Consider the following 112,276-nt stretch of genomic DNA (forward strand, 5'->3'; position numbering starts at 1 on the left):
CCGCCAGCCCGCGGTCGAGCGTCTCCGTCTGAGGCGCTGCCGGCAGGGGTCGCGGAACGCGGCAGTTCCCGTTGGCGTATAACATGTCACAATGCGAATCGGGGTTTACGTCGACGGCTTCAACCTCTACTACGGGGCGAGAAAGACCTGCGGCCGATCTGCTCCAGGGTGGCGATGGCTGGATCTCCGTTCGATGACGATGGAGTTGATCGCCCAGTATTCGAACTGGGCTCAACCCACAGAACTGAGGGTCGTCTACTGCTCCGCCCGGATCCGCGGTTCCGCGGATCAGAGCGGACAACACGATCAAGACACCTACCTCCGAGCGCTGACGCAGTCGAAAGCGGCCAATGTCGTCGAGATGGGGAGCTACGTCGTCCGAACGGCGACGGCCCCACTCGCCACTGCCGGTCCTCGGGGCAAGCCGGTTCTAACGCACCCGGCATGGCCTCTGATGGTCCAGGGAAGCGACGGTGAACCGCAGGCTTCGGCGGTGTTCATGGCCTCCGTTGCCCGGCGCGAGGAGAAGGGATCCGACGTCAACGTCGCCTCGCATCTCCTGATCGATGTCCTCGATGGTCGAGTCGATCGAGCGATCGTCGTCAGTAACGACAGCGACCTTTCGTTGCCCCTGCGTGAGGCCCGGAAGCGCGTACCTGTCGGCACGGTCAATCCGACCGCGGGCTACACGGCAGGGCTTCTGAAAGGGGCTCGCGACGACGGCGTCGGGAACCACTGGTGGCACCAGATTCAGAGAGGCACCTTCGAAGCCAACCAGCTGCCGATCTCGGTGGGGCACCTTCGGCGGCCCCAGGGCTGGTGACTCCGTGATCTGTTAGTCTGTTGAAATACCACTCGGTCCCTCTGGGGCCGAGTTTTTCTTGTATCCCGGGCCGAAACCTCCTCCTCGCGAGTGATTCCTGACGCCGGATCGGCGGGTGGGTGTCGGAACGGGGCCCGGACGTGGTCTGATATCAGAATGACGAACGCCCTCTCGCAGCCTTCCGTCCGCCTGAAGGTCAAGCGGATCAGCCTGTGGGCGACGTTCAAGGTCGCCTTCATCGCAAGCGTCGTCATCGGTATCGCCGTGTTCCTCCTGGTGATCCTGCTCTGGTCGTTCCTGACGCACCTCGGGGTCTTCGCCGGCATCGAGAAGACCATCACCGACTCGACCTCGGGCAGCTCGTCTCTAGCGCCGTTCTTCGGCTCCGGCCCCGCGCTCGCCGTGGCAGCCGTGTTCGGGTTCGTTCAGGTGCCCGTCGTCACGATCGGCGCGATCATCGGCGTGCTCTTCTTCAACGCCGTCTCGCACTTCACCGGCGGCATCCTAGTCGGTTTCGCCCGGCGCTGACGCGGCACCCCGTCCGGCGCTGACGCGGCACCCCGCCCGGCGCTGACGCTGCACCCCGCCGCCGCCGACGGGAACAGTCCCCGACTCAGCGCAACGGCGCCGCCTCGGTCGGCAGCTCGCGCGGAGCCCCGAAGCGCCAGGTCATCGCCGCCAGCGAGATGGCTCCCGCGCAGAGGATCGCGGCCAGCACGATGATCTGGAACTGGGCGGCCATGAGGGGTGACGAGCCGCCGAAGACCGCGCCGACGAAGGCGCCGGGCAGCGTCACGATGCCGGTGGTCCGCGTCTGGTCGGTCGACGGGATGATGGCCGACGAGGCGCTCGCGCGGGTGACGTCCCGGGCGGCCTCGCGAGGAGTCGCGCCGAGCGCCAGCCAGCCCTCGATCTCGTTGCGGGACGACAGCAGGCCGTTTCCGAGCAGGCGTCCCATGAGCGTCGTCACCGTCATGACGTTGCCCACGATCAGCCCGCCGAGGGCGAGGACGTAGCGGGGACTGAACTCCACGGCGCCCGTCGCGAAGACGACGGCCACCGGCACGGCGGCGGCGAGCGCGACCGTCGCGAGGAGGAACGGCAGGGTGCGCCGCGCCAGCCCGAGTCGGGTGTAGACCGTCCAGCTCGCGGCGCAGACCATCGCGACCAGGAACAGGGCGACCCACCACCCGCTCGTGATCACTCCCAGGAGGATGACGCTGAGGATCCCGAGCTGCACGCCCGCGCGGAGAAGGGCCCAGGGCTGGAGCCAGGGATGCTCGAGCCGCAGCCCGAGGACGATGGCCGTCGCCACCGCCAGCAGTGCCAGGGCGCCGAACCCGGTCGAGACGAGCGACACGCTACCTCGCCGTGGGGAGTTCGAGGGCCATCGTCGTGCCGGCCGCACCGGTCGACGCGACGAGGACCCGACCGCCCTGACGGTTCGCGATCTCCCGGACGAGCGCCAGGCCGATTCCGAAGCCGGGGCGCGCTCGCGGGCCCTGCTCGCCGGCACCTGCCTGCGGCGTGGTCCCCGAGACCGGTGCGGCGTGGGCGAAACGATCGAAGACCCGCTCGGGTGTGATCCCGAGGATCCCGGCACCCTCGTCGGTGACCTCGAGGCGCAGGACGTCGCCGCGGCGGCGGGCCGTGACGGAGACGGTCGTCCCCGGCCGAGTGTGGCTGAGGGCGTTGTCGACCAGAGCGATCACGCAGCGCCGAAGGGCGGTCGCGGGGATGCGCACGGACACGGTGTCGTCGACGTCGACGACGAGGCGGACCTCCCGCTCGGTGGCGAGGATCCGGAGGGAGTCGACGGCGCCGACGATCACCGGGCCGGCGGGGAAGGCCGCGGTCCGTGCGGAGTCTCCGCCGCCGGCCGCGAGCAGGAGGTCGTTCACGATGTCGACGAGGGCTCGGGAGTCGCTGCGCAGTTCGGAGACGGTGCGGGCCGCTTCGAGGGCGTCGGGCGGCGTGGGGCCGGTCAGGCGACGCTGGAAGACCTGGATCCGTGCATCCAACACCGCCAGCGGGGTTCGGAGCTCGTGGCTGGCATCGGCGACGAACTCGCGTTGCCGCCGGAGCGCCTGTCCGAGCGGGCGGACGGCGCGGCGGGCGATGATCCAGCTGACCAGACCGGCGAAGAGGACGGCGCCGATGCCGATGAGGACGAGCGCCTTGTAGACGTCCCCGGTGTCGACGTAGACGTGGGGCAGGGTGGACTCGTCGCGGTCGAGCTGCTCGCGGGGGAGGCCCTGGTGCAGGATGAAGACCACGGCGACGACGACGATGCCGAGCACCAGGACGGCCGAGGCGAGCATGATCTGCCAACCGATCGAGAGCGACGCGCGAAGAGTGGCCCGGGCGTCGGGATCGTGCCGGGTCACAGGGTGCCCAGACGGTAGCCCTGGTTGCGCACGGTCAGCACGACGTCCTTCTCGGTCTTCTTGCGGAGGTAGTGCACGTAGGTGTCGACCGTGCCGAGTTGGTCTCCGTCGGGGAACACGACTCTCAGCAGGTGCTCGCGACTGAACGTGCGGTTCGGCTCGGCCGCGAGGACTCCGAGGAGCGCTGCCTCGCGTTCGGTGAGAACGACGCGGCCGTCGTAGGGCGACGACAGCACCCGGTCGTCGGGCGAGAAGCTCCAGGTGCCGACGTCGAGGAGCGCGCCCGCGCCGGTGAAGGACCGGGTCAGAGCCCGCAGCCGGGCGAGCAGCTCGTCGAACTCAAACGGTTTGACGAGGTAGTCGTCGGCTCCGCTGTCGAGTCCTTCGACCCGGTCGACCACGGTGCCGAGGGCTGTCAGCATCAGGACGGGCGCCGTCACCCGCCCCCGTCGGAGCGCCTCGACGACGCCGATGCCGTCGAGCGACGGGAGCCGACGATCGAGCACGATCACGTCGAAGTCGCCGTCCAGTCCGGCGATCAGGCCGTCCCGGCCGTCGATCTTCCGGACCACGTCGTAGACCTCCGCCAGGACCTCCTCGATCAAGGGCCCGAGAGCCGGGTCGTCTTCGACGAGGAGGAGGCGCAGGCGTGGTCCGGTCACGGTGTCAGTGCGATTCCAGGGGCTGCGGTTCGGCGGCGGCCTCGGGCGCGACTGCGGCCCGGCGGGATTTGCGCCACCGGACGAGGCCGCTGATCACGATCGGCAGCAGGGAGACGATCACGACGAGGATGGCCAGGACGTCGATGTGGGTGCGGACGAACCCGATCTGACCCAGGACGACGCCGAGGATGCTCACGACGACCGTCCAGGCCGCGGCGCCGGTCATGTTCCACAGGAGGAACTTGCGGTAGTGGTACTTGCTCGCCCCGGCGGCGAGGGGCACGTAGGTGCGGACGACCGGCACGAAACGGCCGAGGATGAGGGCCGCTCCGCCGTACTTCGCGAAGAAGCCTTCGGCCTCTTCGAGGTAGCGGGTCTTGAGGATGCGCGCCTCCGGCTTGAAGAGACGTCGCCCGAATCGGTGGCCGAGCCAGTAGCCCGCCTGGTCGCCGAGGACCGCCGCGACGAAGGCCACGACGACGACGGACCACACGGGCACCCCGATCACGGCGCTGGAAGCGAGGAGCCCGGCGGTGAAGAGGAGGGAGTCGCCCGGCAGGAACGGGAACAGCAGGCCGGACTCGATGAACACCATCACGCCGAGCCCGACGAGGACCCAGGGCCCCAACGAGGTGAGGAAGGACTGGGGATCGAAGATCATGCGAGGGGCTCCACGGGTTCGGGTCGGGTGTCGGGCGGTGCGGCAGGGACGACTCAGGCCCTGGGGAGAACGTAACCGCTGCAGCCCGGGAGAACCAGTCCGACGGCTCTGAGGCGAGCATCCCCGCGTCTCTCCAAGAAAGCTCTGAGACACCCCTCGTTGTCCCCCGATTCCGTACCCCCGCCTGTACCCCGCAAGTCGGCACTTCTGCCCATCCCCGCACGAGTGGCACCCGGTTTGGAGTCTGTCGGGGGACGAAAAGCGCTGATGGGATAGCGGTTGTTCCACCAAGCCCAGTGGACCGCTTCATGATCCGACCGTGCGACCATCCCCCGCACCGACACTGTTCAGGACGTCTCATGCCACGCCTCTCCCGCGCTGTACTCCTGGGAATCGTGACGGTCTCCGTCGCGACGACGCTAGCCGCCGTCCTTCCCGCCACGGCCGACGCCACGCCGGTGACGTCGGCGACGGTCCACACGGCTTCGAGTTCCGACGTCTTCGGCGCCGGACCGTACCTGGTGCCGAACAGCTCGGCCGCACAGGCCGCCGCATCGCTCAAGGCGTCCGATGCCGCGGGTTCTGCCGCTGCGTCGACCATTGCCCAGTACCCAGTCGCCACCTGGCTCGGCGAGTGGTACACGAACGCCCAGCTCGTCAGTCTCCTGAACGCGCAGACGTCCGCGGCCGCGGCGGCGGGCACGACTCCGGTCTTCGTCACCTACGCGATCCCGAACCGGGACTGCGGCGGGTACTCGGGCGGCGGGCTGACGGCCACGACCTATTCGCAGTGGACCGACCTCATCGCCTCGACGCTCGCGGGGAAGCGAGCCGTCGTCATCGTCGAACCGGACGCTCTGGCCATGCTGAGCACCTGCACCTCCGAGGCCGCCACCCGGTACGGGTTGATCAAGCACGAGGTGCAGACGTTCGCCGCGAACGGGATCGCCTCGTACATCGACGCCGGCAACTCGCACTGGGTCGACGCCGCCACCATGGCCACTCGCCTGCAGGCGTCCGGCATCGCCGACGCCCGGGGCTTCGCCAGCAACGTCTCGAACTACTACCCCACCTCCGACGAGCAGACCTACGACAACCAGGTCTCCGCGCTCACCGGCGGCGCGCACTACGTCATCGACACGTCGCGCAACGGCCAGGGCTACAAGAACACCTGGTGCAACGGACCGGGTGCAGGCCTGGGGGCCGCGCCGCGAACGGTCTCGGACGGCACCGCGCTCGACGCTCTGCTCTGGGTCAAGACGCCCGGCGCCAGCGACGGCACGTGCAACGGTGCGCCTGCGGCGGGGAGCTGGTACTCCACCTATGCCCAGGCGCTGGTCGCCAACGCCGTGTTGAGCGTCCCGGTGGGCGGCGGCTCGACCGTCACGCCGCCGATCACGACGCCGCCGACCACGACGCCGCCGACCACGACCCCGCCGACGACGACTCCGGTCACCACGCCGACGACAGGCTCGCAGACGGCGACGGCTCTCACCGGCCCGCTCACGGTCCTGGCGAACACCGCTATCTCCTCCGCCGGGGGCGCCGCGCAGTTCGTCCTCCAGGGCGACGGGAACCTGGTCCTCTACTCGAGCGGGCGGGCCGTCTGGTCGTCGGGGACTTCAGGAAACGTCGGCGCGACCGTGGTCCTCCAGAGCGACGGCAACATGGTCCTCTACTCCGCGACCGGCAGGGCCTTGTGGAACAGCGGCACGAGCGGTCGCGGAACCGGTGAGAAGCTCACCGTCTCGGACCAGGGCCAGGCAACCCTCTCGATCGGTGGCACGGTCGTCTGGCAGAGCCCCGCGCCGGTGGCGAGCTCCGTCACACCGACCGCGACCGTCGCCCCCGGCCAGAAGATCGCCGACCCGGCCCAGGCGCACCAGCTCGTCATGCAGGGCGACGGAAACCTGGTCCTCTACTCGGGCGGCCGGGCCACCTGGAACTCGCAGACCAGCGGAAACCCGGGGGCCCGTCTAGTGGTCCAGGGCGACGGCAACATCGTCGTCTACTCCGCATCCAACCGGGCACTGTGGAACTCGAGCACCGCCGGAGCCGGTTCGGGCATCCAGCTGGTCATGCAGTCCGACGGCAACCTCGTCACCTACCGCGGCAGCCGGGCGCTCTGGAACTCCGGAACCAGCGGCCAGTAGTCCCCTTCGGGACGGGCGGGTCGGCGTCTCAGGGCGCCGACCCGCTTCGGCGTGGTCGACCGGTGCGTCTCGGAGCGACACGCAGTAACCTCGGCTCATGACTTTCTTCGCCGTCTACATCGCGATCGCAGCAGGGTTGCTGTTCGTCGCCCTGATCGTCCTGATCGTGACCATGATCGTGCTGGCCGTGAAGGGGCGCTCCACCCGTCTCGACCGTCAGCTCTACCGCTCCGGCTCGGAGTCGCGCTCGACGCCCTCCGCGTCGCGTCGGTGACCGCGCCGATCCGGTGACCGCGCCGCTCCGCTAGCCGTCTCGCGTCGGTGACCGCGCCGATCCGGTGACCGCGCCGATCCGCTAGCCGTCTCGCGGCTCGAACGCGCGGCGGGACGCGTCGAGGCAGGCCTGGATCGCTGGGTCGTGACGGATCGTGTTCCGGGTCGCGGCCAAGACCCGCCGGTGCATCCGCGGCACCAGTTCGAGGGCGACCACTCCCGGTTCCGCGTCGGCGATCGTGAGCGGCAGTAGGGCCACCCCGGAGGCCGCAGCGACGAGCGAGGCGAGCACCTGGAGCCCCTCAAACTCCCATCGCTGAACCGGCGCGGCTCCGATCGAGCGCAGCCGTTCGTCGGTCGCCGTCCTCGAGAGCTGCCCGAGCGGCGCGCACAGGAGCGTGTCCGTCTCGAGGAGCCGGCGCAGGACGGCCACGGTGACCGGGCTCCGGCGCGAGGCCAGCTCGTGTCCGGCGGGGACCGCGAGCACGACCGGCTCCCTCCGCAGCAGGTGCACGTCCAGGCCCGACGCCACCTCCGTCGTCTCCTGGTTCCAGTCGTCGACGATGGCCAGATCGCTGCGACCGTCGAGCACCGCCGCCGCGGCCTGCGTCGAGTCGATCTCGTGCGCGACGACGGTGAGCGCGGGATGCACGCGCTGCACTTCGGCGAGAAAGGGGGCGACGGTCACGGCCAACCCCGGGATCGTACTGAGGTCCACCCGCCCGGCGACGGTGCCGGCTCGCGCCAGCATCTCGCTCTGCGCCGCCTCGACCGCGTCCAGGATCGGACCGGCGTGCCCGACGAGCACGCGACCCGCGTCCGTCAGGTTCGCGCGCTGGGCGGTCCGCTCGAGGAGGGCGATGCCGACCTCCTTCTCGAGCGTCGCGAGGGACTGCGAGATGGCCGAGGGGGAGTAGCCCATGTCGGCGGCCACGGCACTGATGCTGCCGAGCGAGGCGAAGCGGTGGAGGATCTCGAGGCGGCGAAGATCGAGCATAAGCTCTGCTTACACCAAGCCCCGGTCATGCGCGCTGTTGCTGGTGCTCCGGATGTTTCAGACTTGTTACAGGCCGAGTGGATCCCCCTCGCCGAACCGTTCCGTCTCATCCTCAGGAGTCCGCCGTGAAAGACAATGTCATCCCCATGAAGCGCCCCGGCGCCAAAGTCGTCGAGAAGCCCGTCGAGGTCGCGACGACCGGTCGTCTCGCTCGTGTCTGGGCCGACATCCGCACCGCCAACGCCGTCATGATGCAGCGCAACGTCGGTCCCGTCTCGAAGTCCACGCGCGTCCGCTGATCCGCCCGTTCTCGTGAGAAGGGCCCGCCGCACCTCGGGTGCGCGGGCCCTTCTCTGTTCGCCCCGCGCCGTTCAGGCGTGGCGGTGGCGCCAGAGGTAGGGCAGGAAGAAGGCGAGGTTCGCGCTGCCGCCCATGCTGGCGCGCGTGATCACTTCCATCTCCTCGTCGACGGTCAGGGGCTTCTCGAACCCCGTGTACCCCTGCGCCAGCAGCTTGCACTCCCGCTTCGCCTGCCGGATGAACTTCTTCGTGTCGTGATCCAAGGTTCTCGTCGCCTCTCTGCGCCGTATACCGTGTGTGCGGCCCCTGCAGGCCGGACGATCGACGTCAGTGTCGACCACCCCTCCAGCGTACCTCCGCGCACGCGGATAGCCCCCGAGATCGGCGGACACCCCGCGAGGTTCGCGTCGGACGGGCGATCCCGCTCGCGCAATGGATGCGTAATGCCGCCGCAACAGCCGGTGCCACCGGGCCAGCCAGACTTCGGGGAGACCCCGCACGCTGGCAGGAAGGCGCACACATGTTCCATCTCGGATGGTTCCTCGGCAACGGATACGGCATCCAGCCCTGGAACGGCACCTACGCCGGCACGAGCATGACCGACTGGACGAAGCCGGCGATCTACCGCGACCTCACCACGTCGCTCGAGCGAGGCGGCTACGACTTCCTGTTCATCGAGGACACGTCCATGATCGAGGACACCTACGGCGGGTCGGCCGAGTCGACCCTCGCCTACGGCCGCATGGCCCCGAAGAACGACCCGATGCCCCTCGTGCCGCTGCTCACCGCCGCGACGAAGCACATCGGCGTCATCTCGACGGTGTCGACGACGCAGTACCCGCCCTTCCTCGCCGCCCGCCAGGCCGTGACCCTCGACCACCTGACCGAGGGCCGCTTCGGCGCCAACGTCGTGACGAGCGTCACCCACCGCGTCGGTCAGAACTTCGGCTACGACAAGCTGCCGCCGCACGACGAGCGGTACGAGCGGGCCGAGGAGTGGCTCGACGTCGTCTCGAAGCTCTGGGAGAGCTGGGACGAGGATGCACTGGTCCACGACCAGATCACGCCGCGGTACGCGGACCACACGAAGGTCCACACCATCGACCACCATGGCAAGTACTTCGACGTGCGCGGCCCGTTGAACACGATCCCCGGACCGCAGCGCCGCCCCGTCGTCGCGCAGGCCGGCAACTCGATCCCAGGCCGGGAGCTCGCCGCCAAGCACGCCGACACCATGCTCGCGATGGGCCAGAACCCCGACCAGATGAAGGCCTTCCGGGACGACATGCGCCAGCGCATGATCGCCCACGGCCGGAACCCCGACGACCTCAAGGTCATGTTCCTCGTCACCCCGATGCTCGGCGAGACCGATGCCCACGCCCAGCAGCGCGAGGCCGAGCGGGTCGCGTACGCCGCGACCGACGAGGCCCTCCGCGACAAGCTCTGGAGCCTCTCGTACGTCTCCGGCGGCGAGGTCGACTACGCGCAGTTCGACCTGGACGGCCCCATGCCGACGAACATCGTCGGCAACGGCGAGCAGTCGTCGATGAAGCAGTACACGCAGGGCAACGAGGGCAAGACGCTCCGCGAGGTCCTCCTCGAGCGCCGCCAGATCAACGACCTCGGCCTGATCGGTTCGCCGGACACCGTGGCGGCGAAGATGGGCGAGATCATGGACCACGTCGGCGGCGACGGCTTCCTGCTCTACCCCGAGATGACCCGGCGCACGATCGCGGAGTTCACCGACGGCCTCAGCTCGGCGCTCCGCAAGCGCGGGTTGATCCGCGACGGCTACGACCACCCGACGCTGCGCGAGAACCTCCGCAGCTTCTAGGGCTGCGTCCGGCGACGGTCAGGGGCGCGACAGCAGCTGCGCCATCCGCAGTTCGATGTACTCCTGCAGCACGATCGAGGTCGAGGTGCGCTGGATCCCCGGGATCTTCATCATGTGCTGCGTCACCTCGAACAGGTGCGCGTTGTCCCGGGCGATGACCTGGCAGATGATGTCGTCGGAGCCCGAGACGGCCACGCACTCGATGATCTCGGGCAGGGCATCCAAGTCGCTCATGCTGTGGTCGAGGGTGGTCTGGTCGACCGACACCATCACGAAGGCCCGGGTCGAGTAGCCCAGCGATTCGGGCCGGATGCGGGTGGAGTGCAGCCGCAGGCGTCCGGCCTCGCGGATCCGGGCGAGACGTGCCTGCACGGTGCCCCGGGCGAGCCCCAGCCGATCGGCCAGCAGTGCGGCCGGCCGTCGGGGCGCGTCGTCGAGGTCTTTGAGGATGCGCTGATCGGTGGCATCGTAATCGGTCATGGTGTCGCCTCCCGGACCAGCATTGCACGGTCCGGTCGATCAATCTGCTCGGTGAAGTCCGTGCCGGTTGTGCAGTCGGCGCCGACCTGCTGAAGTCGTGCCATGACCTCGCCGCACCTCCGCCAGCCCGCCACCGTCACCGTCGGCCAGTACCTCGCCACCCGCCTTGCCCAGCTCGGCGCCACCCGCGTCTTCGGGCTGCCGGGCGACTACAACCTGAGCCTCCTCGACCAGATGCTCACGGTGCCCGAGTTCGAGTGGGTCGGCTCGACGAACGAGCTCAACGCCGCCTACGCCGCCGACGGCTACGCGCGCATCTCGCGTGGGCTGGGAGCACTCGTCACGACCTACGGCGTCGGAGAACTGTCGGCCATCAACGGGGTCGCCGGCTCGTTCGCGGAGGACGTCCCCGTGATCCAGATCACCGGCGCCCCCGCCACGACGGTCGCGGCCGCGGGCAAGAAGGTGCATCACACGCTCATCGACGGCGACTACGGCCACTTCTCGCGCGCCTACGACGAGGTGACCGTAGCGAGCGCGACCCTCCGGGTGGAGAACGCCGGGCCGGAGATCGACCGGGTGCTCGTCACGGCCCTCGAGGCGTCGAAGCCGGGCTACCTCTCCATCCCCGCCGACGTCGCCGTGGCACACATCGGAGCCGGGACCCTCTCGACGCCCCTCCGAGCCCGCCGAAGCGACCCCGACAACCTGGCCGACTTCGAGGCCGCGCTCCGCGAAGCCCTCGCGGGCAGCACCGACCTCACGGTCCTGGCCGGCCCGCGGGTGCACCGGAAGGGCCTCGAGCACGCGATCCGCTCGCTCGCCGACGTCCCGGGCGTCCGCGTGGCCTCGCAGCCGGGCTCGCGGGCCGTCATCGACGAGTCGCACCCGCACAGCCTCGGCATGTATCTCGGGGCGATGACGAAGACCCCCGGCACCCGCGAGATCGTCGACACCGCGTCGCCCCTCGTCCTCGCGGGCGTCGTCCTGAGCGATTTTCTCACCGGCTTCTTCTCGCACGGCTTCGACCCCGACCGCTCGATCGACCTCGGCTTCCGCCAGGCCCGCGTCAACGGCACGAGCTTCTACGAGGTCACGCTGGCCGACTCGCTGGCCGCCGTCGAGCGCATCGCCCGCGACCTCGCGTTCGCTCCGACTCCCGCGTCCGACGTGGTGGCCGGGGCCGGCAGGGTCGCGGGGGATGCACGGGCTCCCCTCTCGCAGGACGCCTTCTGGGCCGAGATCCAGACCTGGCTGCCCCGCGACACGATCGCCATCGCCGAGGCGGGCACCCCGTTCTACGGTGCCCTCGAGCTGGCGATGCCGGACGGCAGCGACCTGATGGGCCAGCCCGTGTGGTCGTCCATCGGCTTCACCCTGCCGGCGATGCTCGGCGCCCAGATCGCCGCGCCCGACAAGCGGTCCGTCCTGTTCATCGGCGACGGCTCGGCCCAGCTCACGATCCAGGAGCTCGGCACCGTGCTCAAGCGTCGACTGGCGCCCATCGTCTTCCTGATCAACAACGACGGGTACACCGTCGAGCGGGCGATCCAAAGCCCCGACGCCCCCTACCAGGACATCAACGTCTGGAACTGGACCGCGGTGCCGTCGACGCTGGCGCCGAACGTCCCCTCCGAGACGGTGACGGTGCGGACCGTCGCCGAGCTGCGCGGGGCGCTCGCGCTCGCCTCGAGCGTCACCGACCGGCTCGTCTTCGTGGAGGTCGTGGTGCCCAAGGACGACGAGCCGAGCCTCCTCGTCGAGCTGGCGGCCGGCGTCGCGGCTGCGAACCGGACGGCGTGACGGGGCCATGATGGAGGGGGCGCTGCTTTCGGCGCCCCTTCCCCTGATTGGATTCCCGATGTCTCAGACCGTCCTTCTCGAACTCTCCCTCAAGCCCGACGCGATCGACTCCGCCAAGGAGGTCATCCGCGAGACCCTCAAGGCGACCGCCGCCGCCGAGGGCAACGAGAGCCTCGAGGTGATCGTCGACGACGCCGACCCGACGAAGGTCGTGATCGTCGAGAAGTGGCGTGCTGCCGCCGATCACGACGCCTACCTCGCCTGGCGCGCCACCCCCGAGGGCGCCTCGTCGCTCGGCTCCATCGTCACCGGCGCCCCTGTCACCCGGACGTTCGAGCCCTTCGTCGCCCTCTGAGTCCGTCCCTGCGGGGTCGGGCGTCGCTGCGTCCGACCTCGAGGCGGCCGTAAGCCGCCCAATTCGACTGCGAGGGCCGAAAAACCGCGAAAAACGGGGGATGCACGGCCCGACCCACCCGCGTTGAAGTCGCGTAGCACGTTCGAAACGTTCGAGGACGCCGCCGGAAACAGCCGACTGCGACCCTGGTGACATGACTGCGACCGACATTTCCGCAACACCCGTCATCCGGGTGGAGAACCTCAGCGTCTTCTACCGCGTCGGCGACGAGGAGCACGCGGCCGTCACGAACGCGTCCTTCGCCCTCGCCCCGGGCGATCGCCTCGCGATCGTGGGGGAGTCCGGCTCCGGGAAGACCACGCTCAGCTCGACGGTGGCCGGGTTCCAGTCGGCCCCGAACGCACGCGTGACCCACGACGCCTTCGAGTTCGACGGCAAGCCCCTCGACCGCACGGTCGTGCACCGTCTGCCGCACCGCACCGACGGCCTGTCGATGGTCTTCCAGGACGCCATGACCTCGCTCGAGCCGGTCTGGACCGTCGGCAGCCAGCTCATCAGCGTCCTGCGCACCGAGTCCAAGCGCTCGGGGCGGAAGATCTCCCGCAAGGACGCCGTCCGCGAAGCCCACGAGTGGTTGAACCGCGTCGGCATCGTCGACGCGCCCCGCGTGATGGGCGCTCGGCCCTACGAGCTCTCCGGCGGTATGCGCCAGCGGGTCATGCTCGCCATCGCCCTCTCCGGCCGCCCGCGGCTCCTGATCGCCGACGAGCCGACCAGCGCCCTCGACGCGTCGCTGAGCCGCGAGGTCATGGAGCTCATGGTCACTCTCACCGAGGAGACCGGGGCCGCGTTGATCATCGTCACCCACGACCTCAACCTCTGCCTCGAGTACGCGCACCGGGTGCTCGTCATGAAGGACGGCGACGTGGTGGACGACGAGCCGGCCAAGACGATCCGGACCGGGGCCAAGGATCCGTACACGCAGGGACTGCTGGCGTGCATCCCCACTCTCGCCAGCGTCTCGGTCGACCGCCTGCCGACGCTCGAGAGCATCGCCCGAGACGCATCGCTCGCCCCCGAGAGGCTCGCATCATGACCACATCCCGTGCCCGCGTCACCATCACGGCCCAGGGCGTCCAGCGCCACTACGGCAGCCGCGCCAAGCGCTTCGCGGCCGTCGACGACGTCTCGCTGGCCATCGACTCGACCCGCGCCCTCGGCATCGTGGGCGAGTCGGGTTCGGGCAAGTCGACCCTGGCCAAGATGCTCGTCGGCCTCGAGAAGCCGACCGCGGGCACCATCCTCCTCGATGGGCAGGACATGACCGACATGGCGTCCCGCACCGAAGGGATGCGCGAGCTCCGCCGCACCGTGCAGATGGTCGCGCAGGACACCTCGTCGTCGTTCGACCCGCGCAAGACCCTCCGTGAGGCCGTCCGTCGACCCGCTCAGCTGCTCCGCGGTCTCTCTCAGACGGACGCGGACGCCGAAGTGGATGAGCTCCTCGCCCTGCTGGACCTCGACCCGAAGCTCACCGACCGGAAGCCCGGGCAGGTCTCGGGTGGTCAGCGCCAGCGGTTCTCGCTGGCGCGCGCCCTCGTGGTGCGGCCGCGGATTTTGGTCTGCGACGAGGTCGTCTCCGCCCTCGACGTGTCGGTGCAGGGCACGATCCTCAACTTCGTCAAGGACTACTGCCTCGAGCACGACTGCGGCCTCGTCTTCGTCTCGCACGGTCTGCCGGCCACGGCCTTCATCTCGGACGACATGATCGTGATGTACAAGGGCAAGATCGTCGAGAACGGCCTCGCCGAGGACGTCGTGACCGCCCCTCGCCACCCGTACACGAAGAGCCTCATCGAGGCCTACAGCACGTCGGAGCAGAGCGCTTGACGTGATCGGATCCGCCTTCGACGGCGCCGGGCCCCGTGCCCGGCGCCGTCGTCCGTTTAAGCCCTCGTCGAGAGGGCTCGATCGACTGCGGTCCGACAGGTCGCGGTATTGCCGCTCGAGTGGCGGAGTACTCGCGGAATGGGCATCCGGTTCACTGAAATAGCTGATCAGAGGCCAGGAGAGAGATATGCCGAGAGGCGAAACAGAAGCGGAACCCTGCGCATTGTCTGCCGAAACATGCTTCCGAGAGACTCTGACCAGACCCCCTCGACCCGACCGGAAGGAATCCCGATGAACCCCTGGTTCGACAGGAACAGCTGGTGGGTGCGGCGCATCGCCGCCCTGCCCGTCCACCTCTTCCTCTTCGCGATCGTCGTCTTCTTCATCGTGCGACTCGTGCCGGGCGACCCTGCAGTGCTGCTCACGCAGGGCAAGGCGACGGCGGCCCAGCTCGTCAAGGTCCGCGAGGCCCTCGGCCTCGGCGGCTCCCTGCCGCACCAGCTCGGCACGTTCCTCCTCCACCTCGTGCAGCTCAACTTCGGCAGCTCGCTGGTCAGCGGCCGTCCGGTCGCCCTCGACGTGTTCCAGCGTCTTCCGCAGACCCTCGAGCTGACCGGCATGGGCCTCGTCGGCGCCGCGATCATCGCCCTCGTGCTGGGCTCCGTCGCCGTCTTCCGCCCGAAGAACCCGATCGCCTACGTCGCCCGCGGCTACGCCCGCGCCGCCGGGGCCGTGCCGGACTTCTGCCTCGGCATCGTTGCGATCCTGATCTTCTACGTGGTCCTTCACCTCTCGCCGGCGCCGATCGGACGCATCGACCCGCGCATGACCGCGGCGCCGACCGTGACCGGCCTGCCCTTCCTCGACACCCTGCTCAGCGGCGACTCGTCGCTGATCCAGTCCGCCGTCGCGCACCTCGTGCTCCCGGTGGCGGCCATGAGCATCGCCTACGCCCCGTACCTGCTGAAGCAGCTCATCCCTGGTCTCGAAGACCAGATCGACGCCCCCGCGACCCGCTTCCGGATCGCCTCCGGCGGCTCGACGTTCATCATGATCGTGAGCGTCTACCGCCGGGCCCTCCCCGCCGTCCTCGTCGTCCTCGGCGGTCTCCTCGGAGCCCTCCTGGGCGGAGCGGTCGTCATGGAGTCGATGTTCGGCCTCGGCGGCGTCGGCCAGTACGCCGTCAACGCGGTGCAGACCACCGACTACCCGGCCATGCAGGGCGTCCTCGTGATCCTGGTCGCCTTCGTCCTCCTCGTCTTCCTCGTGGTCGACGTCCTCAACATGCTGCTCGACCCACGGCGCCGTTCCGGCGCGATCGGAGGTGCCTGATGACCACGGCCCGACTCGAGATCGACGCGCTTCCCGCCGTCGTCCGTCCCCGCGGCAAGGTCCGCACCGCGGGCCTCCGCTGGGGGTACTTCGTCCCCGCCGCGATCGTCCTGCTGGTCGCGATCATCGGCCCGCTCGTCACTCCGTTCAGTGCCACCGCGGTCGTGGGCGGCACGTCGCTCGCCCCGGGCGGCAAGTTCCTGCTCGGCACGGACCAGAACGGCATGGACGTCTTCTCCCGCGTCATCGCCGCCACCCGCAACGACGTCGTCATCGCGCTGCTGGCCACGATCGGCGGCACGATCGCCGGGATCGTCGTCGGCGTCGTCGGCGGCATGAACGAGGCGAGCCGGGGGATCCGGGGTTTCCTCGCCGGCGGTCTCGCGCGGGTGATGGACATCCTCCAGGCGGTCCCCGCCGTGCTGATCGGACTCGTCCTGGTCGCCCTGTTCCAGTCGTCGATCCCGACCCTGATCGTGGCGCTCGTCCTCGCCACCCTCCCGGGCCAGGCCAAGCTCGTCCGCACGGAAGTGCTGAAGGTCCGCTCCGACGCCTACGTCGACGCCTCCCGCATGGCGGGGGAGCGAGAGGTGTTCGTCCTCCTCCGCACCGTGCTGCCGAACTCTATCCGACCGGCCATCGAGAACTCGTCGGCCGTGTTCGGGCTGGCGATCATCGTGACCGCGGTCCTCGGCTTCCTCGGAGTCGGGATCGCCCCGCCCACGCCCGAGTGGGGAACGATGATCTCCCTCGGCGCCTCGGAGGCCCTGAGCCTCCGCTGGTGGGGAGCCGCCTTCCCCACCGTGGCCCTCGTCTTCACCGTCTCCAGTTTCGCCATCGCGAACACGGAGCTCCTCCGCCGGCGCTGACCCGGCTGCCGTCCCCTCTCCCTCCCTGCACCCCTCGCCCCCACCTCACAGGAGTACCCCCATGCCGAAAATCGCCCTCCCCGCCGCGATGAGGAAGGCGCCGTCCGTCCGGACGGTCCGCCGAAGCCTCCTCGCCGCAGCCGCCCTCGGGCTGGCAGTGACCCTGGCCGCGTGCTCGTCGTCGTCCGGCAGCACGAGCGCCTCGGCCGACAAGACGCTCATCATCGCCTCGGCCGCCGCGCCCACGAGCTTCTTCGGCGACGCCGGTTCGAACGTCTACCCGACGTACGAGATCGACACGCAGGTGTCGAGCACCCTCGTCAAGAACCCCTACGCGAAGAGCACGCAGGACTCCAAGGCCCTCCAGCAGGACTACTACAAGTACTCCCCGTCGCTCGCGACGTCGTACGACATCTCCTCCGACCAGAAGACGCTGACGTTCCACCTCCGCAAGGGTGTCGTCAGCCAGGAGGGCAACCCCTTCACCGCCGACGACGTCGTGTGGTCGTTCCAGCAGAAGTTCGGGAACACGCTCGCGCTGTTCCCGTACATCTCCTCGCCTGGCATCACCGCCGCCGACCAGATCACGAAGGTGGACAAGTACACCGTCGCCTTCCACCTGCAGACCGCGGGCTCGGCCAACACCGTCCTGTCGATCCTCTCCAACATCACCGGCTGGATCTGGGACTCGACGCTTCTGAAGAAGCACGCCACCTCCGCCGACCCGTGGGGCGTCGCGTGGGCCAAGGCCCACCCGACCGTCGGCGACAGCTACGGCCCGTACAAGGTCAAGTCGTACGACCCGTCGACGGCAACGACCCTCGTCGCGAACCCGACCTACTTCGGCACCAAGCCGTCGATCAAGACCGTGACCTATAAGGTCGTCGCCGACTCCGCCACCCGGGCGAACGCCGTCGCGAGCGGCGCGGCCGACGTCGCCGAGGCCCTCACTCCGCAGCAGCAGGCCGACGCGAAGAAGGCCGGCAAGGTGCAGGTGTTCACGCTCGACACGAACACCTACTCGTTCGCCATCCCGAACGCCACCAAGGCGCCGTTCACCAGTGAGGCCGCTCGTCAGGCGTTCGCCTACGCGATCCCCTACGACCAGATCCTCAAGAGCGTCTACCAGGGCCGTGCCACCAAGCCCACCGGCTACCTCGACAAGTCCGCGGCCGGCTACGACGGCGACGGTCTGCCCCAGTTCAGCTACGACCCCGCGAAGTCCAAGGAGCTGCTCGCGCAGGCCGGCTACCCCGACGGCGTCGATATCACGCTGACGGTCAACGCCGACGTGCCCGACCTGGTCGCCGCGGCGATCCAGATGCAGGCCGCTGCCAAGGGCACCGGCTTCACCATCAAGATCGACCAGCAGCCGTCCGCCGCCTTCGCGGCCGGGCAGTCGTCGGGCGGATTCCAGATCTTCCTGCTCCGCGACTACGCGATCACGCTGTCCCCGCCCTACGAGCTCGGCCTCTACACGGGCAAGGGATCACCGATCAACTACTCCAAGTGGGAGGACCCGACGTTCTACTCGCTCCTCAAGACGGCGACCGACCTCGGCGACCCGCTGACTCCGGAAGCCGGCAAGGCGTACAACGCCGCCGAGAAGTACATGCTCGAGAACGCCGCCACGATGATCAACTACGCGAACGTGCAGCCGTCGTTCCTCGTCGGTTCGAACGTCAAGGGCTGGGCCCAGCGCAGCGACAACTGGCTCGACGTGTCGCAGCTGTCCTTCAGCAGCTAGCACCACCGCACCGAACGGCCGGATGCGGGTGCCAGCCACCCGCATCCGGCCCCCTCTCCCTTTCGAAAGGCAGTCGAGATGACCCGCTACGGCCTGTTCCTGCCGACCTCCAGCAACGGTCACGTCGCCTCCACCGCACTCGACCCGGGCGACCCGACCTTCGAGCAGAACCTCCGCCTGACGGCGCAGGCCGAGTCGTTCGGAATGGACTTCGTGCTCGGCATGGTCAAGTTCCGGGGCCCCGGCGAAGGCAGCCGGTACTGGGACGCCTCGCTCGAGGCGTTCACCCTCGCCGGCGGCCTGCTGGCCGCGACCCGGCGGATCCAGGTCATCGCCTCGGTGGGGATCCTCAGTATCCACCCCGCGGTCGTCGCCCGGATGGCGGCCACCCTCGACTCCATCGGCCCCGGCCGCGTCGGCATCAACGTCGTGAGCGGCTGGAACGCGCAGGAGTATTCCCAGATGGGTCTCTGGCCGGGTGACGCCTACTACGGCTACCGCTACGAGTACGCCCGCGAGTACATCGAGATCCTGCACGAGCTGTGGTCGACCGGAACCTCCAGCTACACGGGTCGGTACTTCGACCTCGAGGACTGCAACGGGCGCCCCCGGCCGAGCTCTCGGATCCCCCTGCTCTGTGCCGGTTCGTCGGAGAAGGGGCGTGAGATGACCGCCCGCTTCGCCGACGAGAACCTCACCCAGCTCAGCCCGGGCCTCGCCGAAGCCACGGCCGACATCGCTGCCAGGGCTCGCGCTCACGGCCGCGACGTCACCGCGAACGTGCTCACCACCGTCGTGCTCGCCGACACCGACGACCTCGCCTGGGAGCGGGTCCGATACCTGAACGCGCACACCGACCACGCCGCGCTCTCCGGTCGCCGCGAGCAGTCGGCGCGCGACTCCGGCAACGTCGGAGGCACCGCCGCCCAGGCCGCGACCATGGTCCAGGCCGTGAACGAGGACCTCGTCGTGGCCGGGAGCACAGACTCCGTCGCCCGGCAGCTCTCCCGGATCGCGGCGAGCGAGGGCGTCTCCGCGATCACGCTCCAGTTCGACGACTTCGACGACGGTCTGACGCGCTTCGGGCGCGACGTGCTGCCTCTGCTCCGAGCATCCTGACCCCCTCTTCTCCTCTTTTCTCTCCCCCGCAAGGACCCCTCATGACTGCAGATCCCTTCCGCCTCGGCTGGTTCGCCAACCTGGCCGCCCCCGAGTGGAAGTCCGTCTACTCGGGCCGTGACGCCACGACGAACTACCTCAACGGACGCTTCCACGAGGACATGGTGCGGAACCTGGAGCGCGCCGGCTTCGACTTCATCATGCTCGAGGACTCGCTGATGGTCTCCGACATCTACCAGGGCACCTCCGAGATCGAACTGAAGCACGCGCGCTACGCCCCGAAGATGGACCCGGTAGTCACCGCCGCCCGTCTCGCCGCCGCCACCACCCGCCTCGGCATCATCGCCACGGCGTCGACGACCTTCTACCACCCGTACCAACTCGCCCGACAGTTCGCGACGCTGAACAACATCACCGAAGGCCGCATCGGCTGGAACATCGTCACCTCGTCGGAAGACCTCTCGGCGCAGAACTACGGCCTCGACAAGCTGCCCGAGCACGACCGGCGCTACGACATGGCCGAGGAGTTCGTCGACGCGGTCACGAAGCTCTGGGGCTCGTTCCAGCAGGACGCGATCCTCGCCGATGCCGAGAGCGGCTACTACGCCGACCACACCAAAGTGAACCCGATCCACCACGAGGGCGAGTTCTACAAGACGCGCGGCCCGCTCAACCTGCCCGCCGGACCCGGCGGACGACCCGTCATCTGCCAGGCCGGCTCGAGCCCGCGCGGCCGCGACTTCGCCGCGCGCACCGCCGACGTCGTGCTGGTGATCCCCAACGGCGTCGAGGGCGCGAAGGAGTACCGCGCCGACATGCGCGCCCGGGCCGCTGCGTACGGCCGCGACCCCGACGAGATCAAGATCTTCCCCGTCGTCTACCCGATCATCGGCGAGACCGAGCGCGAGGCCCAGGAGAAGAACGAGGCCTGGTACGCCCGCAAGCAGCACAACTTCGAGGTGCAGATGGCGCACATGGGCGCCCTGACCGAGATCGACATGTCGGTGCTCGACCCCGATCAGCCGATTCCCGAGGACCTCACGACGAACGGCCACGCCGGTCAGTTCGAGATCTGGCGCAAGCAGCTCGCCGGCAAGACCGTGCGCGAGGGCTTCAGCGGGATGCGCGTGCAGACCACCGAGATGGTCGGCACCCCCGACGGCATCGCGTCGCAGATGGACGAGTTCATGCAGGAGGTGGGCGGCGACGGGTTCTTGATCTACGGCCAGCCGATCAGCCGCCAGTCGATCGCCGAGGTCACCGACGGCCTCTCGCCGGCCCTCCAGCGCCGCGGTCTGCTGCGCGAGGACTACGCCCACGCGACCCTCCGCGAGAACCTCCGGTCGTTCGTCTGATGCGGCGTCTCTACGTCGACCTGCCGGACGGGCAGGTGCACGTCCGCACGGCCGGTCACGGCCCGATCCCGATCGTCCTGCTGCACCAGACGGCCGCGTCGTCGGTCATGTACGAGGCGTTCTCGGACGAGTTCTTTCGCGACCGGTCGGCGGACGACTTCACGCTCTTCGCGATCGACACCCCCGGCTTCGGCATGTCGTACCAGCCGGTCGAGGCCTACTCGCTCGAATCGTGGGCCGACGTCGTCGCGCTCGTGGCGACCGAGCTCGGGCTCGACGGGTTCCACGTGCTCGGCCATCACACCGGCGCGGCCGTCGCGATCCTCGTCGCCTCCCGCCACCCCGAGCGGGTCCTCGGTCTCACGATGATCGGCGCCCTCGTGCTCCCTCCCGCCGAGGCCGCCGAGCGCCACGCCGCCGTCCGGGGCCTCGTCCCCGTGGCCGACGGCAGCCATCTGCTCGACGTCTGGGAGGCTGTCAACACCATCGACGGCGACCCCCTCGCCTACCCGCCGTCGCTCGAACTCCGCGAACGCGAGGCCGTCGACAAGCTCCTCGCCGGAACGCGCTGGCACGAGGCGTACCTGGCGGTCTTCTCCGCCGATCTGGCTGCGCCGCTGGCGAGCGTGGGATGCCCGATCCTCCTGATCTGCGGGAGAGCCGACGTCCTGCGTCCGTACGTTCCCACCACGCTCGCCGCCAACCCCCGGGCGAAGTGCGTGGAGCTCGCCTCCGGCGCCTACGTGCTCGACCAGGATCCGGCGCTGGTCGTCGGCCCCTTCGCGGCGTTCCTCGACGCCGTGCCGGCCGCCGAGCGGGTGGCGTCGTGACCCCGCGCGGGCCGGTCGTCGGCTGGGCGGTGGCGGCGGAGACGTCCGCCCTGCTCGTCTCCGAGGTCCGAGCCCTCGACGCGGCCCGCGTCGACCTCGCCATCGTGCCGGTGACCGGGCTCGGCGCTGCCGACCCGGCCGTGGTCCTCGCCGCAGTCGCCCCTCTCACCTCGCACATCGGACTCGTCGCCGGCCAGTCGCCCTGGCAGCAGCCGCCCTTCCTGGCTGCCCGCGGGCTCGCCACCCTCGACGCCGTCTCGCGCGGCCGGGCCGGCTGGTTCGTGCAGCCCGAAGTGACCGTGTCGACCGTGACCGACGACTCCGGTCGCTGGTTCCCGTCGCCCGACGACTCACCGGAGGTGCGGGCGGCCGCGCTCGCCGACCTCTACGCGGCGACCCTGGCGCTCTGGGACTCGTGGGAGCCCGACGCGATAGTCGCCGACGTGCCCGCCGGCCAGTACGTCGACGACGAGAAGGTGCACGTCGTCGACCACGTCGGCCCGTACTACTCGACCCGCGGCCCGTTGAACCTCCCGCGCACTCCGCAGGGCCGGCCGCTCGTGGTCTCCGCCGTACCGACCGGCGGTACGCCGCCTGTCGCCGGCGACGTCGTCGTGCTCTCCACGTCGGTCGCCGAGGCGCCCGCCGAGGTCGCTCGCATCCGCGCCGCGGCTGCTTCTCCGGACACTTCCGGGGCCGCGGCACCGCTCGTGCTCCTCGCCGTGCGCCCGCTGGTCGACGCGGCGGCGGACGACCGGACCAGGCCGTACCCGACCCTCGCCGGGTCGGCCGCTCAGGTGGTGGCGGATGTGCTGGCACTCCTGGAGACCTCGGGCGCCGATGGGATCGTCGTCGTCGACGTGCCGAAGGGGGCGCCCACGGGCGCCGTGCTGCACGGGGTCCTCCCCGAGCTCGGGGCAGGACACGGGGCCGACCCGCGCATCCTGCGGACCCGCCTCGGCCTGGCGCCCGTGCCGAGCGTGAACACCCCCGTCCCCGCCGACGGCACGACCCCCGTCGGAACCCCTGTCCTGGAGGTCGCCCCGTGACCGCATCGCGAATGATGCTCGGCTGGTTCGTCAACTTCATGCCGACGGCGTGGAACCGACCCTGGGCCGGGTCCGACCCGCGCGCCTGGACGACGGGCGAGTTCTACCTCGACATGGCCCGGGCGCTCGAGAGGGCGTCGCTCGACTTCATCATGCTGGAGGACTCGTCGGTCGTGCCGGAGAGCTACGGCAAGAGCATGAAGGCCGAGTTCCAGGCGACGACCAAGTCGCCGAAGCAGGATCCGATCGCGCTCGCCGCGGCGATCTCGCAGGTGACGCAGCACCTCGGCATCGTCTCGACCATGTCGACGAGCCTCTACCCGCCCGACCGCCTGGCTCACGTGCTGGCGACCCTCGACGAGTTGAGCGACGGCCGCGTCGGCTGGAACATCGTGACCTCGTTCGAAGACCTCGCCGCGCAGAACGTCGGGCTGCCGGCGCTGTGGCAGCACGACGAGCGGTACGTGCGGGCCGAGGAGTTCGTCACGCAGGCGGAGCAGCTCTGGGGCGGGGGCGGATCGCTCGTCTCCGCCGGCGGCTCGCCGATCGTCGCGAGCGGGGCCTTCGGCACGGTCTCGGCGCCCCAGGGCACCCTCGGCCTCGTGCAGGGCGACCGGCCGCTCTACTGCCAGGCCGGCGGCTCGCCGACCGGCATGGACTTCGCCGCAGCGCACGCCGACGTCATCGTCGCCGCGCCCACCGGAGTACCGGCCATGAAGGCCTACCGCGACGGGATCCGCGAGCGTCTCGAACGTGCCGGAAAGGACCCGGACTCGGTACGGGTGCTCTACATGATCACGCCCGTCGTCGGCGAGACCGAGGGGGATGCCCGGGCCAAGGCCGAGCGCCTCTACGCGCCGACCGGGGACGCCCTCCTCCGCCGTCTCGTCATGATGTCCAATCAGACGGAGATCGACTTCGCGGAGTTCGACCTCGACGCGCCGATCCCGGCGGACGCCACCACGAACGGCATCACCTCTGCCTTGGAGGCGATGAAGAAGCGCACCGCCGGCTCGAGTCTCCGGGCCGCGCTCTCGGAGGGCGGGCAGTCGGAGTCGCTCTCGCTGATCGGGACGCCCTCGTCGATCGCCGACACGATGGAGTCCGCGCTCGAGGAGGTCGGCGGCGACGGGTTCCTGCTGTTCGGCGGGGGCGGCGGGCTGCTGAGCCGGCGGTACCTCGACGAGGTGCTCGACGGCCTCGTGCCCGAGTTGCAGCGGCGCGGTCTCGCGCAGACGTCCTACGCGCCCGGAACCTTCCGGGAGCGCGTCGTCGCCGTCTGACCGCTGCTGCGATCCGCTAGCTGGTGACGTCGGCCTCCACGTCGCTGCGGTCGACCGAGATCGTCGGGATCGACGCCGTGACGACCGACCCGTCGGCCCGCAGCATGCCGCGGAGGTCGCTCGTGGTCGGCGGCGGCGTGTCGATTCGGGGGCCCTGGTTGCGCAACGGCACGGTGACGGGCTCGCCCTTGGTGACGACGACCCGGCCGTGGTTGACCTGGACCTCGGCCTCGGTGCCCTCCTCGATCGTGAACGTGATCGTGGTCTGCTCGAGGTCGACGCGGATGCGCGAGCCGCGGACGGTCATGCGGAACGTCAGGCGCTCCCAGTCGCTCGGAAGGCGCGGGTTGAAGCTGATGACGCCGTCGTGGTCGCGCATCCCGCCGAAGCCGTAGACCAGGGCACTCCAGATGCCGCCCGTCGACGCCACGTGCACGCCGTCGGAGGTGTTGTGGTGCAGATCGGCGAGGTCGACGAAGAGGGAGGAGAGGAAATAGCTGCGGGCCAGCTCGTGGTGCCCGACCTCGGCCGCGATGATCGACTGGACGACGGCCGACAGCGTCGAGTCGCCGGTCGTCAGAGCGTCGTAGTACTCGAAGTTGCGGCGCTTCTCGGCCGGGGTGAACTCGGCCCCCTGGAGGAACAGGGCGAGCACGACGTCGGCCTGCTTCAGCACCTGGAAGCGGTAGATGACCAGCGGGTGGTAGTGGAGCAGCAGCGGGCGCTTCGACGCCGGGGTGGAGTCGAGGTCCCACAGCTCTTTGTCGAGGAACTGCGCGTCTTGCGGGTGGATGCCGCGGTGCGCGTCGAAGGGGATCTCCATCGCGTCGGCGGCGGCGTTCCAGCCGCGGATCTCGTGCTCTTCCAGCCCGAGGCGCTGCACCATGCGGGCGTACGCCTGCGGGTTGCGGACCGCGAGCTCTTCGCACATGCGGACGGCCGACCAGAGGTTGGCCCGGGCCATGACGTTCGTGTAGAGGTTGTCGTCGACGACCGTCGTGTACTCGTCGGGGCCCGTGACGCCGTCGATGTGGAACTTCTCGTCGCCGTTCGAGCGCCAGAAGCCGAGGTCGGCCCAGAGCCGGGCGGTCTCGACGAGGATGTCGATGGCGCCGCGGTCGAGGAAGTCCTCGTCGCCGGTGGCCGCGACGTACTGCATCAGCGCATGGGTGATGTCGGCGTCGATGTGGTACTGCGCCGTGCCGGCCGCGTAGTACGCGCTCGACTCCAGGCCGTTGATCGTGCGCCACGGGAAGAGGGCGCCGCGCTGGTTCAACTCGGTGGCGCGCTCGCGAGCCGCGTCGAGCATCCCTTGCCGGAATCGCAAGGCGTTGCGGGCGACGTTCGGGGCCGTGTAGGTGAGGAACGGGAGCACGTAGATCTCGGTGTCCCAGAAGTAGTGGCCGCCGTAGCCGGAGCCGGTCACGCCCTTGGCCGCCACTCCCGCGCCGTCGGTGCGCGCGGTCGACTGGGCGAGCTGGAAGAGGTTCCAGCGGATGGCCTGCTGCAGGATCGGGTGGCCGGGCAGCTCGACGTCGGTGCGGGCCCAGAAGTCGTCGAGCCAGTCGCGCTGGGTCTCGAAGACTTCTTCGGGCGCCATCTCGAGCGCGCGGTCGAGGGTCCGGTCGCAGCGGTCGGCCAGCTCGCGCGGGGGCACGCCGCGCGACGTGTGGTAGGTGATCGTCTTGACGAGGCGGATGCGCTGGCCGACCTTGGCCTGGACCCGGTAGACGTGCTTCGCGAGGTCGTCGTCGATCTGCGACGACTCCTGCCACTCGTTCGCAGTCGACATGCTGTGGTCGGCGCCCACGGCGATGGTCATGCCCGAGTTGGTCGTCTGGTAGCCGAGGACGGACCGGGTGCCGTGGCTCTTCTTGACCTTCGGCTGCAGCACGCGGTCGGCGAACGACTCGGCCTTGCGCGGATCGAAGGTCGCCGCGGCCCGCATCCCGGCGTGGTACTCGTCGCCGAGGTCTTGGCGGTTGAGGATCTGGCTCGAGATCAGGATCGATGCGTCGGCGTCGAGCATGGTCACCTCGTACTCGACGACGGCCAGGTGCCGGTCGGCGAAGGAGACGAGGCGGCGGCTTCGGATGAGGACGCGCTTGCCGGACGGCGTGCGCCACTCGAGTTCGCGGGAGAGGACGCCGTCTTGGAAGTCGAGCCGGCGGGAGTAGCGGAGGATGTCGGCCTCGGCCATGACGAACGGCTCGTCGTCGACGTAGAGGCGGATGACCTTCGCGTCGGGCGCATTGACGATGGTCTGCCCGACGCGGGCGAAGCCGAAGGCCTCCTCGGCGTGACGGATCGGCCAGGTCTCGTGGAACCCGTTGATGAAGGTGCCGTACGAGTGACCGCCCCGACCCTCGTCGAGGTTGCCGCGCATGCCGAGGTAGCCGTTGGCCACGGCGAAGACGGTCTCGTTGGTGCCCTGGTCGTCGTCGGAGAACTCGGTCTCGACGAGGGCCCACTCGTCGACGGGGAAGCGGTTGCGGTCGAGCGGGTCCGACGTGATGGTCGTCATTCGGCAGTCTCCGGAGTCGAGGAGGAAGAGGCGGTGGGGGAGGAGGAGGTACGGGAGGGGAGGTCGGGGACGAGCTCGGCGAGATCGTCGACGACGTAGTCGGCACCGGACTCGAGCAGAGCGTCGTGCCCCACGCCGCGGTCGACGCCGACGACGAGACCGAAGGGAGCCGCGTGACCGGCCTGCACGCCGCTGGTGGCGTCTTCGAGGACGACGCAGGCTTCGACGGCCAGGCCCAGACGGCGGGCGCCTTCGACGTAGGTGTCGGGCGCCGGCTTTCCGGGCAGCCCGGCCTCGGCGGCGACGAGACCGTCGACGATCACGGCGAAACGGTCGAGCAGCCCGGCTGCCCGGAGGACCGGGACGGCGTTGCGCGAGCTGGACACGACGGCGACCTGGACGCCGGCGGAGATCGCCGCGTCGACGAGGACCACCGAGCCCGGGTACGGGCTGACGCCGTTCTCCTCGAGTTCGGCGGCGAAGACGGCGTTCTTGCGGTTGCCGAGCCCGCAGACGGTCTCGGCGTCGGCCGCGTCGTCGGGGGCGCCCTCGGGAAGCGTGATGCCCCGGGCAGCGAGCATCGCCCGGACCCCGTCGTAGCGGGGCCGACCGTCGACGTACTCGAAGTAGTCCGCCTCGGTGTACGCGGCGACGCCCCGGGCGGCGAACTCGTCGTTGAACAGACGGGACCAGGCGCGCATGTGGACTTCGGCCGTCGGGGTGAGGACCCCGTCGAGGTCGAACAGGAGCGCGCTCATCGACGCGAGTCGGGCGGAATCGCGCGGTGGCGAGGATGTCACGAAAGCGGGGCTCCTTCGGGGGACGGTGAGTACCAGTCTGGCACCACCCGGGGGACGTTCCTAGACGTGCCGCGAGGCAGTGCGGGCGGTCGACGCGCCGCCTGAGTAGTCTCACCAACGACGACGATTGCTCACCACCCGAGGGGGCGACGCCGGATTCGAGGAGGAACCCACGATGACGTTTTCCCAGCCCTATCCCGACAGTGGCCCCTCGTACCCGGCGAAGGCCGGGCCGGTCACACCGCCGCGCTTCGTGAACATCGCCTTCTACCTGTTCCTCCTGGTCGCCCTCGTCAAGCTGGTCGCCATCGTGGTCTCGATCGCCTCGTTCGGCACGGTCGCCGCGCAGGCCCGCGACCGCGTCTCCGCGCAGGTCGCCGGCACGAGCCTCACCCAGGCCCAGGCCGAGACGATCATCCGCGGCTCGCTGGTGACCGGCATCGTCCTGTCGATCGTCTTCCTGGTGCTCTTCGTCGTCTTCGACCTCGTCATGCGCCGCGGCGCCAACTGGGCCCGCATCGTGCTGTTGATCCTGACCGTGCTGTCGCTCTCCGCCGTCACCGGCGCCTACGGCCTGGGTGCGCTCGCCACCGTCGCCGGCATCGTCGCGACCGTCCTGATGTTCCTCACGCCGTCCAACGCCTACTTCCGCGAGGTCAAGGGGCGGAAGCTGGCCGCCCGCGGTCAGATCCCCGGGGGCCCCGGCGCCTACCCGCCGCCCGCCGCGCAGTAGCGTGGTTGGGGTGACCCACGACACCCCGCACACCCACGACACCCTCGACGACGAGAACGCCTGGCTCGAGGACATCCACGGCGAAGCGCCGCTCGCCTGGGCGGCCGAGCAGACCGCCACGACGCTGGAGTCCGTCGCCGGGCCCGAGTTCGAGGCGCTGACGGATCGGCTGCTCGAGGTCATCGACTCCGACGACCGCATCCCGTACGTCTCCAAGCGGGGCGAGTTCTACTACAACTTCTGGCGCGACCGCGAGCACCCGCGAGGCCTGTGGCGTCGCACGACGCTCGAGCAGTACCGCAGTGCCGACACGGAGTGGGACGTGCTGCTCGACGTCGACGAGCTGGGGCGCGCCGAGGGCACCGAGTGGGTCTTCGCGGGGGCCCGCCTCCTGCCGCACGACCACACGCTCGCCCTCGTTTCGCTCAGCCCCGACGGCGGCGACGCGACGACCGTCCGCGAGTTCGACGTCGTCGCCCGCCGCTTCGTCCCCGAGGCGGAGGGCGGCTTCGTCGTGCCGACCTCGAAGGGCAGCGCCTCGTGGATCGACCGCGACAGCATCTACGTCGCGACCGACTTCGGCGAGGGCTCGATGACCACCTCGAGCTACCCGCGGACGGTCCGCCGCCTCGAAAGGGGCCAGAAGACGGGGGATGCACGGCTCGTCCACGAGGTCGCCCCCACCGATCTGACCGTGGCGGCCTCGCACGACCACACCCCCGGATTCGAGCGCGACGTGGTCGCCGAGGTCTTCGACTTCTACCGGAGCCGCACGCTGGTGCTGGTCGACGGCGTCCTCGTCCCGCTCGACCTGCCGGAGGACGCCGACGTCAGCCTGCACCGCGAGTGGCTGTTCGTGCAGCCCCGCTCCGACTGGACGGTCGGCGGCGCCACCCACGCCACCGGCACCCTGCTCGCGCTGCCGTTCGACGACTTCCTTGCGGGTGACCGCGCCTTCGAGCGGGTGTTCGTGCCCGACGCCCACACGGCCCTGTCGTCGTGGGCCTGGACCCGGACGCGGCTGGTGCTGACGCTCCTCGTGGACGTCGCCACGCGCATCCTCGTGCTCGATCCCGCCGACGGCTGGGCTGCGACCGCGCTCGACGGTCTGCCCGCACTGAGCACCGCCCGCGTCGTCGCGACCGACTCCGACGAGTCGGACGAGATCTGGATCCACGCCACCGGCTTCACCACGCCCGCCCGGCTGCTGCGAGGCGTGCTCGGCGACGGCCCCGACCGTGCGCCGCTCGAGGTCGTGAAGTCCGCGCCGGCGTTCTTCGACGGGTCGGAGTACACGACCACGCAGCACTGGGCGACCTCGGACGACGGGACCCGGGTGCCGTACTTCCAGGTGGCGGCGGCGGGGCTCGAGGAGGGGATCGCGCATCCCACGCTCCTCTCCGGTTACGGCGGGTTCCAGGCGGCGCGACTGCCCGAATACAGCGGCGTGATCGGGCGGGCCTGGCTCGAGCGCGGGGGAGTGTTCGTGCTCGCGAACATCCGCGGCGGCGGCGAGTTCGGGCCGGCCTGGCACACCTCGGCGCTCAAGGAGAACCGGCACCGCGCCTACGAGGACTTCGCCGCCATCGCCCGCGACCTCGTGACCCGCGGCGTGACCGTGCCCGCACAGCTCGCGTGCGAGGGGCGGAGCAATGGAGGGCTGCTCGTCGGCAACATGCTCACGACCTACCCCGAGCTGTTCGGCGCCGTCGTCTGCGGGGTGCCGCTGCTCGACATGAAGCGGTACACGCACCTCTCCGCGGGCGCCTCGTGGATCGCGGAGTACGGCGACCCCGACGTGCCCGACCAGTGGGAGTACATCAAGACGTTCTCGCCGTACCACCTGCTCCGCGACGACGTCGAGTACCCGCCGACGCTCATCTACGCGGCGACCAGCGACGACCGCGTCGGCCCGGTGCAGGGCCGGAAGATGGCGGCGAGGATGCAGGGGCTCGGCATCGAGTCCGTGCGGTACTACGAGAACGACGACGGCGGCCACGGCGGCGCGGTCGACAACCGCGCCAGCGCGCGCCTGTTCGCGCTGATGTACGACTTCGCCTGGCGGGCGGTGGCTGACCAGCCGAAGTGGACGCCCTGACGGGTCGTCCTCGAGGGACGGCGCCGCGATTCGCGACCCGTCGACGGCAGAGGGGACTGTCGGCGATGTGGAGGCCGTCGGGCGCGTCGTCGCCGATCTCTGCCACGCTTGCCGTTCGGGCCGAATCACCGAGGGAAGCGTCCGACATGGACGGCTACGCCATCTGCATGGACCACAACACCGCCATCGAACGGATCGCCCGGCACGCCGACTCCCCGTCGCGTCTGATCCGGGCCCTCGAAGACTGTGTTCCCGACGGCTCCCGCCTCGTGGGGATCGTGATCAGTCACGGCTCCCAGAACCAGGCCCGGCCTCCGCTCTCCCTGGTCTCATGACGACCCCAGGCGTCGGCGGGCCCGGTCGTGTTCCGCGTTGAGGTGCAGGCGCGACTGACGTCGGGTGCCGTCGTGCCCTTCTCCGTGACGCACGAGAAGCGCGAGGTGGCGATCCGGCTCGCGCTCGACAGCATGCCGCTGGGCAGTGTCGCGATCCGCACGGTCGTGGTGCCGTCGCTCGGGTCGTCGCCGCTCGCCGCGGCGGAGCCGCCTGAAGTGGGTGCAAATGTCGAGTGATCCGGCGGCCGACAGCGGGAAAGAGCGGTGTGTCGGTGCCAGGGCCCGCGATTCACTCGCCAAATGCGAACGCGACGTCGGCGCTTGCAGCCTCGCCCGTTCCCCGGGCTCGAAGGGCGCCAGAATCGGGGGATGCACCTCCGCGCCTACGACCCCGCCGACGCTCTCGCGACTCTCGCCGTGTTCCGTCGGGCCGTCCGTGTGACCGCGGCCGAACATTACGACGCGGAGCAGATCGCGGCGTGGTCGAGCGACGACATCGATCCGGCGGCGTGGGCCGTTCGGCGGGCGGGAGCCGGGACGGTGGTGGCGGTCGACGACGCGGGCTCGGGCATCCTCGGATTCAGCGATGTGGACGGCCGCGGCTATATCGACATGCTCTTCGTGGACCCCTCGGCGGGCCGCCAGGGGGTGGCGACGGCGTTGCTCGGGGCCGTGACCGCCCGGGCACGGCAGGCCGGAGCTTCGGACCTCTGCACGCACGCCAGCCTGTCGGCCCGGCCGTTCTTCGAGCGGCACGGCTTCTCAGTGGTGGAGGAGGGGCGTCCGGTCGTCCGGGGAGTCGTTCTGCGTAATTTCGTGATGCGGCGCTCGCTCGCCTGACCCCGACGGGTGCGCATTTCGCGAGCGATCCGGCCGCCGGGCCCGGGAAACTGCGGCGTGTCGGTGGCCGGAGCGGCGGATCGCTCGCCAAATGCGAACAGGACCGGCGAGCGGGCGGGGCGGACAGGCGGCGGACAGGGCGGACAGACGGGGGATGCGGGGCGAGCGGCAGTGCAGGGGAGCGCCGGGTCAGGGGCGCAGCGCCGCCGCCACCCGGTCCCACCAGGCGGAGGAGGTGGCACGGGCATCCCCGATCCGGTCCTGCCACGAGGCACGCGTCGTCGCCGCCACCCGCCAGGCGCCGAGTGCCACGTCTACCGCCGAGCCGTCGATCACCGCGGCGGCCGACACCACCGAGGACTGCCCGAAGTTGCCGAGCGCGCCGGTCAGCTTGACGGTCGTGTAGTCGTCGACCGCGATGCCGACCGTGGGCACCCCGCCGGCGACGGCGAAGACGGCCGGGTGGTAGCGGCTCGTGACGACCAGGGCCGCCGAGCGGGCCAGGCGGGCGGCTGCAGGCGAGTCGGTGGGCGTGACGACGGCGACGTCGGTGGTGGTCATCGCGTCGATCACGGCGCGGTGCATGACCGAGTCGCCGCGCTCGTCTCCGGGCGTGAGCGAACCGAAGTGGGCGAGGAACGTCACACCGAGCCCGCTCTCCGAAGCGAGGGCGTCGAGGAGGCTCGCCACGGCCGGGACGAACAGGCCGCGGTCGGCGTCGCCCACGTGCGAGGCGAGGCTGACGACGAGCGAGGGGCGTGCATCCTCGTCGCCTTCGCTCTCTGAGCGGGGCTCGGACGAGCCGGCGCCGACGGAGCTCGCGCCGACGAAGCTCGCGTCGTCGATCGTCGCGGTGAGAAGACGCGGGTCGACGCCGAGCGACTCGACCAGCGTGTACGACGCCGACTCGCGGAGGCCGACCAGGGCGGCGGACGAGAGGAGTTCCGCGACGAGATCGCGGTCCTCGCCCGTCAGCTCGGGCCCGATCGTCTGACCGCTCACGACGAGGGGCTTGCCGAAGATCCGCGCGAGGCCGGCCAGGGTGGCGCGCTCGAAGATGTGGAGCGGCCAGATCGAGGCCATGTTGCCGCCGCCGGCGATGGCCACGCCCGAGGCGTCTCGCACGGCGGCGATGACCGCGTGCGCCGAGTCGTCGGGTGCGAGGGCGTCGGACGGTGCCGGGGCTCCCGCCGCCGCCGCCGACGCCGTCGCGAGCACCCGCTCCATCCGCGCCCGTTGACCGTCGCGGCCTCCGACGAGCCCCGGAGCGAACCCGACGTTCAGCACCGCGTCGACGCCGTAGCGTTCCTCGGTCTCCGCGGGGTTCGACGACAGGGCCGTGATCCGTGTGACCCCCCGAGCGCGCATCTGCTCGACGAACTCCTCGAACATCGCCTCGTCGCCGATGTGCACCATGCCGTCGAGGACGCCGACGTCGCCGATGACCACCAGGCGCGCAGCCCCCGCACCCGCGTCCCCGACCAGTCGCGCATCGGGTTCGCTCCGAACATCGCCCTGGCCCGAAGGGGCATCGTTCGTCATATTCGAGGTACCCATGCTGATTGCGGCTCCGATGTCTAGGATTCGAGGGGCGCTCCGAGCACCGCGACGACGCTACTAGAGAAAGGCCCCGCGCCATGGGCATCCAGACCTCCCTCGACGCCGTCCACGAGGCCGACCGCCTCGTCGAGATGATGCGTCGCGCCGACGACCTCGCGTTCGAGGCTGGCCGCACCCCTGGGGCGCGCACCATCCGTCTGTTGACTGCTGCTCTCGACGGCCCCGACCAGCTCACGGCCATCGCCGCGATCCACGCGCTGTCCGAGGTCTTCGACGTGCAGGCCGACGTGGTCCTGTCCTCGCTGCTCTCGAGCCGCCGCGGTTTCGTGCGCGAGCACGCCGCTCTCGCTCTGGCCTCGCGGCTGCCGCGGTTCGACACGATCGCCCGCCTGATCGGCCTCGTCGTCGACGGCGGCTTCGCGGGGATGCTCGGGCAGTCGACCCTCGAAGCCTGGACCTCCGCATCCCCCGACCCCATCGCGATCGGTCTCGAGAGCGCGCTCCTCGGCGTGCGCGAGCCGGCCGCCCGCTACCGCGTCGTCGAGACCCTCGGCCTGGTCCGCAACCACATCGCCACGCCTCCGCTGCTCCGGATCGCGCTCGACGCCTCCGAACCCGAGCACGTCCGAGTCGCAGCCGTCTCCGCCCTCGGCCAGCGTCCGGGCGACTCCGCCGTCGCGGCCGCGCTCGAGGGGCTGGCCAGCGGCGACGGACACCTCGCCGACGTCGCCCGCCTCGCGCTGGTCGACCTCGCCCCGCAGCCCGCCGATCAGCGCCCGGCCGACCTCCGCGTCGCTCAGCTCTTCCTCCACGCCGACATCGACGCCGACCTCACCCAGGCCGGCAGCGGCGACAACGGCGGGATCGCCACCCTGCTCGTCCGCCTCGGCGACGCACTCGTCGCCACCGGCGAGGTCGGCCAGGCGGTGACCATGTCCCGCGGCTCGACCCTCGGCGCCCTCGACAGCGTGTCCGACGTCGCCGCGACCGGACTCGGCCACGCCTACGGCCGCATCCCCCTGCTGAGCGAGCCGGTGCAGTCGGCCAACGCCTGGCCCCTGCGGGTGGCGGCCAGGCGCGGCATCCGCCGCATGCTCCGCGCCGCCCGGGTCGACGTGCTGCACCTGCGCATGGCCGACGTCGGCAGCCTCGCCGCCGCCGACGTGGCTCGAGAGCTCGAGATCCCCGTCGTCTTCACCGTCGCCCCCGACCCTCACGCCGTCATCCAGTCGCTCGACCTGTCGGGCAGCCTCACCCGCGAGAACTTCGGCGACACCGACGAGCGCGAGCACTTCTGGTTCCGCGCCCGCCTGGTGCAGCAGCTCGCGTCGAACGCCGCGCACACGGTGCTCTTCCCCCGGCCGAACCTGGCCGACGACATGCGCGAGCTCGTCGGCATCGACGTGACCGCGCATCCCGAGCGCCACACCGTCGTGCCCGAGGGCATCGACCTCGAGGTCGTCGACCGCGCCGTCGCCGAGGCGGCCGATCACGCCGCCGGCCGGCCCGCGACCCCTCCCCTCGCAGAGCTCCGAGCGCTTCTCGAGACCCTGCCCGAGTCGCGTCGCGACCTGCCCCTGCTCGTCAGCGTCGGCCGCTTCCACCGCGTCAAGGGCATGGCGACCATCGTCGAGGCCTGGGCGACGGGGCCGTTGCGCGACCGCGCCAACCTGCTGCTGGTCGGCGGCAACCTCGAGCACCCCTCGGCCGACGAGCGCGAGCAGCTCGACCTCGTCGACGCGCTCGTGCCGGTGGCGGAGCGGGCCGCCGCCGGCCTGCTCCTACCGGGCCACCGCCCGAACGACACCGTCGCGCGCTGGGTCGCGGCCGCCCGCTTCGGCGTGCCCGGCCTCGCCGCCCCCCGCGGCGTCTACGTCTGCGGCAGCTTGAAAGAGGAGTTCGGCATCGCCCTCCTCGAAGCCATGGGTGCCGGCCTGGTCGTCGTCGCACCCGACGGCGGCGGCCCCGCCACCTACGTCGAGCAAGGGGTCACCGGCTTCTTGACCCGCACCTACGACGTCGCCCGGCTCGCCGAATCGATGGGGGATGCCCTCGCCCACGTCGCCGCCGAGACCGACGACACCCGTGCCGCCCGCTCGCGCGCCACCGTCGAGGCGAGCTTCACCATCCAGGCCATGGCGCGCGCCCTCGCCGCCGTGTACACGCGCGTCCACCGCGACGAAGTGACGGAACGCGACTGGAGCCTCCTCGCCCGATGACCCTCCTGATCATCAGCCCCGACTACGCCTCGCACCTCCTTCCCCTCGCCACCCTCGGCACCGCCTGGCGAGACCGGGGCGAGCGCGTCGTGGTCGCCACCGGGCCGTCCACCGCTGCCATCGTCGAGTCGTTCGGCTTCGAGCGCGTCGACCTGCCGCTCGCCCGCGGCTCCAACCCCGGCATCATCCGTGCTGAAGACCAGCCCGAGGGCGAGGACGACTCCCTGCGCGGCTTCTTCGACGCCACTCGGCTCGGCATGACCGAGACCTTGGCCTACCAGGCGGGCGAGCGCCTCACCGACCTCATGTGGCAGCCGGTCGAGACCGCCCGCCGGGTGCTCGCCGTGGTCGAGTCCGTGCGACCCGACGCCGTCGTCGTCGACCACCTCGCGTTCAGCGCGCGCCTGGCGTTGGCGGCCGGGCGGGTGCCCTACGCCGACGTGGTGCTCGGGCATCCCACGGCCCTGCCCGTCGCAGGCGAGGTCTACGGGTTCCCCCCGGTGTGGCCGAGCGCCTTCGAGCCGGGCGGTGCACAGCTCACCGACCTGCGCGAGCTCTGCGATCGGGTCAGTGCGTCGTTCACGCGGGAGTGGAACGCCGCGCTCGCCGTCCTCGACCCCGCCGCATCGCCGTCGGCCAGTGCGTTCGCGGAGCACGGCGATCTCCTTCTCCTCAACTACCCGGCCGAGCTCGCCGATCCGGCGCGGGAGTTGCCCCGGCACGAGTTCCTGGGTTCCGCAGTGCGCACGGAGCCTCTCGACCCCGAAGTCGAGGAGTGGCTCGCGTCGAGCGACGAGCCCTTCGTCTACGTCAGCTTCGGCAGCTTCCTGTCGGTGCGGTCGGACGTCGTGGCGCGCGTGGTCTCCGCTCTGCAGTCGCTCGGCCTGCGTGCCGCGATCGCGCAGGGGTCGGCAGCGCTCGCCGATCTCGGGCCCCTGCCTGCATCGTGGCTGGTGCGGGAGTTCCTGCCGCAGGTGCGGCTGCTCGGCGCCGCTGCCGCCGCTGTCACGCACGGCGGCAACAACAGCGTCACCGAGGCCATGACGGCGGGTGTCCCCGTCGTCGTGCTGCCGTTCTCCACCGACCAGTTCGCCGGGGCGGCCGCGTTGCAGCGTACGGGCTTCGGCGTCGCGTTGGCGCCGAACACCGCGACCGTGCCCGAGCTGGCCGCTGCTCTGTCGCAGGCGCTGGACCTGCCGTCCGAGACGGCCGCGCGCCTGGACGCCCTGGGGGAGTCGCTGCGGAGCGTCCCCGGTCGGCTGCGCGCGCTCGCGGCCGTCGACGCCGCCCTCGCGAGCCCGAGCTAACCGCCGAAGACGAAAGCCCGCATCGACTCGGGGCTCGTGGCGGCATCGCGGTATCGCTGCATGAGCGCGGCGTTCGCGTCGTACTGGGGCCCCTCGCGCACCTCGGCCTGGTGGTGCAGCGCGAACACGGAGCCCTCGTGCCGCTGCGGCGGAGCACCTAGCAGCGTCTCGTGCGCGAGGTACCAGGCGGCGTCTTCGAAGCCCCAGCCGCGGAATCGCTCGTCCTGACCGCCGTGCGAGGCCCAGGTGCGGGGCGTGGTCACGTACACGCCCGAGCAGGCGCCGCGGACGAGTTCGTACTCGCACTCCTCGAGCGGGAGCCCGTCGCGGAACTGCGCCGTGCCCGGTCGGCCGAGCCAGTGGTACTCCGTGTAGGGCAGGTGGACGAGCCCGGACGTCCGCGCGGCGTGGAGGGCTGCGAGCAGAGGGGCGGGCTGCGGCAGGGTGTCGGCGTCCCCGACGACGACGGGCTCATCCGGCGAAGATCCGGCCGAACCGCCTGCGGCGGCGACCCCGAGATTCCGGCACTGCGCCAGGTTGAACACCTCGTCGCGCGAGTCGACGGTGCGGATCTCGGCACCCGGCAGGTGAGTCGTGTACCAGTCGACGACGGCGTCGAAAGCGGGGATGCGAGACGGCTGGGGGCGCCAGGGCAGGATGACGGTGACCATCCGCCGAGCCTAACCAACCGGAGTTGAGCCGACGTCGCTCAACTTTTTCGACGAACCGGGAATGTCCGAGACGGCCGTGCGTTTACTTGAGTCAAAGGCACTCAAGTTTCCCCAGGAGGTACCTTGCCTGACACCAACGGCTTCACCGGTCAGAACGCTTCGGACGATTTCGAAGCCATGATCGCCCGCCTTATGAACTCCGCGAACGCCGGCTCCTTCGGGCGTCCCGTCGACATCTCCCGACTCCTCAGCCGTCGGTCGCACGAGGTGCTCCAGCAGGCCGGACAGTTCGCGACATCGCACGGCCACGCCGAGGTCGACGCGCTCCACATCCTCCGCGTGCTCGTCGAGGAGCACCCCGCCGTCGACGCCATCGCACACGCCGGAGCCGACGTCGACGCCCTCGTCCGCGCCATCGAAGGCCGCCTCCCCGGCGCGTCCTCCGACACCCCCCAGCGCCCGCAGCTGACCTCGTCGGCCCAGCGTCTGCTGCTCGAAGCGGCTCAGGCCGCCCGTGCGTTCGGCTCGACCTACGTCGACCCCGAACACCTGTTCTTCGCTCTCGTCGTCAACGAGGGCGCCGTCTCCGGTCAGCTCTTGAACGCGGCCGGCGTCACGGCCCAGTCGCTGCAGGCGTTCGTCCGCGACGCCTCGGCCGCCGGTGCCGCCGTCGCCGGAGCGAACGGAACGGCCACAAGCACTACGCCGGGCCGCCCGGGCGAGGGCCAGTCCGACACCCCGACCCTCGACCAGTACAGCACCGACCTCACGGCCCGTGCCGCCGCCGGCGAACTCGACCCGGTAATCGGCCGCGCCGACGAGATCGAGCAGACGATCGAGATCCTGCTCCGCCGCACCAAGAACAACCCGGTGCTGATCGGCGAGCCCGGCGTCGGCAAGACCGCCATCGTCGAGGGCCTCGCTCAGGAGATCGCCGACGGCGACGTGCCCGAGTCGCTCCGCGGCAAGCGCGTCGTCGCCCTCGACCTCGCCGGCATGCTCTCGGGCACCCGCTACCGCGGCGACTTCGAGGAGCGCCTGACCAAGGTGGTCGACGAGATCACCGCCCACAAGGACGAGCTGATCGTCTTCGTCGACGAGCTGCACATGGTCGTCGGGGCCGGTGGCGGTGGCGACGGCTCGATGGACGCCGGCAACATCCTCAAGCCGCGCCTGGCTCGGGGCGACCTGCACCTCATCGGTGCGACGACGCTCAAGGAGTACCGCACCATCGAGAAGGACGCCGCCCTCGAGCGCCGCTTCCAGCCGGTGCAGGTGCCGGAGCCGTCGGTCGACGACGCGGTGCGCATCCTCGACGGGCTGAAGGGCGCGTACGAGCAGCACCACGGCGTCAGCTACGACGAGCTCGCGATCCGAGCCGCGGTCGAGATGTCGCACCGCTACATCAGCGACCGGTTCCTGCCCGACAAGGCGATCGACTTGATCGACCAGGCCGGTGCACGGCGTCGTCTGCGCCTCGGATCCCTGGTCGACACGGCCGCGCTGCAGGCGCAGCTCGCCGACCTCGAGGCCGCCAAGAACCAGGCCGTCGAGGCCGAGCACTACGAGGACGCCTCGCGCTTCCGCGACGAGATCGACGAGGTCGGCTCGCAGCTGGCGAAGGCGACCGCCTCGCAGGCCGAGTCGAGCCCCGAATCGCAGGATGCACGGATCACCGAGAACGACATCGCCGAGATGATCGCGCGCGCCACGGGCATCCCCGCCTCCCGTCTCACCGAGGGCGACCGCTCCCGCCTCGGCAAGCTCGAGACCGAGCTGCACGAGCGCGTGATCGGCCAGGACGACGCGGTCACCGCGATCGCCAAGTCGGTGCGGCGCAACCGCACGGGCATGGGCGACCCGAACCGTCCGACCGGATCGTTCCTGTTCCTCGGCCCCACCGGCGTCGGCAAGACCGAGCTGGCGAAGGCCCTGGCCGAGTCGCTGTTCGGCGACGAGGACTCCATGATCCGCCTCGACATGAGCGAGTACGGCGAGCGTCACACGGTCAGCCGTCTGGTCGGGAGCCCTCCCGGCTACGTCGGCTACGACGAGGCCGGGCAGCTCACCGAGCGCGTCCGCCGCAACCCGTACTCGGTGATCCTCCTCGACGAGATCGAGAAGGCCCACCCCGACGTCTTCAACCTGCTTCTGCAGGTGCTGGACGACGGACGGCTGACGGATGCCCAGGGTCGCACGGTCGACTTCCGCAACACGGTGATCGTCATGACGTCGAACCTCGGTTCGGAGTTCCTGGCCTCCCGCAGCGGGGCGCTCGGGTTCACGCCCTTCGACGCCAGCGCCTCGGACGAGGGCAACGGCTTCGGCTCGGACAAGGCGCTGCGCGACCGGGTGATGGGCAAGCTGCGCGAGGCGATGCGGCCGGAGTTCCTCAACCGCATCGACGAGATCGTGCTGTTCCGCAAGCTCACCCACGAGCAGCTCCGATCGATCGTGTCGCTCATGCTCGGCGCCACCGCGCGTCGGCTCGCGACGCAGGACATCGCGTTCGAGCTCGACGACGCCGCAGCCGACCTCCTGGTCGAGCACGGCTACGAGCCGGAGTACGGAGCCCGTCCGCTGCGTCGCGTGATCCAGCGCGAGGTCGACGACCGGGTCGCCGAGCTGCTGGTGTCCGGCGAGCTGGTGTCGGGAGGCCGGGTCCGCTTCACGGCGGACGACGGCTCTCTCGTGGCCACCGCCGTGCATCCCGCGCTCGTGGCGTAGCCCGCTCATCGGGACGCAGAACGCCCCCGGCCTCTCGAGGCCGGGGGCGTTTCTACGCGTGAGCTACTCCGCGAAGGAGAGCCCGCCCATCCGCTCGAGCACCGCGGTCAGGATCGTGCCGGCCGCGTCGGGCAGCACGTGGTGGTTCAGGTAGATGCCCTCGAGCCAGGCCAGCACCTCGTCGGCGGGCATGCCCACTGCGGTCCAGTCGACCCCGGGCAGCGCGTTCGTGACGGGCTGCTCGGTGGCCGGGTCGAGGCGGGCCTCGGCGATCGGCACGTCGGGCGCCGACGCCTCGGATGCCGACCAGAGCAGCGCGATCGGGTGGTTGTCGCCCTCGATGTGGTCGTGGTCGACGTGGCCGGAGCCGAGCCACGGCAGGGTCAGCAGTTCGCCTTCGATGTCGACGGTGATGAGGTCGAGCCGGGCCGGCTCCTCCACCTCGCAGACGTAGAGGTCGTAGCCCTCCTCGTGCCACGCGGCCGCCTCCTCGACGTCTTCGAGCAGGTCGGGCATGCGGTTGTGGAACTCGGTCAGCAGCAGCGACGCCCAGGTGAGGATCGGCTCGGTCTGCTTCGGGGTCCACGGGCTGCGGTCGGTGTCTTCGCCGGTGCCGCGGTGGAAGTGGTAGTCGATGCCGCCGTCGACCGTGTCGAGGTGGATCTGCCCGCTCGCGAACTCGACGGCCAGCGAGGACTGCTCGGTCTCGTCGTCCCAGTCGCCGAAGAGCAGCGGGTGCCCGAGGCCCGTGTCGGGCGGGGCCGTCGCCGCCGTCTTCGGCCCGAGGTCGAACACCGCCTGGAATCTCTTCGTCGGGAGGCGCAGGCTCATGTCTGTCACGGTGGTTCCAATCACTCGGCTTCGAGACTAGGGCACCGACGCCCGACCTGGAATCGAGCGGGGGATGCAGGAGTTGGCTATCCGAGGAAGCATTCGACTCACAGAGGGAGACACCCCATGACCACTCTCGGCATCATCGGCGCAGGAAACATCGGCAGCCAGCTCGCCCGGCTCGGCGTCCGCCACGGCTACGACGTCGTGCTCAGCAACTCGCGCGGGCCCGAAACGCTGGGGGACCTCGTCGCCGAGATCGACTCCGACCCGGCCTCCAACGGCCCCGCCGACTCCGGTCTCGGCACGAGTGGCGCGAAGGGCAGCATTCGTGCGGCAACCGCGACGGAAGCTGCCAAGGCCGCCGACATCGCCGTCGTCACCATTCCGCTCAAGAACTACGCGGCCGTGCCGGTCGAGCCGCTCGCGGGCAAGATCGTCATCGACACGAACAACTACTACCCCCAGCGCGACGGGCAGATCGCCGAGCTCGACGACGAGTCGACGACCACGGCGGGCCTCCTGCAGACGCATCTGGGTGCATCCCACGTGGTCAAGGCCTTCAACAACATCATGGCGTCGAAGCTGACGACCGACGCGACGCCGACCGGCACGAAAGACCGGTACGCCCTGCCGATCGCCGGCGACGACGCCGCGGCCAAGGCGACCGTCACGACGCTGATGGACGAGTTCGGCTTCGACGTGGTCGACGCCGGCGAGCTATCCGAGGGGTGGCGCTTCCAGCGGGACACCCCGGCCTACGTCACGGTCAACACCGTCGAGAGTCTGCAGAAGGAATTGGCCGCCGCGAAGCGCTACCGCGACATGTAGTCGAGTCGGGGCCGGCTCGGTCGGGAGCAGAGCTCAGACGAGGGCCCAGGCGTCCTGCAGGGTGCCCCGCAGGATCTGCTCCATCTCGTCGAACTCCCGCTGCCCCGAGATCAGCGGCGGCGCCACCTGGATGACCGGGTTCACCCGGTCGTCCGGGCGGCAGTAGAGGCCGTTGTCCATCAGGGCGTTCGGCAGGTACTGCTTGATCAGCAGCTCGCGCGCCGCCGCGTCGAAGGTCTCCTTCGTGCCCTTGTCGCGCACGAGCTCGACCGCCCAGAAGTACCCGTCGCCGCGCACGTCGCCGACGATGGGCAGGTCGAGCAGCTTGCGCAGGGTGTCGCCGAACGCCTGCTCGTTGTCGAGCACACGCTGGTTGAGCTGCTCGCGCTCGAAGAGGTCGAGGTTCACCAACGACACCGCCGCCGAGACGGGGTGGCCGCCGAAGGTGTAGCCGTGCGGGAAGAAGTTGGTGCCTTGCAGGAACGGCTCCATCACGCGCTCGTTGGCGATCATGGCGCCGATCGGGCCGTAGCCGCTCGACATGCCCTTGGCGCAGGTGATGATGTCGGGCTCGTAACCGAACTTCTCGCACGCGAACGTCGTGCCGTGTCGGCCGAAGGCGCAGATGACCTCGTCCGAGACCAGCAGCACGTCGTACTTGTCGCAGATGGCCCGCACCCGCTGGAAGTAGCCGGGCGGGGGAGTGAAGCAGCCGCCCGAGTTCTGCACCGGCTCGAGCACGACCGCCGCGACGGTGTCGGGCCCCTCTTGCAGGATCGCCTCCTCGATGCGGTTGGCCGCCCAGAGGCCGAACGCGACCTCGTCGTCGCCGTGCTCCAGCGCGCGGTAGAAGTCGGTGTTCGCGGCCCGGAAGCCGCCCGGGGTCAGCGGCTCGAAGGCCTGCTTCATCGCGGGCAGTCCGGTGATCGCCAGGGCTCCCTGCGTCGTGCCGTGGTAGGCCGCCATCCGGCTGATCACCTTGTGCTTCATCGGCTTGCCGGTCAGCTTGAAGTACTGCTTGGCGACCTTCCAGGCGCTCTCGACGGCCTCGCCGCCGCCCGACGTGAAGAACACACGATTCAACGAGCCGGGAGCGAGGGAGGCGAGACGCTCGGCCAGCTCGATCACCGGCCTGTTCGCGATGCCCCAGGCCGGGAAGTAGGCGAGCTTCTTGGCCTGCTCGGCCGCCGCCTCCGCGAGTTCGTGCCGACCGTGGCCGGCCTGCACCACGAACAGCCCCGAGAGCCCGTCGAGGATCTTCTGCCCCTTGTCGTCGTAGAGGTAGACGCCCTCCGCGTGGTCGATGACCCGCATCGGCTTCTCCTGGAACGGAGCCATGCGCGAGAAGTGCATCCAGAGGTGGTCGCGCCCGGCGGCCTCGAGGTCGCTCCATTCGTGGGCGGTGTCGGTCTGAACGTTCGCGGTCGTCGTCATCGCCCCATCGTGACGGCCTCGCAACGAGGGGCCAAGGACGAAACGGCGGGATGCACGGGCCCGCGTGACGGTTCGGCTCACCCGCTGGCGGCAGGAATCGTTTTGTGGCAAAATCAAATGGTGACCACGACCCGACCCGCACCCGCCCCCGAGACGACACCGGCCCCGAGCCTCCTCGGCGACTGGCGCCGCGAGGTCGTCCGCGTCGGCCCGCACAACTATGCGCACTGGGGGTCGATCCGGGTGGGCCTCTCGGTCGTCGCGCCCATCGCGATTCTGGCGCTGTCCGGGCATCCCACCTTGACGCTCTATGCCGTGTTCGGCGCGATGGCGGGGATCTGGGGTCGTCACAACACCTACGGCGAACGGCTGCGGGTGCAGAGCATCATGGGGGTCGGCATGACCGTCGCCGTGGTCGCCGGCACGCTCTCCGGCCTCCTGGCGCCGGGAACCTACCTGCCGGTCGCCATCATGACCGTCATCTCGATCGCCGGTCTCCTGCTGTCGCGCTCCGCCGGGCTGCTGCCCGTGCCGTCGCTGTTCTTCGTCTTCGCGGTCGGCTCGACATCGGCGGTTCCGCACACCCCGAGCGATCTCGTGCCCGCCACCCTGCTGCCCCTCGCCGCGGCCGCCTTCGCGATCCTCGTCGGGCAGATCGGACGCCTCCACCCGAACGCCGCCGCGGTCAAGAACCCGCGTCGGCCGGCCGTCCGCCTCGTCGAGGTGCTCCGCACGCCCGGGGTGAAGCTCGACATCGTCCGGTATGGCGCCGGACCGCTCCTCGCCGGCGGCATCGCGACGGCGGTCGGCATCGGGCACCCCTACTGGGCCGCCGTGTCGGCGACCGTCCCGCTGGCGGGAGTGACGCTCGGCTCCCAGCTCGGGCGGGGCACGCAGCGGTTCCTCGGCACCGTCCTCGGCCTCGCGATCGCAGCGCTGGTCTTCTCGCTGAACCCGCCGCTCATCGTCCTGCTCGTGTTCGTGGCGGCCTGCCAGATCTGGGCCGAGCTCTTCTCGATGCGCAACTACGCCATCACGGTGATCGGGGTGACGCCGTTGGCGCTGACGATGGTGCATCTCGCGTCGCCGCTGCCGATCGACCAGCTGATCGGGCAGCGCTTCCTCGAGACGCTCATCGGCGTCGTCGTCGCCGCGGTCGTCCTGATCGCCACCCGCCCCTTCGTCCGCCGCGTCTCCTCCTGACGAGCGGCTGTCGCCGCCTGTCCGAGCGGCGAGCGGGGGATGCACGCCGGGATCAGGTGCGGACGTCGACCGTCAACACGATCGTGACCGTGTCGCCGACGGACACCTGCTCGGCGTCCTGGAACACGCGCTTCACGGGCACGATGTAGCCGCCGTCCTTCGGCCAGAGCGCCGTCGTCGCCGTGGTGCCGCCGATCCGCACGGTCGCGGGGATCATCCCCCAGCCGTAGGAGACCAGCGGCGAGACGTCGGCGAGGGCGGCGCTCTCGGCTTCGGGCACGCTCACGAAGTGGAAGGGCGCCGGCCCGCGCCAGAAGAAGATCGGGCCCGTGAAACGCAGTTCCATGCGCTCACGGTAGCCCGAGCATCCCCCGATTCGACAGGTGTTCTACTTCTGGATGTTCGACAGCTCGTCGAACTCGGCGTCGCTGAGCTCGATGCCGGCTCCGAGCAGGTTGTCTTCGAGGTGCGCCACCGACTTGGTGCCGGGGATCGGCAGCATGACGGGGGAGCGCTTGAGCAGCCAGGCCAGGGCGAGCTGGGCCGGGGTCGCGTTCTTCTTCTCCGCGAGCTCGGTGAGGGGACTGTCCGCTCCGGTGAGACCGCCGGTGGCCAGCGGGAACCACGGGATGAAGGCGATGCCCTGCTCGGTGGCGTAGTCGACCAGCTCTTCGGAGGAGCGATTCGTCAGGTTGTACAGGTTCTGCACGGAGACGATCTCGGCGACCTTCTGCGCCTGCTTGAGCTGGTCGACGGAGACCTCGCTCAGGCCGATGTGGCGGATCTTGCCCTCGTCCTGCAACTTCTTGAATTCGCCGACCTGGTCTTCCAGCGGCACCTTCTCGTCGACGCGGTGGAGCTGCATCAGATCGATGCGCTCGACGCCGAGCCAGCGGAGGCTCATCTCGGTCTGCTGACGCAGGTACTCGGGGCGTCCCACCGGAGGCCACACGTTGGGGCCCGAACGGGTGAGGCCGGCCTTCGTCGCGATGACGAGGTCGTCCGGGTAGGGCTTGAGCGCCTTCGCGATGAGGGGCTCGGCGACGGCGGGGCCGTACGAGTCGGCGGTGTCGAAGAAGTTGACGCCCAGCTCGATGGCTCGCTTGAGGACGGCGATGGCGCCGTCCTGGTCGTCGGGCGGGCCCCAGACGCCGTCGCCGGTGAGCTGCATGGTGCCGTAGCCGAGGCGGTTGATCGTGAGGTCGCCGCCGAGGGCGAACGTGCCCGCGCTCTGGGCGGGGAGGAGTTCCGTGGTCATGTGTCAGTGTCCCTTCGGTCGTGCGCGTCGGGGTCTCGCCCGTGGGGCCGACCCGGCGCACCTTCCAGCAAACCCCTCGGCACCCGTGCGTGTTCCCGAGGGCCCCCTTCCTCCTCAAGTGCCTTGAAATGCGACCAGGGCGCGGGATTCCGGCCAGTCTGGTCGTGACGTCCCCCGATCCCGAGCGGGACGTCCCCCGATCACGAGGAGAGACCATGACCGACCAGCCCCAGCCCGAACGCCCCGAACGCCCCGCCTACGGCGAGTACGCCCCTCCGGGCGCCGGTTCGCAGCTTCCCCCTCAGGCGTCGACGCCCCCGGCCGAGACGACGGGGTCGGCAGCCGAGTCGCTCGGCGGCGTCGGCGCGTTCGTCGGAGGCAGCTATCCGCAGGTCGTCGCGACGTACACGAAGTACGAAGACGCCCAGCGCGCCGTCGACAAGCTGTCCGACGACGGCTTCCCGGTCGAGAACGTCTCCATCGTCGGGCACGACATCCGCACGGTCGAGAACGTCTCCGGGCGCCTCACGAACGGCAAGGCCGCGCTTCGCGGAGTCAGCGGCGGCGCCTGGTTCGGGCTCCTCATCGGCATCCTGTTCAGCTTCTTCGTGCCCGGCGTCAACGCGATCGGCATCATCATCCTGGCGATCGTGCTCGGCGGCGTCTGGGGGGCGCTGTTCGGTTTCATCGGTCACGCGGCCACTCGCGGTCAGCGCGACTTCTCGTCGGTCAAGACGATGGAGGCCGGTCGGTACGAGGTGCTCGTGCGCGGCGAATTCGCCGCCCGCGCGAGTCAGATGCTGAGCGAGGCCGTTTACAAATAGGGTTCTGCACGAGGCGTGCCGCCGATCAGGGGCGGCGCCCGGCACTCACGATCGCAGGGGAATCAATGACGAACAACGACCGCGCACCGAAGAACGCTCGGCGCGAAGCCGCCCGTGAGACGGCGCGGCTCCAGCGCGAGCAGGAGCAGAAGCGTCAGCGCCGCAACCGGTTCTTCCTCCAGGGAGGCATCGGGGCGGCTGTCGTCGTGGTGGCGCTCGTCGTGATCCTCGTCGTCGTGAACTCCAACTCCGGCAGTACCGCCAAGGTCTCGACCGAGGCGGGGCCGGCCAACCTGCCCACCGACGGCATCCTCTTCACCGGCGTGAACGGGTCGGTCACGCCCACCCTCGGCTCGGGCGTCGCGGCCGGTGCCACTCCGAAACCCGTCGCCTCGTCGAACGCCGACGGCAGCGCCAAGGTGGTCACCTACATCGACTGGGCCTGCCCCGCCTGCAAGCAGTTCGAGGCGACCTACTCCTCCGAGATCCAGTCGCTCGTCGCGAACGGCACGGCGACGCTCGAGATCCACCCGGTCTCGATCCTCGACCGGAGCTACCAGAACAGCCGCTACGCGAGCCGCGCCGCGAATGCCGCCGCCTGCGTCGCCAACTTCGACCCGGACAAGTTCCTGGCCGTGCAGAACGAGTTCTACGACAACCAGCCGACGGAGGGCTCGACAGGCCTGACGGACACGCAGATCAAGCGGCTGATCGCCCGGGGCGGGGTCGTCGACAAGAAGGTCACGACCTGCGTCGACTCCGAGACCTACAAGTCGTGGGTGACGGCCGCGACCAACCGGGCCACCTCGGATCCCGCGCTCGTGAACCCGACTTCGGGCGGCTTCAGCACGCCGACCGTCGTCGTGAACGGCAAGCGGTGGGACAACACGACCGACCTGCTGTCGCTGATCAAGAAGAGCTAGGGCCTGCGGCGCGGGGGATGCAGCAGCAGCACTCCCGACAGGAAGAGCACCGACGTTCCCACGTGCCAGGCGAGCGCCCTGCCGGACGGCGCCCATGAGCCGGCCGTCGCCTTGCCCGACCACTGCCCGGCCAGGTAGCCGGTGGCGCTCGCAGCCAGGGGGAACCAGGCCTGCGCGTCGCCCCGGCCTGTGGCGACGGCCGACCCCACGGCCGCTGTGACGGCGCCCGCGGTCGTGAACGCCTCGCGGGCCAGGTGGTAGGCGACGTGGCCCTCGCCCTGCGGCACGTCGGCCGTCTTGTAGGCGTCGTCCGTGATGTGGCCGCTGGTCTCCCGAAGCGAGTGGAGTGACGCCAGCGCGCCCCCGATCACCGAGGCGATGCCGAGGCCCTGCGCAAAAGTAGTTTTGTGTCCAGTCATAGATGGTCGACTGTAGGCCGCCGGTGCGGGCGGTGTCCGTGCGCTGCGGGGAGGTGGAAGGGCGTCAGACCTCGTCGAGGGTCCAGGTGGGAGCCTTGTAGGAGCGGGTCCAGCCGTGACGGAGGCGCGTGACGGCGCGATCGTAGGAGTCGAGCAGGTCCATGTCGCGACGCACCAGTGCTTGGAGCTGCAGCCCCTCGTACAGGGCGATGAGCTGTTCGGCGCCCCGCGCGGGCTCCATCGTCGCGGGCTCGCGGCCCAGCTCGATGTCGCGGGCCAGGTTGCGCTGCACGAGCTGGTGGAAGTCGCGCCAGTCGCTCTGCAAGGGAGCGGACATCGGGTGGCCCGGTGTCGCCGCGATGTTGATGACGGCCGTGAGCAGACGCATCAGGTCGGGATCGTCGACGTTCGCCTGCACGATGCCGCGGAGGAAGACGACGGTGCCGTACTTCGCCGCCAGCGGCATGATCGGCTGCATCCGCTTGACGTTCCAGCGGTCGATGGCAGCGAGGATGAGGCCGTTCCAGGACGGGAACTGCCCGGTGACCTCCGCGAGCGGCAGGCCGGCCTCGACGGCGACGAGCTGCGGGCTGGCCTCGTGCAAGGCGTGGCGGCGGAAGACGCGGATGGCGGCCTCGACCACGGCGATGCGGACCTCGACACCGCCGAGGGGAGAACTGGGGGACTGGGGGAGGGTGCTGCCTGCAGGATCGGTCACCCGAAAATCCAACCAGTGATCGGCCCTACCGCTCTACCTCCCCTTCGGGGCGTTGTGCGCCGGGGTCCGGGTATCGGCGAGGATGGACAAATGAACTCGATCCGCCCGTTCCAGCATTCCGATACCGAAGCCGTCGTCGCCCTGTGGGAGGCGGCAGGCCTCACTCGCCCGTGGAACGACCCGTTCGCCGACGTGCGTCGCAAGGAGACGACCCAGGCGGAGATGTTCTTCGTGGCCGAGACACAGATCGAAACCGGCGCCGAAACCGAAGTCGGAGCCCGCATCGTGGGCGCGGTCATGGCCGGGTACGACGGGCATCGGGGCTGGATCCACTACCTGGCCGTCGCGGCCGATCAACGCGGAACAGGTCTCGGCCGGGCTCTCGTCGAGACCGCCGAGGAGGCTCTGGCCGCGCTCGGTTGCCCCAAGGTCCAACTCCAGGTGCGCCCGGACAACACCGGCGTCATCGCCCTGTACGAGCACCTGGGCTACGAGCCCTACGAGGCCGTGAACATGGGCAAGCGGTTGGTCGAGGACGGGCCTGCCGCTTAGACGGCGACGTCCGCCTGGGCGTCGGCCCGCGCATCCCGCGCTCCCGCCAGGAAATCGGCGTAGGAGGGGTCGGCGGGAAGGCCCTGGAGTGCGCTGAAGTCCGGGACGACCGGGCGGATCGGCGTCGCGGCCGACAGCCGACCGGCGCTCCGGCGCTTCGGGTACGGGTGGATGCGCAGCGGCACGGCGTCGGGGTGGGAGAGGTAGAGGCTCGGCGAGGCCGGGTGGATGTCGATGACGGTCATGGTGACCTGTACTTCTCGAAGCATCGTCGTGCCTCGCTGTCGGAGGAGTCGCATGCCGTGGGAGTGAAGCCCGTTCCTTCGATCACGAAGGGTCGTCTGGGCGCCACGGTGAAGAAAGCGAATCCCTGTTGCACACGCTAAGTGAGCGGCGACGCTCGACCAAACGGTTATCCACATAACGCGCCTGCCTGCGAGTTACTCACAGATGGCGTCTTTTCAGTATGAGATATATTGAATTGGCTACGGTGGGACCTTCTCCAAGGAAAGGTTCCCGTTGAACACCAAGCGTTATATCCCCACTGCCCTGGCGGCCGTCCTGCTGGCCGCCGTCGCACTTCCGGCCACGGCCGGGGCGGCATCCGCCGCCACGCCGGACCGGACCCCTCAGACGCCGCAGATCAAAACTGTCCAGGGGGTTCGCTCGGGCACCGTCGCGAATGGCGAGGTGACCCTCGAGCAGAGCGATCTCATGTACATCGGTGACAGCCGCGGCTCCGGGTTCCAGAAGCTGAACGTGGTCGTCCGCGACGAGAACGACCGGCAGATCTGCTCGTCGGCCGACTTCTCGAACCCGCTCGGTCAATACCGCTGGTTCTGCGAGACGACGCCGGGCACCTTGGCCCTCGGCGATCACACGCTGACCGCGACGGCCTACGACTCGAACGACCAGGCTTCCGACGTCTCGCTGCCGGTCGTCGTCCACGTCGTGAAGCCCGGTGGCGGTCCGGTCGTCGCACCCCCAGCCACGGTCGACCCCGGATTCGCCGTCGGCTACGACGACCCGAACTTCACTGCGCCGATTCTGACGGCCGAAGACCGCGAGGGCGAGTCGACGCTGCACATCCAGGGCCTCGCCGGCACGACCTACAAGGTCATCGACCCGAAGGGGTACTACGTCGCCGAGGGTCGACTGGACGAAGCCGGGCTCGCTTCCGAGGTCGTGACGACCTCGGGCAAGGGCAAGTACGTCGTCCAGCTCCAGGACGACCGTGGGCACATCCAGCAGTCGAATATCACCTTCGGCCAGGAGCTCCCGCCCGAACAGGCGCTCGAAGAGCTGAAGTTGTCGGCGGAGGAGCGTGCGGGCGAGTCGGTGTTGCATATCCAGGGCACGGCGTCGTACGCCTATGACGTGCTTGACTCGCGCGGCTACTACGTGGCGCACGGCACGACCGATGAGAAGGGTGCGGCGACCGAGGTCATCAAGACCGATCGTAAGCAGGAGTACCTCGTGCTCATGAACGGTGGCCCGACGGGCCAGATCCAGGCGAGGATCGTTTTGGGCAGTGACCCGGTGGTCGCCGAGCTCGAGCCTCTCGAGTTGTCGGCGGAGGAGCGCCCGGGCGAGTCGGTGCTGCACGTCAAGGGCACGGCATCGCACGAGTACGACGTGCTTGACTCGCGCGGCTACTACGTGGCGCACGGCACGACCGATGAGAAGGGTGCGGCGACCGAGGTCATCAAGACCGATCGTAAGCAGGAGTACCTCGTGCTGATGAACGGTGGCCCGACGGGCCAGATCCAGGCGAAGATCGTCCTGGGTAGCGACCCGGTGGTCGCCGAGCTCGAGCCTCTCGAGTTGTCGGCGGAGGAGCGCCCGGGCGAGTCGGTGCTGCACGTCAAGGGCACGGCTTCGTACGCCTATGACGTCCTCGACTCGCGCGGCTACTACGTGGCGCACGGCACGACCGATGAGAAGGGTGCGGCGACCGAGGTCATCAAGACGGACCGTAAGCAGGAGTACCTCGTGCTGATGAACGGCGGCCCGACGGGCCAGATCCAGGCGAAGATCGTCCTGGGTCAGGATGCCCCGCCGCTCGAGGCGCCCACGTTGACGGCGGACGACCGCGACGGTGAGTCGACGCTCCACATCCAGGGTGCTCCGTCAGCGCACTACAAGGTCATCGATCCCGACGGGGCCTACGCCGCCGAGGGCGACCTCGACGAGAACGGCCGCGCCTCCGAGGTGTTCGCCACGACCGACACCGAGAAATGGATCGTCCAGCTGAGCAACCAGTTCGGCCACATCGTGCAGACGGACATCAGCTTCGGCAAGCCGGCAGCCGCGCTGACCGCCCCGATCGTCACGGCCGAGCAGGAGGACGGCATCGCCACCCTCTTCAACCTGCACATCCAGGGTGGCGCGTCGACGAAGTTCGAGGTCGTCGACTGGCGCAACCAGGTGGTCGCGAAGGGCAAGACCGACTCGCAGGGTCTTGGTCGCACCACGGTGCTCACGAACGGCGTGGCGCACGAATACCGCGTGAAGATGACGAACAGCCAGGGGTCGGTCGAGACGACCATCACCTTCGGCTAGTCGCCGCCCTCGGAGCGGTCGAGGATCAGGACTCGACCGCTCCGCAGAGGGCGAGGCCTCGTCGGACATCCATGCGCTTTCCGGATAACGCGCCGGCTCGGTTCGCGGGGCCCCTTAGCGTCGGGGGATGAGCGAATACCTCAGGAACCCGGACGTGGCGGCAGCGCGGATCGCGGCCTACCCCCGGCGCCGCACCCGCTCGCAAGAGGTCGGCCTGGCATCGGCCTCGCATCCCCTCCTGTTTCCGCCGCCTCTCGACGGCACGACCGGAGCTCGTCACGTCGAGCCGACCTACGAGGATTTCCTCGTCGATGCGCCGGCCGAATCGGCGACGAGCGCCTGAGGCCGCTCAGCTGCGCAGAGTCGTGCTCGGATACTCGCCGAAGCGCTCGGTGTAGGCGGCGGAGAACCGGCCGAGGTGCACGAAACCCCACTTCTGCGCGATTTCAGCGACCGTCGTGGAGTTCGGCGAAGCGAGTTGCAGGTCTTCCCGAGTCCGGTCGAGGCGTACCGATCGGACATAGGCGGTCGGCGTGGTGTCGAGCTGTCGGGCAAAGCTCTGCTGAAGCCCCCGCACGCTGAGGCCCGCCGCCTTGGCGATGCTCGTCGCTGTGAGGGGTTGTTCGGCGTTGGCGTGGATGAACTCCACGGCGACACGGAGGGATGCACCGCTCGGCAGGAGGAGGGACTCGCCGATGTCGGCCTGTCGGTGCGCGAACGCGTCGAGCAGAGCGGACGCCGCGAGGCGGGACATCTCCGCTTCGAGCAGCGGGCTCGGCGAGCCGGCCAGGAGCGTCTGCGCCACGAGCTGGAGAGTGGCGTTCCACGCTCGCAGGGCCGCTTGCGACACGGGCGCGACCGAGGGGGTGAAGCGGAGGGAGCCGAGGACGGCGCCCTCTCGCTCGCGGGCGATCCGATCGACGAGGTCCTTGTCGAGGTGGACGAGGTCCTGCTCGTAGTCGCGATACGAGAAGGAGAAGGGCCGGCCGGTGGGGAACATGACCGGGCTGCCGAGCGTCAGCCGGACGTTGTCTTTGTGCACGTCGACCGTGGCGGTGCCCCGCTTGATCCACTGGACGATGTACTCGCCCTCGGGCTCGATCTCGCCGGTGATCTCGCCGAACACCTTGGACGATCGCAGGGTGACGCCGTTCTCACCGGTGGCCGCGTGCCGGTAGGAGAACTCGAGCTCGGTGCGGTTGATGATGAAGCCGTTGCCGTTGTAGCCCGCCTCGAAGAGCTGGATGGCCTCGTCGGGGTCGGTCCCCGAGACGTCGGTCCGGCGATTGGGGGGTGTGACAGCAGACATCGAACTTGATTATGGGGGCCGGGATCCGCCAAGGTAACCCCTTGCCAGATCGCTTCCGAGTCGCTAGTCGCTAAAAGGCTTGGCGATCGGGAGCAATCCGGGGTGGTCCGACTGTAAGAGCCCGTCTCGTGGGATCTCGTCGTGCGGGGGAAGCGGCGACGCCCCGGTCGGAACCGGGGCGTCGCGATCGGGCGAGATGGCGTCAGGTGCGCGTGTTCGATGCCCACAGGGCTGTCGCGCCCCGGTAGAGAACGAGGTTTCCGTCGTTCTGGACGGCCAGGACATTGCCCGAGCCGGTGCCGTTCGTGCCGCTCCACCAGAGGGCACGCCCGTCGGCGGAGTAGACGACCGCCTGGCCGTCCGACTGAAGGCGGAAGAACGATCCGGCGTTGCCGGCACTGTACGACGTCCACCGCGGCTGTCCATTGATGTAGAGCACGAGGTTTCCATCGCCTTGCATGGAAAGGAGGGTGCGTCCGTCCTGCGAGTGCAGGTAGGTGTTGGACGTCAGCCCGTTGGCGCCGGAAAGCGAATTGGTGCCCGGGGCATTAGTCCGCCACGGCACCCCGTAGCTGGTGGACAACGCGAAGTCGCCACTCGATTGGAGATAGAGGGTGGGAAGGGCTCCGGAGTTCATGGTTCCCGTGGACCAGATGGCCTGACTGTTCGCGTTGTATATCACGACGTTTCCGTCGCCCTGAAGAAGGAGGAAGGCTCCGCCGTTTCCGCTCGTCCCGCTCCACCACAAGGCGCGACCGTTGCCGTAGACGACGAGGTTGCCGTCTCCCTGCATGAGGAGCATGTACTGGCCGTTCGGAGAGACGCGGGTGTCGCCGGAATTCAGGCGAGCGTTGGTCGCGATCGTCGAAGCCGACGTGGCTCCGTCGGAGACGAGACCGACGCTGCCACCCAGGGCGAGCGATCGCAGAGCGTAGGCGTTGCCGTTGAAGACGTCCTGGTCGCCCGGGAATGTTCCGCTGTCGGCCCACTGCCAGAAGCTCCAGGTGGGCCAACCGGCGGGGAGGGTCCCCGGCAGGGCACCGCTCGTGTACCGGGCGATGAAGAGGGGGTTGGCCGAGAAGGCGCTCGTGTTACCGGTGCAGGTCTGCCACCAGTTCGTCGTCGAGTAGATCGCGGGGTTGATACCCGTGAGCGAGCGGACCGTGTTCGTGAACGTGGCGATCCAGTTGACCATGTCCGATTGGCCGACACCCCAGCAGGTACCGCCCTGCGAGGCGCTGCCATACTCGATGTCGAGCAGCGGCGGGAGAGTGATTCCGTCGGGGGTCCAGTTGCCACCGTTCGCCACGAAGTACCGGGCCTGCGCCGCGGCGTCCTGGTTCGGGTGGGCGAAGTGGTAGGCGCCGCGGAGGAGGCCGGCATTGGCGGCACCGTTCACCTGGGTCGAGAACTGGCTGCTGCGGTAGGTCGTCCCCTCGGTCGCCTTGACGTAGACCCATTTCGCCCCGTTGTTGGCGGCGGTGACGAAGTCGCCCGCGGAGAGGACCTGATAGGCGCTCACGTCGAAGCCGGCGAGGGCGTTCGTGCCGGAGGCGGCGTTGGGGGTGGCCAGGAGCGAGTGGAGCGACGAGCTGCCGGTCGAGGTCGAGGCCGGGTCGGACGCGGGGATGGTCGAGCCCATCACGTGATTGTCGCTCTCGTCCTGCTTTGCAAGAGAGGGATCGGTCGTCGTGCTGTTGGTGGTGCTGCTCCCGCTGGCGGGCGTCGCGACCGCTGTCGGCGTCGTCGTGGTGCTCGGCGGCGTCGCGACGCTGGGGCTGTCGGTCGGTGTGGACGTCGGGCCGGCGGAGGGGGTCGCGGTCGGCGTCGCGGTCGCTGTTGCCGGGGAGACCGTCGCGGCCGGGCTCGACGTCGTCGTCGGCGTGGCGGCGGTCGCTGTCGAGGCACCGCCCGCGACGAGGCCGATGGCCACGAGGACGGCACCGGCGACGCCGATGGACGAGCGGATGGACGAAGTCATAGGTCTCCTAGGTGCGGCGCGGTCGTACCCCTAGTACGGTCGGCTCTCCCCGAGTTAACCCGAGGGGGTGGCGGATGTACACCCCCCGAAGGAGTCGCACGAGTCACTCGAGTCACACGAGTCACAGGTCTGACAGGCCTCCTGAGGGGATCTGCAGGCTGATTTCGAGGGTGCGCCGAACCAACTCGTCACGCTCGTCCGCAGCGCGGTAGTCGACCAGGGCATAGGCCGTCGTGGCGTCGATCAAGGCGAAGATCAGCAGTGCGGCGCGATCGGACGACCCTGGTGTGAAATCGCCCGACATGACCCCTCTGTCGATGACGGCGGTGGCGAGTCCATGCCAAGCGGCCATGGCGCCCCGGGACGCTTCGGCGAGCGGAGGGTTTCGTCGCCCGAGGCTCCAGGCGTCGGCCCAGAGGGCGGACAGCTCGTGTCGGGCGGGCGCGAGGAGGGTCGAGACGAGCATCCTCACCCCTCGGATCGGGTCGGCGGCGGTCGCGATCAGTGCCTTCACCTCGTCGAGTTCGGCCGTCGCCAACTCGGTGAACGTGCGGGCCACCAGAGCCTGGATCGAGGGCTCGTAGTGGGCGACGAGGGCGCTGGTCACGCCGGCTTCGGCGGCGACGCCCCGGAGAGTGACTGCACCGAGGCCGTCGGTCACGGCGACTCGGCGTGCGGCGGCGGCGATGTCGGCGGCGCGCTCGGCGGCGGGCTTGCGGGTGGGGGCCGCGGGCTTGCGGGTCGTTGCCGCGGATGCCCGCGTGGCGGCCGCGGATGTCGAGGTGGCGGTCGGCCGCTTGTTGATCATATGATCAACACTATCCGATCGAGAGGTGCTCCATGAAGACCGTCATCGCTCCGCCCGCCCCGGCACCGCTTCGCCCCGTTGTCGACTCCGGTTCGGCTCCGTCGTCGTCGGGCGCGTCCGCCTCGGGCCGCCGTGCTCCGGTCCGGGTCGCCCTCGTCCAGATGCAATGGCTCGCCGACCCCGTCGCGCACGCGGAGCAGCTCGCCGACGGCATCGCCTCCGCCGCGGCCGCCGGAGCGAGCGCCGTCTTCCTCCCCGAGCTCTCTCTGCGCCGCTACCCCGGCGACGTGCCGGCCTCCGGCGTGCCGAAGGACCACGCCGAAGACCTCCTCACCGGCCCGACCTTCACGTTCGCGGTCTCCCAGGCCCGTCGACACGGCGTCTTCGTCCATGCCTCCCTCTACGAGCGGCCCGCGGCCGACGACGAGCCGGGGGATGCCCGGGGCTACAACACGGCGATCCTCGTCGCGCCCTCGGGCGAGTTGGTCGGGCGCACACGCAAGACGCACATCCCGATCAGTGCCGGCTACTACGAGGACACGTACTTCCGACCCGGTGCGGCTCCGGCGGCGGCGCTGTCGGCCTCCGGCTCGGCTTCTTCGGGCGGCTCGCCTTCTCTGGCCGGCTCGGCCTTCCCGGCCGGCTCGCCCTTCCCCGTCTATGAACCCGCCGGGCTCGGCGCTCGGGTCGGCCTCCCGACCTGCTGGGACGAGTGGTTCCCCGAGCTGGCCCGCTCCTACGGCCTCGCGGGCGCGGAGATCCTCGCCTATCCGACGGCCATCGGTTCCGAGCCCAGCTTCCCCGACTTCGACACCCGCGACATCTGGCGGCAGGTGATCGTCGCCAACGGCATCACGAGCGGCCTCTTCATGGTCGTGCCCAACCGCTGGGGCGACGAGGGCGACATCACCTTCTACGGCTCGTCGTTCATCTCCGACCCGTACGGGCGAGTTCTGGTCTCGGCTCCGCGCGACGAGTCCGTCGTGCTCGTGGCCGACCTCGACATCGCGCAGCGGGAGGAGTGGCTGAAGCTCTTCCCCTTCTACGTCACCCGGCGACCCGACCTGTACGAGGGGCTCGTCGCCCCGGTCGACGAGGCGCGGCACTCCTACGGGGCGTTCGAGGCCATCGCCGAGTCCGTCGCGGACGTGCGACCGTGAGCGGCGGCGCGGCCGTCTCCGGCGGTGCTGCCGGGGTCGGCGCCTGGCGGATGCCCGCCGAGCCCGAGCGGCACGAGCGGCTCTGGATGGCCTTCCCGCGCGGCGGCTACACGCTGGGCGATGACGACGCATCGGCCGAGGCCGCACGGACCGCCTGGGCCTCGGTCGCGAACGCCGCGGCCGAGTTCGAGCCGGTCACGGTGGTGGTCGACCCGACAGCGACGCGGGATGCACGGCGCCACCTCTCGGGAGAGATCACGATCCTCGAAGCCCCGCTCGACGACGCGTGGATGCGCGACATCGGGCCGACGTTCGTGGTGCCGTCCGGTGGGTTCGCCGAAGGCGGGGTCGAGCAGAAGCTGGGCGCGGTGGACTGGACGTTCAACGGATGGGGCGCTCAACCCTGGGCCTCGTGGGAGGCCGACCGCGAGATCGGGTCGTTCGTCGCCCGGGCCGCCGGGGCGTGCATCCTGCCGTCTCTGCTCGTCAACGAGGGCGGTGCGATCCACGTCGACGGCCGCGGAACCGTGCTCGTGACCGAGACCGTCCAGCTCGACCCCGGCCGCAACCCGTACGCCGACCGGGCTCGGGTCGAGGCGGAGCTGGCGCGGACGCTCGGCGCGACGCACGTGATCTGGCTGCCGCGCGGGCTGAGCCGCGACTACGAGGAGTTCGGCACGCGCGGGCACGTCGACATGGTCGCCGCGATCCCGGCGCCCGGGGTGCTGCTGCTCCATTCGCAGCCCGACCCCGCGCATCCCGACCACGCCGTGATGGCGTCGCTCCGGTCGTTCCTGTCGGAGACGGTGGACGCGGAGGGGCGGCCGTGGGAGATCGTCGATCTGCCGGCGCCGTCCGAGCTGCGCGACTCCGCCGGCTTCGTCGATCACAACTACGTGAACCACCTCGTGGTCAACGGGGGCGTGCTCGCCTGCGGCTTCGACGACCCGGTGGCGGACGCGAGGGCGGCTTCGGTGCTGGCCTCGGTGTACCCGGGGCGGCGGGTCGTGACGCTCGACGCGCGCGAGATCTTCGCGCGGGGCGGCGGGATCCACTGCATCACGCAGCAGCAGCCGGCGGTGTAGCTCCGCGGCGCGCTTCGTTGCACGCGAGTCGCCCCGTTTTACGTAGGTCGCCTCGTTTCACGTAGGTCGCCCCGGCACGGCAGGGCGACATGCGTCAAACGGGGCGACTTGGCTGGGGGTGTCGGGCCGTGCTCACGTACGGCGGGTCCGCACCCCCGTTCCGCGGGGGCGAACCCCCGTTCCGCGGAGTGGCACCCCTTACGGCCGAGTCGACCCACTCGTCGACAGGGGGGCTTGCGCGGTGTCCGGGGTGCACATGCCTGCGGGCGCGCCCATGCTTCTGGGTGTCGAGCGCGGCGCGCCTTGCTGGAACGGGGCCCAGCGCCACCGGGCAGAGGCGCCACGGGGGAGCTCAGCGCCGCGCCGACGCCAGGCGCAGAGTGGCCGCGTGGGCCTCGGCCATGCCCGGGTTGGCGAGGCGCGGATCGTCGACCGAGCGGCCCGCGAGCACGGCCTCGATGTAGCGGCGGTCGGCGTCGAGCCGGGCGCGGGCGTTGGTGCCCGGTGTGCCGTGTCCGGGAACGACCAGTGCCGCCCGCTCGACGAACGGCGCGAGTGCGTCGAGCCCGGCGAGGTAGTCACCGAGGGGATCGACCGAGCCGAAGGCGCTACCGGAGCCGCCGGCACCGCCGGAGCCGCCGGCACCGCCGGAGCCACCAGTACCGCCGGAGCCACTGGAGCCACCAGCACCGCCGGAGCTACCGGAGCCACCAGCACCGCCGGCGCCGCCGGAGCTACCGGAGCCACCAGCACCGCCGGAAGCACTGATGCCACCGGCACGCTCGTCGGCAGGCAGCGGCAGCTCGACGTCGCTCAGCATGTCACCGGCGACGAGGATGCCCGCGTCGGCCAGCCACGCGGCCGTGTGCCCGATCGCGTGCGCATCGTGTTCGACGAGCTCGACGAGCTCGACCGTTTGGCCGGACCAGGGCAGCCGGGTTCCGCTCACCGCCTGGACTCGGGCGAAGACGCGCGCCAAGTCCGCCGGCCATGCCGGCCCCAGCTCGGCCAGTAGCTCAGCGAGATGCGCCGTCGCCAGGCGAGCGGTGTCGGCGGATGCCCAGCGCGGGACCTCGCCGAAGCCGGGATGCCAGAGCAGGTGATCGTGGTGGAAATGCGTCGACAGGCCGGCGACGGGGTGCAGGCCCCGCTCGCTCAGGGCGGTGGCCAGGGCTGCCAGCTCGTCGGCTTCCCACGCCGGATCGATCAGGAGGACGTCGCCGCCGCCCGGCACACCGCCGAGCGGGTGGAAATCGCCGCTCCCGACCGGGCCCGGATCCGCCCGCACCACCACGCTGTTCGTCGAGTCGAGACGGCTGGTCGCGACGAGGACGCCCGGCGCGACCTCGCGCAGCGGATCCGGAGCCATGCGTCTAGCCGGCGGAGGAACCCGAGACGGGACCCGCCGTGCCGGAGGCGCCGCCGCCGACACCGCCGCCGACGACCCCGGCGCCTGCCGCATCGAGCTCGCTGGCCAGGGCCGCGTTCTCGCGCCGCGTCTTCGTGCCTGAGACCCAGAACAGCACCCCGATCACGATGAACGCCACGACGGGCACCAGTTCGGTCAGCAGGTAGAGCCCGCCCTCGGAGGCCTTCCACCCGTCGGGTCGGAAGTCCGAACCGAACCACTGGTAGAACGCGCCGGGCGCCATGAGCTGGATGACCGTGAAGGCGAGCAGCACCATCAGGAGGATCGTCAGGGGTCGGTGCCAGGGCATTGTGAACGGACGGGCGACGTTCGGGTGGCTTCGGCGCAGCTTCCAGAGCGACGGGAAGATCAGCAGGTAGCTGATCAGCGTGGTCGAGATCGTGACGCCGAGGACGGCGCCGAAGAACTTGTAGGCGTTGCCGCCGGTGATCGTCGTGGCGAGCACGAGGACGATCGTCGAGACGATGCCGGAGAAGATGTTGACCCGCACGGGCGTGCCGAGCCTGGCGTTGATGACGCCGAGGAAGCGCGGCGCGGCTCCGTCGTAGCCGGAGACGGCCAGGGAGCGGTCGGATCCCATGATCCAGGTCACGCCCGACGTGAGCACGCAGAGCACGAACAGGATGCCCGCGGCTCCACCGACGACCGGAGCGGCCGGCCCGAAGACCGAGAAGGTCGTCTGGATGGCGTCGACGAAGCCGCCGAGGTTCGTCACCTTGTCGACCGGGATGACGAGCAGGATGCCGAGGATCGGGACGGCGTACAGGACGAAGGAGAAGATCGCCGAGCGGGCAATCGCGAACGGCACGTCCTTGGTCGAGTTCTTCATCTCTTCGCCGGCGCTGTTCGGCAGCTCGAAGCCGACGTAGTTGAACAGCAGCACGCCCACGAGCAGCACGAACCCGGAGTACTGCGGCATGAAGCTCGACGCTCCGAGACCGTGGACACCGTGTTGGATCGCGTAGACGACGACCGTGATGACGAAGACGCCGAGGAGGAGGAACCGCGCGAACGCTCCGACCGTGGTGATCCACTTGCCGACGCGGAACGACAGGATCGCGGCGAGCACGGCCACCCAGACGAAGGGGATCGTGACCGCGTAGAAGACCGGGGTGGAGAACGTCTTGCCGTGGTTGAAGAAGACCTCGAGAGCGTACGCGGCGGCCCCGGCCAGCGTGCCGCCGAGCCAGACCGGGTTGGTCACCCAGTAGAGGAAGTTGTTGACCGCCCCGGCCAGATGGCCGAACGCCATCCGGGTCCAGAGGTAGGGACCGCCCTCCTGCGGGAACGCCGTGCCGAGTTCGGCGAACAGAAGCGCCTGCGGTACGAAGAAGACGATGGCGAGGATCACCATGAAGGTGAACGCCTGCCCGCCCGCCGACGCCACCGAGGCGATGGTGTCGACTCCGACGATCGTGCAGATCAGGAAGAACAGGATGTCGAAGCGGCCGAAGTGCCGCTTCAATTTGCTGCTCTCGGCGGCTGCCGGAGCGAGGTACTTCGTATCGACGTCAAGTGCCATGGATGCCTAGCCTCGGGTTCGTAGGGACAGATGTGTCGTGGAACGGGGGCGGAACGGTGGAACGACAGCAGGTGGGACGGTGAAGCGGACGGGTCAGGCGGGGACGCCGATCTCGGCGGAGATCTCCGCCGCGATGCGATGCCCCACGCGGATCGCGCCGTCCACGTGCTGGAAGCCGAGGCCGGCGAGATCGCTCGATCCGAATCGTAGCGGCCCGACGGGTGTCGTCTGACCCGCACCGAAGCGAGTCAGGCCGCCGAGGTCGAACGAGGTCGCGTAGGCACCCTGGGTCCACTCCTCGGACGCCCAGTCGCTCTCGTAGTAGACGACGGGCGTGAGGGCCTGCGGCCCGTAATACGAGGCCAGAGAGGCGAGGATGCGCGCCTTGCGTTCGTCGGGATCGAGCGCGAGCAGACGGTCGGCCTTCTCGTCGGACACGAAGCCGACGAGAGTGCCTCGGTCTTCGCCGAAGTTGCTGTTGTCGTAGGCCTCGTGGACGAGCTGATAGGGGCTGAACGAGGTGCCGGACAGGCCTGCCTCGCGCCAGAACGGCGTCTCGTAGGTCGCGTGGACCTTGATCACCAGGCCGAGCGAGAGGTGCTGGTGCATCTGATTGCGCTCGCGCGGCAGCGGGGGCTCGTAGGCGATGCGGCCGTAGAGGTTCGGCGGGACGGCCACGAGGGCGCGGCGGGCGTGCACCTCGAGGTCGTCGGTGACGGCCGTGACGCCGTCGTCGCCCCAGTGCAGGGTGCGGACCGGCTGGTCGAGCCTGACCCGGTCGCCGAGCCCGTCCGCCAGGGCCAGCGGGACCTTCTGGAGTCCGCCGACGACGCGCTTGTCGAGGATGAAGTCGGCGTCGACGAGGTGCGAGAATGCACCCGCGCTCGCCGCCATGAGCAGGGCCTGAAGCGTGGAGAACGCGTGGGCCGGCTTCGTCAGCATGGCGTCGGCGATGAAGAGGGCGATGTTGTCGCGGGCCTCCTCGTCGTCGCTCTCGGCGGCGAGCCACTCCTTGAACGAGACGGTGTCGAGCTCGCGGGCTCGCGGGTGCTGCCAGGGCGCGTCGGGGTCGATCTCGGCCGTGAGCTCGTCGAGTACGCCGATGAGACGTTCGATCTCGCTCTCGGTCCGGGGCGAGGCGGGGAAGATGTCGCCCGTGAATCGCTTGGCGACTCCGTCACGGCCCACGTAGACGCTCTCGCCGTCGCGGAAGCGCGAGTAGGTGGCCAGCCCCAGCTCGTCGAGGGACGCGAGCAGGGCGGTTTGGTCGGGGGAGACCCACTGGCCTCCGATCTCGTAGAGCTGACCCTCGATCGTGTTGGTCCAGACGCGGCCGCCGACACGGTCGCGTGCCTCGAGGACGACGACGTCGAGGCCCTCGGCGACGAGGTCGCGGGCCGCGGTCAGGCCGGTGACGCCGGCTCCGATGACGACGACGTCGCAACGAATTTCAGACATGGGGTGGAGCCTTTCGAGCGGGACGGGCGTGGAACCGTTCATCGGGAGCGGGCGGTCAGCCGGCCGGGATGAGCGTGTAGGTCGTGTCGAGGTACTCGTGGATGCCTTCCAGGCCGCCTTCGCGGCCGAGACCCGACGACTTCACCCCGCCGAACGGCGCTCCGGCGTTCGACACGACGCCGGTGTTGAGACCGAGCATGCCGGTCTGGAGCGACGCGATCAAGCGGTGCCCTCGAGCGAGATCGGTGGTGAACGCGTAGGCGACGAGACCGAACTCCGTGGCGTTGGCCAGTCGGACCGCCTCGTCTTCGGTCTCGAAGGTGGCGATGGCTGCGACCGGCCCGAAGATCTCCTCGGAGAGGAGGCGGGATCCCGGTCGGACGCCGGTCAGCACCGTCGGGTCGAAGAAGGTGCCGGGCCCGGATCGAGCGGAACCGCCGGTGAGGACCTCGGCACCGCGGTCGACGGCGTCGGCCACGAGCTGGGCGTTCTTCTCGACGGCGGCCCGGTTGATCAGAGGGCCGATCGACACGCCCTCTTCGGTGCCTCGGCCCACCCCGAGCGCCTTCACCTTGGCGGTGAGTGCGGCGCCGAAGGCCTGGGCGACGGAGGCGTGGACGATGAACCGATTGGCGGCGGTGCAGGCCTCGCCGATGTTCCGGAACTTGGCGAGCATGGCGCCGGTGACGGCGGCGTCGAGGTCGGCGTCGTCGAAGACGAGGAAGGGGGCGTTTCCGCCCAACTCCATCGACGTGCGCAGGACGTTGTCGGCGGCCTGCTTCAGCAGGACCTTCCCGACCGGAGTCGACCCGGTGAAGCTGACCTTGCGGGTGCGGGAGTCGGCCAGCACGGCCGACGAGACTCCGGAGGCGTCGGTGGTCGGGACGACGTTGACGACCCCGGCGGGGACCCCGGCGTCGAGGAGGAGCTGGGCGAAGAAGAGACTCGTCAGCGGTGTGAGCTCGGCCGGCTTGAGAACGACGGTGCAACCGGCGGCCAGGGCCGGAGCGATCTTTCTCGTCGCCATGGCGAGCGGGAAGTTCCAGGGCGTGATCAGGAAGCAGGGGCCGACGGGCCGGTACGACACGATCGTCGTGCCGGTGCCCTCGGGGTTGGAGCCGTAGCGGCCGGAGATGCGCACGGCCTCTTCGGAGAACCAGCGGAGGAACTCGGAGCCGTAGGCGACCTCGCCTCGCGCCTCGGGGAGGGACTTGCCCATCTCGATGGTCATGAGCAGCGCCAGATCCTCTTGGCGCTCGATCGCGAGGTCGAAAGCGCGGCGGAGGATCTCGCCCCGGCGCCTCGGGGCGGTGGCCGCCCACTCGGCGCCCGCGCGACTGGCGGCGTCGAGAGCGGCGAGCCCGTCGGCCGGAGTGGCGTCGGCCACGCGTGTGAGGACGAGCCCGGTGGCGGGATCGACCACCTCGAAGGTCTCGCCCGACGAGGACGGTCGCCACTCGCCGTCGATCAGCAGGCCGGTCGGAACCGAGGCGACCAGCTCGGCCTCGCGAGTCGCGGTGGGCGCTGCAGGGGTGGTGGTGCTCATGCTGCCTCCAGGGCTTCGCGCACGACGTCGAGGCCGTCGTGCAGGAGCTCGTCGCTGATCGAGAACGGCGGCAGGAATCGGATCACGTTGCCGAACGTGCCGCACGTCAGAAGGATGACACCCCGGGCGTGCGCGCCCGCGGCTACCCGGGCGGTGAGTTCGGGATCGGGCTCACCCGTCGATGGATCGACCAGTTCGATCGCCACCATCGCGCCGCGGCCGCGGACGTCGCCGACGCGAGGATCGGACGACTGGAGGTCGACGAGGCGGTCCATCAAGAGGGTGCCGATTTCGGCGGCCCGCTCGATCAGGCCGTCGTGCTCGTACGCCGCGATCGTCGCCAGGGCGGCTGCGCACGCCACCGGGTTGCCGCCGTAGGTGCCGCCGAGGCCGCCCTTGTGCGGGGCGTCCATGATCTCGGCGCGGCCCGTGACGGCCGCCAGCGGAAGGCCGCCCGCGATGCCCTTCGCGGTCGTGATCAGGTCCGGCACGAGCCCCTCGTGCTCGGAGGCGAACATGCGACCCGTGCGGGCGAACCCGGTCTGCACCTCGTCGGCGATGAAGACGACGCCGTTCTCCTTCGCCCAGGCGGCGAGAGCGGTCAGGAAGCCGGGTGCGGGCACGATGAAGCCGCCCTCGCCCTGGATGGGCTCGATGAGCAGGGCCGCGACCTGCGAGGCGCCGATCTGCTTCTCGATGAGCTGGATCGCCCGAGCGGCGGCGGTGGTGCCGTCGAGGCCGTCGCGGTAGGGATAGGACAGCGGGGCGCGATAGATCTCGGGGGCGAAGGGGCCGAACCCCAGCTTGTACGGCATCGCCTTCGCAGTGAGCGCCATCGTCAGGTTCGTGCGGCCGTGATACGCGTGGTCGAAAGCCACGACGGCACTCCGGCCCGTGTACGACCGGGCGATCTTGACCGCGTTCTCGACGGCCTCCGAACCCGTGCTGAAGAGGGCGGTGCGCTTGTCGTGATCGCCGGGCGTGAGCCGGTTGAGGGCCTCGGCGACCTCGACGTAGCCGTCGTAGCCGGTGACCATGAAGCAGGTGTGCGTGAAGCGCTCGACCTGGGCCTGGACGGCGGCCGCGACGCCCGGGTCGGCGTTGCCCACCCCCGTGACGGCGATGCCGGTGCCGAGGTCGATCAGGGTGTTGCCGTCGACGTCGACGACGACCCCGCCGCCGGCCACGTCGGTGAAGATCGGCAGGCTGACCGAGACGCCCTGGGGGACGGCGGCCGACTTGCGGGCCAGCAACTCTCGAGAACGCGGACCCGGGATCTCGGTCACGAGGTTGCGCCGTTGGGGGAGGGAGGGGCCGCCGATCCGGCGTTCGGCATCGGGGGCGGCGCCGTGGCCTCGCCCGTCGCGCGGGCGCTCGTCGAGATTGGGGTTCGCGATGGTCATCGGGGCCTCCGGTCGTACGGCTTCGGTCTTCCGCAAACATAGGCACCCGTGCATCCCACGGACTTGCCGGAACGGCACCCTGTGGAGAATCTATGGACCAAGCGGCAGCCTGTGGATAGCCTCGTGCTGTGGACAAGACGTCGCCCCCGACCATCCGTGGCCTGCTCGCCGAGACCGCGTTGCGGCTGCGCCCCCGCCTGACGGGTGCGCACCCCGAGACGCCGATCGACTGGGTGCACAGCTCCGACCTGACCGATCCGACTCCATTCCTCAGCGGGCATACGATGCTGCTGACGACCGGCACCCAGTTCCCCGACGACGCGGTCGACCAGGACGCGCCCGGCGGGGCCGACGCGGACGACTACTACGACGCCTACGTCGACCGGATCGTCGCGGCGGGAGTCGTCGGCATCGGCTTCGGCCTCGAGGTCATCCGCGAGGGCACGCCTCCCTCCCTCGTCCGGGCCTGCCGCGAACGCGACGTCACCCTCGTCGAGGTGCCCTACGAGATCCCCTTCATCGCTCTGATCCGCTGGGTCGCGGACCGGATCTCGGCCCGCGAGCACGAGCGCGACGCCTGGACCCTGCGTGCGCAGCGGGCCGTGTCGGTCGCGGCTCTGACCACCGGCACCCTCGACGCGGTCGCCCGGGTGCTGGCCGAGCAGGTGGGCGGCACGGTCGTGATCCTCTCCGCCGCGGGCGACGTGGTCCGCCGTACCTCGGGAACGCCGAGCGACATCCCGCTCGACGCGATCACGACGGAGGCCCGCAGGATGCTCGGCCGGGGCACCCGCGCGAGCGTCGACCTGACCCTCCCCGGCTGGTCCGGTTTCGCCACGGTGCAGACGCTCGGCCCCCGCGGCTCCCTCCGCGGCGCCGTCGGCGTCGTGGGCGCGGGCCGGAACGACCTCGGCATGCAGGCCGTCGTGACCGGCGCCATCGCGATCGCCGAGGTGCTCCTCGCCAAGGACGACGAGCGCCGGCGCCTCGAGAACGACCTCGGCGGGATGCTCGTCCGACTGCTGCTCGACGGTCAGGTGGTCGCGGCCTCCGCCGTCGCGGCGGAGCTCGACCGGTCGATCCCGGATCCACTGCGGGTCGGCGTCGTCCGCCTCAGCCCGGAGAGGGCGGACGCGGACCGGCCCGGCAGCACGGCCGGCGCCGACTCCGACCTCGGCTCCGACATCGATGCCGACGCCCTCGACACCGCCGCCCGGAGCGTCGTCGACGTGCTGGCTCGGGAGGTCGGCGCCGTCGCCGACATCCACGACCGCGCCCTCGTCTTCGTCGTCCCGGCAGCGGCCGTGGGGCGTCTCGAGCGCCTGATCGACGGTGGCCGGGGAGTCGAACCGAGCGACGTCTTCCGCACCCTCTCGGTCGGGCTGTCGGCCGAGCTCTCGCCGGCCGAGGTCGCGAGCGGTCGGGCTCAGGCCCTGCGCATCCTCGCCCGCAGCGACGGCCCCGGCCTGGCGGTCTTCGGGGTCACCGCCGCCGGCCTGCTCGACGACCTCTGGTCGCCCGAGGCCGCCGACGTCGCACGACGCCGACTGTCGGCCCTGCGCGGAGAGCCCGGCGATCTCCTGCAGTGCTCGCGGCTCTGGTTGACGCACAACGGGCACTGGGAGTCCGCAGCGCGCGAGGCGGGGCTCCATCGCCACACGCTCAAGGCGCGGGTCGCCCGGGTCGGCACGCTGCTCGCGCTCGACCTCGAGACGTTCGCGGGACGAGCCGAGCTGTGGGCGCTGCTCGAGGCGTCCGACACGCGACGCTGACGCGTCCGACACGCGACGCTGACGCGAACGGGCCCTCGACAGCCCGGCCTTACCGCTGCGAGCTCTCCCGCACCACCAGTTCCGGCTGGAACACCACGTGCTGCGCGGCCCGACCCGCCCCCGACGCCTCCTCCATCAGCACGTCGACGGCGGTCTGCCCCATCAGCGCCATCGGCTGCCGGATGGACGACACCGGCACCATCGCCGACCCTGCGAATCCGATGTCGTCGTAGCCGATCAACGACATCTGCTCGGGGATCTTCACGGTGCCCTCGATCAGCATCGCCTCGAGCACCCCGAGGGCCACGAGGTCGTTGGCCGCGAAGACGGCGTCGGGCCGGGCGGCGGGGTCTCGGCGAGCGATCTGTCGCCCCACGCGGCGCCCCTCGGCGACGGTGAGGGCCGAGACCGTGACGACCTCGAGGGATGCGCGAGGCTCGGCGCTCGCCGCCTCGCTCGCCCCGTGCAACCGGTCGGAGACCTGCCGGATCGTGAGCGGCCCGCCGATGAACGCGATCCGCCTCCGACCCTGCGCGAGGAGATGGCCGACGGCGGTGGCCCCGCCGCGGATGTCGTCGACCGAGACGGAGCTGAAGCTGGTGTCCGTGCTGAGCCGGTCGACGAGGACGGCCGGGATGCCGTGGGCCCGGAGGCGCTCGAGCCGGGGTCCGGGTTCGGCCGCGGGCGAGAGCAGGACCCCGTGCACCCGCTGCTCCTCGAAGAGGTCGAGGTACGAGGCCTCACGCTCGACCTTCTCGTCGCTGTAGCCCAGGATCACGGAGAGCCCGGACTCGGCGGCACGCTCTTGAGCGCCCCGGGCGAGGCCGGTGAAGAAGGGGTTCGCCACGTCGAGGATCACGAGGCCGATCGCCCGGCTGCTCCCGGCCCGGAGCTGCCGCGCCGCGTCGTTGCGGATGAAGCCGAGCTGCTCGATGGCCGCGTGGACGCGTGCGGCGGTCGCCTCGGTCACCTTGTCGGGGCGGTTCAGCACGTTCGAGACGGTGCCGATCGACACGCCGGCCAGCGCGGCGACCTCTTTCACGCCGATGGTCGCCATGCGACCCCCTTCCCCTGCGTCGTGTCATTATGACGTTTCATCGACCTCTTCACCAAGGCGGAGGGCGAGCGGGGGATGCACGAAGCGCGCTTCGATCCCGATTCCGCAGCATTTTCCATCGGTATCTTGACTTCCGAGCAATCTCGACAATAGAGTCGCAGCCGTCGCAATAAAACGATTCAATCTTCGACGATGAAGAAGGGCAGTTTCAATGATGAGGCAGCACGCATGACGGGCATCCCCCTCGCCGAGGCCCCCGTCACCCTCGAGATGCGAGGCGTCACGAAGGCGTTCGGTCCGGTGGTCGCCCTGGCGAACGGCACGATCGCGCTGGAGGCCGGCCGCATCCACGCCCTCGTCGGCGAGAACGGTGCCGGCAAGTCGACCATGGTGAAGACCATCGCCGGCGTCTACCAGCCCGACTCCGGCACGCTCGAGCTCCGAGGCGAGCCCGTCGTGTTCGCCGGGACGGCCGAGAGCAAGGCGGCGGGCATCTCCGTCATCTACCAGGAGCCGACCCTCTTCCCCGACCTCACCGTCGCGGAGAACATCTACATCGGGCGCCAGCCCCGCAACCGGCTCGGATTCATCGACCGGCCGGCGATGCGTCGTGAGGCGGCCGAGCTTTTCGCCCGCCTCGGTGTGCCGATCGACCCCGATCGCGTCGCCGAGGGGCTCTCCATCGCCGACCAGCAGATCATCGAGATCGCCAAGGCCATCTCGCTCGAAGCCCGTGTGCTGGTCATGGACGAGCCGACGGCGGCCTTGAGCGGCGTCGAGGTCGACCGTCTCTTCGCCGTCGCCCGCAGCCTGCGCGACCAGGGCGCGGCCATCCTCTTCATCTCCCACCGCTTCGACGAGGTCTTCGCCCTCTGCGACAGCATCACCGTCATGCGCGACGGTGCGTACATCGCCACGCACGACGCCGACTCGATCACCGTCGACGAACTCGTGCACGAGATGGTCGGTCGCGACATCAGCGCCCTGTTCCCCAAGGAGGAGGCCGAGATCGGCGACGTCGTCCTCTCCGTCGAGGGGCTCAGCCGGGCCGGGGTCTTCTCCGACATCTCGTTCGAGGTCCGCGCCGGAGAGATCGTCGGGCTCGCCGGTCTCGTCGGAGCCGGTCGCACCGAGGTGGCTCGTGCCGTCTTCGGCGTCGACCGCTACGACACCGGCTCCGTCACGATGGCGGGCACACCGCTCCGGGCCCACTCGCCGAAGGCCGCGATCGAGGCCGGCATGGCCTTCGTTCCGGAGGACCGCCGCAAGCAGGGGCTCGTCATGGATCTGTCCGTGACCAAGAACACCGCTCTCACGCTGCGTCACCAGCTCGCTCGCTTCGGGCTGATCTCCGGCCGGGCCGAGCGCTCGGCGGCGGAGGACTGGTCGAAGAGGCTCCAGGTCAAGACCGGCTCGCAGAGCCTGGCCGTCTCGACCCTGTCGGGCGGCAACCAGCAGAAGGTGGTCCTGGCCAAGTGGCTGGCCACCAAGCCGAAGTTCCTGATCGTCGACGAGCCGACCCGCGGCATCGACGTCGGCACCAAGTCCGAGGTGCACCGCCTCATCTCCGAGCTCGCCGGACAGGGGATCGCCGTGCTCATGATCTCGTCCGAGCTGCCCGAGGTCATGGGCATGGCCGACCGCATCCTCGTGATGCACGAGGGCACGATCTCCGGCCGGTTCGACCGCGCGGACGCCACGGCCGAGGCCATCCTCCACGCCGCCTCGACCGATGCGGAGGTGGCCGCATGACCCGCGTCGCCGAGACGGCCACTCCGTCGCCCGTCCGACCCCGTGCATCCCGCCCGGCTCTCCGGGGTCTCAGCCGTACGTTCGTCTCGCGCGAGTTCTCGGTCTTCGCCGCGCTCGCGATCCTCCTGATCGTCACGACGATCGCGAACCCCCGGTTCCTCTCGCCGCAGGGCACGAAAGACCTGCTGCTCAACTCGGCGATCTTCGTCGTGATGGCGGTCGGCGAGGCGCTGGTCATCATCACGCGGAACGTCGACCTCTCGGTCGGCTCGATCCTCGGACTGACGGCGTTCAGCACCGGCGCGACGTACAACGCGTTCCCGCACATGCCCGTCATCGGCATCTTCGTGATCGGCGTAGTGCTCGGCGCGATCCTCGGAGCCGTCAACGGTCTGATCGTGACGGCCGCGAAGGTGCCCGCCCTGGTGATCACCCTCGGCACGCTCTACATCTACCGCGGCATCAACAACGCCTGGGCCGGCAGTACGCAGTACTTCATCGGCAACGACCCGCCGGAGTTCGGCAACCTGTCGGTGGCGTCGGTGCTGGGGCTGCCCCTGCTCGCGCTGATCGCCCTGGTCATCACCGTCGTGTTCGCGCTGTACCTCTTCGGCTCGCGCTCGGGTCGCGACCTCTACGCGATCGGCTCCGACCCGGTGGCCGCTCAGCTGTTCGGCATCAAGGTGACCCGTCGGGTGATCGGCGCGTTCGTCGCCAGCGGTGCCCTCTCGGGTCTGGCCGGCGTGCTCTACGCCTCCCGCTTCAACTCGGTCGGAGCCGACACCGGCACCGGCTACGAGCTGCAGATCGTCGCGGCGGTCGTCGTCGGCGGGGTCGCCATCTTCGGCGGCTCGGGCACCGTGGTCGGCGCGGCGATCGGCGCCGTGCTGCTCACCACGATGACCGGCGCCCTCGCGGCCCTGAACGTCAGCAAGTTCTGGCAGCAGGCCATCGTCGGCATCCTCATCATCGCCGCCATCCTCATCACGAAGCTCATATCCCTGCGCAACGCCAAGAAGTTGCGAGTCAGCGAGGCCAAAGATGTCTGACACCATCGAGAAGACCGCGGTCCGGCCGCCTGCTCCCGCCGTCCGCTTGCGCAGTCGCTTCTGGCGCGGGCGGGATGCCACGATCGTCTACGCCCTCGTCTTGATCGTGGTCCTGGCGGCGCTCTTCATCCCGTACTTCGCCTCGGTCACCACCGTCAGCTTCCTGCTGATCGACGCCATCCCCATCCTGCTGATGGCGATGCCCATGGCCTTGATCATCATCACCGGCGAGATCGACCTGTCGGTGGCATCGACCGCCGGTCTGTCGGCTGCAACCCTCGGGGTGCTCTGGCAGGCGGGGCACGGGCACACGAGCATCGTGGCCATCTTCGTGATCTGTCTCGTGATCGGCGCCGCCTGCGGAGCGTTCAACGGATTTCTCGTCGCCGTCGTCGGGCTTCCGTCCCTCGCCGTCACGATCGGAACGCTGGCGCTCTTCCGGGGTCTCGCCCTGGTCGTCATCGGCGACAACGCCGTGGCGGACTTCCCGACCGCCGTCACGACGTTCGCGACCTCGAACATCCCCGGAATCGGCGTGCCGACCGTGATGATCTTCGTCGCCATCGTCGTCGTCATCTTCGGGGTGATCCTCCACTTCACCCCGTTCGGCCGCGGGCTCTTCGCTCTCGGCTTCAGCCCCGAAGCCGCGAGCTTCGTCGGCATCCGGGTCAACGCGTCGAAGTTCTGGCTCTACGTCGCCAGCGGCGTGGTCTCGAGCGCGGCCGGCCTGTTCTGGGTGCTCCGCTACTCGAGTGCCCAAAGCGACAGCGTGCAGGGGCTCGAGTTGAGCGTCGTGGCGGCGGTCCTGCTCGGCGGGGTGTCGATCTTCGGGGGATCCGGGAGCATCGTCGGCGTCGTCGCCGGCGTCCTGATCATCCGCACCGTCAACTACTCGCTGCAGCTCGCGGGTCTGCCCGACACGGTGCTCACCATCGTGACCGGCGGCCTGCTCGTGCTCTCGGTCGTCGCCCCGAGCATCACCGCCCGCGTCCGGGTCCTGCGCGAGCAGCGAGCCAGGGCCCGAGACCTCGGTGCTCCGGCACCGGCACCGACCGGCGCTCCCGCGTCGTGACCCACTCGGCGCCCCCGGCGCCCCGAAACCACCGGCGCTCGCGCGTCGTGACACCTGCGACGCCCGGCACCTGGCGTCGTTCCACCAGAGAGGAAGAACAATGAAGTTGTCTCGCAACGCTGCGGGAGGGACCCTGTCCCGATCGCGGAAGGTCCTGGTCATCGCCGCAGCATCCACAGCAGCCCTTCTCGCCCTGACCGGCTGTGCCGGTTCGGGCAGTTCGGGCGGATCCGCCAGCAAGCACATCAGCATCGCCTTCGTCCCGAAGCAGCTGAACAACCCGTACACCGACGTCGAACTCGGCGGCGGGAAGGACGCAGCCAAGGCCACCGGCGACACCTACTCCGTCGTCGGCCCGAACACGGCCAGCGCGTCGTCGCAGGTCAGCTACATCAACACGCTGACCCAGAAGCACACCAACGTGATCGCCATCGCGGCCAACGACCCCAACGCGGTGTGCTCGGCCCTGAACCAGGCCAAGGCCGGCGGCGCGAAGATCATCACCTTCGACTCCGACACCGACAAGAACTGCCGCAGCCTCTTCATCAACCAGGTCAACGCGAAAGACGTCGCGCTGATCGAGCTGAAGCAGATGGCGGAGCAGATCAACAACGAGGGCGAGATCGCGATCCTGTCCGCGACGGCCAACGCGACCAACCAGAACTCCTGGATCCAGTACATGAAGCAGGAGCTCGCGTCGAACCCGACCTACTCCAAGATCAAGCTGGTCACCACGGTCTACGGAAACGACGACGACACGACGTCGTTCCAGGTCGCCCAGGGTCTGCTGCAGTCGTACCCGAACCTGAAGGGCATCATCTCGCCCACGACGGTCGGCATCGCGGCGACGGCACGCTACCTCTCCACCTCGTCGTACAAGGGCAAGGTCATCCTGACCGGTCTCGGCCTGCCGAACCAGATGCGCCAGTACGTGAAAGACGGAACCGTCAAGGAGTTCGCGCTCTGGGACCCGGCCAAGATCGGTCAGGCCACCGTCTACGCGGCCAAGGCCCTCGTCGCCGGCACCATCACCGGCAAGTCCGGTGACACCTTCAAGGCCGGCTCGCTCGGCACTCTGAAGGTCGGCGCCGACAACACCGTGATCGTCGGCGGCCCCACCGCCTTCGACTCGTCGAACATCGACAAGTACAACTTCTGACCCGGTTCGGGCCCGTGTCGCTCCGGCACGGGCCCGGCCCCACGAAGGAGCCCCATGCATCGGATCTGCTTCCTCCTCCACGTGCGGCCGGATCGGCTCGACGAGTACCGCACGGCACACGAGGCCGTCTGGCCCGAGATGCTCGAGGCGCTGAAGGCGACCGGCTGGAACGACTACTCGCTGTTCCTCGAGGAGGAGACCGGCCTCGTCGTCGGAGTCCTCGACACCGTGGACTTCGAGGCGGCACAGGCCGCGATGGCCGCCACCGACGTCGACGCGAAGTGGCAGGCGTCCATGGCGCCGTACTTCGCCGAGACCGACTCGCCCGTCACCGCGCTCCCGCGCGTGTTCCACCTCGAGACGCAGCTCGCCGCGCTCGCCACCCCCTGACTCCCCGCTCACGCTGACTCCCCGGGTCACCCTGACCTCCCGCTCACGCTGGCTCCCCGCTCACGAAAAGAGACTTCGAATGACCACGTTCGCCGACATCGCACCGATCCTGGAACGCCAGGCGATCGAACTGCCCAGTTGGGCCTTCGGCAACTCCGGGACCCGTTTCAAGGTGTTCGGCACGCCGGGCACGCCCCGGACCCCGGAGGAGAAGATCGCCGACGCGGCCAAAGTGAACGAGCTGACGGGGCTGGCTCCCGCCGTGGCGCTCCACATCCCGTGGGACCTGGTGGACGACTGGTCCGCCCTCCGCTCGTACGCCGAGGGTCTCGGCGTGCAGCTCGGCACGGTCAACTCGAACACCTTCCAGGAGGACGACTACAAGTTCGGCAGCCTGACGCATTCCGACCCCGCCATCCGTCAGAAGGCGGTCGACCACCACTTCCGCTGCCTCGACGTGATGGACGCCACCGGCAGCCGCGACCTCAAGATCTGGCTCGCCGACGGCACCAACTACCCCGGTCAGGACTCGCTGCGGGCCCGGCAGGACCACCTCGCCGAGTCGCTCGCGAAGATCTACGACCGCCTCGGCGACGACCAGCGGATGGTGCTCGAGTACAAGTTCTTCGAGCCGGCGTTCTACCACACCGACGTTCCCGACTGGGGGACCAGCTTCGCGCAGGTGAGCGTGCTGGGCGACAAGGCCTACACCTGCCTCGACACCGGCCACCACGCACCCGGCACGAACATCGAGTTCATCGTGATGCAGCTCCTGCGCCTCGGCAAGCTCGGGTCGTTCGACTTCAACTCGCGGTTCTACGCCGACGACGACCTGATCGTCGGGGCCGCGGACCCGTTCCAGCTCTTCCGCATCCTCTTCGAGGTCATCAACGGCGGCGGCCTCGAGGTCGACTCCCCGGTGCAGTTCATGCTCGACCAGTGCCACAACGTCGAGGACAAGATCCCCGGCCAGATCCGCTCGGTGCTGAACGTGCAGGAGATGACGGCCCGCGCGCTGCTCGTCGATCGCCCGGCCCTCGAGGCGGCGCAGGCCGCCCACGACGTGCTCGGTGCCAACGGCGTCCTGATGGACGCGTTCTACACCGACGTGCGGCCGGCGCTGGCCGAATGGCGCGAAGGGCGCGGGCTGCCGGCCGACCCGATGAAGGCGTACGCCGAGTCCGGCCACCAGGGGAAGCTGGCGGCCGAGCGCGTGGGCGGCAAGCAGCTTTCGTGGAGCGCCTGAGCGACCCCGTGCATCCCCCGTTTTCCGCTCTCGACCTGGAGATCCTGTGACCGACACCACCACCAGCACCGCGTCCGCTGCGGCGGACCTCATCGCCCGCTCGAACCGCCTCGGTTCCGACCCGCGCAACACCAACTACGCCGGTGGCAACACCTCGGCGAAGGGCACCGAGATCGACCCGGTCACGGGCGAGCCGGTCGAGCTGCTCTGGGTGAAGGGGTCCGGCGGTGACCTCGGCACGCTGAAAGAGAGCGGTCTCGCGGTGCTCCGGCTCGACCGCCTCCGTGCCCTGAGCGGCGTCTACCCGGGTGTCGACCGCGAGGACGAGATGGTGGCCGCGTTCGACTACACGCTGCACGGCAAGGGCGGTGCGGCCCCGTCGATCGACACGGCCATGCACGGTCTCGTCGACGCCGCGCACGTCGACCACCTGCACCCCGACTCGGGGATCGCCATCGCGACCGCTGCCGACGGCGAGGTCCTGACCGACACGATCTTCGGCGACAAGGTCGTGTGGGTGCCCTGGCGCCGGCCGGGCTGGCAGCTCGGCGAAGACATCGCCGCGATCAAGAAGCAGAACCCGGAGGCGATCGGCACGATTTTGGGCGGCCACGGCATCACCGCCTGGGGCGACACGTCGGACGAAGCGGAACGCAACTCGCTCTGGATCATCGAGACCGCCGCCGCCTACATCGCCTCGCACGGCCGGCCGGCCCCGTTCGGTGCCGCCCTCGCGGGCTACGAGGCCTTGAGCGAGGATGCACGGCGCGAGAAGGCCGCGGCCCTCGCCCCGGTCCTGCGCGGGCTGGTCTCCACCGACGAGGTCAAGGTGGGGCACTTCACCGACAGCCCCGAGGTGCTGGACTTCCTGGCGTCGGCCGAGCATCCCCGTCTCGCCGCCCTCGGCACCTCGTGCCCCGACCACTTCCTGCGCACGAAGGTCAAGCCGCTCGTGCTCGACCTGCCCGGCACGGCCACCGTCGAGGAGTCCATCGCCCGTCTGCGCGAGCTGCACGACGAGTACCGAGCCGAGTACCAGGCGTACTACGACCGCAACGCCACCCCCTCGTCGCCCGCCATCCGCGGGGCCGACCCGGCGATCGTCCTGATCCCCGGCGTCGGGATGTTCTCCTACGGGGCCGACAAGCAGACCGCCCGGGTGGCGGGCGAGTTCTACGTCAACGCGATCAACGTGATGCGCGGCGCCGAGTCGCTCTCGACCTACGCGCCGATCGACGAGCACGAGAAGTTCCGCATCGAGTACTGGGCGCTCGAAGAGGCAAAGCTCGCCCGCCGCCCCGCGCCGAAGCCGCTCGCCGGCCGGATCGCACTCGTCACCGGCGCCGCCTCGGGCATCGGCAAGGCCATCGCCACCCGTCTCGCCCACGAGGGGGCCGTGGTGGCGATCGCCGACCTCGACCTCGCGAAGGCACAGGCCGCCGCGGCCGAGCTCGGCTCGACCGACGTCGCGATCGGAGTGCAGGCGAACGTCACCAGCGAGGACGAGATCGATGCCGGGATCCAGCAGGTGCTGCTCGCGTTCGGCGGCCTCGACCTCGTCGTCAACAACGCCGGCCTCTCGCTGTCGAAGTCGCTGCTGGAGACGACCGTCGCCGACTGGGATTTGCAGCACAACGTGATGGCGAAGGGCTCGTTCCTCGTCTCGCGGGCTGCTGCCCGGGTGCTCATCGACCAGGAGCTCGGCGGCGACATCATCTACATCTCGTCGAAGAACTCCGTCTTCGCCGGCCCGAACAACATCGCCTACTCCGCGACCAAGGCCGACCAGGCCCACCAGGTGCGCCTGCTCGCAGCGGAGCTCGGCGAGTACGGCGTGAAGGTCAACGGCATCAACCCCGACGGCGTCGTGCGCGGCTCCGGCATCTTCGCCGGAGGGTGGGGAGCCAAGCGCGCCGCGGTCTACGGCGTGCCCGAGGAGGAGCTCGGCGCCTACTACGCCCAGCGGACCCTGCTGAAGCGCGAAGTGCTGCCGGAGAACGTCGCCAACGCCGTCTTCGTGTTGACCGCCGGCGACCTCTCGCACACGACGGGGCTGCACATCCCGGTCGATGCAGGGGTCGCCGCGGCGTTCCTGCGATGACGCCCGGTGTCGGTTCCGGTGCGTGGCCTGGGGCTGGAGGGCACTCCGGGGCGGGGGCACGCCCTGGGGCTGGAGGGCGCTCCGGTTCCGTCGCCGCGGTCGACCTGGGTGCGACGAGCGGGCGCGTCGTGCTCGGCCACGTCGGGCCGGGCGAGCTGCGTCTGCAGCACGTCGCGCGGTTCCCGAACCGCCCGGTGACCGTGCCCGAGAGCGGGGGAGCCCCCGGCCTCCACTGGGACCTGCTCGGCCTCTGGAGCGCGATCGGCGACGGCCTCGCCCAGGCCGGCCGCTCGGCCGACCTCGTGTCGATCGGCGTCGACTCCTGGGCGGTCGACTACGGCCTGCTGCGGCAGGGTAGCCTCGTCGGCCTGCCCTACCACTACCGCGACGAGCGAACGGCCCTCGGCGTCGCCACCGTCCACGCCGCGATCCCGGCCGACGAGCTCTACCGCCGCACCGGCCTGGCGCACCTTCCGTTCAACACGATCTTCCAGCTCGCCGCCGACCAGGCCGTCGGCACCCTCGACACGGCCGACCGCGCCCTCCTCGTACCCGACCTGATCGGACGCTGGCTGACCGGCGTCGACGTCACCGAACGCACGAACGCCTCGACGACGGGGCTGCTGTCGGCGGTGTCGGGGGAGTGGGAGCCCTCGCTGTTCGCCGGGACGCGCATCCCCCGTTCTCTCTTCGCGCCTCTCGTCGACCCCGGAACGTCGGTCGGCGCACTCCTGCCGGCCTTCGCCACTTCTGCTGGGCTCGGTTCGGTGCCCGTGACGGCGGTCGGCTCGCACGACACGGCCTCCGCCGTCGTCGGGGTCCCGCTCGAAGACGAGCACGCGGCCTACATCTCGAGCGGCACCTGGTCGCTGGTCGGGGTCGAGCTGTCGGCGCCCGTCGTGACCGATGCCGCCCGTTCGGCGAACTTCACCAACGAGGGCGGGGTGGACCACCGCATCCGCTTCTTGAAGAACATCTCGGGTCTCTGGCTGCTGTCCGAATCGATGCGCACGTGGGATGCCCGTGCCTCCGCTTCGGCCGCGCCCGGGTCGTCGTCCACCGACGCCACGCGCGCGAGCGATCTCGCGACCCTTCTCGCGGCGGCGGCCGAGGTCACGCGTCCCGTCGCCGTGTTCGACGCGTCCGACGAGCGATTCACCCCGCCGGGTGACATGCCGTCCCGCATCCGCTCGTGGTGCGTCGAGCATGACGTCGAGCCGCCGGCGTCGCAGGCCGAAGTGGTGCGGAGCATTCTGGAGTCGCTGGCCGCGGCCTACGCCGTGACGTTGGACGAGGCGGAGCGGGTGTCGGGGCGGACCATCACCACGGTGCACGTGGTCGGCGGGGGATCGCAGAACGAGCTGCTCTGCCGGTTGACGGCGGAACGGACCGGCCGCGTCGTGCTGGCCGGGCCGGTCGAGGCGACGGCGATCGGGAACGTGCTCGTCCAGGCACGGGCGGCCGGGCTGCTGCCGCAGTCGTCGTCGCTGGAGGCGCTTCGGGCGCTCGTGCGGGAGGCGTTCCCGCCGGTGCGGTACGAGCCTGCTGCTGCGGCGCGGCGGTAACTCAGGACGGATGGCGCGCTCGGCCTCGTGGGGGCCTCGCGCGCGTTGTTCAGCCTGAGTTGTCGGCGTGCTGCCGCTGCCGTGCTTGCGCGCGTGCCGCCGCTGCTGTGCTCGCTGCTCGCGCTGCTCGCGAGTCATTCGTCGTCCGCCCGTGCTCGTCGCGTCGGCAATTCAGGACGTCATGCTCGTCGCGATGTTGCCCCACGGCGAGGCGCGCCGTTGCGGCGCCAGGCGCCTGAATTGCCGACAGCCGGCCAGGGGGCGGGTGGGATGCGGGGGCTGGCCGGGCTCCTTCTGGCCGGCCGCGCTTGCTCGGATGGCGGCCTCAATTCGAGTTCGGCCCCCGTGTCGGCGATTCAGGAATCTGGGCGCCGGGCCGGGTGACTGCGGGCGCGCGGCGGGGCCCGGTGACTGCCTGCCTGAGTTGCCGACGGCGGGGACGGGGCGGCCGGGTCACGGACGAAGGGGTGGCTGGGCCCGGGGGGCTGGCCCGGCTCGGACGGCGGACTCGGTTCGAGTTCGGCCCCCGTGTCGGCGATTCAGGAATCTGTGCGCCGGGCCGGGTGACTGCGGGCGCATGGCGGGGCCCGGTGACTGCCTGCCTGAGTTGCCGACAGAAGACGCGCGTGTCGGCTGGTGATCGTGCCCTGTCGACAATTCGGGAATCTGGCGCTCGTCCTGGGCAGCTGCTGCCGCCGAGCGGCAGCCCGCGGCAGAACGCCTGAGTTGCCGACCGGAGCCGTCGCCTGCTGCTGGGAGGCGCGGGGTGTCGACAATTCGGGAACCTGACAGTCCGCACCCGCCGGTCAGCGCTTCGTGGCGGGGCCCAGTGACTGTTTTCCTGAATTCTCGACGGCAGCGGGAGCACGCGCGAGAGAGCCCAGCGGAGCGCGCGCCGCTACGACCGCGCGCGCCGCTACGACCGCGCGCGCGGCGCCAACCGCTCGAGCTGCGTCACGTGCGCGGGCGTCAACTCCTCCAGCGAGTGCGCGCCGAGCAGCTTCATCGTGCGGACGATCTCGTCGGACAGGATGGCGATCGTTCGGTCGACTCCGGCTCGCCCGCCGGCCATGAGCCCGTAGAGGTAGGCGCGCCCGATCAGCGTGAACTTCGCCCCGAGCGCGATGGACGCCACGATGTCCGCGCCGTTCATGATGCCGGTGTCGACGATCACATCGAGGTCGTTCCCGACCTCCCGCACCACCTGCGGCAAGAGGTGGAACGGGATCGGCGCCCGGTCGAGCTGGCGTCCACCGTGGTTCGACAGCACGATGCCGTCGACCCCGAAGTCGGCGAACTTCTTGGCGTCGTCGAGACTCTGCACGCCCTTGATGGCGAGCTTGCCGGGCCACATCTCTCGGATCACCTTGAGGTCCTCGAAGCTGATCGACGGGTCCATCGCCGAGTCGAGGAGTTCGCCGACGGTGCCGCCGGTGGAAGCGAGCGAGGCGAACTCGAGCTTGGGTGTGGTGAGGAAGTCGATCCACCACCACGGCCTCGGGATCGCGTTGATCACGGTGCTGGGCGTGAGCTGCGGTGGGATCGAGAACCCGTTCCGCTTGTCACGCAGTCGAGCACCGGCGACGGGGGTGTCGACCGTGAAGAACAGGGTCTCGAACCCGGCGGCGGCGGCCCGCTCGACGAGGCCGTACGAGATCTCGCGCTGTCGCATCACGTAGAGCTGGAACCAGTTGCGGCCCGTGGGGTTGGCCGCCTTGACGTCTTCGATCGACGAGGTGCCGAGCGTGGAAAGGGAGAAGGGGATGCCCGCTGCCGCAGCCGCACCGGCTCCGGCGATCTCGCCCTCCGTCTGCATCAGGCGCGTGAAGCCGGTCGGCGCGATCCCGAACGGCATCGCGGACGCCGCCCCGAACACGGTGGCCGTCGTGTCGACGTTTGCGACGTCGCGCAGCACGCCCGGGTGGAACTCGACGTCCTCGAAAGCTTGGCGAGCGCGGGTGATCGAGATCTCCCCTTCGGCCGAGCCGTCGGTGTAGTCGAACGCGGCCTTCGGGGTCCGACGTTTGGCGATCATGCGGAGGTCGGCGATCGTGAGCGCCGAGGCGAGCCGGTTGGCCTTGAGGTCGAGGTTCGGTTTCTTGAACTGCAGGTACTCGAGGAGATCGGCGGGCTTCGGTAGCTGTCGTTGCGTCATTGCAGGGCCTCCAGGCTCAGGGCGGTCGTGATGTCGGAATAGGTCGGGGCGTCAGGAAGAAGGAGAAGGGTGTGGAGCTCGGTCGACGTGCTCGAGCAGCCGGTCGCGCGAGGTCAGGATGTGCTCGCGGACGAGCCGGGCCGCAAGCGCCGGGTCGCCCGCGACGACGGCGTCGAGCACGCGAGCGTGCTGAGCGGCGATGTCGGCGGGACGCCAGAGCGCGTTCGCCTGGACCTGGCCGATGCAGAGTTCGATCTCGCCCATGAGGGAGTCGTGCATCCTCGTCAGCCGGGGGCTCGACTGGGCCACGACGAGGGCGCGGTGGAACGCGATGTCGTCGGCCGCGAACGGGGCGTCGTCGGGTGCTTCGGCGAGGGCGCGGTTGCTCCGAACGGCGTCGGGCGGCACGGAACCCAGGCCGGCGAGAGCGGCCAGAGCCGCCCCTTCGACGAGGGCCCGGTTGTCGTAGAGGTCGACGATGTCGGCGCGGCTGAGGGCGGGAACGCGAGCGCCTCGGTTCGGTTCGCGACGCAACAGGCCGGCGCCGACGAGCTGGTCGATGGCGATGCGCGCCGTGGGGCGGGAGACGCCGAAGCGCGCGGACACGGCGGCCTCGGTGACGGCGTCGCCGGGACGGATCCGCACGGCCAGCACGTCGTCGCGCAATTCGTGGGCTACGGTGGCGGGAATGCGGGCGACTTCGACGAAGGACATTTGTCAGGCAATCTAGCAGATTGTCAGACAATCCGAGCCTGCGTGTCGCAAATCGCGAGCGTCCTGTCGGGAGCGCCGCGAAGGTGCGGGCCCCGCCGCGCCGCCGGAGGCGGATCGCTCGACATTTGCGACACCAGGGTGCGGCGCGAGAAGTGAGGGGTGGGGGCGCGAGCGGCGGGGGCCCGAGAACGAGGGCGCGAGAACCGGAGCGGGGGATGCGGGCACCACGCGGCAGACGCCCGCGCAGGGCTCAGCCGCGCACGAACCAGAGCGGGTCGGCCACGAACCGCGCCGCGCACTCGACGGTGCCGGGCAGGTTCTCGTCCCAGAGGTCGGCCGGAAGCGCGTCGGGACGGTGCGTCGTCGCCCAGCCGAGCATCGTCAGCCGTCGCATCATCGACAGGGCGCCCGCCGTGGCCAGGTCGGCTGCCGAGAGCGGGGCGACCGACCGGTAGCCGTCGAGCCAGCGCGCCCCCATCTCGAGCGCGGCCGGACGGTGCTCGTAGAAGGTCAGCGCCGCCCCGAAGTCGTAGAGGAACCAGCCGTAGCCGCAGTCGTCGAAATCGATGATCGTGAGCTCACCGGAGCCGCCCGAAGACGAGCCGCCCAAAGACGAGCCGCCCGCAGCCGACGAACCGCCCGAAACCGACGAACCGCCCGAAACCGACGAGCCGCCCGAGGACGAGCCGCCCGAAGACGAGCCGCCCGCGACCGACGGGGCGGTCATCACGTTCGACGGTCGGAGGTCGCCGTGGATCAGCCCCCAGTGCTCCGGCGAGGGGTCCACCGCGGCCAGCAGCTCGAGGGCACGCGTCTCGGCGGCCTGCACGACCGCCCGATCCGAGTCGCCGAGGGGAGCGTCGCCCCAGGTGCCCCACCGGGCGGTCGGACCGACCATGTCGCTGTAGTTCCAGGCGAAGCGGCGGAACGACGCCGGCACCTGCCAGCCGCGCGCGTGCTCGTGCAGCTGCGCCGTCACGCGCCCTATCTCCACGAAGTGCGAAGCGAACCCGTCGCCGTCGAAGTCGAGGCTCTCCTCCAGGATCGTCCCGGGCACGAAGTCGAACGCGACCGCCGTCCACGCGGCACCCGTTTCGTCCGTCAAGAACTGCACGAAGTCGCCGTCGACCCCGGTCCGCGGCGACGGCGTCGGCACGCCCACGTCCTTCTGCAGGGCGTCCACCCACACCAGTTCGCTCCGCACGTGCTCGACGCTCTCGGCGTAGCCGGGCCGGCCGAGACGGACCACGAGCGTGGGATGCCCCGCCACCGTCACCTTGAACGTCACGTTCTCCGACACCGCGATCAGCGTCACGGCCGTGGCCCCTGCGTCGAGGCCCCAGGCCCGGCAGACCCCGTCGTGCACCCAGCCGGGTGCGGCGTCGCCCCGGGCGACGTGGTCGAACGAGGCGAGCGAGCCGGTGGTCGTCGTGGTCATGCGCCGACCGTAGGGGCAAAGACGGCGGGATGCACGTGCCCGGCCCGATCCGTTACCGGCCATTCACACGGGCCCCCCGATTGGTAACGTCGCCGCAACACGAGCCGCCTGCACGTCCACTCGGGCCCCCGAGAATGGAGATCCACCTTTCGAGCGCGCTCCGCTCGACGAGCGACGGGAACCGGCATGACGAACACCGCATCGATCCTCGACGGCAACAGCTTCAAGGCGTCCGACGCCGAGGGGCTCGACCCGCGCACCCGCTCGCTGACCGAGCGCCGCCGGGTGCTGGGCGCCTCCTACCGCCTCTTCTACCGACACCCCGTCGAGCTCGTGCGCGGGCGCGGGGCGCATGCGTGGGACGCCGAAGGCAACGAGTACCTCGACCTGTACAACAACGTCCCGAGCGTGGGGCACGCGCATCCCGCCGTCGTCGCGGCCGTTCAGGAGCAGATGTCGGAGCTGAACACGCACACGCGCTACCTGCACCCGAAGATCCTCGACTACGCCGACGACCTGCTGTCGACCATGCCGTCTGCCGTCGATCAGATCATGTTCGTCTGCACCGGCTCGGAGGCGAACGACCTAGCGTTGCGGGTGGGCCGGGAGTTCACCGGAGGCAAGGCGTGGATCGCCACGGCTGAGGCCTACCACGGCAACACGGCGCTGGTGTCGGCGCATTCGCCCTCGCTGACGGGCGCGGAGGAGATGGATCCGGCGCTGCGGGTGATCGAGGCGCCCGACACGTACCGCCTGGGCGACGGGACCGCCGCGGGCGCCGGGGCCTGGTGGACCGCCCGAGTGGCCGAGGCGATCGCCGACATCGAGGCGTCCGGCGACGGCTTCGCCGGGCTCATCATCGACTCGTCGTTCTCGTCGGACGGCATCTTCCTCGGCGAGCCCGGCATGATCGCCGCCGCCGTCGACCTGGTGCACGCCCACGGCGGCGTCGTGATCGCCGACGAGGTGCAGCCCGGCTTCGGCCGCACCGGCACCCACTTCTGGGGATTCGAACGAGCGGACTACGTGCCCGACCTCGTCACGACCGGCAAGCCGATGGGCAACGGGTTCCCCGTGGCGTCGATGGCTGCCCGGCGCGAGGTGCTGGAGGCGTTCAGCTTGAAGCGGCCGTACTTCAACACGTTCGGCGGCAACCCGGTCGCGATCTCGGCGGCGCAGGCCGTGCTCGACGTGATCCGCGACGAAGGGCTGCAGCGGCAGGCGCTCGAGGTCGGGCACGAGCTGCGCGCAGCCGTCCGCGAGCTGCAGGGCGTGCATCCCGCGCTCGGAGACGTTCGAGGATCGGGGCAGTATACGGGGGTCGAGATCGTGTCGGACCGGGAGGCCAAGACCCCGTCCTCGGCGGTGGCGCTCGACCTGCTCGAGGAGCTCCGCGACCGACGGGTGCTCACCAGCGTCTGCGGACCGAACAACAGCGTGCTGAAGCTGCGGCCGCCGCTGGCGTTCCGGTCGACCGACGTGCCTCGGCTCGTCGAGGCGCTCGACGCGTCGCTGACCGCACTCGGGGTCTAGGCGGATGGCGCGCGACCCCTCGGAGCTCGGCCAGCGCATCCGCGCCCTCATCGCCCGCGCGGAGCTGCGCGTCGGTGACCGGATCGGCTCGGAACGGGCCCTGGCCGAGCAGTTCGGCGTGCCGCGCTCGGCGCTCCGAGAGGCCCTGGAGGAGCTCGAGGCCGCGTCGCTGGTCCGCCGGACCATGGGGCGAGCCGGGGGCGTGTTCGTGGCCGACGGCAAGATCGAGCGGCAGTTAAACACACTGCAGGGCGTTCCCGACCTGCTGCGGCAGCAGGGGTTCGTCGCGCACACGGAAGTGCTGGCGAGCGGGGTCGGAGTGGCCTCGCCCTCGGAGCAGCGGAGCCTGGCGCTCGCCGAGGGTGACAACGTGTTCCGATTGCAGAGACGGCGGGATGCGGCCGGCGTGCCCTTGTCGCTCGACACGATGGTGCTGCCGATGCGGGTGCTGGCGGGGTTCCAGCAGCGCGACCTCAGCGAGTCGGTCTACCGGATCCTCGCCCGCGACTACGGGATCGAGCTGACCCACGCCGACGAGACGATCGACGTGACGGCGGCGACCCCGGCCCAGGCCGCGGTGCTCGGAGTGGCCGCCGGGGCGCCGCTGTTCGAGATCTGGCGCACGGCCTTCGACGCCTCCGAGACGCCGATCGAGTTCTCGCACGACTTCTTCCGGGCCGACCGCACGCGCATCAGCCTCCGGCGGTACGGAGCGCGGTGGAAGCGGGCCGCCGGGTAGGGCGGCCCGCTCCGTTCCCGTCCTACGGCGTGGTCCGCGCCCGCTAGACCAGGTCGGACTCCCGCGCCGCCTCGGCCGACCGCACCTCCGCCTCCATCACGTCGTAGCCCTCCGTCTGCGGGTCGCGGTGCAGGCCGCCCGACAGCGCGTACTCCTCCTCCGGCGCGAGCACCAGGTTCTTCCGCCCGACCAACGCGAACAGGATCAGGCCCACGGCGTAGACGATCAGCATGATCACGATCGCGCTCGTCAACGCCGGGTTGAGGATCTCGCCGATGAAGATGGCGAGCCCGATCACTCCGGCGATCACCGCGCCCGTGATGCCCCACGGCGACTTGTACGGCCGCTTCGCGTTCGGGTACTTCCGACGCAGGAGCAGGAACGACACCATCTGCAGCATGTACGACACGACCGCGCCCCACACCGCGATGTTGAGCACCATGCCGCCTCCGCCGCCCGGCGTCGACAGCTCGGCGACGACGAGGGCCGCATAGCCGAGGAGGGACGCGACGACGATGGCGATGACCGGGGTCTGGCGCTTGCCGGTGATCGAGAGGCCGCGCGGGTAGTAGCCCGCCCGCGAGAGCGAGTACATGTTGCGGCCGGCGGCGAACATGATCCCCTGCAGCGAGGCGAGCAGGCCGACGAGGGCGAACGCGGAGAGGATTGCGGCGATCTTGTCGTTCGGGATGATCGCCCGGAACCCGTCGAGCAGGGGTTCGGCCGATGCTCCCGCAGCCGTCCCGCCGAGCACGGCCGGGTTCAGCACCAGCACGATGGCGCCGCATGCGACGAGCGTGACGAGACCCCAGACGCTCGCCTTGGGGATGTCCTTCGACGGGTTGTGCGCCTCCTCGGCGGAGAGCGGCAGCTCCTCGATCCCGAGGAACAGCCAGACGCCGAACGGCAGCGCGAAGAAGATCGGCAGGACTCCGTGCGGCAGGAAGCTCGTCATGCCCGCGTCGGGCTTCACGTCGAAGAGGGAGCCGAAGTCGAGCTTGCCGGAGAACGCCGACAGCAGTGCGAAGGCGACCAGCACGGCCAGCGAGATGAGGGCGACGACGAGAGCGAACTTGAAGGAGATGCTCGAGCCGAGCGAATTCAATCCGATGAACACGAGGTAGAGGATCCCCCACCAGACGAACTGCGGAAGGCTCGACCCCGTCAGGTCGTGGAAGATCGCGTCGGCGTAGCCGGCCGAGAAGTAGACGACCGCGGCCGTCGTCAGCACGTACTCGAGGGTCTCCGCGAGCCCGGTGACGAACCCGCCCCACGGCCCCATCGAGGCCCGCGCGAACGAATAGGCGCCGCCGGTGTGCGGCATCGCGGCGCTCATCTCGCCGATCGAGAAGATCATGCCGAAGAACATCACCACGACCACCGCGCTCGCGATCAGCAGCCCGCCCCAGCCCGCGCTCGTGATGCCGGCGTTCCAGCCGGAGAAGTCGCCCGAGATCACCGCCGCGATGCCGATGCCCCAGATGCCCCAGAAGCCGGCCGTGCGCTTGAGGGTGCGTTTCTCGAAGTAGTTCGTGTCGGCGGCCGTGTAGGTCACGCCGCTCGGGGTGCTCGTGTTCGCCATCGGAGGTCTCCTCGCGGGGAAGGGATATGAGGGGACCATTGCAGCGGCTGGGAGGCGGCTGCGTGTTCCGGGGGCGTGAATGGGTTGTAACGAGCGCGTAAACCCTGAGGTGCCGCCGCTGCGAGGCCGTCCCTGCGGCGGCGAACGGGCGGCGCCCCGAGGCTCAGACCTCGAGGGCCTCCGGCAGGTGCTTGCGGAACGAGACCAGCACCAGCACGAACGACACCACGGCCAGCCCCACGAAGACAGTCAGGATCACCGAGACCGAGGCGAGCACGGTCAGCGCCGCGATGACGACCGGTGCCAGGAAGCCGAGGTACGCGAAGGCGTAGAAGATGCCGGTCAGGCCGGCGAGGTCGCGCTTGCCCGCGATCGTCTGCACCTCCTGCAGCCCGGAGAAGAGCCCGAACCCCATGCCGAAGCCGATCACCACGTTGGCGCCCAGGCCGAGCACGACCGACTGCTGCCGGATCGCGACGATCACGAGCACCAGGCCGATCGCCGTCAAAAGCACCATCGCCGCGAGCCCGCGGGCACTGGACGACGAGTGGACCCGGCGCGACAGCGGCGCGATCGCCGACGAGACCCCCAGCGCGATGACGGTGGCCGCCGTGGCGAACACCAGCCCCCACGAGCCGGTGGCCCCGCGGAGCTGCGTCGGCAGGTAGCCGTAGGCGATGGCGGCCCCCGCGAAGATCCACGGGCACGAGATCATCACCACACGGATGAAGCGCCGGTGACGGAACGACGGGACGCTCAACTGGCGGTACCAGGGCCCGGTCACGCCGCCGGACGTGTGCGACTCCGGCGCGCGCCACACGATGAGCGCGAAGACGATCGCGACGACGATGTGGATCGCGAAGGGCAGCACCTCGGGGATCGGCCCCCACTGCGCGATGAGTCCCGCGACGAGCGCGCCGAGACCGGAACCCAGTGTGAAGGCGAGGGATCCGCGCCTCGCCCCCGACGACACGTCCGCCTTCGGGTCGTGCGGCGCCTGCGAGAGCTCCTTGATCCAGCTCGTCCCGACGGCCATGGCCACCCCGACCGCCAGGCCCGAGAACAGGCGGCCGACGAGGAGGAACTCCGGCCCCAGTGGGCCGAGAGCGAGGATCCCGCTGCCCATCACCGCGAGCAGCAGCCCGATCAGGGTCATCGGCTTGCGGCCGTGCCGGTCGGAGAGCGACCCGGCGATGAGCAGGGCGGGAGCCAGCCCGAGCACGTAGATGCCGAGGAACCCGTTGACCAGCACCGACGAGTAGTGGTCGCGGTTCTCGTACATCAGCAGCAGCGGACTGAACTGGTTGCCGCCCCACGAGATGGCGAAGACGGCTCCGAAGACGCGGGCCCAGGGGGCGAGTCGTGTGGAGCGGACGGGACGGGGATCCCGCGTTCCGCGCCCTTTCGCCTCCCGTGACGGGGCGGGCAGCCGCACCGATCCGGTGTCGGGCTGCGTGTCGACGGCGCTCACAGCAGGCCCCGCAGCACCTCGACGTGGCGGCCCAGCACGGCGGCGTAGGCGTCGCCGTCGCCAGCCTCGAGGGCGTCCGCGAGCTCGCGGTGGTCGGCGAAGCTGGTGTGGAGGTGCGAGGGCTGGATGCGCATCAGGTGATGCCGGAGCCGTTGGGCGCGGTCGTGCAGCAACCGGCTGAAGTGGGCCGCGATCGGGTTGCGGGAGGCCTCGACGACGGCGGTGTGGAACTCGTCGTCGGCCTCGACGAAGGCGTCGACGTCGTCGGCCGCGAGGGCGGCGGCCTGCCGCGTGAGGAGGTCTCGGAGGAGGGGGAGCAGGGCATCCTGCCCACGTTCTCTGACCACCCGGCGAGCCGCAGCCGACTCGATCGCCTCGCGCATCTCGACCACGTCGTCGGCCTCGCTCGGGGACATCGGCCGCACCACGGCGCCCTTGCGCGACTCGAGCGTCAGCAGCTCTTCGGCGGCGAGTCGCAGGAACGCCTCGTGCACGGGCGTGCGGCTCATGCCGAGCTCGAGGCAGACGACGTTCTCGCTGATGGCTGTGCCGCCCGGCAGGTCGCCGCGGATGATGCGGGCCTTGGTGAGGGCGTAGGCGCGGTCGGCGGTGCTGCCGGGGGCGGCCGCGCCGGAGGGGTCGGTCGGGGTCAAGACGGTCACGGGCTCATTCTAGCGCTTGCATGCAAGGCTGCATGCGACGTTGCATGTCGGCGACGGGTGCGGCGTATCCTGGCGAGGTGCGCATCCTCCTCGTCCGTCATGCCCAGACCACCGCGAACGCCGGGGGCGAGCTCTCCACCGTCGCGCCCGGCCCGTCGCTGACCGCCCTGGGGCGAGAGCAGGCGGATGCCCTGGCCTCCGTCTTCGTCGACGAGCACCTGCAGGGACGCCCGCTCGACGGCGTCTACGTCTCCACCCTCGTGCGGACCACCCAGACCATCGAGCCCCTCGCCCGACTGCTCGACCTGCCGATCGTCCAGCTCGACGGCACCCACGAGATCGAGGCCGGCGACTTCGAGGGCAGCACCGACTCGGAGTCGATGGCGGCCTACCTCGCGCCGATCCGCCGCTGGGCGCAGGGCGACCTGGGGGCGACGATTCCCGGCGCCTACGACGGCACGCACTTCCTAGCCCGGTTCGACGGGTCGCTCGCGCAGGTCCACGCGACCCATGGCGACGATGCCGTGGTGGTGGTCGTCAGCCACGCGGGGGCGATGCGCGTCTGGCTCGGCGGCCGCACGGAGAACCTCGATCCGGCGTTCTCCGCGGCGCATCGGCTCGAGAACACCGGCGTCGTCGAGCTCGACGGGTCGCCGTCCGACGGGTGGCGGGTGGTGCGGTGGCAGGGCGAGCCGATCGGCGGGGATGCCCTGGCCGAGGCCGTCGACTCGGATCCGTTGGGCGAGACCGTCCTCTGACGCGGGGCCGTGCATCCCGCGCTCTCGTGTCTCGGCGCAGCCCCGACGGCGCCGCAGCCCCGCGGCGTCAGCTCTCGAGCAGCGCCCGCGCCGTGCTCTCGTCGACGATCAGGTCGGTGATGAGTCGGGCGGCCAGGGCCCCGCGGAGGCTCGCCGTCTTCGAGTCGCCCGCCACGATGCAGACCCGGCGCGGAGTGGCCCGGATGACTGCGAGGTCGGGGCCGGTGGCTCGGGAGTTCAGCATGATGTCGGAGGACGATCCGTCGGCCCGGTAGAAGACGGTCGCCACGTCGCCGACGACGCGGTCGTGGACGAGGCTCTCGTGGTCCTCCTTCTCGAGGTATCCGCCCGCGTAGACGTGGCTGGGCACCAGTGCGCGGGGCGAGCCGACTCCGAAGACGACGACGTCCATCTGGTCCTGCAGGTCGAGCACGCGGCGGGTGCTGCGCTCGCGCCAGAGGGCCACCTTGGTCTCGGGGTCGTCGAAGAACGCCGGCACCGGGAACTGCTGCACGGTGGCGCCGAACGCCTCGCCGAACCGCCGCAGGATCTCGCTCGCGTAGACGATGCCGGTCGTGCGCGGGTTGGCGGCGCCGTTGATCTGCACGATGACCGAGCCGTGCGTGGGCTTCGGGGCGAGGTAGCGGCTGATCGCGCTCATCGTCGATCCCCAGGCGACCCCCACGACCATGTTCGAGTCGATGAACTGGGTGAGAATTCGTGCAGCCGACAGGGCCACCCGGTCGAGCCGGTCGACGTCGCTGGTCTGGTCGGGCACCGGCACGACGTGCGCGGTGATGTTGAACCGTCGATGCAGCGCGTCGCCGATGACCGTGGCCTGGTCGAGGGGCGAGCGGATCTGGATGTCGACGAGGCCGGTCTCCCGCGCGAAACTCAGCAACCGCGAGACGGACGAGCGCGAGGTGCCGAGTTCGCGGGCGATGGCCTCCATCGTGAGGTCCTGCAAGTAATAGAGGTGGGATGCACGGAGAGCGTCTTGGATCCGGTCGGACGGTGTCGCCTCGAGAGAGGTCATTCGGGGTTCTCCAAGGAGGGTTCGGAAGTCTCGGTGCACGTATGTGCAGCGCTCTTGACCACATGCGCGCACGCGACAAGTATGACTGCAGTTGCCCATTCAGACCACACCGATCTGGCTCACCGGTGCAACCCCACAACGACAGTGAAAGCGACAGGCCAGTGACTACGTCGAAGAAGACTTCAGAAGTGCGTGACAACGTCTCCCGCATCCACGAGCGGCCGAATGCTCAGGTGCTCATCATCGGTGGTGGCATCAACGGAATCGCCACCTTCCGCGACCTCGCGCTGCAGGGCGTCGACGTCATCCTGGTCGAGCGCAACGACTACGCCTCCGGTGCGTCGGCTGCTTCCTCCCACATGATCCACGGCGGCATCCGCTACCTCGAGAACGGCGAGTTCCGCCTGGTCCGCGAGTCGGTCGAGGAGCGCAACGGTCTGCTCAAGATCGCGCCGCATTACGTCAAGCCGCTTCAGACGACGATGCCGATCTTCTCCACGTTCTCCGGCATCATGAACGCGCCGCTGCGCATGCTCACGCACAAGCAGCGCTCCACCAAGGAGCGCGGCGCCCTGCTGATCCAGATCGGCATGACGCTGTACGACTCCTTCTCTCGTGACGGCGGCACCGTGCCGAAGCACGTCTTCCGCCTGCGCAAGGCCGCGCTGAAGGACATGCCCGCCCTCAACAAGAACCTCAAGTACACGGGCACCTACTACGACGCCTCCGTGCACGAGCCCGAGCGTCTCGCTCTCGACGTCCTGAAGGACGGCCTCGCGGCCGGTCAGGGCGAGGGATCCACGTCCAAGGCCCGCAGTGCCAACTACGTCGAGGCCGTCGGCACCCGCGACGGCGGCGTCCTCCTCCGCGACGTCGAGTCCGGCACCGAGTTCGTCGTGACCGCCGACGTGATCGTCAACGCCTCCGGCCCCTGGACCGACCTCACCAACAAGGCCTTCGGCGCCGAGTCCCAGTACATGGGCGGCACCAAGGGCTCGCACATCGTCGTCGACAGCCCCGAGCTGCTCAAGGCCACGAACGGTCGCGAGCTGTTCTTCGAGAACAACGACGGCCGCATCGTGCTCATCTACCCGCTGAAGGGGCGCGTGCTCATCGGCACGACCGACCTCGAGGCCGACATGTCGCAGCCGGCGATCTGCACCGAAGAAGAGGTCGACTACTTCTTCGACCTGGTGAAGCACGTCTTCCCGAGCATCTCGATCACCCGCGACCACATCGTGTACCGCTACTCGGGCGTCCGTCCGCTGCCGAAGCACGACGACCTCGCCGCCGGCTTCGTGTCGCGCGACTACCGCATCGTCGAGACCGAGGTCGCGGCGCTGCCCAAGTCGAAGGTGCTGTCGCTCGTCGGCGGCAAGTGGACCACGTTCCGCGCCCTCTCCGCTCACCTGTCGACCGAGGCCACCACGCGCCTCGGCGTGCAGCGCACGGTCGACACGACCGGCATGCCGATCGGCGGCGGCAAGGACTTCCCGGTCCTCCCGGGCGACCGCGCCCGCTGGATCACCGACCACCTGAACGGCCTCGAGCGTGACCAGGTCGACCGTCTCCTCTCCCGCTACGGCACCCGCGCCGAGAACGTCATCCAGACACTCATCGACCAGCCGTCCGAGGCCCTGACGAGCGACCCGACGTTCACGAGCGCCGAGATCGCCTACTTCGCCGAGCGCGAAGACGCCGTGCACCTGATCGACGTGGTCCTCCGTCGCACGAACATCGCGTTCGTCGGCGGCGTCACCATCGAGCTCCTCACCGAGCTGGCCGGGGTCCTCGCGACGTCGCTCGGCTGGGACGACGAGGTGCGCGACGGCGAGATCGAGGACACGATCGAGATCCTCCGCACGTTCCACGGTGTCGAGGTCGGCTCGCAGCACGTGCCCTCCCGCTCGACGGACTCGTCCGGCCCGGACGCCGCTCCGGCGCCCGAGAAGGCCGAGAGCCCCGTCACCGCTGCCGCCTCGGGTTCGCCCCAGGCCTGAGCAGTAGCCGCCCGCACCTCCTGACGAAGGCCCCGTCCACCGATGACCCGGTGGGCGGGGCCTTCGTGCGTGGGGCCTCTGGCGTGGGGGCCTTCTGTGCGGGGCTCTCGTGTGCTGAGGCTCTCGTGTGCTGAGGCGCTCGTGTGTTGAGGCCTTCGTGTGTGGGGCCTTCGCATGTGGGGCCGGGGTGGCTCGGATGCGGCGTGGTGCGGTGCGGTGCGGTGCTGTTCGGCTCGGCGGCGCCCGGCGGCTGGCTCCAGAACACGCCGCTCATGTTCTCGGAAGTCCGTGTGTTCTGGAGTCGGCCGCCTGTCCGCCCCGCCCCGACTCCAGAACACGCTGCTCAGTTTCGAACGTGAGCGGCGTGTCCTGGAGTCGCGCAGCACAGGACTAGAGGGCCCGAGAACGCAGGCGGGGTCGCCGGGGCATCCGGTCGCCGGGGCATCCGGCCGACGGGGGCGGGGGCTTCCGGCCGACGGGGGCGGGTGCATCCCCCGATGCGTCAGGCGGGGTCGCCGCCCGAGTTCAGCAGGCCCGCCAGATCGACGTCGAGCAGCTGACGGATGCGCTCGTCGCGGAGGGAGTCGTAGTCGCCGTCGGGCTTGACCTCGGCTGCCGACACCTGCGACACGACGGCCGACCCGATGTCGTTCCAGGCGCGGTCGCGGGCCGACGTCACGATGTCGAAGATGTAGCCCTCGTCTTCGGTCAGCGCCCTCAACTCGGTACCGATGGTGGAGTAGATGGTCTGGCGGAGCGCCAGGGCGGAGTTGTCGTCCGGCCGGTAGTCGAACTGGTGTTTCGAGCGTCCGCGGGACTTGAGCGCCCGGCTCCGGGTGTCGATCATCCGTTCGGCGAGCTCTTCCTGCTCGCTGGCGAGACGGCCGAGCTCGTCGCGGGCGGCCGCACTGGTCTCGCCGCGGTCGAACGGCTCCTGCTCGCGGAGGGCGCGCATGATGATCCGGTTCGCGACACCGATGGTCGCCGCGGACCGAGCGATGAGCAGCCCGTCGGCGACGGCGACACGAACGACCTCGGGGTCGATCGGGTCGGGCTCGGCTGACCGCTTGGACTTTTTCACGCGCAGTTTTCTCCCGGGTCGACGAGGCCCTCCCAGAAAAGGCCCCACGTCGAACCTATCGCGCCGCACGCCTCGACGGAGGTGGTGTCGGCAATTCAGGCGGTGGGTCTCCGGGCGGGGCCGGTGCGCCGCAGGCGAAGTGCCGCGCGACCGGGTGCCTGAGTTGCCAGCGCAGGGCGCCGGCGGTGCCCTGGGGACACGGGAGCGGCGCCACGACGGGCCGCCGGTCGAGTGGCGCAGGGCGGAGGCTCGGGCGAGCGGCCGCCGTCCGCCGGGTGCGGGTGGCAACTCAGGCAGGTGGTCGCGGCGGGGAGCGGGTGCGGCGGCAGCGGGGTAGCGGGCGACCGGGTGCCTGAGTTGCCGACCGGGGCGGCAGGCGCGTGGAGCGGCGAGCCCGGCCGGGTAGGGGAGGGTTGCCGGTCGAGAGGCACCGGCCGCTCGGCGGGGTGCGGTTGGCAACTCAGGCAGGTGGTCGCGACGGGGAGCGGGTGCGGCGGCAGCGGGGTGCCGCGCGACAGGGTGCCTGAGTTGCCGACGGGAGGGGGGCAGCACGGGCGAAGAGGCCGGGGCTCGCCGAAGCCAGGGCGCGCGGCAGGCCGGCACACACAGACGCCAGCCGGCACAGCGGCCCGGGCGCAGAGAGGCCGGCGCCGCGAGGTCAGTGCGGGAAGACCAGCAGCGTCCCGGTCGCCGTCGCCACGAGCCGCCCCTCGGAGTCCTCGACCCGCCCCTCCGCGAACGCAGCCCGCCGCCCGGGCTTCGTCACGACCCCGATCGCTCGCAGCTCGCCCGTGTCCGCCAGGACCGGCCGCAGGTAGCTCACCTTGATCTCCAGCGACGTGTAACCCTGCCCCTCCGGCAGCGTGGTCTGCGTCGCACAGCCGAGCACCGAGTCGAGCACCGTGCAGACGAACCCGCCGTGCACGGTTCCGATCGGGTTGTAGTGCGACTCGTCGGGAGTGCAGGCGAACTCCACCCGGCCGAACTCCGCCGAGACCGCGCGCAGGTTCATCAAAGCCAGAATCGGTGGGGGTGGGATGCGGCCCTCGACCAGCGCCTCGAGGAACGCCAGCCCCGACATGCTCTTCGCGAGTTCCGCCCCGACGAGCGGATCCTGCCATTCGATCGTCTTCGTTCGAGTTGGGGTGTCCATGGCCCCACTTTCGTCCTTCGGCCCGTGGATCGCTACTGTCGTGCCATGCCGATCATTCCCGAGACGAAGAGCTGGACCTGGATCCTGGACGAGCGCTGCCCCGAGTGCGGCTTCGACTCCACGACCGTGACGTTCCGCGAGATCCCCACCCTGCTGCGCGAGAACGCCCTCGCGTGGCCGGAGGTCCTCGATCGGGCCGACGTCCGGCTGCGCCCCGACGACTCGACCTGGTCGCCGCTCGAGTACGGTGCCCACGTGCGCGACGTCTTCCGCGTCAACACCGGACGCTTCGAGCTCATGCTCGCGGAGGACGACCCGACCTTCGCCAACTGGGACCAGGACGCCACCGCCGTCGACGACGACTACGCCTCCCAGGAGCCGCTGGAGGTCGTGGCCGATCTCCTGGAGGCGGCGGAGGCGGTCGCCGACCTGCTGGACGGCGTCGAGGACTCGCAGCTCGGGCGCCGCGGCCTGCGTTCCGACGGCAGCCACTTCACGGTCGAGACGCTGGCCCGCTACTTCGTGCACGACCCGATCCACCACCTGCACGACGTGCGCGGCTGACACCTCGTCGACGGACGATCCGAGGCCCGCGTCAGCTCGCGAAAACCGCCTCGGCGCGATTCTCCAGAGCGGCCCGGACCCCGCGCATCATCGCCTCGCTCATCGCCGGCAGGGCGTCGACGGAGAACCAGCGCGCCTCCGTGTTCTCCCCGTCGGCCGGGAACGGCGTGCCGGAGTCGTACCGGAATCGGAAGACGAGCTCCAGGTACTGGCTCCGGTCGCCGTTGTCGTACGTCACCGGTGCCGTGACCTGCACGAGCACGAGTCGTTCCGGGGTGGCCTCGACGTCGGCCTCCTCGAGCACCTCGCGGCGACCCGCTACAGCCGGCTCCTCGCCCGGGTCGATGATGCCCGTCACAGGCGTCCAGGCGCCGGTGTCCGACCGCTTCACCAGCAGCACCTCGTCGGCAGCGGTCCCCGCACTGGCCCCGGCCCCGGCCCCGTCCTCGGTTCCAACACCGCCGCCGTCCGGCCCAGGGCGAACCACCACGGCACAGACCCCGGACAGCCAGAGCGGCGCCGTCCCGATCTTCTCGCGGAGGTCCAGGACGAAGTCGGGAGTGGCCATGGCGCGAGGCTAGCAAAGGCGGAGGCGGCGAGAGCGGGGGATGCCCGGGCCCGCGCCCTGCCACGACCCCGGCCCGGGCATCCCACGTCATGCGGCGTCACGCGTACTGGACCTCGTCGCAGGGCTGACGCAGGATACGACCGTGTCAGTCAACCCGCCCCGAGGAGTCGTCGTGGTCCTCGCCGGGCGCGACGAGGACGCCGACCACTACGCCGAGCTCGCGCGCCATCTGACCCTCAACGGTTACCGCGTCGACGTCTTCTCGGACGTGCTCCGCGAGCCCGACGCGATCGTGCGCGCCGTCGACGACGTCTTGAACGACTCCGCCGCCGAGGGGCCGCGCTTCGTGATCGGGTCGGACGCCGGCGCCACGCTCGCAGCGAGCCTCGGCACGGCTCGGTCGCGGAGGCTCGACGCGGTCGTCCTCGCCGGCCTCGCGACCCGCGGGCTGCAGGTGGCGACCACGGGGGAGCGGGTGCGGCTCGTGCCCGCCGCGCGACTGCTGCTGCCCACGCTCGTCTTTCACGGCGACGCCGACCCGGTCACCGACGTGGCCGACCTCGCCTCGTGGGCGGCGGCACTGCCTCGCGGCTCGATCCGGCTGATCCGCGGAGGCGGGCACGACGTCGTCGGGGGCGAGGCCCGTCGCAGCGTCTTCGCGGCCCTCGTGCTGTTCCTCGAGCGGCATCGGGCGGCCGCGCCCGTGTTCTCCGAGGCGTTCGGCTGAGCGCGCCGAGCTGGCAGGGCTAGGGTCGGCGCATGAGCGAGGCAACAGGGCACGGGGCAGCAGGGGGCGACGCAGCAGGGGGCGAGGCAGCGGGCGAGGACACCGGCCACGAGATCGACGTGGCCCTCGAGGTGGCGGACGGCTGGCCTCCGGTTCCTGTCGAGACGGTGGTGGTGCATCCCACGCTCGAGGGGCTCTTCGTACTGGATCGGACACCAGTGTTCGCCCTCGACCTCTCTCGCGGCGACACCGTCGAAGCCCGTGCGGGTGACGGCGGGCGGCTCGTGTTCGTCCGCCGGACGGCCACGGGCGGGCACGCGACGTTCCGGATCATCTCGCTGGCCGACGCCGCCGCCCTCGAGTCCGTCCTGAGGACGCTCGGCGAACTCGGGGCCGTGGTGGAGGAGTCGGAATACGCCGCGCTGTGGACCGTCGACGTGCCCCCGGCGGCGCCGCTCGACGAGATCCGGGCGGCCCTCGAGAACGCCGCGGCTGCAGAAGTGCTCGAATTCGAGGATCCCCGTACGCCCTGACCGGCACTCCCAGACCGGCTCGAACGCCCCTGACCGGCCTGCCCCGACCAGCTCGAACACCACCGACCGGCCCACCAACCGCCCCGCCCCGATGCCCGCCCCGATGCCCGCCAGATGGAGGACACGCTGGGGGACACGGGTGACAGAATTTTCAGGACATGCCGCTAAAACCCCGCAAACTGGGGGCGTGTTGCCCCGGATGGGGGCCTCCCCCGGGGTACGAGGGCCCGATTTGATGTACCTGTGCCCGAGGGACGGGCCAGGGGAGTTGTTCCAATCGTGACCATCGTCAATCCTTCGCCGACCGAGGCGCTGCGCCAGATCGAGATGCCGACCCAGAAGCTGCTCTGCGGCAACGGTCGCGGACTGCCCATGCGGCGCTACTCGATCTTCGACTCGACCCTGCTGCTCGTCGCCGTCCAGACGATCGTGGTCGCCGCCCTTCTGCCCCTCGACCACCAGGCCAAGCTCTCGGCCGTCGGCCTCGGCGTCGTCTTCACGCTGATCGTCGTCCTGTTCGCCCGCCGCCGCGCCGGCCACATCAAGGCCGTCCGCGAGGAGCGCGCCGCGATCATCCGCTGGCTCGCCATCCACACCGGTCTCGACCACCGCAACCGCCTCCTCCTCGCCTGGAGCGAGCCGCAGGAGATCGGCGAGAACCAGTACGAGTTCCGCACCATGACCGACGGCCACGTCCGCTCGCTCGTGATCGACCTCGACATCCAGGTCGCATCGCTCGCCACTCTCTGACGACCCCGCACCTGCCCCGAGCCGGCGCCCGTCTCCCCTAGGGACGGGCGCCTTTTCGTGCGCCCAGGCGGCCGTGCGCCCGGCTGGTCGGCCGTCTCGTCTCGTCGTGTCTCGTCTCGGTTCGAGAGGAAGAACCACAGGCGAGAACGGGGGATGCACGCCCCGAGCGGTAGGGACGCTCAGCGCCTTTTGTGCCGGGAGGTGCGCAGGCGGTACGCGACGAGGCCGAGTGCGACGGCCACGGCGAACTCGAGCGTCCACCAGACGTAGTCGGCCTGCAGGAGACGGCGGACACCGTCGACGCCCAGAGCGAGTGAGGCCACGACGCAGACGAGGTAGACGATCAGGCGTCCTGCCCTCACGGTGTCCCCTCTCGTCGTCGCGGGCGCCCGGACGGGCTTCCCCAGAACGATCCTTCTCGGTTCAGTGCGGCCCGGGCAGCCCCAGTCCAGGCGGCCCTCGCACGGGGCAGGGCGGTCGCGGTGCCTAGAATCGGTGGCGGTGCCGACGGGCCCCGAGTCGTCCCGTCCGGGTCCGGCCCCGTCCCGTCCGCTCCGTCCCGTCCTGCTCCGTCCTGCTCCGCCCCGACCTCCTCCCTCCGACCGATCGAGAGAACCCATGAGCCATCCGCTGGCGCGACTGCGCGAGGACGTCGCCGCCGTCCGGCTGCGCGACCCGGCGGCTCGGGGCTCCCTCGAGGTCGTGCTCGTCTCCTCGGGGCTCCACGCGGTGTGGGCGCATCGGCTGACCGGGCGGCTGTGGCGCGAGGTACCGTTCCCCGGCGCGAGGCTGGTGGCTCGAGTCCTGTCGCAGCTCGTCCGCAGCGCGACGGGCGTCGAGATCCACCCGGGTGCCGTGATCGGCTCCCGACTCGTGATCGACCACGGCATGGGCGTCGTGATCGGCGAGACCGCCGTCGTGGGCGACGACGTGCTGATCTACCACGGCGTCACGCTCGGCGGGCGCTCCCTCGGAGCCGACGGACGCCGCCACCCGACGATCGGCGACGGCGTGATGATCGGGGCCGGGGCCGCCGTGCTCGGGCCGATCCACGTGGGGCCGGGGTCGTCGGTCGGGGCCAACGCCGTCGTGACGCACGACGTGCCGCCCGGCTCGGTGGTCGTGGGCGTGCCCGGGGTGGCGCGGCCCCGCTGAGCCGAGGCTCACCCGCGCCCCTCGCCAGCACTGCGCTCAATCCCGCCCGAGGCTCGCGCCAGCACGGTGCGGGCACGCTCCCCGGACGTTGTGCCCGCCGCGAACGCGGCGTCACAGGACGGCCGCTCCCCTCGACAAATCAGGTGGATGTGGAATCGTGGACGTCGTGATCACGACCTCCGCTGCACTCGATCCGACCGTTCTGCGCCTCGACTTCCCGATCCTCGACCAACAGGTCAACGGGTATCCGCTGGCGTATCTCGACTCGGGTGCCACGGCTCAACGTCCCCGGTCGGTTCTCGATGCCGAACGCACGTTCCTTGAGACGGTGAACTCGGCGGTCCATCGAGGCGCCCACACGCTCGCCGCCCTCTCGACCGAGGCCTTCGAAGACGCCCGCGAGACCGTGGCCCGCTTCATCGGGGCGGCCGTGCCGGAAGAGGTCGTCTGGACCTCGAACGCCACCGACGGGCTCAACCTCGTCGCGTACGGCGTGCTCAACGCCTCGCTCGGCCGCGGGGGCGCCGACGCCCGGCGCTTCGCCCTGCAGCCCGGCGACGAGATCCTCGTCACCGAGGCCGAGCACCACGCCAACCTCGTGCCCTGGCAGGAGGTCGCGGCTTCGACAGGGGCCGTCCTGCGATACGTGCCCGTCGACGACCGCGGGGTCTGGAGTCTCGACGACGCGCGGCCGCTGATCACCGCCCGCACGCGCATCCTCGCCTTCGCCCACGTCTCGAACGTCACCGGCCTCGTCGCGCCCGTCGCCGACCTCGTCGAGCTCGCCCACGCTCAGGGCGCGCTCGTCGTGCTCGACGCCTGCCAGTCCGCTCCGCACCGTCCTCTCGACCTCACGGCGCTCGGCGTCGACTTCGCCGCCTTCTCCAGTCATAAGATGCTCGGGCCCTCGGGCATCGGCGTGCTCTGGGGCCGCGAGGAGCTCCTGAACGCGCTGCCGCCGTTCCGCACCGGCGGGTCGATGATCTCGACCGTGACCATGGAGTCGAGCACGTTCCTCCCCGCACCCCAGCGCTTCGAGGCCGGCACGCAGCCGGTGTCGCAGGCGATCGGTCTCGCCGAGGCGGTCCGGTACCTCGAGCGCGCGGGGATGCCCGGGGTCGAAGCCCACGAGGAACTCCTCGCCGAGCGGCTCGTGGTCGGGCTCGAGGCCATCGAGGGCATTCGCGTGTTCGGGCCCGCGGCGGGCATCCCCCGGGCCGGGCTGGCCAGCTTCGACGTCGCCGGCGTCCACGCGCACGACGTCGGGCAGTACCTCGACGCGCAGGGGATCGCCGTCCGCGTCGGCCACCATTGCGCCCAACCGCTGCACCGCCGGCTCGGGGTGGCCGCGACCACGCGGGCCTCGACCTACCTCTACACGACCGACGACGAGGTCGACCGGCTGCTCGCCGGCGTGGCCGAGGTGCGCGGCTACTTCGGCGTCGACTCTGCGGCATCGAGCGCGGGGCGCGACTGATGGGGGATGCACTGGCCGGCCTCTACCAGCAGGTCATCCTCGACCACGCCCGCGCCCGCACCGGCGATCGAGCGCTCGAGGGGGCGGATGCCGAGCACTACGAGCGGAACCCCACCTGCGGCGACGAGATCACCGTGCGAGTGATCCTGGAGCCGGGGTCGGACCGGATCCGCGAGCTCGCCTGGCAGGGCGACGGCTGCAGCATCTCGATGGCGTCGGCGTCCGTGCTGGCCGATCTCGCACCGGGCCTGACGCTGGCCGAACTCGCCGAGCGCACCGACGCCTTCCGCGCCATGATGCGGTCGCGCGGTGTCGGCGAGCCCGACGAGGACCTCCTCGGCGACGCCGTCGCGTTCCAGGGCGTCTCCAAGTTCATGATGCGGGTCAAGTGCGCGATGCTCTCGTGGGTCGCGGCCGAGGCCTGCTCGACGCAGCTCGCCGTGCGCTCCTAGAGGTTTCGGGCGGGCGAGGCCGTCGTCCGTCGGGACTGCGGGCGGAGCGCTCCTGACCGCCGGCCGACGGTGGGCCGGGTACGGTGACGGGCATGCTGAGCATCCCACCGTCTGTGATCGTCGTCGGCGGGGGAGCGAGCGCGGTCTTCGTCGCCTGGGCCCTGCACGAGCAGGCCGCGGCGCTCGGGGTTCCGCAGCCGTCGGTGACCGTCGTCGGCACGGGGCCCGGCGTCGGCACGGAGCCCGGCGTCGGCCGGGGGCTCGCGTACGGGCGGGCGGACGCACACCACCGGCTGAACAGCCCGGCGCGGTCGATGAGCGTGTCGGCCTCGGACGACGGCGGATTCGTGCGGTGGCTCGAGGAGTCGGGCTGGCGCGACACGGACGGCGCGGGTGCCACGCCCGGGGCGTTCGTCCCGCGGCGGGTGTTCGGCGACTACGTGGCCGGGTCGTTCGAGCGGTTGCTCGCGGATCCGTCGGCGCGGGTGGCGTTCCGGCAGGGGGAGGTCGTCGAGGTGGCGGGTGCGGACGTCGGCGCTTCGGGCGGTGACGGCTACGTCGGGGGCGCGGACGCGGGCGGTGACGCTTCGGGCGTCGTGGTCACGCTCGCTGACGGGAGCGTGCTGACGGCCGATCACGTCGTCCTCGCACTCGGGAACCCCCCTCCCGTCGAGGTGCCCTCGACCGCCGCCCGGACCATCGTCGACCCGTGGGTGCCGGGCGCCCTCGACGGCATCGTCGAATCCGACCGCGTCCTCCTGATCGGCACGGGGCTGACGGCGGTCGACATCGCCACGTCGCTCGCACGTCGGCTGCCGTCGCTTCGGATCGTGGCGACCAGTCGCCACCTATTGCTGCCGGCCGTGCATCCCCCGTTTCCGGTGCCTGCCGGTGGGGGTCTCGGCGACGTCCGCTCGCTGCCGCAGATGATGCGTGCGTTCCACGAGCGGCTGCGGGACGCGGAGCGGGACGGGACGCCGTGGCAGGGAGTGCTCGACGGGGTGCGTCCGGAGGTGCAGGCGCTCTGGATGCGGCTATCGCTCGACGAACGGCGGCGGTTCCTCGGGCATGTCGCCCGCCGCTGGGATGTCCACCGTCACCGGATGGCCGCCGCCGTGTGGCAGGAGCTGTCCGGGCTTTTCGACGCGGGGACTCTCAGCCTGCGAGCCGACGTCGAGCACGCGGACTTCGACGTCGCGATCACGTGCACCGGGCCGCGGTCCGTGGCGGATCGCGGCTGGAGCCCGCTGGTGGATGCCCTGCTCGACTCGGGCGCGGTCCGGCCCGATCCGCTCGGGCTGGGGTTCGACGCTGATCCCGACGGAGCGCTGCCGGGCACCGACGGACGGCTCTTCGCCGTCGGGGCGGCACTCAAGGGCGCACTCTGGGAGACCGTCGCCGTGCCCGAGATCCGCCAGGTGGCGTCCCGCGTCGCCGGGAGGATCCTCGTCCCCTTCGGCTCCGCCTCTGCTCCTGCTTCTGCGGCGCCCTGACTTTCGTCCGGTCCTCCTCTTCCTCCTCCTCCTCCTCCTTTCCTTTCCTTTCCTTTGGGTGACAGCTGTCGGCAACTCAGGCACTCGGCCACGGGTCCTATCCGGGTTCGGGCTGCCGAGGTGGCAGGGCGGCAGCGTGCCTGAGTTGCCGACGGGGCGGGGGTCGAACTGCGGCGGTTGGGCGCGGTGGTTGGGGTGGGGGAGCGGCTCGGGCGTCCCCTCCGAGGGGCGGTGGTCGCGCGGTCGGCAACTCAGGCAACCGGCCACGGGTCGTCCCCGCGCAAGGCGTGCTGCGGCGGGCGGGTGGCAGCGTGCCTGAGTTGTCGACGGGGCGGGGCCGAACTGCGGCGGTGGGGCGCGGTGGTTGGGGTGGGGGAGCGGCTCGGGCGTCCCCTCCGAGGGGCGGTGGTCGCGCGGTCGGCAACTCAGGCAACCGGCCATGGGTCCGGTCCGGGTTCGGCTTGCCGCGGCGGGCGGGTGGCAGCGTGCCTGAGTTGCCGACGGGGCGGGGGCCGAACTGCGGCGGTGGGGGTTGGGGCGGCCCGAGCGTTCCGTCCGAGGGGCGGCGGTCGCGCGGGTCGGCAACTCAGGCAACCGGCCACGGGTCGTCCCCGCGCAAGGCGTGCCGCGGCGGCCGGGCGGCAGCGTGCCTGAGTTGCCGACGCAGCACCGGACAGTCCCGGCGGCCCTGCCCGGCCCACACCGGCCCGGCCCCATACCGCCCCACAGGCACGACGCGCCGCGCCCCCGCCACCGCCCCAACGCAGGAGAACCCGGCCGCACCCTTTACTCTGAACCAGAAGACTCCGAACGACAGGACTCTGAACCTGGAGACGTTCATCACACGCAAGGGACCGGATGACTGAGAGCACTACCCGAGGGCGGGCCCGATTCGGACAGGTCCGTCACGGGCGTCTCACGCACAAGAACCCGATCGCGGCCTTCTTCAAGATCGTGGGCATCGCACTGGCGGTCGTCCTGATCAGCACGACGTCCGTGGCCGCCATCGCTGCGCACGATGTTCTGAGCTCGAAGAAGCCGACGGTGCACCTCGCGCAGCTCCCCGGGCACACCAGCACACCGCTCCCGTCCGCGCCTGCGGGCCAGACGGTGGGCGAGGTCAACATGCTCGTCATCGGCACCGACACCCGCTCGGGCCAGGGCGTCTACGCGAACAAGGGCGACATCGCCGCCAGCTCGGGCGCCGGCAACAACGACGTCAACATCCTTCTGCACATCTCGAGCGACCATAAGAGCATCTCGGTCATCAGCATCCCGCGTGACCTCGAGGTGCCGATGCCCGCGTGCCCGAACGCTTCCGGCGGCACGACGAGCGCCAGCTCGAAGGACATGATCAACACCGCCCTCGAGCGCGGCGGCAACGACCAGCTCGGTCTGCAGTGCGCGGTCCTCGCCGTCGAGAAGCTGACGGGCGTCAACATCCCCTACGCCGCGTCGGTCACCTTCGAGGGCACCGCCGCCATCTCGACAGCCGTCGGCGGCGTGACCGTCTGCCTCGCGACCCCCGTCATCGACCGCAACGTGATCCCCGTGCTGAACCTGAAGGCGGGCGAGACCAGCCTCGTCGGCGCGCAGGCGCTCGCGTTCCTCCGCAGCCGCCACGGCGTCGGCGACGGCAGCGACCTCGGCCGCATCAGCAACCAGCAGGTCTTCATGTCGGCGCTCGCCCGCCAGCTCGTGTCGTCCGACACTCTGACGAACCCGTTCAAGCTCTATGCGATCGCCAAGGCGGCCGTGTCGAACTCGGTGACCAGCGACACGCTCGCCTCACCGACCTCCCTGCTCGGCATCCTCCAGGCGGTCAAGACGGTGGGGCTGTCGAACATGGTTTTCCTGCAGTACCCGACCGGCGCCGATCCGGTCAACGCCAACCGCGTCGTCCCCAACGCCTACGCGGCTCAGCAGCTCAACAGCGCCCTCCAGAACGACCTGCCCATCCAGTTGACCGGCGGCACAGGGGTCGGTGCCGAGGCACCCACGGGCAGCACTGCCACCCCCTCCGCGACCACGGCGCCCACCACTCCGAGCAGCACGGCCACGACTCCGGCTACGACAACTCCGGCCACGACGGCGCCCACGACGGGTTCGGGCGCCACGAGCACCGTGACCCTGCCGCCCACCGTCACGGGGCAGACCGCGGCCGAGCAGACCTGCACGAAAGGCAACAACTGACGGGGATGCCCGGGGCGGGTGTTGACTCGGACGCGTGACCGATCTCCCTCGCCGCTACACGCACAAGTACGGGATCCTCGCGATCTGCTGCATGAGCCTCTTCATCGCCTCGATGGACGCCACGGTGGTGAACGTGGCCCTGCCGTCGATCGGCAAGGAGCTCCACTCGACCATCTCCGGCCTGCAGTGGACCATCGACGGCTACACGCTCGTCATCGCCAGCTTCCTCATGCTGTCGGGCTCGACGGCGGACAAGTTCGGGCGACGGCGGGTATTCCAGATCGGGCTGGTCGTCTTCGTGATCGGCTCGCTGGCCTGCAGCGTGGCTCCGAGCGTTCCGATCCTGGTGGCCTGCCGCATGCTCCAGGCGATCGGCGGGTCGATGCTGAACCCGGTCGCCTTGTCGATCATCTCGGCGACCTTCACCGATTCGAAGGAGCGCGCGAAGGCGGTGGGCGTCTGGGGAGCCGTCGTCGGCATCTCGACGGGCTTCGGACCGCTCATCGGCGGCGCGCTCACCGACAGCGTGGGCTGGCGCAGCATCTTCTGGATCAACGTGCCGATCGGCATCGCGGCCATCGTGCTCACGTTCGCCTTCGTGCCCGAGTCGAAGGCGGGCCGGGCGCGCAAGTTCGATCCCGTCGGTCAGGTGCTGGTGATCGTCCTCCTGGCCTCCGTGGTCACGGGGCTGATCGAGGGCCCGCGGTTCGGCTGGGCGTCTCCTCTGACGATCGGTCTGTTCGTGGTCGGAGCGGCAGCTCTGACGGCGCTGAACCGCTACGAGGCGACCCGCGACGATCCGCTCCTCGACTTCCGGTTCTTCAAGAGCATCCCGTTCTCTTCCGCCGTTGTGACCGCCGTCTGCGCGTTCGCCGCCCAGGGAGCGTTCCTGTTCCTCACGGCCCTGTACCTGCAAGAGGTGCGCGGCTACTCGCCCTTCGTCGCGGGCCTGCACACCCTGCCGCTCGGGCTCGCGCAACTGGTCGCCGCGCCCATCGCCGGCCGCCTGGTGTCGTCGAGCGGCACCCGGCGTCCCCTCGCCGTCGGCGCCGCCGCGTTGGGCGTCGGGGCGGCGATGTTGATCGCCACGACCGCCACCACCGCCGAATGGTTCTTCATCCTCGCCTACATCCTGACCGGGGCGGGCCTCGGCCTCATCAACCCGCCGCTGACGAACACCGCGGTCTCGGGCATGCCCCGGTCCCGTTCGGGCGCGGCGGCCGGCATCGCGTCGACGTCCCGCCAGACGGGCGTCTCGTTGGGGGTCGCGCTGGCGGGCACTCTGACGGGCGTGAGCGGTGCATCCCACGTCGCGGCGGGGTTCACGTCGGCCACGCACCTGATGTGGATCGTGATGGTGGGATTCGCCGCCGTCATCTTCGTGCTGGCGTTCGTGGCGAACTCGGAGGCGGCGAAGCGCTCGGTCGACCGGATCCGCGACCTCCTCTCCGACGACGGCTCGAAGCAGCCGGCGACCGCCCAGGCGGGCTGACGCGGCGCTGACGCGGCGCTGACGCGGCGCTGACGCGGCGCGGATGCAGCGCTGACGCACCGTCGACACACCGCTGGTGCCCCGGCGCCACGCACCGCTACTGGAACGACGCGGCGACCCCGTTGCGGTGGTAGTCGAACACCAGGCTGGTGCGGGTGGACGCCACGCTGGGCTGCGCCGAGAGGTGCTCGACGACGAACTCGCGCACGGCCGACGAGTCGGCGACCGCGATGTGCACGATGAAGTCGTCCGCTCCGCCGAGGAAGAAGACCTGCAGCACCTGGGGCAGGCCTCGCACCTCCTCCGAGAACCGGGTGATGCTCTCCTGCCGCGCCCCCGGCCGGAGCGTCACGCCCACGATCGCCTGGAGCGGCAGTCCGAGCGCTCGCTGGTCGATGCTGGTCAGGAAGCCCGTGACCACCCGCCGCTCCTGCAGCGACTTGAGTCGCACGTGGGCCGTCGAGGGGGCGATCCCCACGGCGTCGGCCAGGGCGGCGTTCGAGATGCGACCGTCGGACTTCAAGACGGCGAGGATGCTCCGATCGATGTCGTCGAGGGGCCCGCCCTCGTGAAGAATCGTCGTCGAATCGGTCATCCGTGCCTCCCAGGTGCGCAATTTCCATCCATTTCGCACGGATGGAAAAATCTTCTTCGGGAGAAACCTACTCGAAACGAATGGCGGCCAGGCTGGTGTCATCGCGGCCGCGGGGGTCGCCCAGAGTCCGGAGACCGACATGCGTGTAGGCATTCCCACCGAGATCAAGAACAACGAGAACCGGGTTGCGATTAGCGCCGCCGGTGTGCACACTCTGGCCCTGCGAGGCCACGAAGTGTTCGTGCAGTCTGGGGCGGGCGTCGGGTCGCGGATCCTCGACGCCGACTACGAGGCGGCGGGCGCGACGATCCTCGGCACCGCCGACGAGGTCTGGGCGACGGCCGAGCTGCTGCTCAAGGTGAAGGAGCCGATCGAGGCCGAGTACGGCTTCCTCCGCGCCGACCAGACCGTGTTCACCTACCTGCACCTCGCCGCCGACCGGGCCCTGACGAGCGCTCTGGTCGAGTCGGGCACCACTGCGATCGCGTACGAGACCGTGCAGCTCGCCGACCGGAGCCTGCCGCTGCTCTCGCCCATGAGCGAGGTCGCCGGCCGCCTCTCGATCACGGTCGGCTCGTATCACCTGATGCGCTCCAACGGCGGTCGCGGGTCGCTGCTCGGTGGCGTCCCCGGCACGCCGAAGGCCAAAGTCGTCGTGATCGGCGGCGGAGTCGCGGGCGAGCATGCCGCGGCCAACGCCCTCGGTATGGGCGCCGACGTCACCGTCATCGACGTCTCCCTGCCGCGTCTGCGGGCCCTCGAGGTGCAGTTCGGCGGCCGGATCCAGACCCGCCACTCGACCCCGTTCGCCATCGCCGAGCAACTGCGCGACGCCGACCTCGTCATCGGGTCCGTGCTGATCCCGGGCGCCGCCGCCCCGAAGCTCGTGACCGACGAGATGGTCGCCTCAATGAAGCCGGGCGCCGTGCTCGTCGACATCGCGATCGACCAGGGCGGCTGCTTCGAGGGGTCGCACGCCACGACGCACGACGAACCCACCTTCGGCGTGCACGACGCGGTGTACTACTGCGTCGCGAATATGCCGGGCGCCGTGCCCGAGACCTCGACCCGGGCGCTCACCAACGCCACGCTGCCCTACGTCGTCGCGCTGGCCGACAAGGGCTGGAAGGCGGCGACGGCCGACGACGCCGCGCTCGCCAAGGGGCTGAACGTGACGGCCGGCAAGGTCACCAATGCGGGTGTCGCGACGGCGCTCGGGCTGGAACTCGCGACGGCGTAGCCGCCAGAGCGCGTAGGCCCGGCGCAAGTGCCTACGCCGAGACCCGAGCGTCCTACGCCGAGACCCGAGCCACCTTCGCCGCCTGGCCGAGCACCGGCTCGGTGAGGAACGCCCCGGCCGCCGTCGACGCGAGCGCCAGCAGCAGCTCGGCCCGCTCCGGCGACAGCCCGCCGAACATCTCGCCGATCGTCACCCCGTGCTCCGGTCGGTCGGTGACGACGACGGAGTCGCCGGCCGAAACGGGCCCGGCCCGGACCACGCGCAGATAGGCGCCCGGTCGACCCTCGTCGGTGAAGCGCTTGACCCACCGCGGCTCGTCCATGCGGCGCGCGAAGGTGGCGCAGGGCGTGCGCGGCATCGTGACCTCGAGCACGAGCTTCTCGCCGACGTGCCAGCGTTCGCCGAGCACGGCTCCGGTCACGTCGAGACCCGACGTGCGGAGGTTCTCGCCGAACAGCCCGGCGGGGATCTCGCGCCCGAGCAGGTCCGACCAGTGCGCCGCGTCTTCGTCGGCGAACGCGTAGACGGCCTTGTCGGCGCCGCCGTGGTGCTGCCGGTCGACCTGCACGTCGCCGTAGACGCCGAGCTTCTTGACCAGCACGGCGTCTTCGAGGGGCTGCTTGTCGATCGCGGTGACACCCATGCTGCCCGAGTCGGACAGGAGCTTCGAGACGCGGCAGACGGAGGTGATGGAGGCCATCACTCCATGGTGCCGTACAGCTCGTCGCCGGGCCAGCCCTCACCCAGCGGCGTGGGCTTCGGGTGGGCGTCGTAGTCGTCGAGGTCGAGGCTCGGGGCCGCTTCGGGATCGAAGGGGCCTCCCGGCGGTGTGGCTGGATTGCTGTGACGAGGATGCATGGTGCTCCCGGGGATCGGAGCCGCCTGCGCGCAGTCGGGGCAACGGATGCGCGAGGGTCGAGCCGTGATCGATCGGCCTCGGTTGAGCGTCGATCCAGCGTCCGGGGTCTGGGGCCGCTTGCGCACAAGGCTAGGCGCGGGGCGGCGGATGGTGCAACGGTCTCGTCGAGATAGCCGGGTCGTGCATCCCCCGCTCAGGCGCCGCGCAGCGCCCCGAGAGCCGACCGTTGCTGACGAAAAGCAGATCGGAACGGGGGATGCACGCCCCGGCTCAGAGGGTCAGCTCGCGACTGACGACCCGCGCCGCCACGTCGGACAGGCGTTCGCGGTTTTTACGGGCGTGGTCGCGGATCGCCTTGAACGCCGTGTCCATGTCGACGCCGTTCTGGTACGAGACGACTCCCTTGGCCTGCTCGATGACGATGCGGCTGTCGAGCGCGCGCTGGAGCTGATCGCGGGCGACGTCGGTCTCTCGGAGGGCCCGCTCTTGGAGGAGGGAGATCGTGGCGACGTCGGCCAGGGCCTGTGCGGCCACGGCGTCGGTCTCGTTCAAGCGCCCCGGCGTCTCGCGGAACAGGTTCAGCGAACCGAGCGCCTCGTCGCGCAGACGGAGCGGGATGGCGTGCACGGAGGCGTATCCAGATTCTTTCGACTGGGCCGCGAACGCCGGCCACCGGTCGGCGATTTCGGCGACGTCGACCACGGACACCACGCGGCCGGTCCGGTAGGACTCCACGCAGGGCCCCTCGTCGACTCCGAGCTGCATGAGGCCGATGAGGCGGCTGCGCTCGCTGGTGGAGGCGATGACCTCGAGCTCCCCCGAGGAGCCCGCCAGCAGGATGCCGGCATCGGCCGCGTCGAACAGCGACGTCGACCGCTCGACCAGGGTCTGCAAGAGATCGAGCGTGTCGAAACCGACGACGAGGGAGTCGGCCAGGGAGACGAAGGTCTCGAGGAGCTCTGTTTCTCGACTCACGGGGTCACGTCCTCACGGTGGATGTTGCGATTGAGGCTCATTCGGAGAAGTCCAATCGACGCGAGACGACGTCGGCGGCCACCTCGCGGACGCTGCGGGACGTCGCGTAGGCGTGTCCGCGCAGGATGAGCAGGGCGTCGTCGACGGGGATGTCGAGTTGGACGGACATCATGCCGGAGGCCTGATGGGCCTCGCGAGGGAAGGCGAGGTCGTCGGAGCCGGGAGCGTCGAGGCGGTCCATCGCTCGGTGGAAGACCTGACGGGCGGCGACTCCGGCGAGGGCCGACGCGTCGTCGATGTCGTCGGCGTCGAAGCGCGCGGAGCGATCGCCGTAAAAGTCGATCGCTCCGAGCGAGAGCCGGCCGTAGACGAGCGGGAAGGCGAAGACGGCGGCGATTCCCGTCTCGCGGAGTGCCGTCGAGGCGATCGGCCAGCGATCGCCGGCGCTGCCCTGCAGATCCGACTCGAGAACGGGTCTGCCGGAGGTCATGGCGTCCCAGCAGGGCCCCTCGCCGAGATCGATCTGGATCTCGTCGAGCCGGGCAGCGGAGGTGTCGCTCGCGCAGACGGTGGCGGACCCGAGAGGGTCTCCAAGCGTGGAGACGGCGGCCCCTAGGACGGGCAGGACGGTCAAGAACGGCAGGCACAGGTCGTCCTCGGGCCCGTACGCCTGGGACAGGTGCGTCAGGGCCTGGCGGAATGTCTCGCGAGCGCTCATCTGCGGAGCCTACCGCCAGGCCCTGAACCGGTCGGTCGGAATTGCGGCTAGAGCTCGACGACCTCGAACTCGAGCAGGTCGGCGCCGGTCGCGACGGGCTTGGGGGCCCCGGGCTTCGGCGCGCCCTCGGCGTGGGCACCGTGGCCGGCGGCTCCTGCGCCCTCGGCGGTGTGCGCGGGGGCACCGGCGTGGGCGGCCTTGGCACCGTTCTCGGCCCAGTCCTGGAAGCTCTCCTCCGAGTCCCACGTGGTCACGACGAAGTAGCGGTCGTCGCCCTTGACCGGACGCAGCAGTTGGAAGCCCTCGAAGCCCTTCGAGCCGTCGACCGAGTGCTTGCGTGCGGCGAAGCGCTTCTCGAGCTCCGAGCCGGCACCGGCGGGGACGTGGATGGCGTTGATCTTGACGACGGACATCAGGTTCTTCTCTCTTCGGTGGTTCTGTACAGACGGGGTAGGACGTCGACAGGCTAGCGAGGTCGTCTGTCAGCTCATCGAGTCGGGCTCGGGCATCCCCCGCTGTCGGTTCGCCTCTCGCCCGGTCAGCTCATGCTCTGTCAGCTCATCGAGTCGGGGATCCGGTCGCGGTCGTAGGTGATGTCGGTGTAGCCGTGCGGCTTCGGCGTGCCCGACGGGTCCATGTTGACGAACACGATCTTGTCGATCGTGAGGATGCTGTGGCGCGTGACCATGTTGCGCACCTCGGCGCGCATGGTCAGCGAGGTCCGGCCGAAGTGCGTCGCGCGGAGGCCCATCTCGATCAGGTCGCCCTGCTTCGCGCTCGAGACGAAGTTGATCTCCGAGATGTACTTCGTGACGACGAAGCCGTTGCCGAGCTGCAGGATCGCGTAGATCGCCGCCTCCTCGTCGATCCAGCGCAGCAGGCTTCCTCCGAACAGCGACCCGTTGGCGTTCAGGTCTTCGGGGCGCACCCACTTGCGGGTGCGGAAGTTGATCTCGTCGAGGTTCTCGCCGGGGAGCTGGTCGGCCGGGTGGTCGACGGCGGACGTGCCGGCCGGTGTTTGTTCTGACATGCCCTCGAATCTAGGGCCAGAGCGCGGGATGCGCGAGCCTCACTCCGCCGTCAGCACGCGTTGCGGCCCGGGGCCCTCGACCGCCAGGGCGTCCCCGGGGTTGAGCAGCGAGCAGGTGCCGAGCGACAGGCACCCGCACCCGATGCAGTCGCTCAGCTTGTCGCGCATCCGGGTCAGGGTCGCGATGCGCTCGTCGACCTCGGCGTTCCAGGCCGTCGAGATGCGCTGCCAGTCGGCGCGGGTCGGGGGTCGGTCGGTGGGCAGCGACTCGAAGATGTCCTTGATCTCGGCGAGCGGGATGCCGAACTGCACGCCCAGGCGGATCATCGAGACCCGGCGGAGGACGTGCCGGGGGAAGGTCCGAGAGCCGCCCACCGTCCGCGAGGCCTCGCCGATCAGGCCCTTCGACTCGTAGAAGCGGATCGTCGGCACCGACACCCCGGAGCGCTTCGCGACCTCGCCGATGCTGAGACCCTCCGTGGCTTTCTTCGTCATCTCCTGCGTTTCTTCGTCATCTGTCGGTTTTCTTCGTCATCTGTTGCTCAATCGGCTCTGAACCTGAGTGGAAGCTTGACCTCAAGTGCACTTGAGATCCTAGGCTGAGGGAAACACCTGAGAGAAAGTGGAAACGTGGCTGAATACACCCTTCCCGAACTTCCGTACGACTACTCGGCCTTGGAGCCCAGCATCAGCGGCAA

Annotated in this window: 106 protein-coding genes (1 of these 106 only partly in view); 60 read left to right on the plus strand and 46 right to left on the minus strand. The window is 70.2% G+C overall.

Going from position 1 to position 112,276, the window contains the following annotated elements; genetic code table 11:
* The 3 genes from ABEA39_RS13735 to ABEA39_RS13745 form a co-directional block, all read left to right on the plus strand.
* Positions 1 to 32: the 3' end of a GAF domain-containing protein gene (locus ABEA39_RS13735; RefSeq protein WP_345376477.1), read on the plus strand. 1,219 nt of this gene lie to the left of the window's left edge; the window shows 32 of its 1,251 coding nt (coding positions 1,220-1,251); the start codon falls outside the window, past its left edge; the stop codon is at positions 30 to 32.
* Positions 33 to 91: 59 nt separating this feature from the next.
* Positions 92 to 823, plus strand: a complete 732-nt coding sequence (locus ABEA39_RS13740; RefSeq protein WP_345376478.1) for an NYN domain-containing protein — start codon at positions 92 to 94, stop codon at positions 821 to 823.
* A 156-nt stretch (positions 824 to 979) separates the two neighbouring features.
* The gene (locus ABEA39_RS13745) at positions 980 to 1,351 is read left to right on the plus strand and encodes a DUF3566 domain-containing protein (RefSeq protein WP_345376479.1); all 372 of its coding nucleotides are present in this window, start codon (positions 980 to 982) and stop codon (positions 1,349 to 1,351) included.
* Positions 1,352 to 1,436: 85 nt separating this feature from the next.
* Here ABEA39_RS13745 and ABEA39_RS13750 read toward each other — a convergent pair whose 3' ends face one another.
* Genes ABEA39_RS13750 through ABEA39_RS13765 form a run of 4 tightly spaced genes read right to left on the minus strand, consistent with a single transcriptional unit; the run spans position 1,437 to position 4,533 of the window.
* On the minus strand, positions 1,437 to 2,183 hold the full coding sequence (locus tag ABEA39_RS13750; protein WP_345376481.1) for an ABC transporter permease: 747 nt from the start codon (positions 2,181 to 2,183) through the stop codon (positions 1,437 to 1,439).
* 1 nt (position 2,184) lies between these two features.
* The gene (locus tag ABEA39_RS13755) at positions 2,185 to 3,210 is read right to left on the minus strand and encodes a sensor histidine kinase (protein WP_345376482.1); all 1,026 of its coding nucleotides are present in this window, start codon (positions 3,208 to 3,210) and stop codon (positions 2,185 to 2,187) included.
* Positions 3,207 to 3,872 carry a response regulator transcription factor gene (locus tag ABEA39_RS13760; RefSeq protein WP_345376483.1) on the minus strand — a complete coding sequence of 222 codons (666 nt, stop codon included), beginning with the start codon at positions 3,870 to 3,872 and terminating at the stop codon, positions 3,207 to 3,209. Before ABEA39_RS13760 ends, ABEA39_RS13755 begins: the two co-directional genes overlap by 4 nt.
* 4 nt (positions 3,873 to 3,876) lie before the next feature.
* Positions 3,877 to 4,533, minus strand: coding sequence for a DedA family protein (locus ABEA39_RS13765; RefSeq protein ID WP_345376484.1), 657 nt, complete (start codon positions 4,531 to 4,533; stop codon positions 3,877 to 3,879).
* 359 nt (positions 4,534 to 4,892) lie between these two features.
* Between ABEA39_RS13765 and ABEA39_RS13770 the strand changes: the two genes are divergently transcribed.
* Both ABEA39_RS13770 and ABEA39_RS13775 read left to right on the plus strand, forming a co-directional pair.
* Positions 4,893 to 6,686 carry a glycoside hydrolase family 6 protein gene (locus tag ABEA39_RS13770; RefSeq protein ID WP_345376485.1) on the plus strand — a complete coding sequence of 598 codons (1,794 nt, stop codon included), beginning with the start codon at positions 4,893 to 4,895 and terminating at the stop codon, positions 6,684 to 6,686.
* Positions 6,687 to 6,783: 97 nt separating this feature from the next.
* Complete coding sequence (locus tag ABEA39_RS13775; protein WP_345376486.1) at positions 6,784 to 6,960, plus strand: hypothetical protein; 177 nt, start codon at positions 6,784 to 6,786, stop codon at positions 6,958 to 6,960.
* Positions 6,961 to 7,041: 81 nt separating this feature from the next.
* On the opposite strand, the gene ABEA39_RS13780 is transcribed toward ABEA39_RS13775, so the two are convergent.
* On the minus strand, positions 7,042 to 7,956 hold the full coding sequence (locus ABEA39_RS13780) for a LysR family transcriptional regulator (protein WP_345376487.1): 915 nt from the start codon (positions 7,954 to 7,956) through the stop codon (positions 7,042 to 7,044).
* A gap of 125 nt (positions 7,957 to 8,081) precedes the next feature.
* Between ABEA39_RS13780 and ABEA39_RS13785 the strand changes: the two genes are divergently transcribed.
* Positions 8,082 to 8,255: a hypothetical protein gene (locus ABEA39_RS13785; RefSeq protein WP_345376488.1), complete on the plus strand. Its 174-nt coding sequence runs from the start codon at positions 8,082 to 8,084 to the stop codon at positions 8,253 to 8,255.
* A 72-nt stretch (positions 8,256 to 8,327) separates the two neighbouring features.
* On the opposite strand, the gene ABEA39_RS13790 is transcribed toward ABEA39_RS13785, so the two are convergent.
* Positions 8,328 to 8,519, minus strand: a complete 192-nt coding sequence (locus ABEA39_RS13790; protein WP_345376489.1) for a hypothetical protein — start codon at positions 8,517 to 8,519, stop codon at positions 8,328 to 8,330.
* A gap of 257 nt (positions 8,520 to 8,776) precedes the next feature.
* On the opposite strand from ABEA39_RS13790, the gene ABEA39_RS13795 reads away from it, so the two are divergent.
* Complete coding sequence (locus ABEA39_RS13795) at positions 8,777 to 10,090, plus strand: NtaA/DmoA family FMN-dependent monooxygenase (RefSeq protein WP_345376490.1); 1,314 nt, start codon at positions 8,777 to 8,779, stop codon at positions 10,088 to 10,090.
* 18 nt (positions 10,091 to 10,108) lie between these two features.
* Here ABEA39_RS13795 and ABEA39_RS13800 read toward each other — a convergent pair whose 3' ends face one another.
* Positions 10,109 to 10,570, minus strand: a complete 462-nt coding sequence (locus ABEA39_RS13800; RefSeq protein ID WP_345376491.1) for an Lrp/AsnC family transcriptional regulator — start codon at positions 10,568 to 10,570, stop codon at positions 10,109 to 10,111.
* 102 nt (positions 10,571 to 10,672) lie between these two features.
* On the opposite strand from ABEA39_RS13800, the gene ABEA39_RS13805 reads away from it, so the two are divergent.
* The 12 genes from ABEA39_RS13805 (at position 10,673) to ABEA39_RS13860 (ending at position 24,202) form a co-directional block, all read left to right on the plus strand.
* Complete coding sequence (locus tag ABEA39_RS13805; RefSeq protein ID WP_345376492.1) at positions 10,673 to 12,373, plus strand: alpha-keto acid decarboxylase family protein; 1,701 nt, start codon at positions 10,673 to 10,675, stop codon at positions 12,371 to 12,373.
* Between the two features lie 58 nt (positions 12,374 to 12,431).
* Positions 12,432 to 12,728, plus strand: a complete 297-nt coding sequence (locus ABEA39_RS13810) for a putative quinol monooxygenase (protein ID WP_345376493.1) — start codon at positions 12,432 to 12,434, stop codon at positions 12,726 to 12,728.
* 193 nt (positions 12,729 to 12,921) lie between these two features.
* On the plus strand, positions 12,922 to 13,824 hold the full coding sequence (locus ABEA39_RS13815; protein ID WP_345376494.1) for an ABC transporter ATP-binding protein: 903 nt from the start codon (positions 12,922 to 12,924) through the stop codon (positions 13,822 to 13,824).
* On the plus strand, positions 13,821 to 14,618 hold the full coding sequence (locus ABEA39_RS13820; RefSeq protein WP_345376495.1) for an ABC transporter ATP-binding protein: 798 nt from the start codon (positions 13,821 to 13,823) through the stop codon (positions 14,616 to 14,618). Before ABEA39_RS13815 ends, ABEA39_RS13820 begins: the two co-directional genes overlap by 4 nt.
* A gap of 291 nt (positions 14,619 to 14,909) precedes the next feature.
* Positions 14,910 to 15,950, plus strand: a complete 1,041-nt coding sequence (locus tag ABEA39_RS13825; protein ID WP_345376496.1) for an ABC transporter permease — start codon at positions 14,910 to 14,912, stop codon at positions 15,948 to 15,950.
* Positions 15,950 to 16,819 (plus strand): ABC transporter permease, encoded by an 870-nt coding sequence (locus ABEA39_RS13830; RefSeq protein WP_345376497.1) that lies wholly within the window; start codon positions 15,950 to 15,952, stop codon positions 16,817 to 16,819. The genes ABEA39_RS13825 and ABEA39_RS13830 overlap by 1 nt, the downstream gene beginning before the upstream one ends.
* Before the next feature lie 61 nt (positions 16,820 to 16,880).
* Positions 16,881 to 18,566: an ABC transporter substrate-binding protein gene (locus tag ABEA39_RS13835; protein ID WP_345376498.1), complete on the plus strand. Its 1,686-nt coding sequence runs from the start codon at positions 16,881 to 16,883 to the stop codon at positions 18,564 to 18,566.
* Positions 18,567 to 18,644: 78 nt separating this feature from the next.
* Positions 18,645 to 19,685 carry an LLM class flavin-dependent oxidoreductase gene (locus ABEA39_RS13840; RefSeq protein WP_345376499.1) on the plus strand — a complete coding sequence of 347 codons (1,041 nt, stop codon included), beginning with the start codon at positions 18,645 to 18,647 and terminating at the stop codon, positions 19,683 to 19,685.
* A gap of 41 nt (positions 19,686 to 19,726) precedes the next feature.
* Positions 19,727 to 21,040, plus strand: coding sequence for an NtaA/DmoA family FMN-dependent monooxygenase (locus tag ABEA39_RS13845; protein ID WP_345376500.1), 1,314 nt, complete (start codon positions 19,727 to 19,729; stop codon positions 21,038 to 21,040).
* Positions 21,040 to 21,870 (plus strand): alpha/beta fold hydrolase, encoded by an 831-nt coding sequence (locus ABEA39_RS13850; protein WP_345376501.1) that lies wholly within the window; start codon positions 21,040 to 21,042, stop codon positions 21,868 to 21,870. Before ABEA39_RS13845 ends, ABEA39_RS13850 begins: the two co-directional genes overlap by 1 nt.
* Positions 21,867 to 22,919: an LLM class flavin-dependent oxidoreductase gene (locus ABEA39_RS13855; protein ID WP_345376502.1), complete on the plus strand. Its 1,053-nt coding sequence runs from the start codon at positions 21,867 to 21,869 to the stop codon at positions 22,917 to 22,919. The genes ABEA39_RS13850 and ABEA39_RS13855 overlap by 4 nt, the downstream gene beginning before the upstream one ends.
* Positions 22,916 to 24,202, plus strand: a complete 1,287-nt coding sequence (locus tag ABEA39_RS13860) for an LLM class flavin-dependent oxidoreductase (RefSeq protein ID WP_345376503.1) — start codon at positions 22,916 to 22,918, stop codon at positions 24,200 to 24,202. The genes ABEA39_RS13855 and ABEA39_RS13860 overlap by 4 nt, the downstream gene beginning before the upstream one ends.
* Positions 24,203 to 24,218: 16 nt before the next feature.
* Here ABEA39_RS13860 and ABEA39_RS13865 read toward each other — a convergent pair whose 3' ends face one another.
* Together ABEA39_RS13865 and ABEA39_RS13870 are read right to left on the minus strand one after the other, a co-directional pair.
* Positions 24,219 to 26,726 (minus strand): glycoside hydrolase family 65 protein, encoded by a 2,508-nt coding sequence (locus ABEA39_RS13865; RefSeq protein ID WP_345376504.1) that lies wholly within the window; start codon positions 26,724 to 26,726, stop codon positions 24,219 to 24,221.
* Positions 26,723 to 27,484: an HAD family hydrolase gene (locus tag ABEA39_RS13870; RefSeq protein WP_345376505.1), complete on the minus strand. Its 762-nt coding sequence runs from the start codon at positions 27,482 to 27,484 to the stop codon at positions 26,723 to 26,725. Before ABEA39_RS13870 ends, ABEA39_RS13865 begins: the two co-directional genes overlap by 4 nt.
* A gap of 217 nt (positions 27,485 to 27,701) precedes the next feature.
* Between ABEA39_RS13870 and ABEA39_RS13875 the strand changes: the two genes are divergently transcribed.
* The 5 genes from ABEA39_RS13875 (at position 27,702) to ABEA39_RS13895 (ending at position 31,532) form a co-directional block, all read left to right on the plus strand.
* Positions 27,702 to 28,259, plus strand: a complete 558-nt coding sequence (locus tag ABEA39_RS13875; RefSeq protein ID WP_345376506.1) for a hypothetical protein — start codon at positions 27,702 to 27,704, stop codon at positions 28,257 to 28,259.
* Positions 28,260 to 28,269: 10 nt separating this feature from the next.
* Entirely contained in the window at positions 28,270 to 30,357 is a 2,088-nt protein-coding gene (locus ABEA39_RS13880) for a prolyl oligopeptidase family serine peptidase (protein ID WP_345376507.1), read from the plus strand.
* Between the two features lie 146 nt (positions 30,358 to 30,503).
* A complete protein-coding gene (locus ABEA39_RS13885) occupies positions 30,504 to 30,692 on the plus strand; it encodes a hypothetical protein (RefSeq protein ID WP_345376508.1) in 189 nt (62 codons plus the stop codon).
* A gap of 27 nt (positions 30,693 to 30,719) precedes the next feature.
* Positions 30,720 to 30,929, plus strand: a complete 210-nt coding sequence (locus ABEA39_RS13890) for a hypothetical protein (protein WP_345376509.1) — start codon at positions 30,720 to 30,722, stop codon at positions 30,927 to 30,929.
* Positions 30,930 to 31,061: 132 nt separating this feature from the next.
* Complete coding sequence (locus ABEA39_RS13895) at positions 31,062 to 31,532, plus strand: GNAT family N-acetyltransferase (protein ID WP_345376510.1); 471 nt, start codon at positions 31,062 to 31,064, stop codon at positions 31,530 to 31,532.
* Positions 31,533 to 31,721: 189 nt separating this feature from the next.
* Here ABEA39_RS13895 and ABEA39_RS13900 read toward each other — a convergent pair whose 3' ends face one another.
* Entirely contained in the window at positions 31,722 to 33,074 is a 1,353-nt protein-coding gene (locus ABEA39_RS13900; protein ID WP_345376511.1) for a polysaccharide pyruvyl transferase family protein, read from the minus strand.
* A gap of 95 nt (positions 33,075 to 33,169) precedes the next feature.
* Here ABEA39_RS13900 and ABEA39_RS13905 point away from each other — a divergent pair, with 95 nt between their 5' ends.
* On the plus strand, positions 33,170 to 35,311 hold the full coding sequence (locus ABEA39_RS13905) for a glycosyltransferase (RefSeq protein ID WP_345376512.1): 2,142 nt from the start codon (positions 33,170 to 33,172) through the stop codon (positions 35,309 to 35,311).
* A complete protein-coding gene (locus ABEA39_RS13910; RefSeq protein ID WP_345376513.1) occupies positions 35,308 to 36,618 on the plus strand; it encodes a glycosyltransferase in 1,311 nt (436 codons plus the stop codon). The genes ABEA39_RS13905 and ABEA39_RS13910 overlap by 4 nt, the downstream gene beginning before the upstream one ends.
* Here ABEA39_RS13910 and ABEA39_RS13915 read toward each other — a convergent pair.
* The gene (locus ABEA39_RS13915; RefSeq protein ID WP_345376514.1) at positions 36,615 to 37,289 is read right to left on the minus strand and encodes a hypothetical protein; all 675 of its coding nucleotides are present in this window, start codon (positions 37,287 to 37,289) and stop codon (positions 36,615 to 36,617) included. The two genes, ABEA39_RS13910 and ABEA39_RS13915, sit on opposite strands and share 4 nt — an antisense overlap.
* 123 nt (positions 37,290 to 37,412) lie before the next feature.
* Here ABEA39_RS13915 and ABEA39_RS13920 point away from each other — a divergent pair, with 123 nt between their 5' ends.
* Entirely contained in the window at positions 37,413 to 40,016 is a 2,604-nt protein-coding gene (locus ABEA39_RS13920; protein WP_425556978.1) for an ATP-dependent Clp protease ATP-binding subunit, read from the plus strand.
* Positions 40,017 to 40,079: 63 nt separating this feature from the next.
* Here ABEA39_RS13920 and ABEA39_RS13925 read toward each other — a convergent pair whose 3' ends face one another.
* Positions 40,080 to 40,847 (minus strand): hypothetical protein, encoded by a 768-nt coding sequence (locus tag ABEA39_RS13925; RefSeq protein WP_345376515.1) that lies wholly within the window; start codon positions 40,845 to 40,847, stop codon positions 40,080 to 40,082.
* A 126-nt stretch (positions 40,848 to 40,973) separates the two neighbouring features.
* On the opposite strand from ABEA39_RS13925, the gene ABEA39_RS13930 reads away from it, so the two are divergent.
* Positions 40,974 to 41,678: an NADPH-dependent F420 reductase gene (locus tag ABEA39_RS13930; RefSeq protein WP_345376516.1), complete on the plus strand. Its 705-nt coding sequence runs from the start codon at positions 40,974 to 40,976 to the stop codon at positions 41,676 to 41,678.
* A 33-nt stretch (positions 41,679 to 41,711) separates the two neighbouring features.
* On the opposite strand, the gene ABEA39_RS13935 is transcribed toward ABEA39_RS13930, so the two are convergent.
* Positions 41,712 to 43,112 carry an aspartate aminotransferase family protein gene (locus tag ABEA39_RS13935; protein ID WP_345376517.1) on the minus strand — a complete coding sequence of 467 codons (1,401 nt, stop codon included), beginning with the start codon at positions 43,110 to 43,112 and terminating at the stop codon, positions 41,712 to 41,714.
* A 120-nt stretch (positions 43,113 to 43,232) separates the two neighbouring features.
* Here ABEA39_RS13935 and ABEA39_RS13940 point away from each other — a divergent pair, with 120 nt between their 5' ends.
* Positions 43,233 to 44,315: an FUSC family protein gene (locus ABEA39_RS13940; RefSeq protein WP_345376518.1), complete on the plus strand. Its 1,083-nt coding sequence runs from the start codon at positions 43,233 to 43,235 to the stop codon at positions 44,313 to 44,315.
* 52 nt (positions 44,316 to 44,367) lie between these two features.
* On the opposite strand, the gene ABEA39_RS13945 is transcribed toward ABEA39_RS13940, so the two are convergent.
* Both ABEA39_RS13945 and ABEA39_RS13950 read right to left on the minus strand, forming a co-directional pair.
* Positions 44,368 to 44,661, minus strand: a complete 294-nt coding sequence (locus ABEA39_RS13945; RefSeq protein ID WP_345376519.1) for a DUF1905 domain-containing protein — start codon at positions 44,659 to 44,661, stop codon at positions 44,368 to 44,370.
* Positions 44,662 to 44,703: 42 nt separating this feature from the next.
* The gene (locus ABEA39_RS13950) at positions 44,704 to 45,573 is read right to left on the minus strand and encodes an aldo/keto reductase (protein WP_345376520.1); all 870 of its coding nucleotides are present in this window, start codon (positions 45,571 to 45,573) and stop codon (positions 44,704 to 44,706) included.
* Between the two features lie 215 nt (positions 45,574 to 45,788).
* Between ABEA39_RS13950 and ABEA39_RS13955 the strand changes: the two genes are divergently transcribed.
* Together ABEA39_RS13955 and ABEA39_RS13960 are read left to right on the plus strand one after the other, a co-directional pair.
* A complete protein-coding gene (locus tag ABEA39_RS13955; protein ID WP_345376521.1) occupies positions 45,789 to 46,397 on the plus strand; it encodes a YflT domain-containing protein in 609 nt (202 codons plus the stop codon).
* Positions 46,398 to 46,462: 65 nt separating this feature from the next.
* Positions 46,463 to 47,320 carry a thioredoxin domain-containing protein gene (locus ABEA39_RS13960; RefSeq protein ID WP_345376522.1) on the plus strand — a complete coding sequence of 286 codons (858 nt, stop codon included), beginning with the start codon at positions 46,463 to 46,465 and terminating at the stop codon, positions 47,318 to 47,320.
* Here the strand turns inward: ABEA39_RS13960 and ABEA39_RS13965 are convergent.
* Together ABEA39_RS13965 and ABEA39_RS13970 are read right to left on the minus strand one after the other, a co-directional pair.
* Positions 47,317 to 47,739, minus strand: coding sequence for a hypothetical protein (locus ABEA39_RS13965; protein WP_345376523.1), 423 nt, complete (start codon positions 47,737 to 47,739; stop codon positions 47,317 to 47,319). The two genes, ABEA39_RS13960 and ABEA39_RS13965, sit on opposite strands and share 4 nt — an antisense overlap.
* Before the next feature lie 64 nt (positions 47,740 to 47,803).
* Positions 47,804 to 48,457 carry a TetR/AcrR family transcriptional regulator gene (locus tag ABEA39_RS13970; protein WP_345376524.1) on the minus strand — a complete coding sequence of 218 codons (654 nt, stop codon included), beginning with the start codon at positions 48,455 to 48,457 and terminating at the stop codon, positions 47,804 to 47,806.
* Between the two features lie 90 nt (positions 48,458 to 48,547).
* Between ABEA39_RS13970 and ABEA39_RS13975 the strand changes: the two genes are divergently transcribed.
* Positions 48,548 to 49,009 carry a GNAT family acetyltransferase gene (locus tag ABEA39_RS13975; RefSeq protein WP_345376526.1) on the plus strand — a complete coding sequence of 154 codons (462 nt, stop codon included), beginning with the start codon at positions 48,548 to 48,550 and terminating at the stop codon, positions 49,007 to 49,009.
* On the opposite strand, the gene ABEA39_RS13980 is transcribed toward ABEA39_RS13975, so the two are convergent.
* The gene (locus ABEA39_RS13980) at positions 49,006 to 49,308 is read right to left on the minus strand and encodes a hypothetical protein (RefSeq protein ID WP_345376527.1); all 303 of its coding nucleotides are present in this window, start codon (positions 49,306 to 49,308) and stop codon (positions 49,006 to 49,008) included. The two genes, ABEA39_RS13975 and ABEA39_RS13980, sit on opposite strands and share 4 nt — an antisense overlap.
* Before the next feature lie 220 nt (positions 49,309 to 49,528).
* On the opposite strand from ABEA39_RS13980, the gene ABEA39_RS13985 reads away from it, so the two are divergent.
* Positions 49,529 to 51,571: a hypothetical protein gene (locus ABEA39_RS13985; RefSeq protein WP_345376528.1), complete on the plus strand. Its 2,043-nt coding sequence runs from the start codon at positions 49,529 to 49,531 to the stop codon at positions 51,569 to 51,571.
* Positions 51,572 to 51,698: 127 nt separating this feature from the next.
* Positions 51,699 to 51,914: a hypothetical protein gene (locus ABEA39_RS13990; RefSeq protein WP_345376529.1), complete on the plus strand. Its 216-nt coding sequence runs from the start codon at positions 51,699 to 51,701 to the stop codon at positions 51,912 to 51,914.
* 6 nt (positions 51,915 to 51,920) lie between these two features.
* On the opposite strand, the gene ABEA39_RS13995 is transcribed toward ABEA39_RS13990, so the two are convergent.
* From ABEA39_RS13995 to ABEA39_RS14005, 3 genes are all read right to left on the minus strand, one after another.
* Complete coding sequence (locus ABEA39_RS13995) at positions 51,921 to 52,880, minus strand: AraC family transcriptional regulator (RefSeq protein ID WP_345376530.1); 960 nt, start codon at positions 52,878 to 52,880, stop codon at positions 51,921 to 51,923.
* A 202-nt stretch (positions 52,881 to 53,082) separates the two neighbouring features.
* On the minus strand, positions 53,083 to 54,861 hold the full coding sequence (locus ABEA39_RS14000) for a GH25 family lysozyme (RefSeq protein ID WP_345376531.1): 1,779 nt from the start codon (positions 54,859 to 54,861) through the stop codon (positions 53,083 to 53,085).
* 121 nt (positions 54,862 to 54,982) lie between these two features.
* The gene (locus ABEA39_RS14005; protein WP_345376532.1) at positions 54,983 to 55,669 is read right to left on the minus strand and encodes a TetR/AcrR family transcriptional regulator; all 687 of its coding nucleotides are present in this window, start codon (positions 55,667 to 55,669) and stop codon (positions 54,983 to 54,985) included.
* Between the two features lie 32 nt (positions 55,670 to 55,701).
* On the opposite strand from ABEA39_RS14005, the gene ABEA39_RS14010 reads away from it, so the two are divergent.
* Positions 55,702 to 56,829, plus strand: a complete 1,128-nt coding sequence (locus ABEA39_RS14010) for a nitrilase-related carbon-nitrogen hydrolase (protein WP_345376533.1) — start codon at positions 55,702 to 55,704, stop codon at positions 56,827 to 56,829.
* Between the two features lie 50 nt (positions 56,830 to 56,879).
* Positions 56,880 to 57,914 carry an agmatine deiminase family protein gene (locus tag ABEA39_RS14015; protein WP_345376596.1) on the plus strand — a complete coding sequence of 345 codons (1,035 nt, stop codon included), beginning with the start codon at positions 56,880 to 56,882 and terminating at the stop codon, positions 57,912 to 57,914.
* A 352-nt stretch (positions 57,915 to 58,266) separates the two neighbouring features.
* Here ABEA39_RS14015 and ABEA39_RS14020 read toward each other — a convergent pair whose 3' ends face one another.
* The 5 genes from ABEA39_RS14020 to gabT form a co-directional block, all read right to left on the minus strand.
* Positions 58,267 to 59,283 carry an MBL fold metallo-hydrolase gene (locus ABEA39_RS14020; RefSeq protein ID WP_345376534.1) on the minus strand — a complete coding sequence of 339 codons (1,017 nt, stop codon included), beginning with the start codon at positions 59,281 to 59,283 and terminating at the stop codon, positions 58,267 to 58,269.
* A gap of 4 nt (positions 59,284 to 59,287) precedes the next feature.
* Positions 59,288 to 60,865: an APC family permease gene (locus ABEA39_RS14025; protein ID WP_345376535.1), complete on the minus strand. Its 1,578-nt coding sequence runs from the start codon at positions 60,863 to 60,865 to the stop codon at positions 59,288 to 59,290.
* A 93-nt stretch (positions 60,866 to 60,958) separates the two neighbouring features.
* Positions 60,959 to 62,323 carry a flavin monoamine oxidase family protein gene (locus ABEA39_RS14030; RefSeq protein ID WP_345376536.1) on the minus strand — a complete coding sequence of 455 codons (1,365 nt, stop codon included), beginning with the start codon at positions 62,321 to 62,323 and terminating at the stop codon, positions 60,959 to 60,961.
* 55 nt (positions 62,324 to 62,378) lie between these two features.
* Positions 62,379 to 63,869 carry an NAD-dependent succinate-semialdehyde dehydrogenase gene (locus ABEA39_RS14035; RefSeq protein ID WP_345376537.1) on the minus strand — a complete coding sequence of 497 codons (1,491 nt, stop codon included), beginning with the start codon at positions 63,867 to 63,869 and terminating at the stop codon, positions 62,379 to 62,381.
* The gene (gene gabT / locus ABEA39_RS14040; RefSeq protein ID WP_345376538.1) at positions 63,866 to 65,272 is read right to left on the minus strand and encodes a 4-aminobutyrate--2-oxoglutarate transaminase; all 1,407 of its coding nucleotides are present in this window, start codon (positions 65,270 to 65,272) and stop codon (positions 63,866 to 63,868) included. The genes ABEA39_RS14035 and gabT overlap by 4 nt, the downstream gene beginning before the upstream one ends.
* A gap of 128 nt (positions 65,273 to 65,400) precedes the next feature.
* Between gabT and ABEA39_RS14045 the strand changes: the two genes are divergently transcribed.
* Positions 65,401 to 67,044 (plus strand): PucR family transcriptional regulator, encoded by a 1,644-nt coding sequence (locus ABEA39_RS14045; RefSeq protein ID WP_345376539.1) that lies wholly within the window; start codon positions 65,401 to 65,403, stop codon positions 67,042 to 67,044.
* 49 nt (positions 67,045 to 67,093) lie between these two features.
* Here ABEA39_RS14045 and ABEA39_RS14050 read toward each other — a convergent pair whose 3' ends face one another.
* Complete coding sequence (locus ABEA39_RS14050) at positions 67,094 to 68,101, minus strand: LacI family DNA-binding transcriptional regulator (protein WP_345376540.1); 1,008 nt, start codon at positions 68,099 to 68,101, stop codon at positions 67,094 to 67,096.
* A gap of 228 nt (positions 68,102 to 68,329) precedes the next feature.
* On the opposite strand from ABEA39_RS14050, the gene ABEA39_RS14055 reads away from it, so the two are divergent.
* From ABEA39_RS14055 to ABEA39_RS14090, 8 genes are all read left to right on the plus strand, one after another.
* Positions 68,330 to 69,853, plus strand: a complete 1,524-nt coding sequence (locus ABEA39_RS14055; protein WP_345376541.1) for a sugar ABC transporter ATP-binding protein — start codon at positions 68,330 to 68,332, stop codon at positions 69,851 to 69,853.
* Positions 69,850 to 70,902, plus strand: coding sequence for an ABC transporter permease (locus tag ABEA39_RS14060; protein ID WP_345376542.1), 1,053 nt, complete (start codon positions 69,850 to 69,852; stop codon positions 70,900 to 70,902). Before ABEA39_RS14055 ends, ABEA39_RS14060 begins: the two co-directional genes overlap by 4 nt.
* Positions 70,895 to 71,974 (plus strand): ABC transporter permease, encoded by a 1,080-nt coding sequence (locus ABEA39_RS14065; RefSeq protein ID WP_345376543.1) that lies wholly within the window; start codon positions 70,895 to 70,897, stop codon positions 71,972 to 71,974. Before ABEA39_RS14060 ends, ABEA39_RS14065 begins: the two co-directional genes overlap by 8 nt.
* Before the next feature lie 100 nt (positions 71,975 to 72,074).
* Positions 72,075 to 73,133, plus strand: coding sequence for a rhamnose ABC transporter substrate-binding protein (rhaS, locus tag ABEA39_RS14070; RefSeq protein WP_345376544.1), 1,059 nt, complete (start codon positions 72,075 to 72,077; stop codon positions 73,131 to 73,133).
* A gap of 54 nt (positions 73,134 to 73,187) precedes the next feature.
* Positions 73,188 to 73,523: an L-rhamnose mutarotase gene (locus tag ABEA39_RS14075; RefSeq protein WP_345376545.1), complete on the plus strand. Its 336-nt coding sequence runs from the start codon at positions 73,188 to 73,190 to the stop codon at positions 73,521 to 73,523.
* 79 nt (positions 73,524 to 73,602) lie between these two features.
* Positions 73,603 to 74,769, plus strand: a complete 1,167-nt coding sequence (gene rhaI, locus ABEA39_RS14080) for an L-rhamnose isomerase (RefSeq protein ID WP_345376546.1) — start codon at positions 73,603 to 73,605, stop codon at positions 74,767 to 74,769.
* A gap of 46 nt (positions 74,770 to 74,815) precedes the next feature.
* Positions 74,816 to 76,870, plus strand: a complete 2,055-nt coding sequence (locus tag ABEA39_RS14085; RefSeq protein ID WP_345376547.1) for a bifunctional aldolase/short-chain dehydrogenase — start codon at positions 74,816 to 74,818, stop codon at positions 76,868 to 76,870.
* Positions 76,867 to 78,435 (plus strand): rhamnulokinase, encoded by a 1,569-nt coding sequence (locus tag ABEA39_RS14090; protein ID WP_425556979.1) that lies wholly within the window; start codon positions 76,867 to 76,869, stop codon positions 78,433 to 78,435. The genes ABEA39_RS14085 and ABEA39_RS14090 overlap by 4 nt, the downstream gene beginning before the upstream one ends.
* Before the next feature lie 916 nt (positions 78,436 to 79,351).
* Here ABEA39_RS14090 and ABEA39_RS14095 read toward each other — a convergent pair.
* The 3 genes from ABEA39_RS14095 to ABEA39_RS14105 all read right to left on the minus strand — a co-directional run bounded on the left by ABEA39_RS14095 (position 79,352) and on the right by ABEA39_RS14105 (position 82,742).
* Positions 79,352 to 80,590 carry an alpha-hydroxy acid oxidase gene (locus ABEA39_RS14095; protein WP_345376548.1) on the minus strand — a complete coding sequence of 413 codons (1,239 nt, stop codon included), beginning with the start codon at positions 80,588 to 80,590 and terminating at the stop codon, positions 79,352 to 79,354.
* Positions 80,591 to 80,641: 51 nt separating this feature from the next.
* Complete coding sequence (locus ABEA39_RS14100) at positions 80,642 to 81,304, minus strand: GntR family transcriptional regulator (RefSeq protein WP_345376549.1); 663 nt, start codon at positions 81,302 to 81,304, stop codon at positions 80,642 to 80,644.
* Positions 81,305 to 81,554: 250 nt separating this feature from the next.
* Positions 81,555 to 82,742, minus strand: a complete 1,188-nt coding sequence (locus ABEA39_RS14105; RefSeq protein WP_345376550.1) for a phosphotransferase enzyme family protein — start codon at positions 82,740 to 82,742, stop codon at positions 81,555 to 81,557.
* A 186-nt stretch (positions 82,743 to 82,928) separates the two neighbouring features.
* Here ABEA39_RS14105 and ABEA39_RS14110 point away from each other — a divergent pair, with 186 nt between their 5' ends.
* Both ABEA39_RS14110 and ABEA39_RS14115 read left to right on the plus strand, forming a co-directional pair.
* The gene (locus ABEA39_RS14110; protein WP_345376551.1) at positions 82,929 to 84,275 is read left to right on the plus strand and encodes an aspartate aminotransferase family protein; all 1,347 of its coding nucleotides are present in this window, start codon (positions 82,929 to 82,931) and stop codon (positions 84,273 to 84,275) included.
* Positions 84,276 to 84,279: 4 nt separating this feature from the next.
* Entirely contained in the window at positions 84,280 to 85,014 is a 735-nt protein-coding gene (locus tag ABEA39_RS14115) for a GntR family transcriptional regulator (protein WP_345376552.1), read from the plus strand.
* A 43-nt stretch (positions 85,015 to 85,057) separates the two neighbouring features.
* Here ABEA39_RS14115 and ABEA39_RS14120 read toward each other — a convergent pair whose 3' ends face one another.
* From ABEA39_RS14120 to ABEA39_RS14130, 3 genes are all read right to left on the minus strand, one after another.
* Positions 85,058 to 86,596, minus strand: coding sequence for an amino acid permease (locus ABEA39_RS14120; RefSeq protein ID WP_345376553.1), 1,539 nt, complete (start codon positions 86,594 to 86,596; stop codon positions 85,058 to 85,060).
* Positions 86,597 to 86,759: 163 nt separating this feature from the next.
* Positions 86,760 to 88,067, minus strand: coding sequence for an MFS transporter (locus ABEA39_RS14125; protein WP_345376554.1), 1,308 nt, complete (start codon positions 88,065 to 88,067; stop codon positions 86,760 to 86,762).
* Positions 88,064 to 88,729: a GntR family transcriptional regulator gene (locus tag ABEA39_RS14130; protein ID WP_345376555.1), complete on the minus strand. Its 666-nt coding sequence runs from the start codon at positions 88,727 to 88,729 to the stop codon at positions 88,064 to 88,066. The genes ABEA39_RS14125 and ABEA39_RS14130 overlap by 4 nt, the downstream gene beginning before the upstream one ends.
* A 77-nt stretch (positions 88,730 to 88,806) precedes the next feature.
* Between ABEA39_RS14130 and ABEA39_RS14135 the strand changes: the two genes are divergently transcribed.
* Positions 88,807 to 89,487, plus strand: a complete 681-nt coding sequence (locus ABEA39_RS14135) for a histidine phosphatase family protein (protein ID WP_345376556.1) — start codon at positions 88,807 to 88,809, stop codon at positions 89,485 to 89,487.
* 67 nt (positions 89,488 to 89,554) lie between these two features.
* On the opposite strand, the gene ABEA39_RS14140 is transcribed toward ABEA39_RS14135, so the two are convergent.
* The gene (locus tag ABEA39_RS14140) at positions 89,555 to 90,523 is read right to left on the minus strand and encodes a sugar-binding transcriptional regulator (RefSeq protein ID WP_345376557.1); all 969 of its coding nucleotides are present in this window, start codon (positions 90,521 to 90,523) and stop codon (positions 89,555 to 89,557) included.
* A 161-nt stretch (positions 90,524 to 90,684) separates the two neighbouring features.
* Here ABEA39_RS14140 and ABEA39_RS14145 point away from each other — a divergent pair, with 161 nt between their 5' ends.
* The gene (locus ABEA39_RS14145; protein ID WP_345376558.1) at positions 90,685 to 92,523 is read left to right on the plus strand and encodes a glycerol-3-phosphate dehydrogenase/oxidase; all 1,839 of its coding nucleotides are present in this window, start codon (positions 90,685 to 90,687) and stop codon (positions 92,521 to 92,523) included.
* 502 nt (positions 92,524 to 93,025) lie between these two features.
* Here ABEA39_RS14145 and ABEA39_RS14150 read toward each other — a convergent pair.
* Together ABEA39_RS14150 and ABEA39_RS14155 are read right to left on the minus strand one after the other, a co-directional pair.
* Positions 93,026 to 93,604 carry a hypothetical protein gene (locus tag ABEA39_RS14150; protein WP_345376559.1) on the minus strand — a complete coding sequence of 193 codons (579 nt, stop codon included), beginning with the start codon at positions 93,602 to 93,604 and terminating at the stop codon, positions 93,026 to 93,028.
* 658 nt (positions 93,605 to 94,262) lie between these two features.
* Complete coding sequence (locus ABEA39_RS14155; protein ID WP_345376560.1) at positions 94,263 to 94,757, minus strand: PaaI family thioesterase; 495 nt, start codon at positions 94,755 to 94,757, stop codon at positions 94,263 to 94,265.
* A 45-nt stretch (positions 94,758 to 94,802) separates the two neighbouring features.
* On the opposite strand from ABEA39_RS14155, the gene ABEA39_RS14160 reads away from it, so the two are divergent.
* Complete coding sequence (locus ABEA39_RS14160) at positions 94,803 to 95,321, plus strand: DinB family protein (protein ID WP_345376561.1); 519 nt, start codon at positions 94,803 to 94,805, stop codon at positions 95,319 to 95,321.
* A 31-nt stretch (positions 95,322 to 95,352) separates the two neighbouring features.
* On the opposite strand, the gene ABEA39_RS14165 is transcribed toward ABEA39_RS14160, so the two are convergent.
* A complete protein-coding gene (locus ABEA39_RS14165) occupies positions 95,353 to 95,889 on the minus strand; it encodes an NUDIX hydrolase (RefSeq protein ID WP_345376562.1) in 537 nt (178 codons plus the stop codon).
* Positions 95,890 to 96,031: 142 nt separating this feature from the next.
* Here ABEA39_RS14165 and ABEA39_RS14170 point away from each other — a divergent pair, with 142 nt between their 5' ends.
* The 3 genes from ABEA39_RS14170 (at position 96,032) to ABEA39_RS14180 (ending at position 97,899) form a co-directional block, all read left to right on the plus strand.
* Positions 96,032 to 96,616 (plus strand): alpha/beta hydrolase, encoded by a 585-nt coding sequence (locus tag ABEA39_RS14170; protein ID WP_345376563.1) that lies wholly within the window; start codon positions 96,032 to 96,034, stop codon positions 96,614 to 96,616.
* 32 nt (positions 96,617 to 96,648) lie between these two features.
* Positions 96,649 to 97,149, plus strand: a complete 501-nt coding sequence (locus ABEA39_RS14175; protein ID WP_345376565.1) for a DUF4265 domain-containing protein — start codon at positions 96,649 to 96,651, stop codon at positions 97,147 to 97,149.
* A gap of 279 nt (positions 97,150 to 97,428) precedes the next feature.
* The gene (locus ABEA39_RS14180; protein ID WP_345376566.1) at positions 97,429 to 97,899 is read left to right on the plus strand and encodes a hypothetical protein; all 471 of its coding nucleotides are present in this window, start codon (positions 97,429 to 97,431) and stop codon (positions 97,897 to 97,899) included.
* A 179-nt stretch (positions 97,900 to 98,078) separates the two neighbouring features.
* Here the strand turns inward: ABEA39_RS14180 and ABEA39_RS14185 are convergent, their stop codons facing one another.
* Entirely contained in the window at positions 98,079 to 98,261 is a 183-nt protein-coding gene (locus ABEA39_RS14185) for a hypothetical protein (protein ID WP_345376567.1), read from the minus strand.
* 256 nt (positions 98,262 to 98,517) lie between these two features.
* On the opposite strand from ABEA39_RS14185, the gene cysE reads away from it, so the two are divergent.
* From cysE to ABEA39_RS14215, 6 genes are all read left to right on the plus strand, one after another.
* Entirely contained in the window at positions 98,518 to 99,054 is a 537-nt protein-coding gene (gene cysE / locus ABEA39_RS14190; RefSeq protein ID WP_345376568.1) for a serine O-acetyltransferase, read from the plus strand.
* A gap of 166 nt (positions 99,055 to 99,220) precedes the next feature.
* Complete coding sequence (locus tag ABEA39_RS14195) at positions 99,221 to 100,531, plus strand: SufS family cysteine desulfurase (RefSeq protein WP_345376569.1); 1,311 nt, start codon at positions 99,221 to 99,223, stop codon at positions 100,529 to 100,531.
* A complete protein-coding gene (gene sufU / locus ABEA39_RS14200) occupies positions 100,531 to 100,983 on the plus strand; it encodes a Fe-S cluster assembly sulfur transfer protein SufU (RefSeq protein WP_345376570.1) in 453 nt (150 codons plus the stop codon). The genes ABEA39_RS14195 and sufU overlap by 1 nt, the downstream gene beginning before the upstream one ends.
* A 92-nt stretch (positions 100,984 to 101,075) precedes the next feature.
* Positions 101,076 to 102,476: an FAD/NAD(P)-binding protein gene (locus tag ABEA39_RS14205; RefSeq protein WP_345376571.1), complete on the plus strand. Its 1,401-nt coding sequence runs from the start codon at positions 101,076 to 101,078 to the stop codon at positions 102,474 to 102,476.
* A gap of 858 nt (positions 102,477 to 103,334) precedes the next feature.
* Positions 103,335 to 104,669, plus strand: coding sequence for an LCP family protein (locus ABEA39_RS14210; protein WP_345376572.1), 1,335 nt, complete (start codon positions 103,335 to 103,337; stop codon positions 104,667 to 104,669).
* 34 nt (positions 104,670 to 104,703) lie between these two features.
* Positions 104,704 to 106,161, plus strand: coding sequence for an MFS transporter (locus ABEA39_RS14215; RefSeq protein WP_345376574.1), 1,458 nt, complete (start codon positions 104,704 to 104,706; stop codon positions 106,159 to 106,161).
* Between the two features lie 97 nt (positions 106,162 to 106,258).
* On the opposite strand, the gene ABEA39_RS14220 is transcribed toward ABEA39_RS14215, so the two are convergent.
* On the minus strand, positions 106,259 to 106,756 hold the full coding sequence (locus ABEA39_RS14220) for an Lrp/AsnC family transcriptional regulator (RefSeq protein ID WP_345376575.1): 498 nt from the start codon (positions 106,754 to 106,756) through the stop codon (positions 106,259 to 106,261).
* A 139-nt stretch (positions 106,757 to 106,895) separates the two neighbouring features.
* On the opposite strand from ABEA39_RS14220, the gene ald reads away from it, so the two are divergent.
* Positions 106,896 to 107,996 (plus strand): alanine dehydrogenase, encoded by a 1,101-nt coding sequence (ald, locus tag ABEA39_RS14225; RefSeq protein WP_345376576.1) that lies wholly within the window; start codon positions 106,896 to 106,898, stop codon positions 107,994 to 107,996.
* Positions 107,997 to 108,048: 52 nt separating this feature from the next.
* Here ald and ABEA39_RS14230 read toward each other — a convergent pair whose 3' ends face one another.
* The 7 genes from ABEA39_RS14230 to soxR form a co-directional block, all read right to left on the minus strand.
* The gene (locus ABEA39_RS14230; protein WP_345376577.1) at positions 108,049 to 108,696 is read right to left on the minus strand and encodes an MOSC domain-containing protein; all 648 of its coding nucleotides are present in this window, start codon (positions 108,694 to 108,696) and stop codon (positions 108,049 to 108,051) included.
* The gene (locus ABEA39_RS14235; RefSeq protein ID WP_345376578.1) at positions 108,696 to 108,854 is read right to left on the minus strand and encodes a hypothetical protein; all 159 of its coding nucleotides are present in this window, start codon (positions 108,852 to 108,854) and stop codon (positions 108,696 to 108,698) included. The genes ABEA39_RS14230 and ABEA39_RS14235 overlap by 1 nt, the downstream gene beginning before the upstream one ends.
* A gap of 271 nt (positions 108,855 to 109,125) precedes the next feature.
* Positions 109,126 to 109,830, minus strand: a complete 705-nt coding sequence (locus tag ABEA39_RS14240; RefSeq protein ID WP_345376579.1) for a GAF and ANTAR domain-containing protein — start codon at positions 109,828 to 109,830, stop codon at positions 109,126 to 109,128.
* A 37-nt stretch (positions 109,831 to 109,867) separates the two neighbouring features.
* Positions 109,868 to 110,548, minus strand: coding sequence for a GAF and ANTAR domain-containing protein (locus ABEA39_RS14245; RefSeq protein ID WP_345376580.1), 681 nt, complete (start codon positions 110,546 to 110,548; stop codon positions 109,868 to 109,870).
* A gap of 47 nt (positions 110,549 to 110,595) precedes the next feature.
* Complete coding sequence (locus ABEA39_RS14250; protein ID WP_345376581.1) at positions 110,596 to 110,961, minus strand: antibiotic biosynthesis monooxygenase family protein; 366 nt, start codon at positions 110,959 to 110,961, stop codon at positions 110,596 to 110,598.
* A gap of 140 nt (positions 110,962 to 111,101) precedes the next feature.
* On the minus strand, positions 111,102 to 111,578 hold the full coding sequence (locus ABEA39_RS14255; protein ID WP_345376582.1) for an acyl-CoA thioesterase: 477 nt from the start codon (positions 111,576 to 111,578) through the stop codon (positions 111,102 to 111,104).
* Positions 111,579 to 111,617: 39 nt separating this feature from the next.
* A complete protein-coding gene (soxR, locus tag ABEA39_RS14260; protein WP_345376583.1) occupies positions 111,618 to 112,073 on the minus strand; it encodes a redox-sensitive transcriptional activator SoxR in 456 nt (151 codons plus the stop codon).
* Positions 112,074 to 112,276: the final 203 nt, after the last annotated feature.

This window comes from Frondihabitans cladoniiphilus, assembly GCF_039544345.1.
In the GTDB taxonomy this organism is placed as follows: domain Bacteria; phylum Actinomycetota; class Actinomycetes; order Actinomycetales; family Microbacteriaceae; genus Frondihabitans; species Frondihabitans cladoniiphilus.

Bases quoted from the DNA above. Each gene is read 5' to 3' on its own strand.
- ABEA39_RS13740 (WP_345376478.1), top strand. From the start codon at position 92: ATGCGAATCGGGGTTTACGTCGACGGCTTCAACCTCTACTACGGGGCG.
- ABEA39_RS13745 (WP_345376479.1), top strand. From the start codon at position 980: ATGACGAACGCCCTCTCGCAGCCTTCCGTCCGCCTGAAGGTCAAGCGG.
- ABEA39_RS13765 (WP_345376484.1), bottom strand. From the start codon at position 4,533: ATGATCTTCGATCCCCAGTCCTTCCTCACCTCGTTGGGGCCCTGGGTC.
- ABEA39_RS13770 (WP_345376485.1), top strand. From the start codon at position 4,893: ATGCCACGCCTCTCCCGCGCTGTACTCCTGGGAATCGTGACGGTCTCC.
- ABEA39_RS13775 (WP_345376486.1), top strand. From the start codon at position 6,784: ATGACTTTCTTCGCCGTCTACATCGCGATCGCAGCAGGGTTGCTGTTC.
- ABEA39_RS13780 (WP_345376487.1), bottom strand. From the start codon at position 7,956: ATGCTCGATCTTCGCCGCCTCGAGATCCTCCACCGCTTCGCCTCGCTC.
- ABEA39_RS13795 (WP_345376490.1), top strand. From the start codon at position 8,777: ATGTTCCATCTCGGATGGTTCCTCGGCAACGGATACGGCATCCAGCCC.
- ABEA39_RS13800 (WP_345376491.1), bottom strand. From the start codon at position 10,570: ATGACCGATTACGATGCCACCGATCAGCGCATCCTCAAAGACCTCGAC.
- ABEA39_RS13805 (WP_345376492.1), top strand. From the start codon at position 10,673: ATGACCTCGCCGCACCTCCGCCAGCCCGCCACCGTCACCGTCGGCCAG.
- ABEA39_RS13810 (WP_345376493.1), top strand. From the start codon at position 12,432: ATGTCTCAGACCGTCCTTCTCGAACTCTCCCTCAAGCCCGACGCGATC.
- ABEA39_RS13815 (WP_345376494.1), top strand. From the start codon at position 12,922: ATGACTGCGACCGACATTTCCGCAACACCCGTCATCCGGGTGGAGAAC.
- ABEA39_RS13820 (WP_345376495.1), top strand. From the start codon at position 13,821: ATGACCACATCCCGTGCCCGCGTCACCATCACGGCCCAGGGCGTCCAG.
- ABEA39_RS13825 (WP_345376496.1), top strand. From the start codon at position 14,910: ATGAACCCCTGGTTCGACAGGAACAGCTGGTGGGTGCGGCGCATCGCC.
- ABEA39_RS13830 (WP_345376497.1), top strand. From the start codon at position 15,950: ATGACCACGGCCCGACTCGAGATCGACGCGCTTCCCGCCGTCGTCCGT.
- ABEA39_RS13835 (WP_345376498.1), top strand. From the start codon at position 16,881: ATGCCGAAAATCGCCCTCCCCGCCGCGATGAGGAAGGCGCCGTCCGTC.
- ABEA39_RS13840 (WP_345376499.1), top strand. From the start codon at position 18,645: ATGACCCGCTACGGCCTGTTCCTGCCGACCTCCAGCAACGGTCACGTC.
- ABEA39_RS13845 (WP_345376500.1), top strand. From the start codon at position 19,727: ATGACTGCAGATCCCTTCCGCCTCGGCTGGTTCGCCAACCTGGCCGCC.
- ABEA39_RS13850 (WP_345376501.1), top strand. From the start codon at position 21,040: ATGCGGCGTCTCTACGTCGACCTGCCGGACGGGCAGGTGCACGTCCGC.
- ABEA39_RS13865 (WP_345376504.1), bottom strand. From the start codon at position 26,726: ATGACGACCATCACGTCGGACCCGCTCGACCGCAACCGCTTCCCCGTC.
- ABEA39_RS13870 (WP_345376505.1), bottom strand. From the start codon at position 27,484: ATGAGCGCGCTCCTGTTCGACCTCGACGGGGTCCTCACCCCGACGGCC.
- ABEA39_RS13875 (WP_345376506.1), top strand. From the start codon at position 27,702: ATGACGTTTTCCCAGCCCTATCCCGACAGTGGCCCCTCGTACCCGGCG.
- ABEA39_RS13885 (WP_345376508.1), top strand. From the start codon at position 30,504: ATGGACGGCTACGCCATCTGCATGGACCACAACACCGCCATCGAACGG.
- ABEA39_RS13895 (WP_345376510.1), top strand. From the start codon at position 31,062: ATGCACCTCCGCGCCTACGACCCCGCCGACGCTCTCGCGACTCTCGCC.
- ABEA39_RS13900 (WP_345376511.1), bottom strand. From the start codon at position 33,074: ATGACGAACGATGCCCCTTCGGGCCAGGGCGATGTTCGGAGCGAACCC.
- ABEA39_RS13905 (WP_345376512.1), top strand. From the start codon at position 33,170: ATGGGCATCCAGACCTCCCTCGACGCCGTCCACGAGGCCGACCGCCTC.
- ABEA39_RS13910 (WP_345376513.1), top strand. From the start codon at position 35,308: ATGACCCTCCTGATCATCAGCCCCGACTACGCCTCGCACCTCCTTCCC.
- ABEA39_RS13915 (WP_345376514.1), bottom strand. From the start codon at position 37,289: ATGGTCACCGTCATCCTGCCCTGGCGCCCCCAGCCGTCTCGCATCCCC.
- ABEA39_RS13925 (WP_345376515.1), bottom strand. From the start codon at position 40,847: ATGAGCCTGCGCCTCCCGACGAAGAGATTCCAGGCGGTGTTCGACCTC.
- ABEA39_RS13930 (WP_345376516.1), top strand. From the start codon at position 40,974: ATGACCACTCTCGGCATCATCGGCGCAGGAAACATCGGCAGCCAGCTC.
- ABEA39_RS13935 (WP_345376517.1), bottom strand. From the start codon at position 43,112: ATGACGACGACCGCGAACGTTCAGACCGACACCGCCCACGAATGGAGC.
- ABEA39_RS13945 (WP_345376519.1), bottom strand. From the start codon at position 44,661: ATGGAACTGCGTTTCACGGGCCCGATCTTCTTCTGGCGCGGGCCGGCG.
- ABEA39_RS13950 (WP_345376520.1), bottom strand. From the start codon at position 45,573: ATGACCACGGAACTCCTCCCCGCCCAGAGCGCGGGCACGTTCGCCCTC.
- ABEA39_RS13955 (WP_345376521.1), top strand. From the start codon at position 45,789: ATGACCGACCAGCCCCAGCCCGAACGCCCCGAACGCCCCGCCTACGGC.
- ABEA39_RS13960 (WP_345376522.1), top strand. From the start codon at position 46,463: ATGACGAACAACGACCGCGCACCGAAGAACGCTCGGCGCGAAGCCGCC.
- ABEA39_RS13965 (WP_345376523.1), bottom strand. From the start codon at position 47,739: ATGACTGGACACAAAACTACTTTTGCGCAGGGCCTCGGCATCGCCTCG.
- ABEA39_RS13975 (WP_345376526.1), top strand. From the start codon at position 48,548: ATGAACTCGATCCGCCCGTTCCAGCATTCCGATACCGAAGCCGTCGTC.
- ABEA39_RS13980 (WP_345376527.1), bottom strand. From the start codon at position 49,308: ATGCGACTCCTCCGACAGCGAGGCACGACGATGCTTCGAGAAGTACAG.
- ABEA39_RS13990 (WP_345376529.1), top strand. From the start codon at position 51,699: ATGAGCGAATACCTCAGGAACCCGGACGTGGCGGCAGCGCGGATCGCG.
- ABEA39_RS13995 (WP_345376530.1), bottom strand. From the start codon at position 52,880: ATGTCTGCTGTCACACCCCCCAATCGCCGGACCGACGTCTCGGGGACC.
- ABEA39_RS14000 (WP_345376531.1), bottom strand. From the start codon at position 54,861: ATGACTTCGTCCATCCGCTCGTCCATCGGCGTCGCCGGTGCCGTCCTC.
- ABEA39_RS14005 (WP_345376532.1), bottom strand. From the start codon at position 55,669: ATGATCAACAAGCGGCCGACCGCCACCTCGACATCCGCGGCCGCCACG.
- ABEA39_RS14010 (WP_345376533.1), top strand. From the start codon at position 55,702: ATGAAGACCGTCATCGCTCCGCCCGCCCCGGCACCGCTTCGCCCCGTT.
- ABEA39_RS14015 (WP_345376596.1), top strand. From the start codon at position 56,880: ATGCCCGCCGAGCCCGAGCGGCACGAGCGGCTCTGGATGGCCTTCCCG.
- ABEA39_RS14020 (WP_345376534.1), bottom strand. From the start codon at position 59,283: ATGGCTCCGGATCCGCTGCGCGAGGTCGCGCCGGGCGTCCTCGTCGCG.
- ABEA39_RS14025 (WP_345376535.1), bottom strand. From the start codon at position 60,865: ATGGCACTTGACGTCGATACGAAGTACCTCGCTCCGGCAGCCGCCGAG.
- ABEA39_RS14030 (WP_345376536.1), bottom strand. From the start codon at position 62,323: ATGTCTGAAATTCGTTGCGACGTCGTCGTCATCGGAGCCGGCGTCACC.
- ABEA39_RS14035 (WP_345376537.1), bottom strand. From the start codon at position 63,869: ATGAGCACCACCACCCCTGCAGCGCCCACCGCGACTCGCGAGGCCGAG.
- gabT (WP_345376538.1), bottom strand. From the start codon at position 65,272: ATGACCATCGCGAACCCCAATCTCGACGAGCGCCCGCGCGACGGGCGA.
- ABEA39_RS14050 (WP_345376540.1), bottom strand. From the start codon at position 68,101: ATGGCGACCATCGGCGTGAAAGAGGTCGCCGCGCTGGCCGGCGTGTCG.
- ABEA39_RS14055 (WP_345376541.1), top strand. From the start codon at position 68,330: ATGACGGGCATCCCCCTCGCCGAGGCCCCCGTCACCCTCGAGATGCGA.
- ABEA39_RS14060 (WP_345376542.1), top strand. From the start codon at position 69,850: ATGACCCGCGTCGCCGAGACGGCCACTCCGTCGCCCGTCCGACCCCGT.
- ABEA39_RS14065 (WP_345376543.1), top strand. From the start codon at position 70,895: ATGTCTGACACCATCGAGAAGACCGCGGTCCGGCCGCCTGCTCCCGCC.
- rhaS (WP_345376544.1), top strand. From the start codon at position 72,075: ATGAAGTTGTCTCGCAACGCTGCGGGAGGGACCCTGTCCCGATCGCGG.
- ABEA39_RS14075 (WP_345376545.1), top strand. From the start codon at position 73,188: ATGCATCGGATCTGCTTCCTCCTCCACGTGCGGCCGGATCGGCTCGAC.
- rhaI (WP_345376546.1), top strand. From the start codon at position 73,603: ATGACCACGTTCGCCGACATCGCACCGATCCTGGAACGCCAGGCGATC.
- ABEA39_RS14090 (WP_425556979.1), top strand. From the start codon at position 76,867: ATGACGCCCGGTGTCGGTTCCGGTGCGTGGCCTGGGGCTGGAGGGCAC.
- ABEA39_RS14095 (WP_345376548.1), bottom strand. From the start codon at position 80,590: ATGACGCAACGACAGCTACCGAAGCCCGCCGATCTCCTCGAGTACCTG.
- ABEA39_RS14100 (WP_345376549.1), bottom strand. From the start codon at position 81,304: ATGTCCTTCGTCGAAGTCGCCCGCATTCCCGCCACCGTAGCCCACGAA.
- ABEA39_RS14105 (WP_345376550.1), bottom strand. From the start codon at position 82,742: ATGACCACGACGACCACCGGCTCGCTCGCCTCGTTCGACCACGTCGCC.
- ABEA39_RS14110 (WP_345376551.1), top strand. From the start codon at position 82,929: ATGACGAACACCGCATCGATCCTCGACGGCAACAGCTTCAAGGCGTCC.
- ABEA39_RS14115 (WP_345376552.1), top strand. From the start codon at position 84,280: ATGGCGCGCGACCCCTCGGAGCTCGGCCAGCGCATCCGCGCCCTCATC.
- ABEA39_RS14120 (WP_345376553.1), bottom strand. From the start codon at position 86,596: ATGGCGAACACGAGCACCCCGAGCGGCGTGACCTACACGGCCGCCGAC.
- ABEA39_RS14140 (WP_345376557.1), bottom strand. From the start codon at position 90,523: ATGACCTCTCTCGAGGCGACACCGTCCGACCGGATCCAAGACGCTCTC.
- ABEA39_RS14155 (WP_345376560.1), bottom strand. From the start codon at position 94,757: ATGGACACCCCAACTCGAACGAAGACGATCGAATGGCAGGATCCGCTC.
- ABEA39_RS14160 (WP_345376561.1), top strand. From the start codon at position 94,803: ATGCCGATCATTCCCGAGACGAAGAGCTGGACCTGGATCCTGGACGAG.
- ABEA39_RS14165 (WP_345376562.1), bottom strand. From the start codon at position 95,889: ATGGCCACTCCCGACTTCGTCCTGGACCTCCGCGAGAAGATCGGGACG.
- ABEA39_RS14175 (WP_345376565.1), top strand. From the start codon at position 96,649: ATGAGCGAGGCAACAGGGCACGGGGCAGCAGGGGGCGACGCAGCAGGG.
- cysE (WP_345376568.1), top strand. From the start codon at position 98,518: ATGAGCCATCCGCTGGCGCGACTGCGCGAGGACGTCGCCGCCGTCCGG.
- sufU (WP_345376570.1), top strand. From the start codon at position 100,531: ATGGGGGATGCACTGGCCGGCCTCTACCAGCAGGTCATCCTCGACCAC.
- ABEA39_RS14205 (WP_345376571.1), top strand. From the start codon at position 101,076: ATGCTGAGCATCCCACCGTCTGTGATCGTCGTCGGCGGGGGAGCGAGC.
- ABEA39_RS14210 (WP_345376572.1), top strand. From the start codon at position 103,335: ATGACTGAGAGCACTACCCGAGGGCGGGCCCGATTCGGACAGGTCCGT.
- ABEA39_RS14220 (WP_345376575.1), bottom strand. From the start codon at position 106,756: ATGACCGATTCGACGACGATTCTTCACGAGGGCGGGCCCCTCGACGAC.
- ald (WP_345376576.1), top strand. From the start codon at position 106,896: ATGCGTGTAGGCATTCCCACCGAGATCAAGAACAACGAGAACCGGGTT.
- ABEA39_RS14230 (WP_345376577.1), bottom strand. From the start codon at position 108,696: ATGGCCTCCATCACCTCCGTCTGCCGCGTCTCGAAGCTCCTGTCCGAC.
- ABEA39_RS14235 (WP_345376578.1), bottom strand. From the start codon at position 108,854: ATGCATCCTCGTCACAGCAATCCAGCCACACCGCCGGGAGGCCCCTTC.
- ABEA39_RS14245 (WP_345376580.1), bottom strand. From the start codon at position 110,548: ATGAGCGCTCGCGAGACATTCCGCCAGGCCCTGACGCACCTGTCCCAG.
- ABEA39_RS14250 (WP_345376581.1), bottom strand. From the start codon at position 110,961: ATGTCCGTCGTCAAGATCAACGCCATCCACGTCCCCGCCGGTGCCGGC.
- ABEA39_RS14255 (WP_345376582.1), bottom strand. From the start codon at position 111,578: ATGTCAGAACAAACACCGGCCGGCACGTCCGCCGTCGACCACCCGGCC.
- soxR (WP_345376583.1), bottom strand. From the start codon at position 112,073: ATGACGAAGAAAGCCACGGAGGGTCTCAGCATCGGCGAGGTCGCGAAG.